This window comes from Mesorhizobium bavaricum (genome assembly GCF_056781655.1).
Genome location: NZ_CM165566.1, coordinates 5,146,149 through 5,261,491, shown reverse-complemented (window position 1 = coordinate 5,261,491; position 115,343 = coordinate 5,146,149). Strand labels below are relative to the sequence as shown.

At 63.6% G+C, this 115,343-nt stretch carries 95 protein-coding genes, 1 tRNA gene and 2 pseudogenes (1 of these 98 only partly in view); 57 read left to right on the top strand and 41 right to left on the bottom strand.

Going from position 1 to position 115,343, the window contains the following annotated elements; all coding sequences use genetic code 11:
- Positions 1–2,505: the 3' portion of an isoleucine--tRNA ligase gene (gene ileS, locus AC1RZR_RS25775; RefSeq protein ID WP_481826388.1), read on the top strand. 453 nt of this gene lie to the left of the window's left edge; the window shows 2,505 of its 2,958 coding nt (coding positions 454–2,958); its start codon lies beyond the left edge, outside the window; the stop codon is at positions 2,503–2,505.
- A gap of 209 nt (positions 2,506–2,714) precedes the next feature.
- Positions 2,715–3,395 carry a hypothetical protein gene (locus AC1RZR_RS25770; protein ID WP_477276559.1) on the top strand — a complete coding sequence of 227 codons (681 nt, stop codon included), beginning with the start codon at positions 2,715–2,717 and terminating at the stop codon, positions 3,393–3,395.
- Positions 3,396–3,434: 39 nt separating this feature from the next.
- Here the strand turns inward: AC1RZR_RS25770 and AC1RZR_RS25765 are convergent, their stop codons facing one another.
- Entirely contained in the window at positions 3,435–3,884 is a 450-nt protein-coding gene (locus AC1RZR_RS25765) for a nucleoside deaminase (protein WP_477276561.1), read from the bottom strand.
- A gap of 241 nt (positions 3,885–4,125) precedes the next feature.
- Here AC1RZR_RS25765 and AC1RZR_RS25760 point away from each other — a divergent pair, with 241 nt between their 5' ends.
- The 5 genes from AC1RZR_RS25760 (at position 4,126) to AC1RZR_RS25740 (ending at position 10,789) form a co-directional block, all read left to right on the top strand.
- Positions 4,126–6,309 (top strand): pseudouridine synthase, encoded by a 2,184-nt coding sequence (locus tag AC1RZR_RS25760; protein ID WP_481826387.1) that lies wholly within the window; start codon positions 4,126–4,128, stop codon positions 6,307–6,309.
- Between the two features lie 30 nt (positions 6,310–6,339).
- Complete coding sequence (gene rsmD / locus AC1RZR_RS25755; protein WP_027034651.1) at positions 6,340–6,894, top strand: 16S rRNA (guanine(966)-N(2))-methyltransferase RsmD; 555 nt, start codon at positions 6,340–6,342, stop codon at positions 6,892–6,894.
- Between the two features lie 120 nt (positions 6,895–7,014).
- Entirely contained in the window at positions 7,015–8,403 is a 1,389-nt protein-coding gene (locus AC1RZR_RS25750) for a M16 family metallopeptidase (protein WP_477276566.1), read from the top strand.
- 149 nt (positions 8,404–8,552) lie between these two features.
- On the top strand, positions 8,553–9,923 hold the full coding sequence (locus tag AC1RZR_RS25745) for a M16 family metallopeptidase (RefSeq protein WP_477276568.1): 1,371 nt from the start codon (positions 8,553–8,555) through the stop codon (positions 9,921–9,923).
- Positions 9,920–10,789 (top strand): patatin-like phospholipase family protein, encoded by an 870-nt coding sequence (locus tag AC1RZR_RS25740; protein ID WP_477276570.1) that lies wholly within the window; start codon positions 9,920–9,922, stop codon positions 10,787–10,789. Before AC1RZR_RS25745 ends, AC1RZR_RS25740 begins: the two co-directional genes overlap by 4 nt.
- Before the next feature lie 45 nt (positions 10,790–10,834).
- Here AC1RZR_RS25740 and AC1RZR_RS25735 read toward each other — a convergent pair whose 3' ends face one another.
- Positions 10,835–11,377, bottom strand: coding sequence for a dihydrofolate reductase family protein (locus tag AC1RZR_RS25735; RefSeq protein ID WP_481826386.1), 543 nt, complete (start codon positions 11,375–11,377; stop codon positions 10,835–10,837).
- A 220-nt stretch (positions 11,378–11,597) separates the two neighbouring features.
- Here AC1RZR_RS25735 and AC1RZR_RS25730 point away from each other — a divergent pair, with 220 nt between their 5' ends.
- Positions 11,598–12,500: an HNH endonuclease gene (locus tag AC1RZR_RS25730; RefSeq protein ID WP_481826385.1), complete on the top strand. Its 903-nt coding sequence runs from the start codon at positions 11,598–11,600 to the stop codon at positions 12,498–12,500.
- A 32-nt stretch (positions 12,501–12,532) separates the two neighbouring features.
- On the opposite strand, the gene efp is transcribed toward AC1RZR_RS25730, so the two are convergent.
- Complete coding sequence (efp, locus tag AC1RZR_RS25725; protein ID WP_027038615.1) at positions 12,533–13,102, bottom strand: elongation factor P; 570 nt, start codon at positions 13,100–13,102, stop codon at positions 12,533–12,535.
- Positions 13,103–13,215: 113 nt separating this feature from the next.
- Here efp and epmA point away from each other — a divergent pair, with 113 nt between their 5' ends.
- Positions 13,216–14,268 (top strand): EF-P lysine aminoacylase EpmA, encoded by a 1,053-nt coding sequence (gene epmA, locus AC1RZR_RS25720; protein WP_481826384.1) that lies wholly within the window; start codon positions 13,216–13,218, stop codon positions 14,266–14,268.
- Positions 14,269–14,432: 164 nt separating this feature from the next.
- Here epmA and AC1RZR_RS25715 read toward each other — a convergent pair whose 3' ends face one another.
- The 4 genes from AC1RZR_RS25715 to AC1RZR_RS25700 are packed head-to-tail and all read right to left on the bottom strand — an operon-like array spanning position 14,433 to position 18,767.
- A complete protein-coding gene (locus AC1RZR_RS25715; protein WP_481826383.1) occupies positions 14,433–15,260 on the bottom strand; it encodes an ABC transporter permease in 828 nt (275 codons plus the stop codon).
- Positions 15,261–15,262: 2 nt separating this feature from the next.
- Positions 15,263–16,540 (bottom strand): ABC transporter permease, encoded by a 1,278-nt coding sequence (locus tag AC1RZR_RS25710; RefSeq protein WP_481826382.1) that lies wholly within the window; start codon positions 16,538–16,540, stop codon positions 15,263–15,265.
- Positions 16,541–16,545: 5 nt separating this feature from the next.
- Positions 16,546–17,598: an ABC transporter substrate-binding protein gene (locus AC1RZR_RS25705; RefSeq protein WP_477276583.1), complete on the bottom strand. Its 1,053-nt coding sequence runs from the start codon at positions 17,596–17,598 to the stop codon at positions 16,546–16,548.
- Complete coding sequence (locus AC1RZR_RS25700) at positions 17,595–18,767, bottom strand: ABC transporter ATP-binding protein (RefSeq protein ID WP_481826381.1); 1,173 nt, start codon at positions 18,765–18,767, stop codon at positions 17,595–17,597. Before AC1RZR_RS25700 ends, AC1RZR_RS25705 begins: the two co-directional genes overlap by 4 nt.
- 307 nt (positions 18,768–19,074) lie before the next feature.
- Between AC1RZR_RS25700 and AC1RZR_RS25695 the strand changes: the two genes are divergently transcribed.
- Positions 19,075–20,463, top strand: a complete 1,389-nt coding sequence (locus tag AC1RZR_RS25695) for an aminotransferase-like domain-containing protein (RefSeq protein WP_477276587.1) — start codon at positions 19,075–19,077, stop codon at positions 20,461–20,463.
- Between the two features lie 10 nt (positions 20,464–20,473).
- A complete protein-coding gene (locus AC1RZR_RS25690; RefSeq protein WP_481826380.1) occupies positions 20,474–21,724 on the top strand; it encodes an NAD(P)/FAD-dependent oxidoreductase in 1,251 nt (416 codons plus the stop codon).
- 33 nt (positions 21,725–21,757) lie between these two features.
- Here AC1RZR_RS25690 and AC1RZR_RS25685 read toward each other — a convergent pair whose 3' ends face one another.
- Positions 21,758–22,174: a VOC family protein gene (locus AC1RZR_RS25685; protein WP_481826379.1), complete on the bottom strand. Its 417-nt coding sequence runs from the start codon at positions 22,172–22,174 to the stop codon at positions 21,758–21,760.
- Positions 22,175–22,339: 165 nt separating this feature from the next.
- On the opposite strand from AC1RZR_RS25685, the gene AC1RZR_RS25680 reads away from it, so the two are divergent.
- The 6 genes from AC1RZR_RS25680 (at position 22,340) to lpxK (ending at position 27,932) form a co-directional block, all read left to right on the top strand.
- Positions 22,340–23,683: a TldD/PmbA family protein gene (locus AC1RZR_RS25680; RefSeq protein WP_481826378.1), complete on the top strand. Its 1,344-nt coding sequence runs from the start codon at positions 22,340–22,342 to the stop codon at positions 23,681–23,683.
- Entirely contained in the window at positions 23,670–24,473 is an 804-nt protein-coding gene (locus AC1RZR_RS25675) for a 3'(2'),5'-bisphosphate nucleotidase CysQ (protein ID WP_481826377.1), read from the top strand. Before AC1RZR_RS25680 ends, AC1RZR_RS25675 begins: the two co-directional genes overlap by 14 nt.
- A 76-nt stretch (positions 24,474–24,549) precedes the next feature.
- The gene (locus tag AC1RZR_RS25670) at positions 24,550–24,795 is read left to right on the top strand and encodes a DUF4170 domain-containing protein (RefSeq protein ID WP_006204049.1); all 246 of its coding nucleotides are present in this window, start codon (positions 24,550–24,552) and stop codon (positions 24,793–24,795) included.
- A 5-nt stretch (positions 24,796–24,800) separates the two neighbouring features.
- Positions 24,801–25,592, top strand: a complete 792-nt coding sequence (locus AC1RZR_RS25665) for a lysophospholipid acyltransferase family protein (RefSeq protein ID WP_477276598.1) — start codon at positions 24,801–24,803, stop codon at positions 25,590–25,592.
- Entirely contained in the window at positions 25,589–26,905 is a 1,317-nt protein-coding gene (gene waaA, locus AC1RZR_RS25660) for a lipid IV(A) 3-deoxy-D-manno-octulosonic acid transferase (RefSeq protein WP_481826376.1), read from the top strand. Before AC1RZR_RS25665 ends, waaA begins: the two co-directional genes overlap by 4 nt.
- 1 nt (position 26,906) lies before the next feature.
- A complete protein-coding gene (gene lpxK, locus AC1RZR_RS25655; protein WP_481826375.1) occupies positions 26,907–27,932 on the top strand; it encodes a tetraacyldisaccharide 4'-kinase in 1,026 nt (341 codons plus the stop codon).
- Positions 27,933–27,988: 56 nt separating this feature from the next.
- Here the strand turns inward: lpxK and AC1RZR_RS25650 are convergent, their stop codons facing one another.
- Positions 27,989–28,222 carry a DUF2093 domain-containing protein gene (locus tag AC1RZR_RS25650; protein WP_379098863.1) on the bottom strand — a complete coding sequence of 78 codons (234 nt, stop codon included), beginning with the start codon at positions 28,220–28,222 and terminating at the stop codon, positions 27,989–27,991.
- Positions 28,223–28,347: 125 nt separating this feature from the next.
- On the opposite strand from AC1RZR_RS25650, the gene AC1RZR_RS25645 reads away from it, so the two are divergent.
- Positions 28,348–28,947 (top strand): hypothetical protein, encoded by a 600-nt coding sequence (locus AC1RZR_RS25645; RefSeq protein WP_477276604.1) that lies wholly within the window; start codon positions 28,348–28,350, stop codon positions 28,945–28,947.
- Here the strand turns inward: AC1RZR_RS25645 and AC1RZR_RS25640 are convergent.
- Positions 28,944–29,870: a LysR substrate-binding domain-containing protein gene (locus AC1RZR_RS25640; protein WP_481826374.1), complete on the bottom strand. Its 927-nt coding sequence runs from the start codon at positions 29,868–29,870 to the stop codon at positions 28,944–28,946. The genes AC1RZR_RS25645 and AC1RZR_RS25640 overlap by 4 nt on opposite strands.
- Before the next feature lie 91 nt (positions 29,871–29,961).
- Between AC1RZR_RS25640 and AC1RZR_RS25635 the strand changes: the two genes are divergently transcribed.
- Complete coding sequence (locus tag AC1RZR_RS25635) at positions 29,962–30,855, top strand: DMT family transporter (RefSeq protein WP_477276608.1); 894 nt, start codon at positions 29,962–29,964, stop codon at positions 30,853–30,855.
- Positions 30,856–30,954: 99 nt separating this feature from the next.
- Here AC1RZR_RS25635 and mutL read toward each other — a convergent pair whose 3' ends face one another.
- Together mutL and AC1RZR_RS25625 are read right to left on the bottom strand one after the other, a co-directional pair.
- The gene (gene mutL, locus AC1RZR_RS25630) at positions 30,955–32,829 is read right to left on the bottom strand and encodes a DNA mismatch repair endonuclease MutL (RefSeq protein WP_481829120.1); all 1,875 of its coding nucleotides are present in this window, start codon (positions 32,827–32,829) and stop codon (positions 30,955–30,957) included.
- 111 nt (positions 32,830–32,940) lie between these two features.
- Positions 32,941–33,843, bottom strand: a complete 903-nt coding sequence (locus AC1RZR_RS25625) for a LysR substrate-binding domain-containing protein (RefSeq protein ID WP_477276610.1) — start codon at positions 33,841–33,843, stop codon at positions 32,941–32,943.
- Between the two features lie 91 nt (positions 33,844–33,934).
- Between AC1RZR_RS25625 and AC1RZR_RS25620 the strand changes: the two genes are divergently transcribed.
- The 6 genes from AC1RZR_RS25620 to AC1RZR_RS25595 all read left to right on the top strand — a co-directional run bounded on the left by AC1RZR_RS25620 (position 33,935) and on the right by AC1RZR_RS25595 (position 40,469).
- Positions 33,935–35,485 (top strand): trimethylamine methyltransferase family protein, encoded by a 1,551-nt coding sequence (locus AC1RZR_RS25620; RefSeq protein ID WP_481826373.1) that lies wholly within the window; start codon positions 33,935–33,937, stop codon positions 35,483–35,485.
- Between the two features lie 43 nt (positions 35,486–35,528).
- Entirely contained in the window at positions 35,529–37,178 is a 1,650-nt protein-coding gene (locus AC1RZR_RS25615; RefSeq protein ID WP_481826372.1) for an ABC transporter substrate-binding protein, read from the top strand.
- A gap of 93 nt (positions 37,179–37,271) precedes the next feature.
- On the top strand, positions 37,272–37,964 hold the full coding sequence (locus tag AC1RZR_RS25610; RefSeq protein ID WP_481826371.1) for a corrinoid protein: 693 nt from the start codon (positions 37,272–37,274) through the stop codon (positions 37,962–37,964).
- A 99-nt stretch (positions 37,965–38,063) separates the two neighbouring features.
- Complete coding sequence (locus AC1RZR_RS25605) at positions 38,064–39,173, top strand: mandelate racemase/muconate lactonizing enzyme family protein (protein WP_477275818.1); 1,110 nt, start codon at positions 38,064–38,066, stop codon at positions 39,171–39,173.
- Positions 39,174–39,370: 197 nt separating this feature from the next.
- Positions 39,371–39,850 (top strand): DUF3828 domain-containing protein, encoded by a 480-nt coding sequence (locus AC1RZR_RS25600; protein ID WP_477275816.1) that lies wholly within the window; start codon positions 39,371–39,373, stop codon positions 39,848–39,850.
- Between the two features lie 4 nt (positions 39,851–39,854).
- Entirely contained in the window at positions 39,855–40,469 is a 615-nt protein-coding gene (locus tag AC1RZR_RS25595; RefSeq protein ID WP_477275814.1) for a hypothetical protein, read from the top strand.
- A gap of 8 nt (positions 40,470–40,477) precedes the next feature.
- Here the strand turns inward: AC1RZR_RS25595 and queF are convergent, their stop codons facing one another.
- Positions 40,478–40,939, bottom strand: coding sequence for a preQ(1) synthase (gene queF, locus AC1RZR_RS25590; protein WP_477275812.1), 462 nt, complete (start codon positions 40,937–40,939; stop codon positions 40,478–40,480).
- A gap of 143 nt (positions 40,940–41,082) precedes the next feature.
- Here queF and AC1RZR_RS25585 point away from each other — a divergent pair, with 143 nt between their 5' ends.
- The gene (locus AC1RZR_RS25585; protein WP_477275810.1) at positions 41,083–43,128 is read left to right on the top strand and encodes an oxidoreductase; all 2,046 of its coding nucleotides are present in this window, start codon (positions 41,083–41,085) and stop codon (positions 43,126–43,128) included.
- An 11-nt stretch (positions 43,129–43,139) separates the two neighbouring features.
- On the opposite strand, the gene AC1RZR_RS25580 is transcribed toward AC1RZR_RS25585, so the two are convergent.
- Positions 43,140–44,159: a LacI family DNA-binding transcriptional regulator gene (locus AC1RZR_RS25580; RefSeq protein ID WP_481826370.1), complete on the bottom strand. Its 1,020-nt coding sequence runs from the start codon at positions 44,157–44,159 to the stop codon at positions 43,140–43,142.
- A 113-nt stretch (positions 44,160–44,272) separates the two neighbouring features.
- Between AC1RZR_RS25580 and AC1RZR_RS25575 the strand changes: the two genes are divergently transcribed.
- On the top strand, positions 44,273–45,466 hold the full coding sequence (locus AC1RZR_RS25575; RefSeq protein ID WP_477275806.1) for a phytanoyl-CoA dioxygenase family protein: 1,194 nt from the start codon (positions 44,273–44,275) through the stop codon (positions 45,464–45,466).
- Positions 45,467–45,611: 145 nt separating this feature from the next.
- Here AC1RZR_RS25575 and AC1RZR_RS25570 read toward each other — a convergent pair whose 3' ends face one another.
- Positions 45,612–46,019, bottom strand: a complete 408-nt coding sequence (locus AC1RZR_RS25570; protein WP_477275804.1) for a hypothetical protein — start codon at positions 46,017–46,019, stop codon at positions 45,612–45,614.
- 116 nt (positions 46,020–46,135) lie between these two features.
- On the opposite strand from AC1RZR_RS25570, the gene AC1RZR_RS25565 reads away from it, so the two are divergent.
- Positions 46,136–46,564 carry a MarR family winged helix-turn-helix transcriptional regulator gene (locus AC1RZR_RS25565; RefSeq protein ID WP_379096057.1) on the top strand — a complete coding sequence of 143 codons (429 nt, stop codon included), beginning with the start codon at positions 46,136–46,138 and terminating at the stop codon, positions 46,562–46,564.
- A 12-nt stretch (positions 46,565–46,576) separates the two neighbouring features.
- Here the strand turns inward: AC1RZR_RS25565 and AC1RZR_RS25560 are convergent, their stop codons facing one another.
- The gene (locus tag AC1RZR_RS25560) at positions 46,577–47,296 is read right to left on the bottom strand and encodes a polysaccharide deacetylase family protein (RefSeq protein ID WP_481829119.1); all 720 of its coding nucleotides are present in this window, start codon (positions 47,294–47,296) and stop codon (positions 46,577–46,579) included.
- A 177-nt stretch (positions 47,297–47,473) separates the two neighbouring features.
- Complete coding sequence (locus AC1RZR_RS25555) at positions 47,474–49,543, bottom strand: putative bifunctional diguanylate cyclase/phosphodiesterase (protein ID WP_477275800.1); 2,070 nt, start codon at positions 49,541–49,543, stop codon at positions 47,474–47,476.
- A gap of 310 nt (positions 49,544–49,853) precedes the next feature.
- Between AC1RZR_RS25555 and AC1RZR_RS25550 the strand changes: the two genes are divergently transcribed.
- The gene (locus AC1RZR_RS25550) at positions 49,854–51,041 is read left to right on the top strand and encodes a glycine C-acetyltransferase (protein ID WP_477275798.1); all 1,188 of its coding nucleotides are present in this window, start codon (positions 49,854–49,856) and stop codon (positions 51,039–51,041) included.
- A 52-nt stretch (positions 51,042–51,093) separates the two neighbouring features.
- Positions 51,094–52,128 carry an L-threonine 3-dehydrogenase gene (tdh, locus tag AC1RZR_RS25545; RefSeq protein ID WP_192252963.1) on the top strand — a complete coding sequence of 345 codons (1,035 nt, stop codon included), beginning with the start codon at positions 51,094–51,096 and terminating at the stop codon, positions 52,126–52,128.
- 61 nt (positions 52,129–52,189) lie between these two features.
- On the opposite strand, the gene AC1RZR_RS25540 is transcribed toward tdh, so the two are convergent.
- On the bottom strand, positions 52,190–52,633 hold the full coding sequence (locus tag AC1RZR_RS25540) for a MarR family winged helix-turn-helix transcriptional regulator (protein WP_481826369.1): 444 nt from the start codon (positions 52,631–52,633) through the stop codon (positions 52,190–52,192).
- Between the two features lie 101 nt (positions 52,634–52,734).
- Here AC1RZR_RS25540 and hmgA point away from each other — a divergent pair, with 101 nt between their 5' ends.
- The 5 genes from hmgA to AC1RZR_RS25515 are packed head-to-tail and all read left to right on the top strand — an operon-like array spanning position 52,735 to position 56,802.
- Entirely contained in the window at positions 52,735–54,048 is a 1,314-nt protein-coding gene (hmgA, locus tag AC1RZR_RS25535; RefSeq protein ID WP_481826368.1) for a homogentisate 1,2-dioxygenase, read from the top strand.
- Positions 54,049–54,059: 11 nt separating this feature from the next.
- On the top strand, positions 54,060–54,947 hold the full coding sequence (locus AC1RZR_RS25530) for an MBL fold metallo-hydrolase (protein ID WP_481829118.1): 888 nt from the start codon (positions 54,060–54,062) through the stop codon (positions 54,945–54,947).
- Complete coding sequence (locus AC1RZR_RS25525) at positions 54,944–55,957, top strand: fumarylacetoacetate hydrolase family protein (RefSeq protein ID WP_481826367.1); 1,014 nt, start codon at positions 54,944–54,946, stop codon at positions 55,955–55,957. Before AC1RZR_RS25530 ends, AC1RZR_RS25525 begins: the two co-directional genes overlap by 4 nt.
- 4 nt (positions 55,958–55,961) lie before the next feature.
- Positions 55,962–56,255, top strand: a complete 294-nt coding sequence (locus tag AC1RZR_RS25520; protein ID WP_481826366.1) for a hypothetical protein — start codon at positions 55,962–55,964, stop codon at positions 56,253–56,255.
- A gap of 4 nt (positions 56,256–56,259) precedes the next feature.
- Entirely contained in the window at positions 56,260–56,802 is a 543-nt protein-coding gene (locus tag AC1RZR_RS25515; protein ID WP_477275787.1) for a DinB family protein, read from the top strand.
- A 52-nt stretch (positions 56,803–56,854) separates the two neighbouring features.
- On the opposite strand, the gene hppD is transcribed toward AC1RZR_RS25515, so the two are convergent.
- Positions 56,855–57,967: a 4-hydroxyphenylpyruvate dioxygenase gene (gene hppD, locus AC1RZR_RS25510; protein WP_477275785.1), complete on the bottom strand. Its 1,113-nt coding sequence runs from the start codon at positions 57,965–57,967 to the stop codon at positions 56,855–56,857.
- A 138-nt stretch (positions 57,968–58,105) separates the two neighbouring features.
- Between hppD and AC1RZR_RS25505 the strand changes: the two genes are divergently transcribed.
- Positions 58,106–58,573 (top strand): Lrp/AsnC family transcriptional regulator, encoded by a 468-nt coding sequence (locus AC1RZR_RS25505; protein ID WP_032933331.1) that lies wholly within the window; start codon positions 58,106–58,108, stop codon positions 58,571–58,573.
- 13 nt (positions 58,574–58,586) lie between these two features.
- Here the strand turns inward: AC1RZR_RS25505 and AC1RZR_RS25500 are convergent, their stop codons facing one another.
- The 4 genes from AC1RZR_RS25500 to aztA form a co-directional block, all read right to left on the bottom strand.
- Positions 58,587–58,925, bottom strand: a complete 339-nt coding sequence (locus AC1RZR_RS25500) for a protein tyrosine phosphatase family protein (RefSeq protein ID WP_477275782.1) — start codon at positions 58,923–58,925, stop codon at positions 58,587–58,589.
- A gap of 194 nt (positions 58,926–59,119) precedes the next feature.
- Positions 59,120–60,061 (bottom strand): zinc ABC transporter substrate-binding protein AztC, encoded by a 942-nt coding sequence (gene aztC / locus AC1RZR_RS25495; RefSeq protein WP_481826365.1) that lies wholly within the window; start codon positions 60,059–60,061, stop codon positions 59,120–59,122.
- A 30-nt stretch (positions 60,062–60,091) separates the two neighbouring features.
- Positions 60,092–60,967 (bottom strand): zinc ABC transporter permease AztB, encoded by an 876-nt coding sequence (aztB, locus tag AC1RZR_RS25490; protein ID WP_481826364.1) that lies wholly within the window; start codon positions 60,965–60,967, stop codon positions 60,092–60,094.
- Positions 60,967–61,785 carry a zinc ABC transporter ATP-binding protein AztA gene (aztA, locus tag AC1RZR_RS25485; RefSeq protein WP_481826363.1) on the bottom strand — a complete coding sequence of 273 codons (819 nt, stop codon included), beginning with the start codon at positions 61,783–61,785 and terminating at the stop codon, positions 60,967–60,969. The genes aztB and aztA overlap by 1 nt, the downstream gene beginning before the upstream one ends.
- A 227-nt stretch (positions 61,786–62,012) precedes the next feature.
- On the opposite strand from aztA, the gene AC1RZR_RS25480 reads away from it, so the two are divergent.
- The gene (locus tag AC1RZR_RS25480) at positions 62,013–62,357 is read left to right on the top strand and encodes a RidA family protein (protein WP_481826362.1); all 345 of its coding nucleotides are present in this window, start codon (positions 62,013–62,015) and stop codon (positions 62,355–62,357) included.
- A 139-nt stretch (positions 62,358–62,496) separates the two neighbouring features.
- Here the strand turns inward: AC1RZR_RS25480 and hutC are convergent, their stop codons facing one another.
- Both hutC and AC1RZR_RS25470 read right to left on the bottom strand, forming a co-directional pair.
- Positions 62,497–63,237, bottom strand: coding sequence for a histidine utilization transcriptional repressor HutC (hutC, locus tag AC1RZR_RS25475; protein ID WP_477275772.1), 741 nt, complete (start codon positions 63,235–63,237; stop codon positions 62,497–62,499).
- A complete protein-coding gene (locus tag AC1RZR_RS25470) occupies positions 63,234–64,586 on the bottom strand; it encodes a formimidoylglutamate deiminase (protein ID WP_481826361.1) in 1,353 nt (450 codons plus the stop codon). Before AC1RZR_RS25470 ends, hutC begins: the two co-directional genes overlap by 4 nt.
- Positions 64,587–64,684: 98 nt before the next feature.
- Between AC1RZR_RS25470 and hutI the strand changes: the two genes are divergently transcribed.
- Genes hutI through AC1RZR_RS25445 form a run of 5 tightly spaced genes read left to right on the top strand, consistent with a single transcriptional unit; the run spans position 64,685 to position 70,568 of the window.
- On the top strand, positions 64,685–65,920 hold the full coding sequence (gene hutI / locus AC1RZR_RS25465; protein WP_481826360.1) for an imidazolonepropionase: 1,236 nt from the start codon (positions 64,685–64,687) through the stop codon (positions 65,918–65,920).
- Complete coding sequence (hutH, locus tag AC1RZR_RS25460; protein ID WP_481826359.1) at positions 65,917–67,455, top strand: histidine ammonia-lyase; 1,539 nt, start codon at positions 65,917–65,919, stop codon at positions 67,453–67,455. Before hutI ends, hutH begins: the two co-directional genes overlap by 4 nt.
- Before the next feature lie 2 nt (positions 67,456–67,457).
- Complete coding sequence (gene hutG, locus AC1RZR_RS25455; RefSeq protein ID WP_481826358.1) at positions 67,458–68,270, top strand: N-formylglutamate deformylase; 813 nt, start codon at positions 67,458–67,460, stop codon at positions 68,268–68,270.
- Between the two features lie 27 nt (positions 68,271–68,297).
- Positions 68,298–69,968 carry a urocanate hydratase gene (hutU, locus tag AC1RZR_RS25450; RefSeq protein ID WP_481826357.1) on the top strand — a complete coding sequence of 557 codons (1,671 nt, stop codon included), beginning with the start codon at positions 68,298–68,300 and terminating at the stop codon, positions 69,966–69,968.
- Positions 69,969–69,980: 12 nt separating this feature from the next.
- Positions 69,981–70,568: a HutD/Ves family protein gene (locus AC1RZR_RS25445; protein ID WP_481826356.1), complete on the top strand. Its 588-nt coding sequence runs from the start codon at positions 69,981–69,983 to the stop codon at positions 70,566–70,568.
- Here AC1RZR_RS25445 and AC1RZR_RS25440 read toward each other — a convergent pair.
- A complete protein-coding gene (locus tag AC1RZR_RS25440; RefSeq protein WP_481826355.1) occupies positions 70,565–70,822 on the bottom strand; it encodes a hypothetical protein in 258 nt (85 codons plus the stop codon). The genes AC1RZR_RS25445 and AC1RZR_RS25440 overlap by 4 nt on opposite strands.
- A gap of 12 nt (positions 70,823–70,834) precedes the next feature.
- Between AC1RZR_RS25440 and AC1RZR_RS25435 the strand changes: the two genes are divergently transcribed.
- From AC1RZR_RS25435 to AC1RZR_RS25425, 3 genes are all read left to right on the top strand, one after another.
- Positions 70,835–79,417, top strand: a complete 8,583-nt coding sequence (locus tag AC1RZR_RS25435) for a glycoside hydrolase family 94 protein (protein WP_481826354.1) — start codon at positions 70,835–70,837, stop codon at positions 79,415–79,417.
- A 518-nt stretch (positions 79,418–79,935) separates the two neighbouring features.
- Positions 79,936–81,717, top strand: coding sequence for a glucan ABC transporter ATP-binding protein/ permease (locus AC1RZR_RS25430; RefSeq protein ID WP_481826353.1), 1,782 nt, complete (start codon positions 79,936–79,938; stop codon positions 81,715–81,717).
- Between the two features lie 172 nt (positions 81,718–81,889).
- Complete coding sequence (locus tag AC1RZR_RS25425) at positions 81,890–82,654, top strand: heme ABC transporter permease (protein ID WP_481826352.1); 765 nt, start codon at positions 81,890–81,892, stop codon at positions 82,652–82,654.
- A 21-nt stretch (positions 82,655–82,675) separates the two neighbouring features.
- On the opposite strand, the gene AC1RZR_RS25420 is transcribed toward AC1RZR_RS25425, so the two are convergent.
- A complete protein-coding gene (locus AC1RZR_RS25420) occupies positions 82,676–83,734 on the bottom strand; it encodes a D-TA family PLP-dependent enzyme (protein ID WP_481826351.1) in 1,059 nt (352 codons plus the stop codon).
- Positions 83,735–83,923: 189 nt separating this feature from the next.
- Between AC1RZR_RS25420 and AC1RZR_RS25415 the strand changes: the two genes are divergently transcribed.
- Complete coding sequence (locus AC1RZR_RS25415) at positions 83,924–84,610, top strand: D-lyxose/D-mannose family sugar isomerase (RefSeq protein WP_379095971.1); 687 nt, start codon at positions 83,924–83,926, stop codon at positions 84,608–84,610.
- A 4-nt stretch (positions 84,611–84,614) separates the two neighbouring features.
- On the opposite strand, the gene AC1RZR_RS25410 is transcribed toward AC1RZR_RS25415, so the two are convergent.
- A complete protein-coding gene (locus AC1RZR_RS25410) occupies positions 84,615–86,300 on the bottom strand; it encodes a hypothetical protein (protein ID WP_481826350.1) in 1,686 nt (561 codons plus the stop codon).
- A gap of 358 nt (positions 86,301–86,658) precedes the next feature.
- On the opposite strand from AC1RZR_RS25410, the gene AC1RZR_RS25405 reads away from it, so the two are divergent.
- On the top strand, positions 86,659–87,645 hold the full coding sequence (locus AC1RZR_RS25405) for a methyltransferase (RefSeq protein ID WP_481826349.1): 987 nt from the start codon (positions 86,659–86,661) through the stop codon (positions 87,643–87,645).
- Between the two features lie 196 nt (positions 87,646–87,841).
- On the opposite strand, the gene AC1RZR_RS25400 is transcribed toward AC1RZR_RS25405, so the two are convergent.
- The 4 genes from AC1RZR_RS25400 to AC1RZR_RS25385 form a co-directional block, all read right to left on the bottom strand.
- On the bottom strand, positions 87,842–88,030 hold the full coding sequence (locus tag AC1RZR_RS25400; RefSeq protein ID WP_481826348.1) for a hypothetical protein: 189 nt from the start codon (positions 88,028–88,030) through the stop codon (positions 87,842–87,844).
- Positions 88,031–88,750: 720 nt separating this feature from the next.
- On the bottom strand, positions 88,751–89,173 hold the full coding sequence (locus AC1RZR_RS25395) for a CBS domain-containing protein (protein ID WP_477275744.1): 423 nt from the start codon (positions 89,171–89,173) through the stop codon (positions 88,751–88,753).
- Positions 89,174–89,683: 510 nt separating this feature from the next.
- A tRNA-Gln gene (locus AC1RZR_RS25390) sits at positions 89,684–89,757 on the bottom strand.
- Between the two features lie 188 nt (positions 89,758–89,945).
- The gene (locus tag AC1RZR_RS25385) at positions 89,946–90,878 is read right to left on the bottom strand and encodes a lysylphosphatidylglycerol synthase domain-containing protein (protein ID WP_481826347.1); all 933 of its coding nucleotides are present in this window, start codon (positions 90,876–90,878) and stop codon (positions 89,946–89,948) included.
- A 378-nt stretch (positions 90,879–91,256) separates the two neighbouring features.
- On the opposite strand from AC1RZR_RS25385, the gene AC1RZR_RS25380 reads away from it, so the two are divergent.
- Both AC1RZR_RS25380 and AC1RZR_RS25375 read left to right on the top strand, forming a co-directional pair.
- On the top strand, positions 91,257–92,606 hold the full coding sequence (locus tag AC1RZR_RS25380; protein WP_477275679.1) for a Ppx/GppA phosphatase family protein: 1,350 nt from the start codon (positions 91,257–91,259) through the stop codon (positions 92,604–92,606).
- Between the two features lie 22 nt (positions 92,607–92,628).
- Entirely contained in the window at positions 92,629–93,420 is a 792-nt protein-coding gene (locus AC1RZR_RS25375; protein ID WP_477275677.1) for an RlmE family RNA methyltransferase, read from the top strand.
- Positions 93,421–93,436: 16 nt separating this feature from the next.
- Here AC1RZR_RS25375 and AC1RZR_RS25370 read toward each other — a convergent pair whose 3' ends face one another.
- Positions 93,437–94,858 carry an MFS transporter gene (locus AC1RZR_RS25370; protein WP_481826346.1) on the bottom strand — a complete coding sequence of 474 codons (1,422 nt, stop codon included), beginning with the start codon at positions 94,856–94,858 and terminating at the stop codon, positions 93,437–93,439.
- Positions 94,859–95,149: 291 nt separating this feature from the next.
- Here AC1RZR_RS25370 and guaB point away from each other — a divergent pair, with 291 nt between their 5' ends.
- From guaB to AC1RZR_RS25355, 3 genes are read left to right on the top strand one after another with little or no spacing between them, the layout of a single operon-like run.
- Entirely contained in the window at positions 95,150–96,652 is a 1,503-nt protein-coding gene (gene guaB, locus AC1RZR_RS25365; protein ID WP_477275674.1) for an IMP dehydrogenase, read from the top strand.
- Entirely contained in the window at positions 96,603–97,226 is a 624-nt protein-coding gene (locus tag AC1RZR_RS25360) for a hypothetical protein (RefSeq protein WP_477275673.1), read from the top strand. Before guaB ends, AC1RZR_RS25360 begins: the two co-directional genes overlap by 50 nt.
- A 24-nt stretch (positions 97,227–97,250) precedes the next feature.
- Entirely contained in the window at positions 97,251–97,670 is a 420-nt protein-coding gene (locus AC1RZR_RS25355) for an MAPEG family protein (RefSeq protein WP_481826345.1), read from the top strand.
- Between the two features lie 48 nt (positions 97,671–97,718).
- On the opposite strand, the gene rnd is transcribed toward AC1RZR_RS25355, so the two are convergent.
- From rnd to AC1RZR_RS25325, 6 genes and pseudogenes are all read right to left on the bottom strand, one after another.
- Entirely contained in the window at positions 97,719–98,870 is a 1,152-nt protein-coding gene (gene rnd, locus AC1RZR_RS25350; RefSeq protein WP_481826344.1) for a ribonuclease D, read from the bottom strand.
- A gap of 75 nt (positions 98,871–98,945) precedes the next feature.
- Entirely contained in the window at positions 98,946–100,190 is a 1,245-nt protein-coding gene (locus AC1RZR_RS25345; protein ID WP_477275667.1) for an MFS transporter, read from the bottom strand.
- 156 nt (positions 100,191–100,346) lie between these two features.
- Positions 100,347–101,354: a LacI family DNA-binding transcriptional regulator gene (locus AC1RZR_RS25340; RefSeq protein ID WP_481829117.1), complete on the bottom strand. Its 1,008-nt coding sequence runs from the start codon at positions 101,352–101,354 to the stop codon at positions 100,347–100,349.
- Between the two features lie 153 nt (positions 101,355–101,507).
- Positions 101,508–102,185 (bottom strand): annotated as a pseudogene (locus AC1RZR_RS25335) (zinc-binding dehydrogenase); the annotation flags it as partial.
- Positions 102,182–102,862 (bottom strand): annotated as a pseudogene (locus AC1RZR_RS25330) (L-iditol 2-dehydrogenase); the annotation flags it as partial. The pseudogenes AC1RZR_RS25335 and AC1RZR_RS25330, both read right to left, overlap by 4 nt.
- Positions 102,863–103,100: 238 nt before the next feature.
- Positions 103,101–104,420, bottom strand: a complete 1,320-nt coding sequence (locus tag AC1RZR_RS25325) for an ABC transporter substrate-binding protein (protein ID WP_477275661.1) — start codon at positions 104,418–104,420, stop codon at positions 103,101–103,103.
- A 298-nt stretch (positions 104,421–104,718) separates the two neighbouring features.
- Here AC1RZR_RS25325 and AC1RZR_RS25320 point away from each other — a divergent pair, with 298 nt between their 5' ends.
- From AC1RZR_RS25320 to aspS, 3 genes are all read left to right on the top strand, one after another.
- Positions 104,719–105,705 carry a tagatose kinase gene (locus AC1RZR_RS25320; protein ID WP_481826343.1) on the top strand — a complete coding sequence of 329 codons (987 nt, stop codon included), beginning with the start codon at positions 104,719–104,721 and terminating at the stop codon, positions 105,703–105,705.
- On the top strand, positions 105,705–106,985 hold the full coding sequence (locus tag AC1RZR_RS25315) for a D-tagatose-bisphosphate aldolase, class II, non-catalytic subunit (protein ID WP_481829116.1): 1,281 nt from the start codon (positions 105,705–105,707) through the stop codon (positions 106,983–106,985). The genes AC1RZR_RS25320 and AC1RZR_RS25315 overlap by 1 nt, the downstream gene beginning before the upstream one ends.
- Positions 106,986–107,151: 166 nt before the next feature.
- Positions 107,152–108,942, top strand: coding sequence for an aspartate--tRNA ligase (aspS, locus tag AC1RZR_RS25310; protein ID WP_481829115.1), 1,791 nt, complete (start codon positions 107,152–107,154; stop codon positions 108,940–108,942).
- Positions 108,943–109,054: 112 nt separating this feature from the next.
- Here aspS and AC1RZR_RS25305 read toward each other — a convergent pair whose 3' ends face one another.
- The gene (locus AC1RZR_RS25305) at positions 109,055–110,245 is read right to left on the bottom strand and encodes an aq_1923 C-terminal domain (protein ID WP_481826342.1); all 1,191 of its coding nucleotides are present in this window, start codon (positions 110,243–110,245) and stop codon (positions 109,055–109,057) included.
- 326 nt (positions 110,246–110,571) lie between these two features.
- On the opposite strand from AC1RZR_RS25305, the gene parC reads away from it, so the two are divergent.
- Together parC and AC1RZR_RS25295 are read left to right on the top strand one after the other, a co-directional pair.
- Positions 110,572–112,824, top strand: a complete 2,253-nt coding sequence (gene parC, locus AC1RZR_RS25300) for a DNA topoisomerase IV subunit A (protein WP_481826341.1) — start codon at positions 110,572–110,574, stop codon at positions 112,822–112,824.
- Between the two features lie 278 nt (positions 112,825–113,102).
- Positions 113,103–114,317: an AI-2E family transporter gene (locus AC1RZR_RS25295; RefSeq protein ID WP_481826340.1), complete on the top strand. Its 1,215-nt coding sequence runs from the start codon at positions 113,103–113,105 to the stop codon at positions 114,315–114,317.
- A gap of 18 nt (positions 114,318–114,335) precedes the next feature.
- On the opposite strand, the gene AC1RZR_RS25290 is transcribed toward AC1RZR_RS25295, so the two are convergent.
- Positions 114,336–115,232, bottom strand: coding sequence for a DMT family transporter (locus tag AC1RZR_RS25290; protein ID WP_481826339.1), 897 nt, complete (start codon positions 115,230–115,232; stop codon positions 114,336–114,338).
- Between the last annotated feature and the right edge of the window lie 111 nt (positions 115,233–115,343).

Here is a 115,343-nt window from a genome sequence, read left to right as displayed (position 1 = left end):
GGCGTCATCGGCGACTTCAAGAATCCCTACACGACGATGGCTTTCCATGCCGAGGCACGCATCGCCGGCGAACTGCTGAAGTTCGCCATGTCGGGCCAGCTCTATCGCGGCTCCAAGCCGGTGATGTGGAGCGTCGTCGAGCGCACGGCACTTGCCGAAGCCGAGGTCGAGTACCAGGACTATGAGTCCGACACGATCTGGGTGAAGTTTCCCATCGTCAGCCTGGTGCGGCCTGTCCATGATGGCGAGCCCAAACTGACAGAGGGGGCGCTGGACCTGTTGCAGGCCCACGTCGTCATCTGGACGACGACGCCGTGGACGATCCCGGGCAACCGCGCGGTCAACTACTCGCCACGCATCGGCTATGGCCTCTACGAGGTGACCGCGGCCGAGAATGCATTCGGCCCGCAGCCGGGCGAAAAGCTGATCTTCGCCGATGCGCTGGCCGACGAATCCTCTGCCAAGGCCAAGGTCACCTTGAATCGGATTCGCAGTGTTTCTGCGGAAGAGCTTGGAAGTCTTACGCTTTCGCACCCGTTCAAGGGCTTTGGCGGAGGCTATGAGTTCCCCGTGCCGATGCTCGCCGGTGACCATGTCACCGACGATGCCGGCACCGGCTTCGTCCACACTGCGCCCGGCCACGGCCGCGAGGACTTTGACGCCTGGATGGATGCGGCGGCGGACTTGCGCGCCCGCGGCATCGACAGCGCCATCCCGTTCACCGTCGACGATGGCGGCTTCTTCACCAAGGACGCGCCGGGTTTAGGTCCGGATCGCGAGGGCGGAGCCGCACGCGTCATCGACGACAACGGCAAAAAGGGCAACGCCAACCAGGCTGTGATCGACGAACTGATCAAGCGCAACGCGCTGTTCGCGCGAGGCCGTCTGAAGCACAGCTACCCGCATTCCTGGCGGTCCAAAAAACCGATCATCTTCCGCAATACGCCGCAGTGGTTTGTCTACATGGACAAGGACCTCGGCGACGGCTCGACGTTGCGCAGCCGCGCGCTGAAGGCGATCGACGACACCCGTTTCGTGCCCGCCGCCGGCCAGAACCGCATCCGCGCCATGATCGAGGAGCGCCCTGACTGGGTGCTGTCGCGCCAGCGCGCCTGGGGCGTACCGATCGCCGTCTTTGCCGATGCCGACGGCAATGTGCTCAAGGACGAGGCGGTCAACCAGCGCATCATGGACGCCTTCGAACAGGAGGGCGCCGATGCCTGGTTCGCCGCCGGCGCCAAGGAACGCTTCCTCGGCAATCACGATGCATCCAAGTGGAAGCAGGTGATGGACATCCTCGACGTATGGTTCGATTCGGGCTCGACGCACGCCTTCACGCTGGAGGATCGTCCGGATCTCAAATGGCCGGCCGATGTCTATCTCGAAGGCTCCGACCAGCATCGCGGCTGGTTCCACTCCTCGCTGCTCGAAAGCTGCGGCACCAGGGGCAGGGCGCCTTACGACACCGTCGTCACCCATGGCTTCACCATGGACGAAGACGGCCGCAAGATGTCGAAGTCGCTCGGCAACACCGTCGTGCCGCAGGACGTCATCAAGCAGTCAGGCGCCGACATCCTGCGTTTGTGGGTGGTGACGACGGACTATTGGGAAGACCAGCGGCTCGGCAAGAACGTGCTGCAGACCAATATCGACGCCTACCGCAAGCTGCGCAACACCATCCGCTGGATGCTGGGCACGCTTGCCCATGACGATGGCGAAGAGGTGCCTCTGGACAAGATGCCGGAGCTGGAGCGGCTGATGCTGCACCGGCTGGCCGAGCTGGATGACGTCGTGCGCTCGGGCTACGACGCCTTCGAGTTCAAGCGCATCACCCGCATGCTGCTCGACTTCATGGTGGTGGAACTGTCGGCCTTCTACTTCGACATCCGCAAGGATGCGCTCTACTGCGACGCGCCGTCGAGCGTGAAGCGCAAGGCCTCGGTGCAGGTGGTGCGGCATCTCTTCGACTGCCTGGTGAAATGGCTGGCGCCGATGCTGCCTTTCACCATGGAAGAAGCTTGGCTCGACCGTCATCCGGACGCCGTCTCGGTGCATCTCGAACAGTTTCCGCATATCCCGGCGGACTGGAAGAACGAGGCGCTGGCGGAAAAGTGGCGCAAGGTGCGCCAGGTGCGGCGCGTCGTCACCGGCGCGCTGGAGATCGCACGCGCCCAGAAGGTGATCGGTTCGTCGCTGGAAGCGGTGCCGGTCGTGACCATAAACGATGCAGCGCTCGAAGCGGCGATATCCGATGTCGACATGGCCGAGATGGCGATCACCAGCGATCTGGTCATCGCCCATGGCGACGCGCCGGCCGGCGCCTTCACGCTCGACGACGTCAGGGCTGTCGCCGTGGTGGTCGAGAAGGCGGAGGACCGCGGCCTGGTGAAATGCGCACGCTCCTGGCGTTACACCGCCGATGTCGGACAGGACGCTGCGTTTCCCGACGTTTCGGCGCGCGATGCGGCGGTGCTGCGCGAGTTGAAGGCGCTTGGCCGGCTTTGAGCCGGCCGGAAAGGCACTATCGGTGCACAAATGCCACGCCGGGCGGGCGAAAACCGCCCGCGCGTTGCCCTTAACGAGTGGTTGAGGTAAACACGCGAAACTCCGGAAGACAAATTGTCGCCGGATTTCCGTCGCAAGAGCTTGGACGATGGGGACCGGACATAAGGCCGGTGGCAATCGAGAGGCTGTCTACAGTGGGACTTTTTGGCATGACCGAGAGATATAACGCGCGCCTTGCGCTGCTGGCGCCGCTTGTCGCATCGGGTTTGGCCTTGTCCGGCTGCATGGGCTCACCGACCTATGGCACCGACAAGACCGCCGGCGAACAGCTGGCTGGCGATATTTCCGGCGCCTTTTCGTTCGCGCCCAAGCGCAAGGAACAGATCGACTACAAGCCGCGTCCGACGCTGGTGAAGCCGGCGCCAGGCCAGAAGGAAGCGCTGCCGGCGCCGCAGGACAGCATCGAGACGGCGAGCGCCGAATGGCCCGAATCGCCAGAGCAGCGCCGCGCCCGCCTGCGTGCCGACGCGACGGCCCACCAGAATGATCCGGGCTACCAGTCGGAGATCGTCGACGATGTGCAGACCGATCCGGCTTCGGTGAAGAAGGCGATGGAAGACTCCGCTTCGAGCCACCCGCCACGCTGGTCTCCGGCGGATTCGGACAAGGGCCGCGCCGCGGAGATCCAGCGCCGTCTTGCCGACAGCAAACAGGGCGACCCGAACACCCGCAAATATCTGAGCGAACCGCCGGTGCAGTATCGCGTCGCCGCCGACACCGCGCCGCAGAACGAGCTTGGCGAGGACGAGTACAAGAAGGAACGCCGCCTGAAGAAAGAGGCGGAAGGGAAGAAGGGCAGCGGCTGGTTCGACTGGCTGCCGTCCCTGTAAAGACGGGTTACGCTCGTTGCTCTTTGCGTTGCGGCTGGTTCAGTCGCGCCGCTCCCGGAAAAATCCTTTGAGCAGCAGGGCCGCTTCGGTCTCGCCGATGCCCGGATAGATGTCGGGCGCATGGTGGCAGGTTGGCGAGGCGAAGAAGCGCGCGCCGTTGACCACCGCGCCGCCCTTGTCGTCGGCAGCGCCGAAATAGAGCCGACGCAGCCTGGCGAAGGAAATGGCGCCGGCGCACATGGTGCACGGCTCCAGCGTCACATAGAGATCGTGGCCGGTAAGCCGTTCGATGGACAGCTTGCGGCAGGCTTCGCGGATGACCAGCATCTCGGCATGCGCCGTCGGGTCGGCAAGCTCGCGGGTGCGGTTGCCGGCGCTGGCAACGACCGTGCCGCCACTGGCGATCACCGCGCCGACCGGCACTTCGCCGCGCAAGGCGGCGGCTTCAGCCTCCTTCAGCGCCAGCGCCATGAAATCCGGTCGCTTCACGCGATCTCCATTCCGATTATCTCCTCGCCACTCCAGGCTTTTGGTTTTCGTTTGTCTTGCCGGAAAACCGGTGTCCACTTTTCCCTGACAAACTCCGGTGATCCTGTTATTGAGCGCATGACCCCGAAAATCGGACTCGGTTTTCGGAAATGATCATGCGCCAAATCAAAAGTGCTACAGCGTTCGTTGCGCGCCCAAAAGGATGCGCCACGCTGTAGCAGCGCAAACGGACAAAGGCCACATGGACGACAACGACAAGAAATTCCGACCCAAAAAGGGTCCGGTCAGGAGCGGCTCGAAAGCCGCGGGACCGCGCAGCCGCGACGCCGCCAGCAAAGGCGGCAAGCCGTCCTTTGGCGCCAAGAAGCCCTATGCGCCGCGCGGGGACCGGCCGATGGCCGCCGAAGGCGAGCGCCCGAAGCGCGACTTCAAGGGCGGCGACAAGCCATTCAGCAAGGGGCCGCGTCCCGAAGGCAAGCCTTTTGAGAAGCGCGAGGGCCCACGCAAGCCCTACGCACCGCGTGGCGACCGCCCGATAGCGGCCGAGGGTGAGCGCCAGCCGTATGAAAAGCGCGAAGGACCGCGCAAACCCTATGCGCCGCGTGGCGACCGCCCAATCGCGGCTGAAGGCGAGCGCAAGCCTTATGAAAAGCGCGAAGGCCCGCGCAAGCCTTATGCGCCGCGCGGCGACCGCCCAATCGCGGCCGAAGGCGAGCGCAAGCCTTATGAAAAGCGCGAGGGCCCGCGCAAGCCCTATGCACCGCGCGGCGACCGCCCGATGGCGGCCGAGGGTGAGCGCAAGCCCTATGAAAAGCGCGAGGGACCGCGCAAACCTTATGCGCCACGTGGCGATCGTCCGGCTGCCGCGGCAGCGGAGGGCGGCGAAAAGCGTTTCGACCGTCCCAAGCGAGATTTTAGCGACCGCACTCCGCGCGACGCCGGCGATCGTCCGAAGCGCGACTTCGCTGACCGCCCCAAGCGTGACTTCGGTGGCGACCGTCCCAAGCGCGACTTCAGTGATCGGCCGCAAGGGGCATCGGGTGCCGGCTTCAAGCCGCGTCCGCGTTCCGCGGAAGCGACGGAAGAGGCAGGCGAGCGCATCGCCAAGCGGCTGGCGCGTGCCGGCCTTGCTTCGCGCCGCGATGCGGAGGAGCTGATCGCCGCCGGCCGCGTCAAGGTCAATGGCCGCGCGCTGACCTCGCCGGCTTTCAACGTCATGCCCGACGACATCATCCATCTCGACGGCATGGAAATCCCGCCGATCGAACGCACACGCCTGTTCCTGTTCCACAAGCCGGCCGGCGTCGTCACCACCAACCGCGATCCCGAGGGCCGCAAGACCGTCTTCGACGTGCTGCCGGCTGAATTGCCGCGGCTGATGACCATCGGTCGCCTCGACATCAACACCGAAGGCCTGCTGCTGCTCACCAATGATGGCGGCCTGTCGCGCGTTCTCGAACTGCCGGCCACCGGCTGGCTGCGCCGCTACCGCGTGCGCGTCCACGGCAAGGTCGAGGAAAGCGCGCTTGCAGGCCTGCGTGAAGGCATTGCCGTCGACGGCGTTTTCTACGGCGCCATCGAAGCGACGCTCGACCGCGAGCAGGGCACCAATGCCTGGCTGACCATCGGCCTGCGCGAAGGCAAGAACCGCGAAGTCAGGAACATCCTCGGTTCGCTCGGTCTCGATGTGACGCGGCTGATCCGCATCTCCTACGGGCCGTTCCAGCTCGACGACCTCGCCGAGGGCCATGTGCTGGAGATCAAGGGCAGGGTGCTGCGCGACCAGCTTGGCGAGCGTCTGGTCGAGGAATCCGGCGCCAATTTCGATGCCGAGGTCACCAAGCCGTTTTCCAACAAGCCGGTGCGGCGCACCGAAGTCCGCGAACCGGAGCCGGAACGGCCGAAATTCACCCGGGACGGCGAGCGCCGGCCGATTGGCGAGGGCGGGCTGATCAAGAACCGCAAACGCCGCGAAGGCAGCCGCGACGAGGCACTGGGCAAATTGTCGACAAGTCCGGACAGGGGCGCCGGGCCGGAAAAGAGCTATGGCGAGCGTGGCCCGCGGCCCGAACGCAGCTTTGGCGATAAGCCCCGTGGCGGCTTTGGTGACAAGCCGCGCGGTGGTTTTGGCGGCAAGCCGGGCGGCGGCAAGAAATCCGAGCGCGAGCAGCGGCCGATCGAGCCGCCCGGCCAGCGCAAGGCCAATGTCTGGATGGCGCCGGGCGCACGGCCGATCGGCAAGGGCAGGGCAGAGGCCGACGCCGCCAAGGCGGCTGACGCGAAGGCGCGCAAGGCATCGTTCAAGCCGTCCTATGGCAAACCGGCCGGCGCAAAGCCGTTCGGCAAGCCGCGTGGCGAGCGTCCCGGCGGCGCCAGTGGCGGTGAGCGGCCGCGCAGCGGCCCCAAGGGCCCCAGGACGAGATGAGGCCCGGATTATTATGAGGCCCGCATCATAATGAGGATCGTCGGCGGTGAGTTTCGCGGGCGTCCCCTGGCGACGCCCCGCAGCAGCGCCATTCGTCCGACGACCGATCGCACCCGCGAGGCCGTCTTCAACGTGCTGGCGCATCGCTTCGCTGAGCAACTGGACGGCGCCCGCGTGCTCGACCTGTTCGCCGGCACCGGTGCGCTCGGCCTCGAAGCGCTGTCGCGCGGTGCCTCCTACGGTGTCTTCATCGAGGAATCGGCGGAAGGCCGTGGGCTGATCCGCGACAATGTCGAGGCGTTCGGCCTGACCGGCCGCACCAAGATCTTTCGCCGCGACGCCACCGGCCTTGGCGAGGCCGGCACGCTGGCGCCGTTCGGCCTCGTCTTCGCCGACCCGCCTTACGGCAAGGGCCTCGGCGAGCGCGCCCTGCAATCGGCCAGGGCCGGCGGCTGGCTTCGCCCCGGCGCGCTTTGCGTGGTCGAGGAGGCGGCAGTGGCGCCCTTCGAGCCGGGCCCCGGCTTTTCCGTGCTGGACGAGCGCAACTATGGCGAGACCGTCATCCGCTTCATCGAGGCCGCCTGATACGCCCTGCATCCATGGCCGGCCTCTTTGCCGCCGCCTTTGCCGGCAACATGACGAACAATTCACTTTGCTTGTCGCCAGCACCTTGCCTATCGTCCTGCCAGGAAATCGGAGCCATTGATGACATCCAGGGTTGAATGGCTGCGCGCAACGCTGCTGGCGACGTCGGTTACTTTCGTTATGACCGGCCCGGTGCTGGCCGACAGTGCCGTGTCGTCCAACACGATGCCGGACGCGTTCAAGGTGACGGATTTCCTGCTCGAGAACGGCATGGAGGTCGTCGTCATTCCCGACCACCGTGCACCGATCGTCACCCACATGGTCTGGTACAAGATCGGCAGCGCCGACGAGCCACCCGGAAAATCCGGCATCGCCCATTTCTTCGAGCATCTGATGTTCAAGGCGACGACCCACCATGCCGCCGGCGAGTTCGACCGCGCCATCTCCGACATCGGCGGCTCCAACAACGCCTTCACCTCCTACGACTACACTGCCTTCCACGAGACGGTGGCGCCGTCGGCGCTCGAGTTGATGATGAGCTTCGAGGCCGACCGCATGCGCAACCTCATCCTCACCGACGATGTCATCAAGACCGAGCGCGACGTCATCCTCGAGGAGCGTCGCTCGCGCATCGACAACAGTCCCGAGGCGGTGCTGGACGAGGAAGTCGATGCGACGCTATGGCAGAACCAGCCCTATCGCATTCCGGTCATCGGCTGGATGCAGGAGATGCAACAGCTGAACCGCACCGACGCCACGGCCTTCTATGACAAATACTACCGGCCCAACAACGCCGTGCTGATCGTGGCCGGCGATATCCAGCCGGATGCGGTGCGGGCGCTGGCCGAGAAGACCTTTGGCAAGGTGGCTCGTGGCCCCGATCTGCCGCCGCGCATCCGCCCGGTTGAACCGGAGCAGAACACCAAGCGCACGGTCACGCTCTCCGATGCCCGCGTCAGCGTGCCGAGCTTTTCCACGCAGTGGGTGGTGCCGTCCTATCATTCCGGCAAGCCGGGCGAGGCGGAGGCGCTCGACCTGCTGGCGGAGATCCTCGGCGGCGGCAACCGCAGCCGGCTTTACCAGGCACTCGTCGTCCAGCAAGGCATCGCGTCCAACGCCGGCGCCTATTTCCAGGGCACCATGCTCGACGACACCAATTTCACCGTCTACGGCGCGCCGCGCGGCGACGCCAAGCTCGCCGACGTCGAAGCGGCGGTCGATGCCGAGGTGGCGCGCATCGTCAGGGATGGCGTCACACCAGCGGAGCTGGAGAAGGCAAAGGACCGCTATGTGCGCTCAATGATCTTTGCCCGCGACAAGCAGGATTCCATGGCCAACATCTACGGCTCGACGCTGGCCACCGGCGGCAACGTCCAGGACGTCCAGCAATGGCCGGACCGCATCCGCAAGGTCACCGCCGACGAGGTCAAGGCCGTCGCCGCGCGCTATCTGGTACTCGATAGGTCGACGACCGGCTATCTGCTGCCGCAGCAACAGGCGGGGAATTGATGATGAAGTCGATCCCCATGCGCGAGACAGCCCCGTCATCCCGTCACTTCGCGGCCACCTTCTCCCCGCTGGGGCGAAGAGGCTGGCGCCACCGTTGGCAAACTCCTCTCCTCAACGGCGAGAGGTCCGCCGAGCGAAGCGGAGGCTGGGTGAGGGGGAGCGCCGACTTCCGCAATTGGTCGCTGCCGACAATTGCTGCATGGCGCGCCCTCGCAACGCTCTTTCTCTCCATTCTCTTCCTGATCCTGCCGGCACTGACGGCGCGCGCCATGGACATCCAGTCCGTCACCTCGCCAAAAGGCATCACCGCCTGGCTGGTCGAGGACTATTCCGTGCCGGTCGTCGCCATCCGTTTCGTCTTCCGCGGCGGCTCGACGCAGGATCCGGCCGGCAAGGAGGGCCTGGCCAATCTGATGACCGGCCTGTTCGACGAAGGTGCCGGCCCGCTCGACAGCGAGGCCTTCCAGATCAGGCTCGACGATGCCGGCGCCGAGATGAGCTTCGACGAGAGCCGTGACGGCATCTACGGTTCGATGCGCATGCTGGCCGAGCAGCGCGACGAGGCGTTCGACCTGTTGCGGCTGGCTGTCAACGAGCCGCGTTTCGACCAGCTGCCGATCGACCGCATCCGCGCCCAGATCCTGTCCGGCATCATCGCCGGTGAGAACGATCCCGATACGGTCGCGCAGAACAAATGGGCGCGCGCACTCTATGGAGATCATCCCTATTCACGCTCCGACCAGGGCACCAGGCAGAGCATCGCCACCATCACCCCGGATGATCTGAAAGCCTTGCACAAGGCGGTGTTCGCGCGTGGCGGCCTGCATGTCGCCGTGGTCGGCGCCATCGATCCCGAGACCCTGAAGAAGAAGCTCGACGAGGTGTTCGGCGACCTGCCGCAAAACCAGGCGCTGAAGCCGGTGGCCGATATCGACCCGAAGCTGGCGCAGCATGTCGAGGTCGATTACGATCTGCCGCAGACCTCGCTGCAGCTGGCCTATCCCGGCGTGAAGCGCAAGGCGCCGGATTTCTTTGCCGCCGTGCTGATGAACGAGATCCTTGGCGGCGGCACCTTCACCTCGCGCCTGTTCCAGGAGGTGCGCGAGAAGCGCGGGCTGGCCTACAGCGTCAACTCCTCGCTGGTCAACCAGGACCACTCCAATGCGCTGATCGTCAGCACTGGGACCCGCTCCGACCGCGCGGCCGAGACGCTGGGGATCGTTCGCGACGTGGTCAAGCAACTGGCCGAGGAGGGCCCGACCGAAGCGGAGCTGGCGGCGACCAAGAAATATCTGGTCGGTGCCTATGCCATCAACAATCTGGACTCTTCGAGTTCCATTGCCGCGACATTGGTCGAGCTGCAGCTCGACGATCTCGGCATCGACTACATGCAGCGCCGCGCCGCCTACATCAACGCGGTGACGCTCGATCAGGTCAAGGCGGCGGCGAAAAAGCTGCTGTCGACTGAGCCGACGATCATGGTCATCGGCCCGAAACTGGACGGGGCCGGCAAGGGATGAGCCCGACCTTCGGCATCGCCTTCGGCGGCGGCGGTGCGCGCGGGCTGGCGCATATCCATGTAATCGAGGCGCTGGACGAGCTGGGCATCAGGCCGGTGACTATTGCCGGTTCGTCGATCGGCGCCATCATGGGTGCCGGCATGGCCGCTGGCATGACCGGCAAGGACATCCACCACTACGCCCGCTCGATCCTCGGCCGCCGCGCCGAAGTGGCGAGCCGCATGTGGCGGGCGCGGCCGGGCACGATCGCCGAAGCCATGCAGGGCGGCATCCGCGTCAGCCAGTTCAATGTCGAGCGCATCCTGAAGGCTTTTCTACCCGAGGCCATTCCCGAAACCTTCGCCGAGCTCAAGATCCCGCTCAAGGTGACGGCGACGGACTATTTCGGTCACAAGCTGGCCGTCTTCGACGACGGCGACCTACACTCGGCGCTGGCCGCTTCAGCAGCCATTCCCGCCGTGTTCCGCCCGGTTACGCGCGACGGAAGGCTGCTGATCGACGGCGGCATCTACAACCCGGTGCCGTTCGACCTGATCGAAAACGATGCCGACATCATCATCGGCGTCGACGTGGTCGGCGCGCCGGAAGAGGCCGACCGCAAGCAGCCGACCTCCGTCGACCTGATGTTCGGCGCCACGCAGCTGATGATGCAGTCGATCATCGCCAACAAGCTGAGACAAAGCCGCCCCGACATCCTGGTCCGCCCGGCAGTCTCGAAATACCGCGTCCTCGATTTCCTGAAGATCGACGCCCTGATGAACGATACGGCCGACATCAAGGACGAGCTGAAGCGGCAGGTGGAGAGGGTGGTGGAGGCTAGAAATGGCGCTGCCGTCAAGGGGCGGCGAGGGAAGAAGGCCGGGTGACGGACGGGCGCGACGTTGCTGTTGTCATACAAGCATGGAAGCCGACTACGACTTCGCCGCCGCCGGCGCATACTCCAGCGACACAACGCCGTTGCTGAACGGCTTGGCCGAAATCAACTCGAGCGCCACTGGCTCGCCGACGGGGAATAGCGGCTTGCCCTGGCCGACGGCGCCGGGGTAGCTGAGCAGCCTAACGCGGTCGACCAGGCCGTGGCGCAGCAACTCCTGCGCGACGCTGAGGCTGCCATGCACATAGATGTTGCCGCCGCTGCCTTGCTTCAGCGTCCTCACCGCTTCCGGCAGGGGTCCCTTCAGCAATTCAGCCGGCTTCCAGTCGAGCGCCTTCAGGCTGTTCGAGGCGACATATTTTGGCAGTGCGTTGAACCGATCGGCAAAATCCCCGGTTTCCTTGGGCCATGAGCCAGCAAAGATCTCGTAGGTTGCGCGCCCCAAAAGCATGGCGCCGCTGTCGGCAAGCTCGTCCTCCTTGAACCTGTTCATCTCGTCGTTCCAGGTCACGCTGGGCAGCTTCTCGACCTCGGCAATGCCATCGACGCTGATGAATTCGGTGACGATAAGTTTTCGCATGGCGTTCTCCTTCTTCCGTCAAAGGACGAACCGCATGGGCCTTCTGCGACACGCTTCGTGAAAAATGTCGCGGCGCTTTGTCTGAGGGCAGCTTTCAGCGCGAGCTTACGAAAGACCGATTCCATGGGAAAAGTTCGATCGGCCTGGACTAAACCCCCAAGATCGGATTTTGGTGGTACATCGCAAGCAGTTATTCCCAAGAGCACATTGCAGGAAGATCATGGGGTTTGGGGTCTTCATCCACCGCTCGGATTCGATCTATGATGACAGCCCCGCTGAGCAATATCAGTTTCCGAGCCAATATCTGCGCCGTGTGGAAGCATGTGTTGGCGATTGGATCATCTACTACGAACCTAGCAAGGTAGATGACACCCGTGGCTATTTCGCCATAGCCAAAGTCCAGCAGGTTATTTCAGACCCTGTGGCGCCTGGCATGTACCTCGCATTGATCGAGCCAGGATCCTATCTCGATTTCGCCAATCATGTCCCGTTTAGCGGGATGGACGGTCTCGTTGAGCGCGGCCTACTCAACGACCAAGGGCGGATTTCCGGTCGCGCCCAATCGGCGGTCCGTCCACTCAGCCGAAGCGACTTCAACCGCATTGTCGATTTGGGTCTAGGCACGAGCGACTCGTTGCTTCCGCGCGTCGATAAGATTGGTACATCTGTCGGCGGCTTCCAGGATGAGCAGCCTCCATTTCAGTTCGAGCAGAACCGCGATCGTGTGAGTTACATCGGGTCGCGAATCGTGCGCGACCGCATTTTCCGTCGTATCGTCTTACGCGCCTATGATGAGCGCTGCGCGATCACGGGTCTCAAGCTGATAAATGGCGGTGGCCGGGCAGAGGTTTCTGCCGCGCACATTCGACCGGTCGAGGCGAACGGACCTGATGTCGTAAACAATGGGATCGCACTGTCCGGCACTGCGCATTGGATGTTCGATCGCGGATTAATCAGCTTGTCCGATGATCTGGAAATCCTGATCTCACGACAGGTCAACGACCCCGACAGCGTGCATGGGTTCATAAACAAGTCTCGCCGCGCGCTTCCGCCCCGTCGACAACTCGAACGCCCACACCCTCATTTCCTGCAATGGCACCGAGAGAACTGCTTTAAGCAGTAATATAGCCCAAAGGGCTAATGAGCGATGGCGTCTCAGTCCTTCGCCCGCTCCACATAAGCCCCATCGGCGGTCATCACCACCACGCGGGTGCCGGGGGCGATGTGCGGCGGCACCAGTGTGCGCACGCCGTTGGACAGAACGGCCGGCTTGTAGGACGACGAGGCCGTCTGTCCCTTGGTCGTCGGCTCGGTTTCGACCACTTCGAAGGTCGCGCGCTGCGGCAGCACCAGGGAAATGGCAATGCCATTGAACTGTGACACCTGCACGGCCATGCCTTCCAGGAGGTAAGGCGCCATGTCGCCGACCACGGCTTCCGACACCGCCACCTGGTCGTAGCTTTCCGGGTTCATGAAATGAAAACCTTCGCCGTCGCGATAGAGGAAGGTGTGCTCGCGCTCTTCCACATAGGCGCGCTCCACCTGCTCGGTGGTGCGGTAGCGCTCCGAAACCTTCACCCCGTCGCCGATGCGGCGCATGTCGAGCTGCGTCACCGGCGTGCCCTTGCCGGGGTGGATGTTTTCGGCAAAGAGGATCACATAAAGCTTGCCGTCCTTGTCGACGACATTGCCTTTGCGGAGCGAACTGGCGATGACTTTCACCACGGCTTACAATCCTGAAATGGTTGATTGGTACAAATCGGCTTCAGCAGCCGTCCGCTGCGAACTAGCGCATCTTGGCCGCAACCGCCAGCCCCATTCCATATGATCTGAGCCCCATGACCGATACGTCGCCCGATGCCTCGCCCTGGTGGACGCCGCATGTCCACGCCGACCGCCGCCCGCGGCTGATGCTGCGCAACGCCATCGCGGCCGGCCTGCGCGACTGGTTCGCCCAGCGCGATTTCGTCGAGGTGGAAACCGCGGCTCTGCAGGTCTCGCCCGGCAACGAGGCGCATCTGGCGGCTTTCGTCACGGAAGTGGTCGGGGCGGACGGCGAGCGCTCGACGCTCTATCTCCATACCTCGCCGGAGTTCGCCTGCAAGAAGCTGCTTGCCGCCGGCGAGCAGCGCATTTTCAGCCTCGGGCCGGTCTACCGCAACCGCGAGCGCGGCCCCTTGCACCATCCCGAATTCACCATGCTCGAATGGTACCGGGTGGGCGAGGCCTATGAGAGCCTGATGCAGGATTGCGCGGCGCTTCTGGAACTGGCCGCGACAAGGACAGGAACGAAGCGCTTTTCCTTCCGGGGGCGCGACTGCGATCCGTTCGCCGAGCCGGAACGGCTGACGGTGGCGGATGCCTTCACCCACTATTCCGGCATCGATCTGCTGGCCACGGTCGCCGCCGACGGCGCCACCGACCGCGACGCGCTCTACGCCGCCTTGACCCGGGCCGGCCTGCGCACCGCGCCCGATGACAGCTGGGCCGACCTGTTCAGCCGGGTGATGGTGGAGAAAATCGAGCCTTTCCTCGGGCAGGGGCAGGCGACCATCCTGTGCGAATATCCGGTCGCCGAGGCGGCATTGGCGCGGCCGAGCTCCAGGGATGCGCGTGTCGCCGAGCGCTTCGAGCTCTATTGCTGCGGCGTCGAACTCGCCAACGGCTTTGGCGAACTGACCGATGCCGATGAGCAACGCCGGCGCTTCGTCATCGAGATGGACGAGAAAGAGCGCATCTATGGCGAGCGCTATCCGCTGGACGAGGATTTTCTCGCCGCCCTTGCCATCATGCCACAAGCCAGCGGCATCGCGCTCGGCTTCGACCGCCTGGTGATGCTGGCGACCGGGGCCCAGAAGATCGAGGATGTCATCTGGACGCCTGTCGCCTGAGAGACTGTTTGGAAATTCTACTCTGGCGGCCATCTAGCGGTGTTTTCTGCGCTTCCGTTGCTCACGACCAAATGTCCGCTGCGCTACGGTTCTCGAAACCACCACCATATGACTCGCCAGAGCGAATTTCGAAACAGTCTCTGAGGAGTGGTCGCGGACTAGGCCTAAGCGCTTGCAACCGGTCGCCGCTGGCTGCGCCGCGACAGAAGGTTGGCGACGACCAGAAGCACGATGGAAAGCCCCATCATCAGCGTTGCCGCGGCGGTGATCGCCGGGGATAGTTTTTCGCGCAAGCCAATGAACATTTCGAGCGGCATGGTGCGCTGGTTGGCGCTGGCCAGGAACTGCACGACGACCACCTCGTCGAACGAGGTGACGAAGGCAAACGCGGCACCTGAAAGCACACCGGGCAGGATCAGCGGCAGCATCACCCTAAAGAACGAGGTCACCGGTTTCGCCCCGGAGATGGCGGCGGCGCGCATCAGATTGCGGTCGAAGCCGGTCAGGCTCGCGCCCACAGTGACGACCACGAAGGGGCTGGCAAGTGCGGTATGCGCCAGGATGATGCCGGCATAGGTGCTGGCAAGGCCGACGCGGGCGTAGAAAAGATACGAGCCGACGGCGGTGATCACCACCGGCACGATCAGCGGTGACAGCAGCAGCGGCATGACGATGCGGCGTCCGGGAAATTTTTCGTCGGACAGCGCGATTGCGGTGAGCGTGCCCAGTACGGTTGCGATCAGCGTCGTGCCGAAAGCCACGATCAGGCTGTTGCCGATTGCCGCCTGCCAGCGCTGGGTGCCGAGGACGACCTCGTACCAGCGCGTCGAAATCCCCTCCAGCGGAAAGATGAAGAAGGTGCCGCTGTTGAACGACAACGGTACAGGGATCAGGATCGGCACCACCAGGAACAGGATGACCAGCCCGCACCAGAACCACAGCAGCCCGATGCGGATGCGTTCTCCAAGCGTTGGGTAGGGAGACAGGAGCATGGCTACACCAGCTTGAGGCGGTCGAGGCCGAGGATGCGCGCGAAGATGCCGAACAGCGCCAGCGTGAAGACGAGCAGGATGAAGCTGAGCGCCGCCGCCATCTCCCAGTTCAGCTCGACATTGACGTAGTTGGCGATGAAATTGCTGATCAGCTGGTCGCTGGCGCCGCCGATCAGCGCCGGCGTTATGTAGTAGCCGAGGCACAGGATGAAGGTCAGCAGGCAGCCAGCCATGATGCCGGGAAAGACCTGAGGCAGGTAGACGCGCATGAAGGCGGTGAAAGGCTTTGCGCCGAGCGAATAGGCGGCCTTCATCTGCGAAGGCTGGATCGTGCGCATGACGCTGTAGATCGGCAGCAGCGTGAACGGCAGCTGGATGTGGGTCATGGCGATGATCAGGCCGATGCGGCTGTACATCAGGTCGAGCCGGGCGTCGGCGACGCCGAGCCACAACAGCAGGTCGTTGACCAGGCCGAATTTCTGCAAAAGCACCGTCCAGGCGGCGGTGCGCACCAGGATCGACGTCCAGAATGGCAGCAGCACCGCGACGATGAGGATGGCGGCAAGGCCTCTTGGCACGCTGGCGATGAGATAGGCCAGCGGAAAGCCCAGGATCAGCGTCGCCAGCGTCACCGCGGCGGCGACGAAGAACGTCCGCATGAACACCTGCAGGAAGATCGCCTGTTCGGGCGGTACGCGTTCGATGCCACCATCATTGTTCCAGCGCAGATCAAGCGCGCTCATGAGATAGAACGAGGTGACGCTGTGCGTGCCGTTGGCAATGGCTGGCCAGGTGCCGGGCTGCGACCAGAACGGCACGGATTTCACCACCTCGAGCGGCGGCTTGTCGCCTGCGCCTTCCAATTGGCGCACTGTCTTCAGCACCTGGCTGCGCGCGCCCGGCAAACGTGCGTTCAGGCTCTTGGCAAGTTCGTACGCAGTGCCCTTGGCCTGGCTGCTCCTGAGGTCCGCCGCGAGCGCCACGAAGGCGGCATCGTCAGGCAGGCCTTGGCCGTTCCAACCGCTGAGTGCCTGGGTGGTCTGCGGCAGGGCATTGGCAATCGTCGGGTCGTAGACGGCGCGCGACAGCAAAAGCACGATCGGGATGCCGAAGCTCAGCGCCAGCAGCACCAGCAGCGGTGCGGCCAGCGCCAGCGCGCGAAGCCGGTCGCCGAATTCGGCGCGCCGCAGTGCTGTCGCCACCGACTTGGCCGGACCGGTGGTTGACCGGTCGCGGATTGCCCGCGACTGGTCGAGATGCGTTGGCTCCAGAGCCGACATTTTGCTTACTGCGCCAGCCAGGCGTTGAAGCGCTTGACCAGATCCTCGCCATAGTCGCCCCAGAACTCGGTGTCGGCGACGAGGTAGGCGCCAGCCAGATGGTCAGGCGCGTTGGGCAATTTCGGCAACGCATCGGCCGCGACGAAGGACGCGGCATCGGTCCGCACCGGCCCATAGGTGATATAGCTGGCGAGCTTGGCATTGTTTTCAGGCTGGCTGATATAGGCCAGATATTTGTAGGCGAGGTCCGGGTTCTTGGCGCCCTTGGGAATGGCGATCATGTCGTATTCGAGGATCTGGTTGTTCCAGACGATCTTGAACGGCTTCTTGTCGGTGTCGATGGCGTTCTGGATGCGGCCGTTCCAGGCCGTCGTCATCACCACTTCCTGCGAGGCGAGAAGCTGTGCCGGCTGCGCGCCTGCATCCCACCAGACGATGTCCTTCTTGATCGTGTCGAGCTTCTTGAAGGCGCGGTCGACGCCTTCCGGCGTTCCCAGCACCTTGTAGACATCGGCCGGCGCGACGCCATCGGCCATCAGCGCCCATTCGAGATTCTGCGCCGGGAATTTGCGCATGGCGCGCTTGCCCGGAAACTTCTTCGTGTCGAACAGATCGAGCACCGAGGTCGGAGCTTCCTTCAGCACGGTCGGATCGTAAGCCAGGATATCGCCATAGGCGTCGAGGCCGACACCGCAGTCGAGTGCCGACCCTTCGATGAACTTTTCGCGCGGTGCAATCTTGGAATAGTCGAGACGCTCGAGAATGCCTGCGTCGCAGCCCTGCAGCACGGTCGCGGTCTCCACCGTCACCAGGTCGATCGGCACGTTGCCGGTGTCGACCATGGCTTTGACCTTGCCGAGATCGCCGAGATATTCCTGCTCGACGATCTTGGTTCCGGTTTCCTTGCTGAACGGCTCGAACCATGCCTTGCGTTGCGCGTCCTGCCAGGCGCCACCGCTGGCCATGATCGACAGTTCGTCGGCGACAGCGGCATGTCCTATCGCCATCCAGGCGGTGGCCGCAGCGAGCGCGAGCAGCCGGGTCTTTGTGATTTTCATCTGATCTTACTCCCCTGTTGTTTTTGACTTCGATCCGCCCGTTCCGGCATCGGCCGGAAGGCGCGGCAATCACCGAGCGCGCAGGAAACCATCACCGGCTCTCCATTTGCCATGGTCGTTTCCGGGCCGACCTTGACGGTCAGCACCTGTCCATTTTCGAGCCTGGCCAGCAGCCGTTGGTGGTCGCCGAGATAGATGCGGCCATCGACCGTCGCCGCCAGTCTGTTTTCTGCGTGTCCGCCGTCCGCGAGGCTGAGCCGCTCGGGGCGGATGGCAACATGGCAGTCAGCACCGTCCGCGACGCCGATGGCTTGCGCGGTGATCGCGCCGCCGCCATCCAGCGCGATGCGGCATTCCTTGCCGATCACCCGCTCGACCTTGCCCGCCAGCGTGTTGTTCTCGCCGATGAAACTCGCAACGAACGAGCTCTGCGGTGTGTTGTAGAGATCGCCGGGTGAGCCGAGCTGGGCGATGCCGCCATTGTTGAACACGGCGACACGGTCCGACATCGTCAGCGCCTCGCTCTGGTCGTGCGTGACATAGACGATGGTGACGCCGAGCATCGTGTGCAGCTGCTTGATCTCGAGCTGCATGTGCTCGCGCAGCTTCTTGTCGAGCGCGCCGAGCGGCTCGTCCATCAGCACCAGGCTGGGCTCGAACACCAGCGCACGGGCCAGCGCCACGCGCTGCTGCTGGCCGCCGGAAAGCTGTGCCGGCCGCCGGTCGCCGAACGGCCTGAGCCGCACCATGTCCAGCGCGCGGCTGACGCGGGCGGCGATGTCGGCCTTGCCGATCTTGCGCACGGAGAGTGGGAAGGCGACGTTGTCTTCCACGCTCATGTGCGGAAACAGCGCGTAGTTCTGGAACACCATGCCGATGTTGCGCTCATAGGGCGGCAGCCGGTCGACCGAGCGGCCTTCGAGCATGATGACGCCGTTGGTCGGCCGCTCGAAACCGGCAAGCATGTTGAGCGTCGTCGTCTTGCCTGAGCCGGAGGGACCGAGAAGGGTGAGGAACTCACCGCGTGCGACACTGAGGTTCAGCCGCGTCACCGCGAAGGCACGACCGTCATAGGATTTCTCGACATCGACGAACTCGACGAATCCCTGGCGGCCGGCATCCGCGCCAGGCCCCGCGCTTTCGATCGACAAGGCTGCCGCTTTGGCCATCACCGGCCGGCTTCTCTTGTGCGGCTACAGGGGCCACGAGTTGAAACGCGCTGTTGTTTGCGGTGCATGTCTGGGTCTCGCATAACGCTGGCCGCTCAAGGGGCTATCCAAACTTGTATGCTCATACAATCTATGTCTAACAGACCATAGATGCAGACAAGTTTGCCCGTCAAGCGTCTTTTTGTGCGATTGTGTGAGTTTTAAGCAGCCATACTTCGAATTAAGGGCCAGACAAGTGCTATTGTCCGGAGCGTTGTCTTATGCTAGATGCGCCGTAGCCAGATCGTATCAACCTACCGAAAGCCGCATGCTTCAAGACCTCAAGCTCGCCTCGGATGAAGGTCCGGTCTATCGCCGCCTTGCCGACGCGATTGCCGAACGCATCGCTGCTGGCACGCTCGCCGTCGGCGACCGGCTGCCCCCGCAGCGCGAGATCGCGCGCGCTCTCGGCATCAACGTCACCACGGTGACGCGCGCCCTGTCGACGCTGCAGCAGCGCGGTCTGCTCGAAGCGCGTCCCGGACGCGGCACCACGGTTGCTGCCCGCGACACCGGCGAGAGGCCGGGCTTCGTCTCGGCGCCGAGCGATGACACCGGTGTCATAGACCTTTCCGTCAACCGGCCGGCAACCTCCGCCTATCTCGACGCGCTGGCGCTGCTTCTGCCGCGCCTGTCCAAGGACCGCTGTTACCCGACGCTGCAGGATTATCATCCGGCCGAGGGGCCGCTATGGGCGAGGGCGGCGATTGCCGAATGGATGCGGCCGGTGGCCGGCGACGGCGATCCCGGCCGGGTGGTGCTGGCCGCCGGCGCCCAGCACGGGCTCGACTGCGTGCTCGGCGCGGTGACCAGGCAGGGCGAGGTCGTGCTCGCCGACGAGGTGACCTATCAGGGCATCAACGCGCTGTGCCGCGTGCATGGGCTGGATCTCAGGGGTGTCAGCATGGACCGCGGCGGCATGCGGCCCGACGCATTCGAAGCCGCCTGCGCTCAGCTTCGTCCCCGCGCGGTGTTCCTGGTGCCGACATTGCACAATCCGACGACCATCACGCTGAGCGAACAGCGCCGGCACGAACTGGTCGCCGTCGCCCGGCGCCACAACGTCCTGATCATCGAGGATGACGTCTATCGCCCGCTGGCCGACAATTCGCCACCATCGCTGGCCAGCATCGAGCCCGAACTGACCGTCCATATCGGCGCCTTGTCGAAATGCCTGGCGCCGGGTCTGCGGCTCGGCTTCGTCATCGCGCCACGCACCATAGCCGGCCAGGTCGCGGCGGCCCTGCGCATCAATTGCTGGAGCATCAGTCCGTTGACGGCGCTCATTGGCACGCGGCTGATCGAAGAAGGCACGGCCGCCCGCATCATCGAGGCCCAGAAACAGGAACTGCGCCAGCGCCAGGCGGTGCTGAGCGAAATCCTCGGCCGCTACGATGTCCAGAGCCACGCCACTTCGACCCACGCCTGGCTACGACTTCCAGAGCCCTGGCGGGGCGCCGGTTTCGCCCGCACTTGCCTGGAGCGCGGCGTAGCCGTGCTTCCCGGCGATGCCTTCGCTGTCGGCCGCGAACCGGTGCAGCATGGGGTGCGGATCAACGTCGGTGCCGCCCGCTCGCTGGACGATCTCCGCACCGCGCTGACCATGATGGCCGAACTGCTTGCAGCCGGCCATTTGCAATTGCCTGGCTTCGTTTAGGAACCCAACGGTGGCAGCAGAAGAAACGGTCGAAATCGCCGTGGTCGGCGCAGGCGTTGTCGGGCTGGCGACGGCGCTCCGCCTTGCTGCTGAGGGGCGCGAAGTCCTGCTCATCGATCCCAATGAGCCGGGCTCCGGCGCCTCGTTCGGCAATGCGGGCACGATCGCCGAATACGCCTGCATGCCGGTCGGCAATCCGGCCGTGCTGCGCGCGCTGCCGAAGCTGCTGCTCGATCCTGACAGTCCGTTTTCGCTGCGTTGGCCGGCCCTGTTCCAACTGGCGCCGTGGCTGGTCAGCTTTGTCAGACAATCGCTGCCGGCTGCCACCCGCGCCAATGCGCTGGCGCTCGCTGGACTGCTGGCTGACGCCTTGCCGGCCTGGGAGGAGATGGAAGCGGAGGCCGGCCTGGAGGATCTTTTGCGCCGCAATGGCTGCCTCTATCTCTATCGCCGCGAAAGCGATTTTGCCGCCGGGGCCGGTGGCCGGGCAATGCGTGCCGGGTTCGGTGTTCACCAGGAGATTCTGACGCCTGATGAGGTGGCAACACTTGAACCCGGCCTGCCGACCAGCGGGACGCGTGGCTTGTTCTTCCCGGATTCGACGAACGTCACCGATCCGAAGACGGTGATGCTGCGGCTGCTCGGCGCAGCGATCGCCCGCGGTGCGACGGTGAAGCAAACGACAATTACCGGACTGCAAGTCGAAACCGGCGCTGTCCGGCTCAGCGGTCCCGGCTTTGGCATCAAGGCGGGTACGGTGGTGATCGCCGCCGGTTCATGGTCGCGCGCACTGGCCGCGCAGGCCGGTGACAGCGTCCCGCTTGAGACGGAGCGTGGCTATCACTTGGAATTCCGGACCGACGCTCCGTTGCTGACCCGGCCTGTCTGTCCCGTCGATCTCGGTTTCTACATGACCCCGATGGCTGGTCGGCTGCGCGTCGCCGGCACGGTCGAACTCGGTGGGCTTGCCGCGCCGCCAAATCCACGCCGACTCGCGCTGCTCGATCGCGGCGTCAGGCAATTCTTTCCCAAGCTGGGCTCACCTTCATCGGAATGGCTCGGCTTCCGCCCGTCTCTGCCGGATTCCCGGCCGGTCATCGGTTCGTCGCGCGGCAGCCCAAGCGTGATCCATGCTTTCGGTCATGGCCATCTCGGACTGACACTCGCGCCGATCACGGCGCGTCTGGTCGCCGAGTTGGTCGGCGGGCGCGGCGACCCGGCGCGCCTCGCACCCTTTGCGGCGGATCGCTTCGTAAGCTGATCAATCGGATCAGAATCCGATCGCTGGTCCCCGTTAGTGCGCGAATACCTGCTCCAGCGAGCGAAAGCCCTTGAATTCCAGCGCATTGCCCGAGGGGTCGCGGATGAACAGCGTCGCCTGTTCGCCAGGCTCGCCCTTGAAGCGGACCATGGGCCGTTCCAGCCAGTCGATGTCGTCGCGCGTCTCCAGCCGCGTGGCCAGTCGCTGCCAGTCGTCCATCAAGAGCACGGCGCCGAAATGCGGAATCGGCACGGTGATGCCGTCGACCTTGCCGTCGCTGGCCGCCGGCGCGGCCTGTGGCCGCAGATGCGCCGACATCTGGTGGCCGAACAGGTCGAAATCGACCCAGGTGGTTGACGATCGGCCGATCGCGCAGCCCAGCACTTCGCCATAGAAAGTTCGGGTTTCATCGAGATCACGGACCGGGAAGGCGAGATGGAAAGGCGTCATCGAAAATGCTCCGAGCGGGCGGCGGGCCGGGTTGCGTTGCCTTGGTTCGCGATGCGAACCGAGAACCGTGGCATTTTGATTGAAGCTTATGCCATTGCACAAGCCGGACCGGAACAATAGATGGGTGGCAGCGGCCAAAGCTCGCCGTACCAGCAGGATCACGCCATGACCGACATATCAGATGCAGCAAAATTGACCGACCGCGTCGCGGCTTTGGTCGAGGCTGCCAAAAAGGCTGGCGCCGATGCCGCCGACGCGGTGGCCGTGCGCAGCCGCTCGACCGGTGTGTCGGTGCGGCTCGGCAAGGTCGAGGGCACCGAATCCTCCGAGAACGAGGATGTCGCGCTGCGCGTCTTCGTCGATGGGCGGGTGGCGAGCGTCTCGGCAACCGCCGCGTCCGATCCGAAAACCTTGGCCGAGCGTGCCGTGGCGATGGCGAAAGTGTCGCCGCAGGATCCCTATCAGGGGCTGGCCGACCCGGCATTGCTCGCCAGACAGACGCGCGATCTCGACCTGTTCGACGCCACCGAAGTGTCGGCCGACCAGTTGAAGGAAGCAGCACTGGCGGCGGAAGCGGCGGCGCTTGCAGTCAAGGGCGTGACCAATTCGGCCGGTGCCAGCGCCGGTGCCGGCCTGGGCGGTTTGGTGCTGGCCACCTCGCACGGCTTCCTCGGCCACTATGTCGCCTCGCGTTTCTCGCGCTCGGCCAGCGTCATTGCCGGCGAGGGCACCGGCATGGAGCGCGACTATGAATTCTCCTCGCGTCAGCATTTTTCCGATCTCGATGCGCCCGAAGACATCGGCCGCAAAGCCGGCGAACGCACAGTGCGCCGCCTCGGCGCGCGCAAGGCGGCGACCGGGCCGATCGACGTTGTATTGGACCCACGCGTCGCGCGCGGCATCGCCGGCCATCTTGCTGGCGCCATCAACGGTGCCTCGGTCGCGCGCAAGACCTCGTTCCTGCGCGACATGATGGGCAAGCAGGTGGCCGCGTCCGCGATCACCGTCACCGACGAGCCGCTCAGGCAACGCGGCCAGGCCTCGCGCCCGTTCGACGGCGAAGGCATCGAGGGCGAGAGGCTGTTGATGGTCGAAAAAGGCGTGCTCAACCACTGGTTCCTGTCGACATCGGCCGCGCGCGAACTTGGTCTCGTCACCAATGGGCGCGGCGCGCGCAGCGGCTCCTCCGTCTCGCCGTCCTCGACCAATCTCGCCATCGAGCCGGGCGAACGGTCGCCGGAAGAGCTGATCAAATCGCTCAAGACCGGCTTCTACGTCACCGAGGTGTTCGGCCAGGGTGTCGACATGGTCACCGGCGAATACAGCCGTGGCGCCTCCGGCTTCTGGATCGAGAATGGGGCGCTAGCCTATCCCGTCGCGGAGGTCACCATCGCCTCGAACCTGAAGACCATGTTCCTCAACATGGTGCCGGCTGATGACCTCGACCGCAATTTCGGCACCGCCGCCCCCACGCTCCTGATCGAAGGCATGACCCTTGCTGGAGCATGAGCTGATCTCTGCCGGAGCGACCGAGGATTTGGTGCTGCTGCGCGATGCTGCCCACGAGGCGGGGGTCATCGCCATGCGCTATTTCGGCAACAACCCGCAAGTCTGGATGAAGGGTGGCACATCGCCGGTCAGCGAAGCCGACCATGCCGCCGACGCCTATCTGCGCCAGACGTTGCTTGCGGCGCGGCCGGACTATGGCTGGCTGTCGGAAGAAACCGCAGACGATCCGGTTCGGCTTTCTGCACGCCGCACCTTCGTCGTCGACCCGATCGACGGCACGCGCGGCTTCCTGGAAGGCCAGCGCACCTGGTGCGTCAGCGTTGCCGTCGTCGAGCATGGCCGCACGCTTGCCGGGGTGCTGGAATGCCCGGCGATGGACGAGACCTACTGGGCGCTGCCCGGACAGGGCGCCTTCCGCAACGGCACGCGCATTGCGGTGCGCAAGCTGGCGGATACGGCCGAAATTTCGGGGCTGAAGCAGTTGACCGACCTGATGCCGGCCGAATGGCAGGCGCGGCTGAAGCGGGCGCCCTACAGCCCTTCGCTGGCCTATCGGCTGGCCATGATCGCCAATGGCGCGCTGGATGCTACGTTCGTCAAGCCGAACGCACATGACTGGGACATCGCCGCTGCCGATCTCATCCTGCGCGAGGCCGGCGGCCAGTTGCTCGACCAGCATGGCCGCGCCCCGCTCTATGCCGGCGAGGTCACCCGCCATGGCGCGCTCGCCGCCGGCAGCGGTGAACTGCTGGCCGTGCTCGCCGGCGTCATCGCCGGGCTGGACGCGTGAAAGCGTTTTCGAAGGTTCCAAAGTCGGCGGCTTTGGTCTAGACCTGTCACAAACTCACGATATGTGAAGGACCGACATGGCCGCGGAAGACGGAAAAAAACAGCTTTTGCACCTGGTGTTCGGCGGCGAATTGAAGAAACTTGGCGGCACCGAGTTCCGCGATCTCGACGGGCTCGACATCGTCGGCATCTATCCGGACTATCAATCTGCGCACACGGCGTGGAAAGCCAAGGCCCAAGCCAGCGTGGACAATGCCCATATGCGTTATTTCGTCGTTCATCTGCACCGGCTGCTGGACCCCGACAGCAAGGCCGTCGGTTGATTTCGATGGAGCATGATCTGGCGAAAAGGCCAGCGAATGAGGCCGCGCCCAAGGCCAGGGGGCGCAGCCGCACGACCAAGGCCTTCTGGCGCAAGATTCGCGAACCGCTGGCGCAGTCGCGATTCGTCAAGAACGCCATAGCCAGCCTTTTCGCCCAGTTCGTGCGGCTCGTGCGCCTGACCAATCGCGTCGTCGAGGGATCGGCGCGGTTTTCGGGCGGGACCTATACCGAATTCGAGCCCGGCATCATCGCCCTGTGGCACGGCCAGCACCTGCTGACGCCAGCCTACTACCCCAAGCGCAAGCCGCTGGTCGCCATGGTCTCGCGCAGCGCCGATGCCGAGCTCAACGCGTTGATGCTGCAGAAATTCGGTATCGAGGCGGTGCGCGGTTCGGGCGGGCGTGAAAATGCCAGGCATATCGACAAGGGCGGGGCAAAAGCGCTTATCGCCCTCAAAAAGTCGCTCGCCGCCGGCAAGAACGTTGCCATGATCGCAGACATTCCGCACGGTACGCCTCGAGACGCAGGGCTTGGTATCGTTCTCCTGGCGCGCCTCTCGGGCCGGCCGCTGCTGCCTGTCGCCATCACCACCAGCCGCCGCAAGGTGCTGGAGAAGAGCTGGGACAAGACCACCATCAACCTGCCGTTCGGTCGCTCGTCGATCGTCATCGGCACGCCGATCTTCGTGTCGGCCGGCGCCGATGACGCCGAAATGGAGCGCAAGCGCCAGGAAGTCACGGCCGCGCTCAACGCCGCGACCGCCGAGGCCTACCGTCTCGTGGATGGCCCACGATGAGCGGTCGCTGGGCGCGAGCCATGTTGTCGGCATACCGTTTCGCTGGTGCCGCCGCCTATCCGCTGGTCGGGCCCTATGTCGCCTGGCGCACCTCGCGCGGCAAGGAAGACCGCAGCCGCCGCCGCGAGCGCTACGGCGTCGCCGGCCGCCCGCGTCCCGATGGGCCGATGATCTGGATTCACGCGGCAAGCGTCGGTGAGACCATAGCCGTCGTGCCGCTGGTCGAAAGCATTCTCGACTACGGGGTCAACATCGTGCTGACGACCGGCACGGTCACCTCGGCGCAGGTCGCCGACGAGCGTCTCGGTGACCGGATCATCCACCAGTATGTGCCGCTCGACCTCAAGCCGGCGGTCAGCCGGTTCCTCGATCACTGGCAGCCGGATCTGGCGATCATCGCCGAATCGGAGATCTGGCCGATGACCATCCTCGAGCTTGGCGCGCGCCGCGTGCCGCAGGTGCTGGTCAATGGCAGGCTGTCCGACCGATCGTTCACGTCGTGGAAGAAGCGGGCCAACATCGCCGAGGCGCTGTTCGAGAACCTGGCCCATGTCGTTGCCCAGTCGGATGTCGATGGCGAGCGCTTCCGTTCGCTCGGCGCCCGCCCGGTAACCGTGTCTGGCAACCTCAAGTCCGATACCTCGCCGCCGCCTGTCGACGAGCGGGTGCTGGCGACGCTGCGGCGGCAGATCGGCGCCCGCCCGACCTGGGCGGCCATCTCGACCCATGACGGCGAAGAGGTGGTCGCCGCCGAAGTCCATGCAACACTGCACAAACGCCACCATGGTCTTCTGACCATCGTCGTTCCGCGCCATCCCGATCGCGCCGAGGCGCTGGCAGCGCAGATTTCCGGCATGGGCTTGAATGTGGCGCGGCGCAGCAAGGGCGACAGGATCGCCGCCGACACCGACATCTTGCTTGGCGACACGATCGGCGAGATGGGGCTCTATCTCCGTTTGACCGAAATCGCCTTTGTCGGCCGCTCGCTGACCTCGGAGGGCGGCCAGAACCCGCTGGAGCCGGCGATGCTCGACACTGCGGTTCTGGCCGGGCGCAACGTGCAGAATTTTCGCGACGCCTATCAGCGCCTGCTCGACAGCGGCGGTGCCAAGCTGGTGCGTGACCGCGACATGCTGGCCGGGGCCGTCAATTTCCTTTTGACCAACGAAGTGGCGCGTCACGAGATGATGGCGGCGGGAGTAGCGACCGTCGACGAGATGCGCGGCGCGCTGGCGCGAACATTGAAATCGCTCGAGCCCTACATCCAGCCGCTGGTCGTCAAGTCGCGCCTGAAGGGCGCGAACGGGCGCTAAAGTGGCTTCCGAATCACCACCATTCTGGTGGGAAGAGCCGGACTGGCGGGTCCTGGCGCTGTCGCCGCTTTCGGCCATCTATGCGCTCGTCGCCGGCCGCGGCATGCGGCGGGCCCGGCGCGAGAAGATCGAGGCGCCGGTTTTGTGTATCGGCAATTTCACGGTCGGCGGCACCGGCAAGACGCCGGTGGCCATCGCCTTGGCCGAACAGGCCAGGCGCATGCAGCTCAAACCCGGTTTTCTGTCGCGCGGCCATGGCGGTTCGTTCGCCGAGCCGCATGTCGTCGATGCGCATCACGACAGCGCCAGGCATGTCGGTGACGAGCCGCTGCTCCTGGCCGAACACGCGCCGGTGGCGGTGACACCGAACCGCGCTGCCGGCGCCCGGCTGCTGCTGGAAAAACACGGTTGCGATTTCCTGATCATGGACGACGGGTTCCAGAGCGCGCGCATTCACATCGACTATGCGCTGGTGGTTGTCGATGCGCGCTACGGAATCGGCAATGGCCGCGTCATTCCGGGTGGCCCGCTCCGGGCCAAGATCGTCGACCAGCTGGTCTTCACCAACGGGCTGTTGAAGATGGGTGAGGGTACCGCAGCCGACGCAGTGGTCCGCCAGGCAGCGCGCGCCGCCCGGCCGATCTTCGAGGCCCATACCGAACCGAGCAACACGCAGGGGTTTGCCGGCAGGCGGTTCCTCGCCTTCGCCGGCATCGGCCATCCCGAGAAATTTTTCGATACGCTACGGGAAGCCGGTGGCGAGCTGGTGTTGACGCGGCCGTTTCCGGACCATCATTTCTATGGCGAGGACGAGCTTGCCGAACTGGCGGCGACGGCTCGCGCCGAAGGGCTCGGCCTCATCACCACCGCCAAGGATGCCGCCCGGCTGCGCCACGGCGCCTCACAGGACTTTCTCGCCCGGCTCGAGGTGCTGGAGATCGACACCGTGTTCGAACTCGACAATGTGCCGGAACGCATCATTCACGAGACGCTTGATGCCTGGCGCCAACGCAAGCTGAAGGGCTGACCTGCGGCCGGTCGTCTTGTCGTGGTTGCCGTTTTGCGACAACGACTTGCGCAAGGTCAACGCCGGCTGCGCAACTCCGGATGCGCCTCGATCTCGCGGCGCAGCGAGGCGGTGGCGTTGATGTAGGGCTCTTGCCTGGCGACGCTCCAGTATTTCAGCTCGTCGAGCGGGATGCTTTCGCCGGTCACCGCGCAGCGCACGAAAGCGCCCGGGCTGGTAACCTGGAAGTCGCCATCGAGATAGCGGATACGGGCTTCCTTGCCGCCAGGGCCTTCGAAACGGTTCATCATGCAGTGGCGCCAAGGTTCATGGGGATTTCATCGCCATAAATTGGCGGCGAGGTCAAGCATGTGACAAGCCTGAGACAATGCTGATCCCCTATTGTCGACCGGAAAAGCGCTGTTGGTAGGGCACAATGGACATTTCTTCGGCCCGTCTTGCTGACTTGCTCAAGGAGGTGGTGACGCCGCAGGCCGTGCCGTTGGCCAAGGCCGATCCGGTCAAAACGGCGCTGGTGAAGGCTATTCTGGCGCCGCCGGCGCCGTCCGGTTCGCTTGCGCGACCCGTGGCGACACCGACTTTGCCGATGCTGTTGCCGGCAACGGCCGGAAGAGCGCAGCAGACGGCCTCGGCCCAAATGATACAGGCCTATCTGGCGCTCACGGAAACGGACAGCGAAACAGCCGGCGATGCCGCATCGGTGGCCACTGGAGCCGGGAGGCGAGAGGTCGGCGACACCGCGCAACGTGGCTTGGCGCTGCCTCTGGCAAGGGTCGATGAGAGGGCGGCCGCAAGGCCGGCAAGCTTGCCGTGGCTGCCGCTTCTCTCAGTCGTGGTTTCACCGCCGCGCCGCGCTTCCATCGCCAGTGCGGCTACTGTGCCAAGGCCGGCCGGCTCGCGGCAGGGCGATTCGGCGCGGCTCGAACACAGGCAGGTGAGCGTCGGTCTGATGTCACTGGCGGCTGGGCTGTTGGCCGCGGCGGTGGTCGGGTTCGCTCTGTTGGTGCTGCGCTAGCCGTCAGCCTCGATGAAGGCTTCCATCTTTTCCATGCAGAGTCCTGCCTGCACCGCGATCCGGCGCGCCAGTTCTGCCGCGGCGGTACGCGGCCGCCCTATCGGCCGGTCGAGCCAGTAGGACACCGGGTTGAGCGCGGTGCGCTCGTCGACGGCGGTGATGCGGCCCGACTTCAATTGATGCCCGGTCAGCGGTGGGCGCGCCAGCGCGATGCCGAGCCCATAGGCGGCGGCGTCGAGCACCAGATTGTAGTCCTCGAAGCGGCGGTCCTGCGGGCGCGGGCGGTAATCCATGCCTTGCGCGGCAAACCAGGCGCGCCAGGCCGAAGCGTCGGAATCGTTGATCAGTGGAAATTTGAGCAGCCGTGCAGGGTCGCCGCGGCCAATCTCCCGGGCAAGCTCGGGCGATGCGACGGGGAAGACATGTTCTTCGAAAAGCTGCACCGAGACGCGGCCCGGAATGCCGCCGCGGCCGCAGCGGATCGACAGGTCGATGCCTTCATCGGCAAGATCGGCCTGGCGGATATCGACGTCGAGCACGATGCGCAGCTTGGAGGGATTGTTCTCCAGCGCCGCCATACGCGGCATCAGCCACAGCCCGCTGACCGACGGGATCGATGTCAGCCGGACCACGGCGGTGCCGCGCGGCTCGACCCAGCGGTCGGAATGGGTTGAAATCAGCGCGAAAGCTTCCGCCGTGCGCAGGTGTAGGCGGTTGCCTTCGATCGTCAGCGAGACACCGCGCGCGCCGCGATCGAAAACCTTCAAGCCCAGCCAGTCTTCGAGCTTGGCGATCTGCCGGCTGACGGCGCCGTGGGTGATGTTGAGCTTTTCGGCCGCGGCCGAAAAGCTTCCCGTCCGCGCCGCGGCGTCGAAGGCGCGCAGCGTTTCGAGCGGCACCATTGTGTCTGAGCTGTGATCCATAGTCACAGCTGATCCTCGATTTGGTCGTTTGTCAACTGGCCAGAAAAGGCGTTTTTTGCATTTCAGGGCACGAGAACACGAGGACAGTGAGATGAGCGCAATGACCAGCACGTTGAATCCGACACAACGGATGGACACCACGGCAGCCGTCGCGGTGGCGCTGACGGTGGTTGGCTGGGCCTCTGCCTTTCCGGCGATCCGCGCCGGCCTTGCGGCCTTCGGGCCGCTGGAACTCGGTGCGTTGCGCTTTGCCATCGCCGCGGTGCCGGCGGCGATCTTCCTCGCCGTCCAGCGCCCCGCGCTGCCCAGGCTCGACGAATTGTGGCGCCTGGTCTTTGGCGGCGCCATTTTCGTGGCGCTGTACACGGCAATGCTCAATTTCGGCGAACTGACCGTCTCGGCCGGCGCTGCCGGCTTCATCATCAACGTCAGCCCGATCTTCACCGCCATCATGGCGATGGCGCTGCTCGGCGAACGCTTCTCGAAGTGGGCCTGGGCTGGCACCGCCATTTCCTTCGCCGGTATCGGCATCATCGCCGTCGGCGATGGGAATGGCCTGCATTTTAACGCAGGCGCGCTGCTGGTCCTCGGTTCGGCGCTCTGTTCGGCCGTCAACACCATCGTCCAGAAGCCGCTCTTCGCCCGTCACCACCCGCTGACCATTTCGGCTTCGAATATGATACTTGGCGCGCTCTGCCTGTCGCCGTTCCTGCCGAGCGGCTTTGCGCAGGCAGCGGTCGCCAACACCGCCGGCCTTGGCGCCGTGATCTTTCTCGGCATCGTGCCCAGCCTGATCGCCTATGCAGCCTGGGCAACCGCGCTGTCGCGCCTGCCGGCCGCACGCGCCTCGAACTTCCTCTATCTGGTTTCGCCCATGTCCGCGCTGATCGGCTTCTTCTGGCTGGGCGAAGTGCCGACACTGCTCGGCGTGCTGGGCGGCGCACTGGCGCTGGGCGGTGTGATAGTGGTGAATTTGAAGAGGTAATTCAAAGGAATCCAGGACTTAGTTGAATCAAAAGAGCCGCCGAAAAGCGGCTCTTTTCTTGCCGCGAAGCAGCGGGGCGGGGTCTGCGCGCTGCGCCCTTCACCGCCGCCCGAACAGCCTCTCGATGTCGGCGAGCTTCAGCTCGATGTAAGTCGGCCGCCCATGGTTGCAGGTGCCGGAGCCCGGCGTCGCCTCCATCTGCCGCAGCAGCGCGTTCATCTCCTCGGCCTTGAGCAGCCGGCCGGAGCGTACCGAGCCGTGGCAGGCCATTGTCGCCGCGATTTTGTCCAGCCGTCCTTTGAGCGTCTCGACCGTGTCATTGTCGGCGATCTCGTCGGCGAGGTCGCGCACCAATTGCCCGACATTGGTCTCGCCAAGCATCGACGGCGTTTCGCGCACCGCGACAGCCCCTGGGCCGAAACGCTCGATGCCGAGTCCGAAGCGGGCCAGCGTCTCGGAATGCATCGCCAGCCGTTCGGCATCTTCTTCCGGCAGGTCGACGATTTCCGGCAGCAACAGCATCTGTGACGGCACGGCGCGCGAATGCAGCGCATTCTTCAGCGCCTCATAGACCAGCCGCTCATGCGCCGCATGCTGGTCGACGATGATGAGCGAATCCCTGGTCTGTGCCACGATGTAGTTCTCGTGCACCTGCGCGCGCGCTGCTCCCAGCACCGCACCAAGCAGCGTCTCTGCCGCTTCGCTCTGCCCGGCACGAGCATCGGCGCTGGCAAGTGGGTCGGCATCGAACGTCGCCTGCTCGTTTTCACGCAAGCCGCGCCGATCAAAGCCGCCGCCCTCGAAACCCATGTCGAGCGGCCGCTGCGGCGAGCGCGCCGGGTCGAAGCCGGTTGAGCCGGAGGCATGGTATGACGCCTCATAGCTTCGGTGGCCATTGGCTGGACCGCCGTGACCGTAGGATGCGGCGCCCGGCCGGAACGCTGCCATCATGCCGGCTGCCCCCGTGGTGGCGGCGCGGATACCGGAATCGGCCAGTGCTTGCCGGACAGCGCCGACGATCAGCCCGCGCACCAGTCCTGGATCGCGAAAGCGGACATCGGCCTTGGCAGGATGAACGTTGACGTCGACGATCGCCGGATCGAGCGTCAGGAACAGCACAGTCACCGCATGGCGGTCGCGCGGCAAGACGTCGGCGAAGGCGCCGCGAATGGCGCCGGCGATCAGCTTGTCGCGCACCGGGCGGCCATTGACATAGGCATATTGCTGCAGCGCGTTGGCGCGGGTGAAGGACGGGATCGACACATGACCGGTAAGGCGGACACCCTCGCGCTCGGCGTCGATGGCAATGGAATTGTCCGGAAAGTCGGCGCCCATCACCTGGGCGACGCGGCGCAGGCTGCCTTCCGGACTGTCGTCCGTCGCCGGAAGTTCCATCGTCGAGCGGTCGGAGCCCGCCAGCGTGAAGCGCACGGCGGGGAAGGCGATGGCGATGCGCTTGACCACGTCGCTGGTGGCGGAGCTTTCGGCGCGCTCGCCTTTCATGAATTTCAGCCTTGCCGGCGTGGCGAAGAACAGGTCGCGGACCTCCACTGTGGTGCCGCGATTGGCTGCCGCTGGCTTGATTGCCGAAACGCGGCCGCCCTCGATGCCGATTTCGGCGGCGCTGTCACTCGTTACCGTGCGCGAGCGGATAGAAAGCCGCGACACCGAGCCGATCGACGGCAGCGCCTCGCCGCGGAAACCGAGCGAGCGGATATCGTGTATGTCCTCGGTGAGCTTGGAGGTGCAGTGACGCGCGATGGCCAGTGCCAGCTCCGGTTCGGGGATGCCGGACCCGTCGTCGGTGACGCGGATCAGATTCAGCCCACCGCCGGCGGTGACGATCTCTACCCTGCCAGCACCGGCGTCGAGCGCATTCTCGACCAGTTCCTTGACCACGCTGGCCGGACGCTCGATGACTTCGCCGGCGGCGATCTGGTTGATCATCGTTTCGGAAAGCTGGCGAATGGGCATGGAGACATTATAGGCGGATTCGGATCCGATGCGGAAGCTTTCGATGCCGGCAGGACAGAGAGGGGGAAGGATCGCGGCGGTCTTCATTGGCCTTGCAAGAGTCAGCCCCCCTCACGCCTGCGCCACCAGCCAATCCCTTACCTTGCGCGCATTGTCGCTGAGCTCGCGGTTCCTTGGCCAGATGACGTAGAATCCGATGCCGGTCCTCAGCACATGATCCGTCACCGGCACCACCAGGCCTGATGCCACGAGGCGCTCGACGAGATGCCGCCAGCCGAGCGAGATGCCTTGTCCCTCCATGACCGCCTGAATCACCAAAGCGTAATCATTGATGCGCAACCCGCGCTCGGCATTACGGAGGCTGGTTCCGGCTGCCGCGAACCATTCGTCCCAGTTCGGGGCCTCGCGGTAGGGCTCCTCGAGATGGATGAGCCGATGCATAGCAAGTTCGGCGACAGTCTCTGGCAGCCCAAACTTCGCCAGATAGCTGGGGCCCGCGACCGGGAAGATCTCCTCGTCTGCAAGCGACAGCGAATGATAGTCCGGCCAGTCGCGCGGCACGCCGCCGCGCACGCCGAGCGGGATGCCCTCGGCGATGATGTCGAGGTCGCGGTCGGCGGTCTGGATGCGCAGATCAACGCCCGGCAGTTCGTCGCGGAATTGCTGTAGGCGCGGCATCATCCAGAACGAGCCAAAGGCGGTCGAGGCGGCCAGCGTCACATGGCCTCCGGTCGCCTGCAGGCGCAGATCCTCCGCCGACTTGCGGATATGCGACAGGCCGAGCGAAACGTCGGCGTGGAATCGCTCGCCGGCCTCCGTCAGCAGAACCTGGCGGTGGCGGCGCTGGAAGAGCTTGGCGCCGAGCTGTTCCTCCAGCCCGCGCACGGCGTAGGATACGGCCGCCTGCGTCATGCCGAGCTCGCGCCCGGCGGCGGTGAAGCTAGACAGCCGGCCGGCCGCCTCGAAGACGATCAGGCTGCCGGCGGAGGGCAAGAGGTGGCGGAGGCTTCGCATAAGGAGAGTTTATACAAGAGATCAGGATTTTCCAGCGTCACAGCTATATTCCGTCTCGCTAAGTTGACGGCTGTTGGAGGAATGAGTTGCCATGAATGAACCGGCCGTTGCAGTGACCGAACACGCCAACCGCAGAAGCGGCGGTCGCCTTGGGCGCAAGGCGATACGTGGCGCCCCCATAGCCTCGTTTCCTACGCTGGTGCGCCAGATCCCCGCCTATCAGATGGTGCCTGACGAGGCGGTCGAGTTGATCCACCAGGAATCGCTCTTGATCCTCGAAGAGGTCGGCTGCGAATTCCGCGACGATGAGGCGGTCGCCCTGTGGAAGGCCGCCGGAGCCGATGTATCCGAGACGCGCGTCCGCATCGACCGTGCGCTCTTGATGGAGTTGGTCTCGAAGGTCCCGCCGGAATTCACCCTCAATGCCCGCAACCCCGAGCGTACTGTCCGCGTCGGCGGCAAGAATTCCATCTTCGTGCCGATGTATGGCGCGCCCTATGTGCGCGACCTCGACAACAACAGGCGCTACGGCTCGCTCGCCGACCTCAACAATTTCCACAAGCTCGCCTACATGGCGCCGGCGCTGCACTCGTCGAGCTCGGTCATCTGCGAGCCGATGGAAATTGCCGTGCCCAAGCGTCACCTCCACATCATCCATTCGGCGCTGAAGCACTCCGACAAGCCGTTCATGGGCATCGTCACCTCGAAGGAACGCGCCGAAGACACGATGGCGATGGCCGGCATCGTGTTCGGCGAAGAGTTCGTCCGCGACAACCCGGTGCTGGTGTCGATCACCAATTGCAACTCGCCGCTGGTGTGGGACGCCACCATGCTGGACGCCATGAAGGTCTATGCGCGCAACAACCAGCCGTTGATCCTGGCGCCCTTCGCGCTGTGCGGCGCCTCGACCTCGGCTTCCGCCGTCGGCGCGGTGGCGCAGGTCAATGCAGAAGCACTCGCTGGCGTCGCCTTCACGCAGCTTCTGCGTCCGGGGTCGCCGCAGATCTACGGCCAGTTCATGGTGACGGTCGACATGAAGACCGGGGCGCCGATGGGCGGCACGCCGGAGGCCGCCCAGATGATGTACCTGATGGGCGCGCTGGCACGGAAATACCGGCTGCCTTGGCGCACGTCCGGCTTCCATGTAGGCTCGAAGCTCAATGACGCCCAGGCCGGCTACGAGGCGAACATGCTGATGCACGCCGCCATCCTCGCCGGCGCCAACTACATCTGGCACTCGGCCGGATGGCTGGAGGCGGGTCTCACCTGCGGCTATTCGAAATTCGCCACCGACTGCGAGCAGCTCATCGGCTGGTACAAATATGCAGGCGGCCTTCCGTTCGACGATTTCAAGGAAGCGATGGCGGCGATCCGCGAGGTGGGGCCGCAGGGCCATTTTCTCGGTACCCAGCACACGCTCGAACATTTCGAGTCCGCTTTCTTCATGCCCACCATCATGGACTTCAATTCGTACGAACAGTGGAAGGCCGAAGGCGCGAAGGACCACGACACGCGCGGCCGCGAGAAGGCGCGCAACATGCTGGCCGACTATGAGGAGCCGAAGCTCGACGAGGGCATCGCCGAGGGTCTCAAGGATTTTATCGCGCGGCGTGAGGAAAAACTGCCGGACAGCGTTAGTTGATGTGACAGGCGAAGACCTGACGGAACAACCAAGGGAGGAAAACATGACGCTCTTCAGAAGCAATGGCGACCGCGTGCCGGGCGCTGTCGAGACAATGGCAAAAGAGACGCGTGCAGGCCGCATGGACCGGCGCGAATTCCTGGCCCTGGCCAGCGCCTTCGGCGCATCGACGGGTTTCGCCTACAGCATGATCGGCCTTGCCGCGCCGACAAAGGCCTTGGCCGACGAACCGAAAAAGGGCGGAACGCTGCGTGTCGCGATGTCGGTTAAGGCACAGAAGGATCCGCGCACCTATGACTGGACCGAGATGGCAAACGTCACCCGTTGCTGGCTGGAGCCGCTCGTCCGCTATACGCACCAGTTCACTTTCGAGCCGGTCCTGCTCGAAAGCTGGGACGTCAATGACGACGCCACCGAATACACACTGCATCTGCGCAAAGGCGTCACCTGGAACAATGGCGATGCCTTCAACGCCGATGACGTGGTCTCCAATCTGAACCGCTGGTGCGAGAAGGGTGCATCCGGCAATTCCATGGCGGCACGTGTTGGCGCGCTGATCGACACAAAGACCGGCAAGGCCAAGGATGGCGCTATCACCAAGGTCGATGACCTCACGGTCAAGCTGAAGCTGTCCGAACCCGACATCGCGATCATACCGGGCTTCACCGACTATCCGGCGCTGGTTGTGCATCGCGACTTCGACAAGGATGGTGCCGACCCGATCAAGAAGCCAGTCGGTACCGGACCTTTCGAACTGGTGTCCTATGCGGTGGGTACGAAGGCGGTCGTCAAGCGTCGCGAGAACGGCAAGTGGTGGGGTGGCGAAACGCCGCTCGACGGTGTCGAGTTCATCGACTACGGCACCGACTTCAACGCCACGCTGAATGCCTTCGAGTCCGGTGAGATCGACCTCGATTTCGAGACGCCGGCCGATTTCATCGACGCCCTCGACAAGATGGATCTGGCGAAATCGGAGGTGGCAACGGCGACCACGCTCGTTGCCCGCACCAACATCACCCACAAGCCCTATGACGACCAGCGGGTGCGCAATGCGCTGCAGATGGCCGTCGACAACAATGCCGTCATGCAGCTCGGCTACGCCGGGCTCGGCACGGTCGGCGAGAACCACCACGTCGCCCCGATCCATCCCGAATACTATCCGCTGCCCAAGAAGACGCGCGATGCCGCCGCCGCCAAGAAGCTGATGGCGGATGCCGGGCAGGCCGACTTCGAGCATGAGCTGATCACCGTCGAGGACGAATGGCAGAAGAACACCGGCGATGCGATCGCCGGCCAGTTGCGCGATGCCGGCATCAAGGTCAAGCGTACCGTGCTGCCGGGCTCGACCTTCTGGAACGACTGGACGAAGTATCCGTACTCGATGACCATCTGGTACATGCGGCCGCTGGGCGTCCAGGTGCTGGCGCTCGGCTATCGCTCGGGCGAGGCCTGGAACGAAACGGCCTATGCCAACCCGGATTTCGACGCCAAGCTGAAGCAGGCGCTTTCGCTGGCCGATCCCGCCAAGCGCAAGGAGGTGATGAAGGACGTCGAGCAGATCCTGCAGGATTCCGGCGTCATCATCCAGCCGTTCTGGCAGAAGCTCTACTGCCACATGAGCAAGAAGGTGAAGAACTACGGAATGCACCAGACCTACGAAATGGATTTCCAGAACGTTTGGCTGGACGCCTGATTTAACTCCCGAGACTTCAAGCAAATGCCGCCGGCACCCTCTGACAAAAGGCGCCGGCGGCCCCGTAAATGACAGGCAATTGGCGCAGGCAAAATGTCCGACGACGAGATCATCCTATCCGAACTTTCCGACGACGAGTTGGTGCAGCAGATGCACGACGACCTCTATGACGGGCTGAAGGAAGAGATCGAGGAAGGCACCAACATCCTGCTCGAGCGTGGCTGGGTGCCCTACAAGGTGCTGACGGAAGCGCTGGTCGAAGGCATGCGCATCGTCGGCGAGGATTTTCGTGACGGCATCCTGTTCGTGCCGGAAGTGCTGTTGTCGGCCAATGCGATGAAGGCCGGGATGTTCATCCTGCGCCCGTTGCTTGCCGCCACCGGCGCGCCGAAGCAGGGCAAGATGGTCATCGGCACCGTCAAGGGCGACATCCACGACATCGGCAAGAACCTCGTCGGCATGATGATGGAGGGGGCCGGCTTCGACGTCATCGACCTCGGCATCAACAATGCGGTCGAGAAGTATCTCGATGCGATCGAGCAGCATCAGCCCGACATCATCGGCATGTCGGCGCTGCTGACCACGACCATGCCCTATATGAAGGTCGTCATCGACACGATGAAGGAAAAGGGCATCCGCGACGACTATGTCGTGCTGGTCGGCGGTGCGCCGCTGAACGAGGAATTCGGCAAGGCCGTCGGCGCCGATGCCTACTGCCGCGACGCGGCGGTGGCGGTCGAGACCGCCAAGGACTTCATGAAGCGCAAGCACAATTTGCGGACTTGAGCACAGCAGTTCGATCCATGTTTGTGACCGAGAGCGCCGTCATGCACCCGGATGGCAAGATGGCCAGAATCGCTTGGCTGGAAGGAGGCTGAGGTCCGTATGCGCATCGAATCGATCAAAGTCTATCAGGTCCTTCTGCCCGTCAAAGGCGGCGCCTACCGGATGGCTAGCGATACCGTGCAGAATCTGGATAGCACACTCGTTGAAGTGACCACCGAGGACGGACTGTCAGGCTGGGGTGAGACGTGCCCGGTCGGTCCTGTCTATCAGCCCCAACATGCTCTGGGTGCGAGAGCAGCAATTGCCGAAATGGCGCCGGGACTCATTGGTGAGGACACTGCGTCCATGCGCCGCCTCGCGAAAAGAATGGACGAGCGGTTGAATGGTCACAACTATGCCAAGGCGGCCTTGGACATAGCTCTCCTCGACCTCGCCGGCCTGCGGCTGGGCGTTCCGGTTTCAACACTTCTGGGCGGGGCGCTCACCGATCGTGTGCCGTCGTACTACTCGACTATTGTCGGTGCACCGGACGAGACGGCGCGTATTGCCGTCGACAAGGTCAAGGCCGGATACCCACGACTTCAGATCAAGATAGGCGGACGGGATCTCGAGCAAGACGTCGCCACCGTGCACAAGGTATGGGAAGCGGTTGGCTTCAAGGCCCGCATAGCCGTCGACGCCAATCGTGGCCTCACCGCCGCGGCGGCGCTGCACATCGATCGGCTTTGCCAGGCAATCCCGTTCGTGTTCGAACAGCCTTGCAACACCATGGAGGAAGTCGCGAGTCTCAAGGGACGCGTAACCCATCCGGTCTACCTCGATGAGAATACCGAGGATTTGAATGCCGTCCTGCGGGCAGTTTCTTCAGGTATCGCGGACGGATTCGGATTGAAGGTCACCCGCCTTGGCGGCCTCACCAAGATGGTCACGGTCCGCGACCTGTGTGCGATACGATCGCTTCCGCACAGCTGCGACGACGCCTGGGGTGGGGACGTCATCGCCGCGGCATGTGTGCACCTCGCCGCTACCGTCGAGCCGAGCCGTTTTGAGGGCGCCTGGATCGCGCAGGAATATATCGAAGGGCATACCGATCCGGTAAACCCCGTCGTCATCGAAAACGGGCATATACGCGTCCCGCAGATGCCAGGGCTCGGTGTCAAGCCTGAGCGCTCCCGTCTCAAGGCGCCTGTCGCGACTTTCGGAGGCTGAGAATCCTGTGATGGTCGCGGCGATTATATCTGGCCAGTATCGTCGGCAGCTAGCCGCGGAAGTGCTTTTGCGAACCTCCAGAAAGTCTGGCGGGGCGCCTGGGGCCGGCGCCGCAGGACTTCATGAGCCGCAAAAAAGCCGATATGCAGGATGCGTGGTATTGATAGCCTCAAGCCATCAAAAGCCGGAGATTCTGCATGCGACTGACAGTGCTCGTTGCCGCCCTTTCGATAGCCTTGCCTGCGGGCGCCTTCGCCGGACCGGCGTCCGACGCGGTGAAATTCTTCTATGTTCCGGCGGTCAAGTTCGAGGCCGACGAGCGATACCGGGATCGGTTCACCGAACCGGTGACGAACCTATTCGACCTGAACGACCAGGCAAAGAAAAAGAACCCGGACGAGGTCGCCTGCATCGATTTCGATCCTGGCCTGGACGCACAGGACTTCGATCAGAAGACTGTCTCGAAAACGCTGAAACTGGCTGAGAAGGTGGATGCCGACAATGCCGAGGTTACCGCGTCCTTCAGCCTTTTTTCGGAAGGCGATGATTCCAAACGTGAAATGGTCTGGTCGCTCAAGAAGGTCGACGGCAAATGGAAGATATCGGACATCGCCTCCAAGACCAGCGACTGGAAGCTCAGTGCGCTGGAATGTATGGGCGGCCAGACGCCGGAGTGAAGCGATGGCCCGTCGCCCGTTCCTGGCACTGTCGACTGTATGCCTGCTGGCGGCGGGTTTGAACGCCGCTGCCGCGCAAGGACTGTTCGGTGCGCCGCCGGCGAATACCCCGGCCGACACCGCCCCGGCTGACAGCGGGGCGCCGCCGGCAACTGCGCCCGGCGGTGCCGTGGAACCGGCAACGCCGCCAGTCGGATGGTCGCCATCCGATGCCGCGCCCGCCGCGCCGATCCAGCCGGGGTCACCGACGGCGGTTGTCAGGCCGTTTTACGATCAGGTCGGGCTGGAGATCGATCCTGCGCAGCGCAGCCATTTCATCGATCCTGCGAAAACCGTGCTCGACAAGAGCGATGCCCTGCGCAAATCGGGGCAGGGCGAATGTCTCGACCCCAACATGGCGCTCGACAATGCGGACTATGACAAGGCCGAGATCGACAAGAGCCTGAAGACGCTTGAAGCGATCAATGGCGACCAGGCCAAGGTCATTGTCGCCTTCGTCGTCGCCGGCAATCCGCACCGGCTGGAATGGAAGTTCAAGAAGGTCGACGGCGACTGGAAGATATCGGACCTGCTGTCGGTGACGGGCGAATGGGCGCTGAGCCAGTACCAGTGCGAATGAGCGGGAGACTAACCGCGCCCGCGATAGGGCGCGACCCCTGTGTCGGGCAACCAGGCGCCTTCCGGCGGCGCACCGGTCTGCCAGAAAACGTCGATCGGAATGCCACCGCGCGGAAACCAGTAGCCGCCGATGCGCAACCACAGCGGTTTGGTTGCCGCCACGATGCGGCGGCCGATCATGACTGTGCATTCTTCATGGAACGCGCCGTGGTTGCGAAACGAGGTCATGAACAGTTTCAGCGACTTCGATTCCACCAGCAGCCCGTCAGGGGCGTAGTCGATGACGATATGGGCGAAATCCGGTTGGCCGGTGACCGGGCAGAGCGAGGTGAATTCCGGGCAGACGAAGCGCACGATCGCCGGCGGGCCGTCGCCGCGCGCGAACGGCACGGTCTCCAGGATCGCCTGATCGGGGCTCTGTGGCGTCTCGACGTGCGCGCCGAGCTGAGTGAGGTTCTTGGTTACGGTCATGGGCAGTATTTCCTTCGAATTTGCCGCTCCTTAGCATCGGACCGAAAAGTGCGCAGCGGTTTTCGGATGAATCCGATGATTAAAAATAGGATCAGAAGCAGCGCGCACGCTGCTTCTGCACAATTTGAAACAGCAGGAAGACGATGACCAGCAACGATCCGCTTCTCCAGCCCTATCAGCTCAAGCATCTGACGCTGAAGAACCGGGTCATGTCGACCAGCCATGAGCCGGCCTATTCCGAGGACGGCATGCCGAAAGAACGCTACCGGCTCTACCACGCCGAGAAGGCCAAGGGCGGCATGGCGCTGACCATGACCGCCGGCTCGGCCATCGTCTCCCGCGACAGTCCGGCCGCCTTCGGCAATCTGCATGTCTATGACGACCGGATCGTGCCGTGGCTTGCTGAGCTCGCCGATGCCTGTCACGAGCACGACTGCAAGGTGATGATCCAGATCACCCATCTCGGCCGCCGCACCGGCTGGAACAAGGCCGACTGGCTGCCGGTGCTCTCGGCCTCGCCGGTCCGCGAGCCGGCGCATCGCGCTTTTCCCAAGACCATCGAGGACTGGGACATGGAGCGCATCGTCGCCGACTATGCCTCGGCCGCGCAGCGGTGCAAGGCCGCGGGCCTCGACGGCATCGAATTCGAAGCCTACGGCCATCTGCTCGACGGCTTCTGGTCGCCGGCCACCAATCAGCGCGACGACGAGTTCGGCGGCTCGCTCGACAACCGCCTGCGCTTCACCAACATTGTGCTCGATGCCGTGCGCGCGGCGGTCGGCGAAAAGTTCGTGGTCGGCATCCGCATGGTCGCCGACGAGGATTTCGAGAAAGGCCTGTCGAAACAGGAGGGCGTCGAGATCGCCAGGCGGCTAGCCAACTCCGGCAAGGTCGATTTCCTCAACATCATCCGCGGCTCGATCGAGAGTGACGCAGCATTGACCAAGGTCATCCCGGTGGCCGGCATGCGCTCTTCGCCGCATCTCGATTTCGCCGGCGAGGTGAGGGCGGCGACAAAATTCCCGACCTTCCATGCAGCGCGGATTTCCGATGTCGCCACCGCGCGCCACGCCATCGCCACCGGCAAGCTCGACATGGTCGGCATGACCCGCGCCCACATCGCCGATCCGCACATCATCCGCAAGGTGATGGAAGGCCGCGAGCACGAGATCCGTCCTTGCGTGGGCGCCACATATTGCCTCGACCGCATCTACGAAGGCGGCGAGGCGCTGTGCATCCACAATGCGGCGACCGGCCGCGAGGCCGATATTCCGCACATCATCGCTAGGGCCGAAGGACCGCAGCAGAACGTCGTCGTCGTCGGCGCCGGCGCCGGCGGGCTGGAGGTTGCGCGGGTCGCCGCCGAGAGGGGCCACAAGGTGACGGTGCTCGAAGCCTCGAGCCAGGCCGGTGGTCAAATTCGGCTGGCGACGCAGAATCCGCGCCGCAAGGAATTGATCGGCATCATCGACTGGCGGCTGGCCGAACTCGACCGGCTCGGCGTCGAGATCCGCTATGACACCTGGGCGGAGCAGGACGACGTTCTGGCGCTGTCGCCAGACGTGGTGGTGGTCGCCACTGGCGGCCTGCCGCAGAACCCGCCGCTGACGGCCGGCGACAACCTCGTCACCTCGAGCTGGGACATCATGGCGGGCAGCGTCAAGCCGGCCGAAAATGTGCTGCTTTTTGACGACAATGGCGGCCATCAGGGCATGGGCGCGGCCGAACTGATCGCCAATGCCGGCTCGAAACTCGAACTCGTCTCGCCCGAGCGCTTCTTCGCGCCGGAAATGGGCGGCATGAACCACGTGCCCTATATGCGCGCTTTCCAGGAAAAGGGCGTCACCATCACCATCAACACGCGGCTGCGGTCGGTGCGGCGCGAGGGCAATCAGCTGGTCGCGGAACTGGCTTCGGATTTCACCAACGGCTGGCGCGGCGAGCGGCGGGTCGACCAGGTGGTGGTCGAGCACGGCACGTTGCCGCTCGACGATCTCTATTTGTCCCTGAAGCCGCTGTCGAAGAATGGCGGCGCAGTGGATTACGAGCGGCTGGTGAGCGGTGGCGACATCTTTCCGGCACGCAATCCAGAAGCGCGCTTCGTGCTGTTCCGCATCGGCGACGCCGTCGCCTCGCGCAACATCCATGCCGCCATCTATGACGGCATCAGGTTCGGTCTGCGGATCTGATGCCCGGGTCGTTAGGTTGGCATGTTGAACGGCGTGATGATCTGGATGTTGGACGCGACTGGCGCGACCGACTTCGGCAATGCGCCCTGTGCCCGCATGATGTGAACGCATGCCGTGCGCATGTCCTGCCTGAGATCGTGATGCAGGACGGCTGAGATCCGCCGGCTTCGCAACAATTCGAAATTGTCGACGTCGAGATCGTGGCCAATGAACACCCCGCAGGGCCGTTTCAGTTCGGCGAATGCCTGCACGATGGACGCGTTTCCACCCCCGATGGAATACACGGCCGCAATGTCGGGATGATGTGTCAGTGCGGTGCGGACCAAATCGCCCGTCGGGCGATCGATGCCGTGCCCTTCGCTGACGTCGACGACCCCAAGGTCGGCAAAGTGCTCGCGCAGGGCCCGGCGGAAGCCCATTTCGCGCTCTTCCTCGCCCCGGAACCGGCTGCTGCTGAGGGTGACAAGGACATCGGCGCGCCTTTTACCAAGCCATGCGCCGATCAGGTAGGCAGCCGTTTCGCCGGCGGCGCGGTTGTCGACGCCGACATAGGCCAGCCGGCGGCTGTTCGGCAGATCGGTGACAAGTGTGACGACAGGTATCCCCGACTGGACAACCCGATCCACAGCGGCCGCTATCTCGGGTACGTCAGGCGCCTTGAGAAAAATGCCGTTGCTGCCGCGGCGGGCAATCGCGTCAAGCAGCGAGACGGTGTTTGCCGCCGCCCGTAGTTCTGCGAGATGATAGCGCGCCCGAAACACGGCCGGGTGCAGGCCAGGCATCTCGGCTTCCAGCGCCGCTCGCACCGCTTCGGTAAAGCGCACCGGAGCCTCCATGACCAGATCGAGAATGAACTTGCGCCCGGACAAGCCGACCTGGGAGCGTTGTGTCTCCAGTTCGCGGATCGCCTGCTCGATCCTGCGAATGGTGTGCTGACGCACGCCGCTGCGTCCATGCAGAACACGGTCGACAGTGGCGATGCTGACGCCGGCCTGCAGTGCAATGTCTTTTACCAGAAATGGATGCGACATCAGTGGACCTGATCAACTGTGAGGTGTTTTTGAGGTGTTCCAGCTGTGTGCCTCATGTCAGCTAAAGCTATACTTCCACCATCCAGTCGAGACAAGACCAGAGGGAGGATGCCATGAAAACCGACAATTCCGCCAAGCTCAGATCCGATCGCGTTTGGCTCACCGCCGACATGTGCAGCATCGACGACTTCGCCGCGTTGACGCAGCGGGCGACAAACCTGGCTGACTATCCGTTCGCGACCGAGGTCCAGAAAAATGTGCTGATCTACGACGGAGCCTCGGTACGGGCCGCTGCTGCCGATCCGCACAGGCGCAAGGTTCTTCTCGCCGAGTGGGTCGAGGCGATGACCGATGGCCCGGGTGTCGTCGTCTTCCGTGGCGCGTTCGACGACGTGGCGCCCATCGATGCGGCGACGGCAGCGTTCAACGCCATTATCGCTGAAGAGCGTGCGGCCGGGGCAGGTGGTGGCGACCATTTTGCCAAACCCGGCGCCAACGACCGGATATGGAATGCGCTGGAGAAGCTTTGCCTGCGCGACCCGGCAACCTTTGCCGCCTACTACGGCAACGACATTGTCGCGTTGATATCGGAAGCATGGCTAGGACCGGCATACCAGCTGACGTCTCAGGTGAACAATGTCAGGCCGGGCGGCGCGTCGCAGTCGGCGCACCGGGATTATCATCTTGGCTTCCAGACCGCGTCGGTCATCGAACGCTATCCGGTGCATGTCCATCGGATTTCGCCCGTGTTGACGCTGCAGGGTGCCGTCGCCCATTGCGACATGCCGGTGGAAAGCGGGCCCACGCTCTACCTGCCTTACTCGCAGACCTATCTTCCCGGATACCTTGCGATGAACCGCCCCGAATTCCAGGCCTATTTCGCCGAGCACCACGTTCAACTGCCCCTGCAGAAGGGTGATGCGGCGTTCTTCAATCCGGCCCTGTTCCACGCCGCCGGCACCAACCGGTCCGCGATTATCCAGCGCATGGCGAACCTGCTGCAGGTGTCATCAGCCTATGGCCGCGCCATGGAGAGCGTGGATCGCACGCGGATGAGCGCGGTTCTCTATCCCGCGCTGAAACGCATGCTGGAAGAGGGCAGTCTGACCAGGGGGGCGGCGGACAATGCCATAGCGAGTTCGGCGGAGGGGTATTCCTTCCCGACCAATCTGGATCGTGACCCGCCGCTCGGCGGCCTTGCACCGGAAACCCAACAGGCACTTTTCCGCCGCGCGCTCGATGCGAAATGGGAGCCTGCCGCCTTCTTGGAGGCACTCGAAAACCAGGCCTGTAAGAAGCTGACCTGAGAAGGCCTGCTACTGCAATTGGCAGCTATGGTGGCGCGCGGCCGGACCTGCGTACGAGAGCCCGTGTACGCCGGCCTGACCGCGCGCCCGCACGTCACTGGCTCGGCGCCAGACAACGTACGATTCTGTGAGGTTGTGCTGCGTCTCAAACCATCCTGGCGACGGCCATGCAGAGCACGGTGACGACCAGCAGCCACGCGGCAATGCGCTCACCCGTTGCCATTTTGGCGCGCAGTTGCGTTTCGGTTTCCGCATTCGCACCGGCAAGCCGTCTGCTGGGCGCCCTGACCATGCCGCCGAGTACGCCGGCGGCGGCGAAAGCGGTCAGGATGCCAAGCGCCAGCACCATTTCCATCGAGCCGAAATAGGCGCCATGGAAGAAATACCAGAGCAGCGCTCCGGTCAGGAAAACCATGCCGGCCGCGCCCATCTGCGGCTGGATGAAGCGCTCGGCTCGGATATCGGGATCGCGTGCCAGCGTGATCGTGGTGCCGGCCCAGAAAACACCGGCCATGACGTGAAGGCCGATAACGACGATATAGACATACTGCATGACAGGATCTCCTCTTTCGTCCGCCATTGCCATACAGTTAGATATCTAACGGTTAGGTGTCAATGTATAAACCGGTGCCAGTTCCATCGGCCGTTCCCTTGTTCTAGTGTCTGACGATGACGCCTTTCGACCGCCCGCCAGTCGGCATGAATCTCGGCCGCACCGCCAAGCTTGTCGCCCAGGCTTTTGACGCTGCCTTGGTCGAAGCCGGCGGTACGCTGCCCGTCTGGCTCACTCTGTTGTCGGTCAAGTCGAGCAAGCTTGCCAATCAGCGCGAGCTCGCCGGCATGATCGGCATCCAGGGCGCGACGTTGACCCATCATCTCAACGCGATGGAGACACAGGGCCTGCTGACGCGCCGCCGCGATCCCGTCAACCGCCGGGTTCATCTCGTCGAACTGACCGAGGCGGGAGAAGCGATGTTCGAGACACTGCGCAAGGCAGCACTTGTCTTCGACAAGCGGCTGCGGGTGGGATTGCCCGACGAGCGGCTGGCGGAGTTCGCACAGGTGCTGGCGGTGTTGCGGGCCAATGTGGAAAGCTAAAGTCGGACTGGCTCAGTCGTCGTAGCCCTTGATGGCCCCGAAGGTGTAGTGGCGCAGCTTCAGCGCGGCGATCAGATTGGTCAGCTTCGTCTTGCCATCAAAACCGTCCTGGAACATCTCGTCATGCATCAACAGGATCAGCTTGCCGGGTTTGACGAAGCGGCCGTAGCCGAACAGATGATCGATCTCACTGACGGGCTCGCCGCTGTCCTTGTGCACCCATTCGTGATCCCAGCCGTAGAGATAGAAGCCTGAGGCGGCGACAAACTCGTAGTCGGGCTCCTCGCGGCCTTCCTGGGCAAGGCCAAGCGAGGTGTCGTTCTTCGACATCGAGGGCAGCCTGAACACGTCGCGCCCCGGCAGCCGTGCATGCACCACGGGCTTGAGGCCGAGCACCGCGTTTGCCCGCACCATGTCGGCGACGACGCCTTCGATGTCGGCATAATAATGCTGGTAGCGGTTGTTGGCGTGGCTGTAGCTGTGGTTGCCGAGCGTCACCAGCGGAAGCTGTCTGGCGCGTTGGACGAGCGCCCTGTTTGCGGCACTCGCCTGCGCGTGCATGCCGACCGTGAACATGGTCGCTGGAACCTGCTCGGCTTCCAGCACGTCGAGGATATTGCTGGTGCCGTTCAGCGGTCCATCGTCGAAGGTGAGATAGATGGTGCGATCCGCCCCATGGGCGGGGAACGCAAGGATCGACAGTGCCGCCACGACAAACCGAAACGGTGTCATCACCCGCAATATCCGGTTGCGATCACGACAGGCCGTCATGTCGATGGCTGCTTGTCGAGGCGGCCGGTGTATGTCGCCCAAAAGTGCGCAGCGGTTTTGGGACAACGACATCAACAGAACAAGGACACAAAGCGCGCCGCATGACTCCGCTCAAGCGCGACGCGCTTTGGGCAGGACCTAGGCCAGGCTTCCTTGCAGCACCGTCAGCTTGGCCTTCTTCGGCATGCGGGCAGTCAGCCATTCCAGCGCCTTGTCCTGCGGCATCGGGAAGGCGATCGAATAGCCCTGGACCTGGTCGCAGCCGATAGCCATCAGCGAATCGAGTTCGGCCTCGGTTTCAGCACCTTCGGCAACGATCGAGATGCCGAGGCCACGCGCCAGCTCGGTGATGGCGCGCACGATCTTCGAGTTGTCGCCATTCTCATGGATGTTCTGGACGAAGCGGCGGTCGATCTTCAGCCGGTCGATCTCGTTCGGGTTGACATGGCTGAGCGAGGCATAGCCGGTGCCGAAATCATCGAGTTCAAGATGGACGCCGGCTGCCCTGATGTGGCGCAGCTTGGCGGCGATGCCGGTCTTCTCGTCGTCGAGAATGACGGATTCGACGATTTCCAGCGACAGTTTCTGTGGCGGCAATCCGGCCTTTTCCAACGTCGAGAACAGGAACGCGTCGAAATCATGCTCGCGCAGTTCGGTGCCGGAGACATTGACGGCAAGCCGCCCGAAGGCAATGCCGGCGCGGTTCCATTCGGCGGCTTCGTTGATCGCCTTGGTGATGACGATGCGGCCGATCTCGGGCATGAAGCCGCATTTCTCGGCGACCGGAATGAATTCGCCAGGCGGGATCATGCCGCGCTCGGCATGGTTCCAGCGCACCAGCGCCTCGATGCCGCTGATCGTGCCGTTGGTCAGCGAAACCTGCGGCTGGAAATAGACCTGGAACGCCCGGTCCGCGATGGCGACCTTGATGTCGTGCTCGAGCTGCTTGCGATAGTCGAGTTCGCGGCGCAATTCCTCGGAGAAGAAGGAGAAGTTGCCGCCTCCCAGCTTCTTGGCGGAGTAGAGCGCCAGATCGGCGTGGACCAGAAGATCCTGCGCATTGTCGGCGTCGATCGGGTAAACGGCGATGCCGGCGCTGGCGCCCGGAAGGATGGTCGTGCCCTGAAAGATGATGGGCTCGTTGATGTGGGCCAGGATGCGCCGCGCCAGCATGTTGATGTCTTCGGTGCCGCCCGCACCGCCCAGGATCATGACGAACTCATCGCCGCCCAGGCGCACGCACAGGTCCGATGCCCGGCAGGAATCGCGCATGCGCTGCGCGGTGACGACCAGCACATAGTCGCCGGCGGCGTGGCCGAGCGTATCGTTGATCTGCTTGAACCGGTCGAGGTCGAGCTGGACGACGGCAAGGCGCTCGCGACGGCGTTGCGTGCCCTTGATCAGCGTATCGAAATGATCAGTGAGGAACGTGCGGTTGTGCAGGCCGGTGAGGCCGTCATGCACCGCGATGAAGGCCATCGAATTGCGCGCGTCGATCAGCTCATGCGTCTTGCGCAGGATGGCGTTCGACATCGGCCTGAAGATGAAGAGCGCCACCAGCACGATGACGCCGAGGGTGGCGTAGAACAGCGTGCGGTGAAGCGCGAGCAGCTTCTCGGAGCGCTCGTCGGCATCGGCGCTGATACGCTGACCAAGGGCTGCGTAGCCCGACAAGGTCGCGTTGGCGACAGAGGCATCGAGATTGACGCGCTCGCCGCTGCCCTTGTAGCCGTCACTGGCGCCCGTCAGCTGGGATTCAAAGGATGAAATCAGCCGCTTGCCATTGGCGACAAGGCCTACCGAGAAATAATCAAGATGGAACGGCTTGGCGAACAGCACGCTCTCGGTCGATTTCGGGTCCAAACGGGCCGGCGACATCGGGTCGGCGTTGGTCTGCTCGAGCAGCAGATCGTAGTTCGTTTCGAACTCCGCCGTCGCCTGCTTGAGCGCGCTGACGAGCGCCGGCTGCTTGTCGCGCGTACCAGAACTCGTTGCACCGGCAAGGAAGACGATGCGCTGCGACAGCGTCTTTTGCGTGCTGACGATGTCGAGCAAGGTGTTGTTGTGCTGTTGTGTGGCCATCATCTGCTGCAGCAGGATGAAGGAGGCTATCACCATGGCGGCAATGATCAGCAGGGCCAGCCAGTAGCCAGCCTTGATCAGCAATGTGAGCTTGCCTGAAATGGTTTGCACCGGCTGCTGCGACATGTTGGGGGGCGGCCCTCTCGCCAACGGATTCTTGTTGCGAGGACCATTGGCTTGCAAACGTTAACAGGTGTGGAAATCGACAGCCGGACGGCGATGGGGAAACGCTTAAAGATCGCGAAATGGTTATCGGCTGGTTTAGCGCTGTGTCGGCATTTGAGCGGTCGTCGGTCAGCCTTGTTGACGTGACGTCGCTTCCGCGGCCGCATGACGATGTATATCGGGACCGGCTGCCCACCGATCCGGTCGTTTTTGCGATGGATTTTTCGCTCGGGCCGGACGACAGTCGGCCCACATCAAACGAGGCCCGATCATGACCGCAGCATTTCTCTCTCACATCGACAGCGAACTCGCGGGGCTTAAATCGGCCGGCCTCTACAAATCCGAGCGGGTGATCACTTCGACGCAGTCTGCCGAGATCGAGGTCGGCGGGCAGAAGGTGCTTAATTTCTGCGCCAACAACTATCTCGGCCTCGCCGACAGCGCCGACCTGCGCGCGGCGGCCAGCCAGGCGCTCGACCGCTATGGCTATGGCATGGCCTCGGTGCGCTTCATCTGCGGCACGCAGGAGGAGCACAAGCAACTCGAGGCGACGATTTCATCCTTCCTCGGCCTGGAGGACACCATCCTCTACGGCTCCTGCTTCGACGCCAATGGCGGCCTGTTCGAGACGCTGCTCGGCGAGGATGATGCGATCATTTCCGATGCGCTCAACCACGCCTCGATCATCGACGGCGTGCGGCTGTCGAAGGCAAAACGCTTCCGCTACGCCAACAACGACATGACCGACCTCGAGGCGCGGTTGAAGGAGGCGAAGGACTGCCGCTTCCGGCTGATCGCCACCGACGGCGTGTTTTCCATGGATGGCATCATCGCCAATCTCAGGGGTGTCTGCGACCTCGCCGACAAGTACGATGCCATGGTGATGGTCGACGACAGCCATGCGGTAGGCTTCGTCGGCCAGAACGGCCGTGGTTCGGCCGAGCATTGCGGCGTCGAAGGCAGGGTCGACATCATCACCGGCACGCTCGGCAAGGCGCTCGGCGGCGCATCCGGCGGCTACACATCGGGCAAAAAGCAGGTGGTCGACTGGCTGCGCCAGCGCTCGCGGCCCTATCTCTTTTCCAACACGCTGATGCCGGCGATCGCCGGCGCCTCGATCAAGGTCTTCGACCTGGTTCGCAATGGCGACGCCTTGCGCGAGGGCCTATATGCCAACGCGGCGCGGTTCAGGTCACAAATGGGCAAGCTCGGCTTCACGCTGGCCGGGGCCGATCATCCGATCATTCCGGTGATGCTGGGCGACGCGACGCTGGCGCAGGAGATGGCGGCACGCATGCTGAAGCGCGGCATCTATGTCATCGGTTTTTCCTTCCCGGTGGTGCCGAAGGGCCAGGCGCGCATCCGCACGCAGATGTCTGCGGCGCATTCCAGTGCCGACATCGATCGGGCGGTGGAGGCGTTTGCCGCTGTTGGGCGCGAACTCGGGGTGATTTCCTGAAAGGCCGAAATCGCAAAGCGATTCCGGAACAAGAGATTCAAGGGACAAAAGCATGTCGAACATGATGAAGGCGCTGGTGAAAGCCAAGGCCGAGCCGGGCATCTGGATGGAAGAGGTGCCGGTGCCGGAGATCGGCCCCAACGATGTGCTGATCAAGGTGAAGAAGACCGCGATCTGCGGCACCGACGTCCACATCTACAATTGGGATCAGTGGGCGCAGAAGACGGTGCCGGTGCCGATGGTGACTGGCCATGAATTCGTCGGCACGGTTGCCGATTTCGGCGCCGCGGTCACCGAATACAAGGTCGGCCAGCGCGTGTCGGGCGAAGGCCACATTGTCTGCGGCCATTGCCGCAACTGCCGCGCGGGCAGGGGGCATCTGTGCCGCAATACGCTCGGTGTCGGCGTCAACCGCCCCGGCGCCTTCGGCGAGTATCTGGCGATCCCGCAGCACAATGTCGTGCCGATCCCCGACGACGTGCCGGACGAGATCGCCGCGATCTTCGATCCCCTCGGCAATGCGGTCCACACCGCTCTGTCCTTCGACCTGGTCGGCGAGGACGTGCTGGTCACCGGCGCCGGGCCGATCGGCATCATGGGTGCGCTGGTGGCGCAATGCGTCGGCGCGCGAAAGGTGGTCATCACCGACATCAATCCGGTACGGCTGGCGCTGGCGAAAAAGCTCGGCGTGCAGCATGTCGTCGACGCCTCGAAGGAAAAGCTCCGTGACGTCATGCCGGCGCTCGGCATGACAGAAGGCTTCGACGTAGGCCTCGAAATGTCGGGGGCGGCCCCCGCCTTCCGCGACATGATCGACACCATGAACAATGGCGGCAAGATCGCCATTTTGGGCATCGCTTCGACCGGCTTCGAGATCGACTGGAACAAGGTGATCTTCAAGATGCTGCATCTCAAGGGCATCTACGGCCGCGAGATGTTCGAGACCTGGTACAAGATGATCGCACTGGTGCAGGGGCCCCTGGATGTTTCGGGCCTGATCACGCACCGCATCGGCATCGACGACTTTCAGACCGGCTTCGATGCGATGCGCAGCGGCAGCTCTGGCAAGGTGGTGATGGACTGGTAGCGCCGAATAAGAGGCGTCGCGATCGTTCGCGCCTCCGTTTGTCCTGCCAGCCGCTGGCGATCTAATTCCTGTCCAGCGCTCCCTCCAGCGCGGTCACTCCACTGACGACGGCCACCCGCTCGGCGGGGTTCAGTCTTGCCAGCAAGTCCCGCTCGAACGCTTTCGCCAACGGGACCATTTCGTGATAGGCGGCAAGGCCGGCTTTGGTCAGTGTCAGATGTTCGATGCGGCGGTCGTTTTCATCGGGAGTTCGGATCAGCCAGCGCCGTCGCTCAAGCTCGGCAACGGCGCGCGAAACCTTGGTCTTGTGCATGGCCGATTGTTCGCCGAGGGCTGTCGCCGTCATTGTCCCATGCTGACCCAGCCCCGAAAGGGTACGCCATTCCGGCCGAGTCAGGCCATGGCTGTCCTTGTAAATCCCCGCAAATTCCCGGCTGACGGCGTCGGCCAGGCGGTAGAGCCGGTAGGGCAGGAAGTCTTCCAGGTCGAGGATTTCCGGTTCCATGGTTGCGTATCCCGGTGGAAGCATTGGCATTGATAGTTACATTTTCGATGGTTACAAATGAAACCAGTTTGGTCAATTGAGATCAATTCCGGGAGGAAGCGATGGCCTTTTCCTACATGCCGGGTTTCGGCAACGACTTCGAAACCGAAACCTTGCCCGGCTCGCTGCCGCAGGGGCGGAACTCGCCGCAGCGGCCGGCCTATGGCCTCTATGCCGAGCAGCTTTCGGGCTCGCCCTTCACCGCGCCGCGCGGCACCAATGAGCGCTCCTGGCTCTATCGGATCCGGCCAAGCGTGAAGCACACCGGCCGCTTCAAGCCGGCGAGCTATCCATTGTGGAAGAGCGCGCCCAATGTCGGCGACCACGAGTTGGCGCTTGGCCAGTACCGATGGAACCCGGTGCCGATGCCGAAAGAGCCGACCGACTTCATCGCCGGCATGCGCAGCATCACCACTGCCGGCGACGTGCTCGGACAGACCGGCATGGCGGCACACGTCTATGTCGCCAACCGCTCGATGGCCGACGATCATTTCTTCAATGCCGACGGCGAGCTGCTCATCGTGCCGCAGGTCGGCGCCCTGCGCTTCGTCACGGAAATGGGCGTCATCGAGCTTCGGCCCGGCGAGATCGCTGTGCTGCCGCGCGGTCTTGTCTTCAAGGTCGAACTGGTCGATGCCCAAGTGCGCGGCTATGTCTGCGAAAACTATGGTGCCAAGCTGACGCTGCCGGACCGTGGCCCCATCGGCGCCAATTGCCTGGCCAACCCGCGCGATTTCAAGACGCCTTGCGCCTGGTTCGAGGAGAAGGAAACGCCGTGCCGGCTGACGGTGAAATGGTGCGGCAACTTCCATGTCACCGAGATCGGCCATTCGCCGCTCGACGTCGTTGCCTGGCACGGCAACTACGCGCCCTACAAATATGATCTGGCAACGTTTTCGCCGGTCGGCGCGCTTCTGTTCGACCATCCCGACCCGTCGATCTTCACCGTACTGACCGCGCCGAGCGGCGAGGAAGGCACCGCCAACATCGACTTCGTCATCTTCCCGCCGCGCTGGCTGGTGGCCGAAGATACGTTCCGGCCGCCCTGGTACCACCGCAACATCATGAGCGAGTTCATGGGCCTGATCCATGGCCAGTACGACGCCAAGGAGGAAGGGTTCGTGCCCGGCGGTATCAGCCTGCACAATCTGATGCTGGCGCATGGGCCGGATGCCTCAGGCTTCGAAAAGGCCTCGCGCGCGGACTTGAAACCGGTCAAGCTCGACAACACCATGGCCTTCATGTTCGAGACCCGATTCCCGCAGATGCTGACCCGCTACGGTGCCGAACTCGAAACCCGACAGGACAATTACATCGACTGCTGGGCCGATCTGAAGAAGCGCTTCAACGGCACGCCCGAGGGCGACTGGTCTTGAGCTACGAGTCCATGCCGGATCGGCTGGTGCTTTTGGGCTCGAAGGGCGGTCCGGCACTTCGACCGGGTGGACCGTGGCCGAGCTCGTCACTGCTGCAGATCGGCGGCCGCAGCATTGTCGTAGACTGCGGACTTGGCGTGACGCGCGGTCTGGTCGATGCCGGCATCAGCCTGAAGGCACTCGACCTGATCTTCATCACCCATCTGCATTCCGACCATGTGCTGGAGCTCGGGCCGCTGATCCACACCGCCTGGACGGCCGGTCTGGCCACGCCCGTCAGCGTGTTCGGCCCGCCCGGCACCGGCCATTACTGGCGGCGCTTTTGTCAGGCGATGGAATTCGACATCGAGATCCGCGTCGTAGACGAGGGCCGGCCAGATATTCGCGAGCTGGTTTCGATCAGCGAATTCGCCGAAGGCTTGATTGTCGAGCAATACGGCCCCAAGGTTTCGGCCCTGCGCGTCGACCACCCGCCGGTGACCGATTGCTTTGCCCTGCGCTTCGAGCATGGCGTGAAAAGCGTGGTGTTTTCCGCCGATACGGCCTTCTTTCCACCACTCGCCGATTTCGCCCAGGGCGCCGACATCCTCGTCCACGAAGCTATGCTGGAGGAAGGCATCGAGCGGCTGGTGGCAAAGACCGGCAACGGTGCGCGGCTGCGAGACCATCTGCTTGCCAGCCACAGTTTTGCCGAGGAGGCCGGGCGCATCGCCAGCGATGCCGGCGTGAAGCGGCTGGTGCTCAACCACCTCATTCCGGCCGACGATTCCGGGATCGTCGAGGCCAACTGGATCACCGCTGTCAGGAAAACTTGGGCCGGCGACTTGACGATCGCCCGCGACGGCCTTGTTGTGGAGTTAAGCAGCAAGAAAGCTGCACAAGGAGAGGAAACCGCATGAAGCTTGCCACACTGAAGGATGGGACGCGCGACGGAAAACTCGTCGTCGTGTCGCGCGACCTGACACGCTTCACCGACGCCTCGTTCCTGGTGCGCACGCTGCAGGCAGCGCTCGACGACTGGCGGCGCATCGCCCCGCACCTCGCGACAATAGCGGAATCGCTGGAGAACAATGCGGTGCCGTCGGAACGCTTCCACGAGCATAATGCCCATTCGCCGCTGCCGCGTGCCTATCAATGGGCGGATGGCTCGGCCTATGTGAATCATGTCGAACTGGTGCGGAAAGCGCGCGGCGTCGAGATGCCGGCGAGCTTCTGGACCGACCCGCTGATCTACCAGGGCGGCTCGGATTCCTTCATCGCACCACGCGATCCGATCCGCATGGCTGACGAAGCCTTCGGTATCGACATGGAGGCGGAAGTCGCCGTTGTCGTCGACGATGTGCCGATGGGTGTCGGCCTCGGTGAGGCGCGCGCCGCGATCCGGCTGGTGATGCTGGTCAATGACGTGACGCTGCGTGCGCTGACCGGACCGGAACTGGCCAAGGGTTTTGGCTTCTTCCAATCGAAGCCGTCCTCGGCGTTTTCGCCTGTGGCGGTGACGCCGGACGAACTGGGCGACGCCTGGGATGGCGGCAAGGTGAACCTGCCGCTGCTCGCCGATCTCAACGGCAAGCCGTTCGGGCGGGCCAATGCGGGCGTCGACATGACTTTCGATTTTCCGGCGCTGATCGTCCATGCCGCCAGGACAAGGCCGCTGGCTGCCGGCACGATTATCGGCTCCGGCACCGTGTCCAACAAGCTCGACGGCGGGCCGGGCAAGCCGGTGTCGGCGGGCGGCGCCGGCTACTCCTGTATCGCCGAACTGCGCATGATCGAGACCATTGTATCAGGCGCACCCAAAACGCCTTTCCTGCGCTTCGGCGACACGGTACGCATCGAGATGAAGCACAGGACGGGTCATTCGATCTTCGGCGCCATCGAGCAGAAGGTCGAGAAATACGAGAGGTGAGGGAATGACGGGGGAGGCATTCTATCTGCTGGCGGGTGTCTGGGCGCTTGCCATACTGGCGGTCTTCTTCGTGGCGATCCGGCTGAGCTACCGCATCGAGGCGCGCTCGCCCGACCTGACCAACCGCAGCGGCCTTCCGCGCAATACGATGATGTTCCACACCATCACCAACATGAGAGTCGCTCGGGACGAGGAAACGCAGGCTATGCGGCGGCGCATGAACCGGCTGCTGCTGGTCGTTCTCGCCGGCTTTGCGGTTATGTGGGCGGGTCTGTATCTGGTTCGATCCGCAGGATGAGGTGATGACCCTGCTTGACCATCTGCGCCGCATGGCCGGTAACAATCTCTGGTCGAATGATCGGCTGTACCGTGCTGTTCTGCAGCTCAAGCCCGGCGAATTCGCGGCCGAACGCACCAGTTTCTTCCCGTCGATCGAGGCGACACTCAACCACATCCTTGCGGTCGATCTTCTCTATCTCGATTTTCTCGAAGAGGGCGGCGTCGGTGCTGCCGCCCATGACGATTTCGTGCCGATCGACCAGCCGCAGGCGTTGTTTGCCGCCCAGGTCGCCGCGGACCGTCGCCTGATCGCTTTTTGCGACCGGCTCTCGGCAGCCGATCTCGATCGTCAGGTCATCACTGACCGGCGCAAGGACGGAATGATCCCTGAGCGCATCGGCGACATCCTCGCGCATGTCTTCCTGCACGACATCCACCATCGCGGTCAGGTGCACGCGATGCTCTCCGGCACGTCGGTCGCGCCGCCGCAACTCGATGAATTCCTGCTCGACTACGATGTGAAGCTGAGGAAAGAAGAGGTCGAGCGGCTGGGCCTCAAGATCTGATTTGGTGCATGACCCGAAACCAGGGTCATGCACAGTCCGCTCGACCTGAAGCCTACTCCGCCGCCTGCACCTTGATCACGCCACGCTTGATCTGGTCCTGCTCGATCGATTCGAACAGGGCGCGGAAATTGCCCTCGCCAAAGCCTTCGTCGCCCTTGCGCTGGATGAACTCGAAGAAGATCGGCCCGATCACGGTTTTCGAAAAGATCTGCAGCAGGATCTTGGTCATGCCGCCATCGACCACGCCTTCGCCGTCGATCAGGATGCCGTGCTTCTTCATCCGTTCAATCGGCTCGTCATGGCCATTCACGCGGTCATAGGACATGTCGTAATAGGTTTCCGGCGGGCCGGGCATGAACTTCAGGCCGTTTTCGGCCAGCCTGTCGGTGGCGGCGTAGATCTCGTCGGTGCCGACCGCGATGTGCTGAATGCCTTCGCCATTGTACTTCTTCAGATACTCGGCGATCTGGCTGGTGTCGTCCTTGGACTCGTTCAGCGGAATGCGGATCTTGCCGCAGGGCGAGGTGATGGCGCGGCTGACCAGCCCGGTGATCTTGCCGTCAATGTCGAAGAAATGGATCTGCTTGAAGCCGAACAGATTGCGGTAGAAATCCCACCATTTGTCCATCTGGCCGCGATAGACATTGTGGGTGAGGTGGTCGAGGAAATAGAAGCCGACGCCTTGCGGCCGCGGGTCGCGCGCACCGAGCCACTCGAACTCGGCATCATAGGCCGAGCCCTCCTTGCCATAGGTGTCGATGAAATAGAGCAGCGAGCCGCCGATGCCGAGGATAGCCGGCACGTCGAGCGCCTTGTCGGTGCCTTCGTAAGGGGTGGCGCCCTTGGCAACGGCGTGGTCGAAGGCATGCTTGGCATCGACCACCCGCCAGGCCATCGAGGCAGCACAAGGCCCGTGCTTGTCCGCGAATTTCATCGCATGCGAGCCGGGCTCGGCATTGACGACATAGTTGATGTCGCCCTGGCGCCAGACAGTGATGTTCTTGGTGCGGTGCCTGGCCACCGCCACATAGCCCATGCGGGTGAACAGTTCGGCGAGCTTTTCCGGCTCCGGATGCGCGAACTCGACGAATTCGAAACCGTCGGTGCCGGCGGGGTTGTGCTTGCTGATCTTGGCGGGCGGGGCGTCGTGCGGGAAGGGACCCATGATATTCCTCCGGATCTGGCTCGGCCTGAAAGGGCTCGTCAGTCGCCATCATAGCGCGGAGCCGGCGCATGGTGCTTGCATTCAAACGCTTGAAATGATCATTTCATGCGTAAAGCGTGCACTATAAGGGGTAAATCCATGGATGAGACGCGTATTGACCAGTTTGACCGCAAGATAATGGCGCTGTTGCAGGGCGATGCGCGGCTCACCAACAACGATTTGTCGGAGCGGGTGAACCTGTCGGCGTCACAGTGCTCGCGCCGCCGCCAGCGGCTTGAGGAGGATGGCTATATCAAGGGCTACCGCGCTGTGCTCGACCGCGACAAACTCGGCTTCTCGCTGGTCAACGTCATCTCGGTGACACTTGCCACCCACAACCGTGACAATGCTAGGCGCTTCGGCGAACTGGTTGCGCGGCTGCCGGAAGTGCAGGAAGCGCACGCGCTGACGGGCGAGATGGATTACATCTTGAAGGTGGTGACGCCCGATTTGAAATCGCTGTCGGAATTCGTCAACGGCGTGCTCCTGCCGCACGAATCCGTTCAGCACGTGAAGACGGCGATCGTGCTTGAGACGCTGAAGGAAACCGGCGCCCTGCCGATTTGAACTTGGGGCCGATTTAACCCTTCGACTGCTGGATCAGCCCGTAGAGGTTGGTGCAGCGCGCGCCGGAACGGCAATAGGCGAAGACCGGGCCGTCGAGTTCGTCGAGCGCCTCGGCCTGATCCGCGACATTCTCGGCCGTGATCTGGCCGCTGATGACGGGGATGTAGCGGAAGGCGAGGCCCGCGGCTTCAACCGCCGCCTTGACGGTATCGGCAGAAGGCTGGCCGGGCTGCTCATCATCCGGCCGGTTGCAGATGATACTCTTGAAGCCGGCCTCCTTGATGGCGGTGACGTCTTCGGGCTGGATCTGGCCCGAGACCGAATAGTCCTCACTGATCTCGCGGTATTCCATGGCAGCATCCTCGCAATCTGGTCTGTCGCAGAGTCTTGCCACTCCCTGACGGAGCCGGCAATCCGCCAAACAGAATTCGTTTTGCGCAGATAGCGATTTCTGGCGAAGAATCCAACTCAAGCCCAAGACCTGGAGCGGATCGGTGCGAACTGAAAAAGGCGGAGACAGTCTCCGCCTTTCCGAGGAGGCTTTGGTCAGCTGCCGAGGATGGCGCCTTTGATCTGGCTGATGTTGTTGTGCATCATGTCGATATAGGTCGAGGCTGGGCCATCGGGTTGCGACAGCGCGTCCGAATAGAGCGTGCCGCCCACCTTGATACCGGTCTCGCTGGCGATCTGCTCGATCAGGCGCGGGTTCGTGATGTTCTCGACGAAGATCGCCGCCGCCTTGTCCTGTTTCACCTGGGTGACCAGCTTGGCGACATCGGCGGCGGACGGCTCGGAGTCCGTCGAAATGCCTTGCGGGGCGAGGAAGGTCAGGCCGTATGCGTGTTCGAAATAGCCGAAGGCGTCATGCGAAGTGATGACGACGCGCTTCGCTTCAGGGATCGAGGCGATCGCCGCTTTCACTTCGCCTTCGACCGCATCAAGCTTCTTGGTGTAGGCGGCGGCATTGGTCTGGTAGCTGACGCAGCCGTCGGCATCGGCCGTGCAGAATGCATCCGCGATGTTCTTCACGTAGATCTTGGCATTGGTGATCGACTGGAAGGCGTGCGGATCGGTGACCGTCTTGCCGCCGCCGGTGCCGGCACCCTCAGCTGCGTCTGCGTCGGCGAATTCAGGTTTGAAGTCGATCGGCGTCACGCCTTTGGTCAAGGTGACGATCGAGGCCTTGGTGGCGCTGGCATCGACCAGCCGCTGCAGAAAGCCTTCGAAATGCAGGCCGTTGACCAGCACGATGTCGGCCTTGGCCATTGCCACCGCATCGGCCGGGCTCGGCTCGTAGACATGGGCGTCTCCGTCCGGTCCGACAATGGTGGTTACATCGATGCGGTCGCCGCCGACATTTTTTGCAAAATCGGCAATGACGGTGAAGCTGGCGACCACTTTCAGCGGCGCCGCGAAGGCCGACGATGCGCCAAAGGTAGTTAATGTTATAACGCTCATCGCCAGGGTGGCGCGGATCGTTTTCAGCATGGACGGGTCTCCTTTAGGGCGGGTTGGGGATCAGGCCGTTCTGTGACGGTGATGGACGATGCGGGCGCGCAGAATGCCGCGCGTGCCGAACAGGATCGAGGCGAAATAGACGACGCCGGCGGACAGGATGATGGCCGGGCCGGACGGCAACGATGCGTGATAGGACAGAAGAAGCCCGGCGATGCAGGAAGCAAAGCCGATCAGCACCGCCAGCACGCACATGGGCTCGACGCGCACGGTCCAGAAACGAGCGGCTGCGGCGGGCAGCATCATCAGGCCGACCGATAGAAGCGTGCCGAGCGCCTGGAAACCGCCGACGAGGTTGAGCACGACGAGGCCGAGAAAGATGAAATGCACCGGACTGCCGAGCCGGCTGACCGAGCGCAGGAACAGCGGATCGAGGCATTCGGCGACCAGTGCCCGCCAGAAGATGGCGAGGCTGACCAAGGTCACCGCGACAATGCCGCCGATCAGCGTCAGCGCTTCGTTGTTGAGCGCCAGCACCGTGCCGAACAGCACATGCATGAGATCGACGCTGGAGCCTCGGATCGACACCATCAAGACGCCGATGGCGAGCGAAATCAGATAGAAGGCCGCCATCGAGGCGTCTTCGCGCTGGATGGTGAAGCGTGAGACGGCGCCGGCGCCGAGTGCCACGATGACGCCGGCGATCAGGCCGCCGATGGTCATCGGCAGAATCTCCAGCCCATAGAACAGGAAACCGGCGGCGGCACCCGGCAGGATGGCATGCGCCATGGCGTCGCCGGACAGGCTCATGCGCCGCAGCATCAGGAAGACGCCAACCGGGCAGGCGCCGAGCGACAGCATCAGCGAACCGATCAGCGCCCGCTGCATGAAGCCGAAATCGGTGAAGGGCGCGATGAAAAGACCGTAAAGCGTGTCCATCAGGCAGCCCTCGGTCCGACGCCATGGTCATGATCATGCCCGTGAGCATGGCCACGATGGTCGTGATCGTGGTCATGAGCATGCCCGTCTGGCTCGCACCAGGGCGCATTCTCTTCCCAGGCTTCGTGGAAGCGGCGGGCGCGCAGCAGGTTCTCCGGCTTCAGCGTTTCCCTGGTTTCACCCCAGGCAATCGGCTGGCGGGCAAGCAGCAGCGTTTCGGGGAAATTCTGGCGCACCAGATCCAGATCGTGGACGACCACCAAGATGGTGCGCTCCTCGCCATGCCAGCGCTTGATCAATGCGATCAGATCGCCGACCGTCTTGGCGTCGACGGCGTTGAAGGGCTCGTCGAGCAGGATGAGGTCGGCGTCCTGCAGCAAGACACGCGCAAACAGCGTGCGCTGCAACTGGCCACCTGACAGCGTGTCGATCGGGCGCTTCTCGAAGCCGCCGAGACCAACGGCCATCAGCGCCTGGCTGACGGAATCGCGATCTTCCCTGGTATGGCGGCCGAGCAGGCCGCGTCGTGGCCACAGGCCAAGCGAGACCAGGTCAACCACCCGCGCCGGAAAGGAGCGATCAAGCTCCGATTGTTGCGGCAGATAGGCGGCACGCACGCCGGGCGCGCGGATGACCTCGCCGGCCATCGGCTTCAGGACGCCGACAATGCCTTTCATCAGCGTCGATTTGCCAGAGCCGTTGGCGCCGACCACGGCGGTCAGCGAGCCTGTCCGTATCGTGCCGTCAAGATGATGGATCGCCGGGTGGCTGCCGTAGCCAAGCGTCAGGTCGCGGAAGGTCAGGCAGGTATTTGTCATTCTGCGATCCGTGGGGCAGCGAAATCCGGCTGCTGGCAGCGGCCGATTGGATATGTGATGTTATTACATTAGTCAACAAGCCAATCGGGCGGAATTGCGGCTGCCGGGTCAACTTGCCGTGTGTGGATATCACACATGGTTGGCCCAAGGGGATTCGACCGAGCGACCTTGCCCGAAGCCGGCGGCAACTCTAAAGAGGCGCAACCGACACAGGAAGGAACCATCCAATGAGCATTCGTCGCATCGATGTTGGCCCGCGCATGAGCCAGATCGTCATTCACGGAAATACCGTCTATCTGGCCGGTCAGGTCGGCGAGCCCGGCGGGAATGTCGCTGCGCAGACCAGGGACATCCTGGCGGCTATCGACGAACTGCTGGCCAAGGCCGGTTCGGACAAGACCAAGATCCTGCAGGCGATCATCTGGCTGGCCGACATGAGCACCTTTGCCGAGATGAACGCGGAATGGGACAAGTGGGTGCCGCAAGGCAACACGCCCGCCCGCGCCACCGGCGAAGCAAAACTCGCCGGACCGGAATATCTGGTCGAGATTATTATTACGGCGGCGGTTTAGCTGCGGCCTTCAACCTCCCCCTTGTGGGAAGGTTGGACCGCAGGTCCGGGTGGGGGCAGCGCCGTCCCTCACCCCGTCAAGCCAGCCTTGCTTCGCAATGCCGGCACGCCGGTCCTCCCCACAAGGGGAGGGTAAAAAGCTACCCCTGCGACGGCCTGAATCGCGCTACCAGCGTATGGCTCTCCGCCGCGTAGGTGAAGCGGACGTGGGTGACCGGATGTTCCGCACTCCATGTCCGTCGCTCGACCACCAGACAAGGCGCGCCGGCCGCAATGTCGAGTGCCGCGGCGATGTGCCTGTCGGCGGCGACCGCGCGAATACGGTGTTCGGCTTCGCTCCACGGCACGCGGCCGATCAGCCACGGGCTGGGCGCGATGGCCAGGAATTCCTCGTCGGCGGCTTCAGGTACGGCGGTCAGGTTGATCAGCCGCTGCTCATGCGCGAACGGCCGCTGGCCGGCGAAATGCCGGCATTCCAGCGCCAGCACCGGCCCGGCGGTACCGAGTTCCAGCAAAGCCCGGTCCTCGGCGTCGCTGCGTCTTTTGTGCCGCTCCACGCGCTCGTAGCGATAAAGCAGGCCGAGTGCTTCGACCTCGACCCTTATATCGTGGATCTCCAGCACCGCCGCTTGTGACTGCGGCCGGCGGACAAAGCTGCCTGAGCGTCGGCGGCGCTCGATCAGCCCCGCCTTGGCCAACTGCGACAGCGCCTTGTTCACCGTCATGCGCGAACAATTATATTGCGCGCTCAACTCGTGCTCGAACGGGATGCGATGGCCGGGCGCCCAAGCGCCGGACAGGATCTTTTCGCTGATGTCGGACAGGATGCGCTGATGCAGCGAGACGCCGCCTTCCACATCCGCTGTCTCGATCATGCTCATGCCGAAAGCGCCGTCATCACGCTACGAAACCGCTCGGCGATGGCCTCGCGCCTTGCATGCCGGCCGCCGCTGACCTGTTTGTTGCCATGCACCCAGACGCAGTCGACCTTGCTGCCATTGGCGAAGATCCAGGCGTCGAGGATGGCGTCGCCGGTCTTGCCGGCCAGCGAGGGATTGCTGGCGTCGAGCGAGACGAGATCTGCCGATGCGCCGGCGGCAATCGTGGAGGCGCCTGCACCAAGGGCGACGCTGCCGCCGTCGAGCGCGGCATCGAACAGCGCGCGCCCGGTCGAGCCGCCGGCCACCGCCAGCACATTGCGGGCGCGGTGGGCGAGGCGCTGCGAATATTCGAGCTGGCGCAACTCGTCGGGCAGGCCGATCAGCACGTTGGAATCGGAGCCGACCCCGAAGCGGCCGCCATGTTCCCTGAACATCGGCGCCGCAAAAGTGCCGTCACCGAGATTGGCCTCGGTGATCGGACAAAGGCCGGCGATCGCCCCACTCTTCGCCATCCCGACCGTTTCCGCATCGGTCATGTGCGTGGCGTGGATCAGACACCAGCGTTGGTCTACTTTCGCGTTGGCCAACAGGAATTCGACCGGCCGCGCGCCCGACCAGGCAACGCAGTCATCGACTTCCTTCACCTGCTCGGCGACGTGGATATGGATTGGCCCATCCGGCGCCATGGCGGCCACCTCGGTCAATTCCTCAGGTGTCGCAGCGCGCAAACTGTGCGGAGCAACGCCGACGACAGCCTGATTCAACGCACGAACCGATGCGCGGCATTTCTCAACAAGCCTGGAGAACCGGTTCACATCGTTGATGAAACGCCGTTGGCCTTCGTTTGGCGCAGCGCCTCCGAAAGAGGAGTGCGCATAAAACACCGGCAGCAGCGTCAGGCCGATACCGGTTTCGCCGGCCGCGGCCGCGATGCGCTCGGCCATCTCGGCAAGGTTGGCATAGGGTTTTCCGTCGCGGTCATGATGCAGATAATGAAATTCGCCGGCGCGTGAAAAACCGGCCTCCAGCATTTCGACATAGAGCTGCGCGGCAACCGCCTCGACCTGGTCGGGCGTCATCGACAGGGCGAAGCGGTACATCACCTCGCGCCAGCTCCAGAAACTGTCGGCGGAAGGGCCGCGAAGCTCGGCCAATCCGGCCATGCCGCGCTGGAAGGCATGGCTGTGCAGATTGGGCATGCCGGGCAGCAGGATCGCGTGGCGTTCGTCGCCGGCCACGGCGGTGGCTCCCGGCTCGACAGTTGTTATGCGTCCGTTGGCCAAGGTGATCCGCACATTGCTGTGCCAGCCATTGGGAAGGAGCGCCTGTTCCGCGAAGATATCAGTCACTTTTCTCTCCGGTTCCCTGTCCCATATGCGATGATGGCACTTGCAGTGCGTTTCAATATGTATATACATAATCGTCACCGATTGAAACGGAAAAGATGATGGCTGCAGAGAGCAAAAGCCGGTCAGGGGGTCTTCGTCTGTGGCGCAATGCGCGCCTGGCGACCATGGCCGAGGGTGCCGCCGGACTTGGTGTCGTCGAACACGGCGCGGTCGCCGCGCGTGACGGCCGCATTGTCTATGCCGGCCCTGAATCGGGAATGCCCGCAGCGCTTGCCCAAGGCGCCGATACGATCGACTGCGAGGGCCGCTGGATCACGCCGGGCCTGATCGACTGCCACACCCATCTGGTCCATGCCGGCAACCGCGCCAACGAATTCGAGATGCGATTGGCCGGCGCCACCTACGAAGAGGTCGCCAGGGCCGGCGGCGGCATTGTCTCCTCGGTCAAATCCTTGCGCGCCGCCAGCGAAGACGAACTGATCGCGCAATCGCTGCCGCGCCTCGATGCGCTGATCGCCGAGGGCGCCACCACCGTAGAAGTAAAGTCGGGCTATGGGCTCGATCTCGAAAACGAAAAGAAGTCGCTGCGTGCTGCCCGCCAACTGGGTGAACAGCGGCCAGTGACGATCCGCACGACCTTCCTCGGCGCCCATGCGTTGCCGCCGGAAGCCAACGGCGACAAGGACGCCTTCATCGATCTGGTCGCAAAGGAAATTCTTCCGGCGGTTGCCGCCGAGAAGCTGGCCGATGCCGTCGACGGGTTTTGCGAGGGCATCGCCTTTTCGCCGGAGCAGATGGCGCGCGTCTTCGACGCTGCCAAGGCAGCAGGCTTGCCGGTCAAGCTTCATGCCGACCAGTTGTCCAATTTGCATGGCGCCGAACTTGCCGCGCGCTATGGTGCGCTGTCGGCGGATCATCTCGAATACGCCGATGAGGCGGGCGCCGTGGCGATGGCGAAGGCCGGAACCGTGGCGACAATCCTGCCCGGCGCCTACTATTTTATTCGCGAAACGAAGAAGCCACCGATTGGCCTGTTCCGCCAGCACGGCGTCAGGATGGCCGTCGCTACCGACAACAATCCCGGCACCTCGCCGCTGACCTCGCTGCTTCTGACCATGAACATGGCGGCGACCTTGTTCGGCCTGACCGTCGACGAATGCCTTGCCGGCGTTACCCGCGAGGCCGCCCGTGCGCTCGGCCTGTTGGCAGAAACCGGCACGCTCGAAGCCGGCAAATCCGCCGATCTGGCGATCTGGAACATCGAACGCCCCGCCGAACTCGTCTACCGCATGGGGTTCAACCCGCTGCATGCCCGCATCTGGAGAGGACAATGACCGAACTGACCCTGAAGCCCGGCAATGCGACGCTGGCAGACTGGCGCGCCATCTACCGTGGCGCCGTGCCGAAGCTTGACGATGCCTGCCGGCCAAAGATCAAGGCGAGCGCCGAGGCCGTTGCAAGGATCGTCGCCAAGGGCGAGCCGGTCTATGGCATCAACACCGGCTTCGGCAAACTGGCCAGCGTCCGCATCCCCGCCGGCGACCTCGAGACCTTGCAGCGCAACATCGTGCTGTCGCATGCCGCCGGCGTCGGCGAGCCGATGCCGGTCGCTGTTTGCAGGCTGATGATGGCGCTGAAGCTGGCCAGCCTGGCGCAGGGCGCATCCGGCGTGCGTCCTCAGACCATCGAGTTGCTGGAGGCAATGCTCGCCAACGACGTCATCCCGGTGGTTCCCGCGCAAGGCTCCGTCGGCGCCTCCGGCGACCTTGCGCCGCTGTCGCACATGACGGCGGTGATGATCGGCGTCGGCGAATGCTTCACCCCGCATGGCCGCTTCCCGGCCAAGGTCGCCTTCGTTTCTCACGGGCTGGAGCCGGTGACATTGGGCGCCAAGGAAGGCCTGGCGTTGCTCAACGGCACGCAGTTTTCCACCGCCTATGCGCTGGCTGCCTTGTTCGAGGCCGAAGTCCTCTACCAGTCGGCGCTGGTCGCCGGCGCCTTGTCGACCGACGCTGCAAAAGGCTCCGACGCCCCCTTCGATCCGCGCATCCATGCGCTGAGAAAGCATCGCGGCCAGATCGAGACGGCGGACGCGCTGCGCAGCCTCATGGCAGGCAGCGCCATCCGTGAATCGCATCGTGTCGGCGACGAACGCGTTCAGGATCCTTATTGCTTGCGCTGCCAGCCGCAGGTCATGGGCGCAGCACTCACCGTTCTGCGTCAGGCAGCGGACACGCTTGGCACCGAGGCCAATGGCGTCACCGACAATCCGCTGATCTTCGCCGAGGATGATACCGCACTTTCCGGCGGCAATTTCCACGCCGAGCCGGTGGCCTTCGCCGCCGACATGATCGCGCTCGCTGTCTGCGAGATCGGCTCGCTGTCGGAGCGCCGTATCGCCATGCTGGTCGATCCCGCGCTGTCGGGGATGCCGGCCTTCCTGACGCCGAAGCCCGGCCTGAACTCCGGTTTCATGATCCCGCAGGTGACGGCGGCGGCCCTCGTTTCCGAGAACAAGCAGAAAGCCTATCCGGCCAGCGTCGATTCCATACCGACCTCGGCCAACCAGGAAGACCATGTTTCGATGGCAGCGCATGGCGCGCGCCGGCTGATCGGCATGGTCGAGAACGCAACCGCGGTCATCGGCATCGAATTGCTGGCCGCCACCCAGGGCTGCGATTTCCATACACCGCTGGCTTCGAGCGCGGCACTTGAAGCCGTGCGCAAATTGGTCAGAGCGGAAGTGCCGCATCTCGACAATGACCGGCATTTCCATCCTGACATGGAAAAAGCCATCGCCATGGTGCGCAGTGGTGCGACCATCAAGGCAGCCGGTGCGGTAACATTGCCGTCGATCTCGGGAGCCTGAACATGACCGACTGGCTTACAGTGACGGAAGGCACGGCACCTCTTGTGGTGTCGATCCCGCATACCGGTACCGATCTCGCCGGCATCGCCAACCGGCTGGTCTCGCCCTGGCTTGGCCGTCGCGACTGCGACTGGTGGATCGACCAGCTCTACGATTTCGCCGCCGGCCTTGGCGCGACTGTTGTGCATACGTCGATCTCGCGCACGGTCATCGATGTCAACCGCGATCCCTCCGGCGCCTCGCTCTATCCGGGGCAGACGACGACGACGCTTTGCCCGACCGAGACTTTCGACGGTGATCCGCTTTACCTGCTCGGCGAGGAACCGACGCCGGCGGAAATCAGCCAGCGCTATCAGTCATATTTCCTACCCTACCATGAAATGTTGGGGTTTCAGGCCACCAGGCTGCGCGGCCTGCATCAGAAGGTCGTCATCTATGACTGCCACTCGATCCGTTCGGTTCTGCCGCGCCTGTTCGAGGGCAAGCTGCCTGTGTTCAATCTCGGCACCAATGACGGCCGGACAGCCGATCCGGAGCTGCAGAGCCTGGTCGGCCAGATCATGGCTGAAACCGGCGACAGCTACGTTATCAACGGCCGTTTCAAGGGTGGCTGGATCACGCGCTACTTCGGCAACCCGCAAGGCGGCTTCCATGCGCTCCAGATGGAACTTGCCGATCGCGGCTACATGCATGAGCCCGAGGGCAAGGGGGAGCCGGACAATTGGCCGGTGCCGTATGATGCTGCGTTCGCGGCACCCATGGCCGCGAAGCTGAAGAAGATTCTCGAGGCCGCGATCACCTGGGCGCAGAGCTGACATTCGATCCTTTTCTGGAGTGACCACATGAACAATCCTCGCCACAACATCCGCGAAGTCCGTAGCCCACGCGGCACGGAAATCAGCGCCCGCTCCTGGCTGACGGAAGCGCCGCTGCGCATGCTGATGAACAATCTCGATCCGGACGTCGCCGAAAACCCCAACGAACTGGTCGTCTATGGCGGCATCGGCCGGGCGGCGCGAACCTGGAACGACTTTGACCGCATCGTCGCCTCGTTGAGGACGCTGGCCGATGACGAGACCTTGCTGGTTCAGTCGGGCAAGCCGGTTGGCGTGTTCCGCACCCATCCGGACGCGCCGCGCGTGCTGATCGCCAACTCCAACCTGGTGCCGCACTGGGCGACATGGGAAAAGTTCAACGAGCTCGATAAGAAGGGCCTGATGATGTACGGCCAGATGACGGCCGGTTCGTGGATCTACATCGGCACGCAAGGCATCGTGCAGGGCACCTACGAGACCTTCGTCGAGGCCGGGCGCCAGCACTATGGCGGCAATCTCAGGGGTAAATGGATCCTGACCGGCGGTCTCGGCGGAATGGGCGGTGCCCAGCCGCTGGCCGCTGTCATGGCCGGCGCCTGCTGCCTGGCGATCGAATGCAACCCGGATTCGATCGATTTCCGCCTGCGCACCCGCTATGTCGACGAGAAGGCCGAGACACTCGACGAGGCGATGGCGATGATAGAGCGCTGGACCAAGGCAGGCGAGGCGAAGTCGGTAGGCCTACTCGGCAACACGGCCGAGATCGTTCCGGAAATGTTCAGGCGCGGCATTCGCCCCGATATGGTCACCGACCAGACCTCGGCCCACGACCCCATCAACGGCTATCTGCCCAAGGGCTGGACGATGGCTGAGTGGCGTGAGAAGCGCGTCAGCGACCCGAAGGCAGTTGAAAAAGCCGCCCGTGCTTCGATGCGCGAACATGTCGAGGCAATGGTGGCGTTCTGGAACGCCGGCGTGCCGACGCTCGACTATGGCAACAACATCCGCCAGGTGGCCAAGGAGGAGGGGTTCGAGAACGCTTTTGCCTTCCCCGGCTTCGTGCCGGCCTATATCCGACCGCTGTTTTGCCGCGGCATCGGCCCGTTCCGCTGGGCAGCCCTGTCGGGCGATCCCGAGGACATCTACAAGACCGACGCCAAGGTGCGTGAACTGACGCCCGGCAACACCCATCTGCACAACTGGCTCGACATGGCGCGCGAGCGTATCGCCTTCCAGGGCCTGCCGGCGCGTATCTGCTGGGTTGGCCTCGGCGATCGGCACAGGCTCGGCCTCGCCTTCAACGAGATGGTGGCCAAGGGCGAACTCAAGGCGCCCGTCGTGATCGGCCGCGATCACCTCGATTCCGGCTCGGTCGCCTCGCCGAACCGCGAGACGGAATCCATGAAAGACGGCTCTGACGCGGTGTCCGACTGGCCGCTGCTCAACGCGCTGCTCAACACCGCATCGGGCGCCACCTGGGTGTCGCTGCACCATGGCGGCGGTGTCGGCATGGGCTTCTCGCAGCACGCCGGCATGGTCATCGTCGCCGACGGCACGGGCGAAGCGGCCAGGCGCCTGGAACGGGTGTTGTGGAACGATCCGGCGACCGGTGTCATGCGCCACGCCGATGCCGGCTACGACATCGCCATCGAGTGCGCCAAGGAGCACCAGCTCAACCTGCCCGGCATTCTCGGCTGATTGGCTGAACCGATGCGCATCCTGCGGGCAGCCGAATACCGGTCGATGCCGTGGAAGAATGGTGGCGGGGTGACGACGGAAATCGTCGTCTCGCCTGCCGGAGCCGGGCTCGACGAGTTCGACTGGCGCGTCTCGATGGCGCGCGTCGAAGGCAGCGGTCCGTTCTCGCAATTTGCCGGGATTGATCGCACGCTTGCCGTGCTCGAAGGCGAGGGCATTGTGCTCGATATTGCCGGCCGCCCGCCGATATCGGTCACCAGGGCGACGGATCCGCTTTCCTTTCCTGCTGACGTATCGACTGCCGCCGCGCTGATTGGCGGGCCGATCACCGATCTCAATGTCATGACCCGCCGCGGCCGGATGACGCATTCGGTCGAGCGCCTGGTGGCCTCGACCTCCGTGGAAATCAGGACGGAGACCAGGACGACCCTCGTCCTGTGCTTGAACGGCGAAGTCATCGTGCCCGGCACCGATCCGATCCGCCTCGGGCCACTCGACATGCTGCTGCCCGGCCCGGACATCGCCAGCCTGCTTGTCCAGCCCGTCCATGACACGACGCTGTTCGTCATCCGGATCGAAGGCATCTCCGGCAACGATTAACGCTTGTTTCCAAACATGATCGCGATGCCGGCGAAATATAGCGTAAGCTGCTGGCGGCACCACGAAAAAGCCTGAATCCTCTCCGTCGATCGGACCTGACGGGAAGAGGGGCGCTCGTCTTTGAATTTTGCTGAGAGATGACGCCCTGTCGTGGTGCGGAAACAAACTTTCGGCAAGTGGGATAATGCAACCAATTGCATTTGAATCGGTTTTAGGGCCATTGCCGTGGCGGTGACGCCGCTCAGTGTCCGCATACGGAATTTTCAATGAATATTCAGACGACCCCTGCACAAATCGAGAAGACAAGCGCGAGCTTCCCGGCCATCACGGAAGAGCCGATTCGATCCAATTTCCTGCCCGAAGAGCGTCTTCGCCTGCTTGGCGAAAGCCTGGCAAACGGCGATCTCACCGATTTGTTCGGCCTCACGCCGTTCGACTTTCAGGCCCGCATCCGCGACAGCGCCAAGAAGATTTTGGAAGTCTACCGCTCGACCAATGCCGCGCAGGCGAGGGGTGAGACGATCACGCCGGCGGCGCAGTGGCTGCTCGACAACAATTATCTGGTCGAAGAAACCATTTTCCAGGTCAAGCGCGATCTGCCGCGGCGCTTCTACCGCCAGTTGCCCGTTCTGAAACTGCCCGATGGCGGCACCGTGCCACGCGCGCTGGCACTGGCCTGGACCTATGTGGCGCATTCGGACAGTTCCGTCTCGGCGACGATGTTCAAGTCCATCGTCCAGGGCTTTCAGTCGCTCGAGCCGCTGAAGATCGGCGAACTCTGGGCGCTGCCGTCACTTCTGCGCTTCGTGCTGATCGAAAATCTCCGCCGGCTGGCGGTCAGGGTCAACCGCACCCGCCAGATGCGCCAGATCGCCAACGATGTCGCCGACAAGGTTCTGGCGACCGACGACAGCCCGGACCGGCAGGCGATCCTGTCCAACTTCAGCGCTCACGCGCAGGACACCACCTTTGCCACCCAGTTGCTCTACCGCTTGCGCGATGGGTCGCAGAATGCCGGCAAGGCATTGGAATGGCTCGAAGGCGAGCTCGAAAAGACCGGCTCCGACGCCGAGGAAATCATCATTTCCGAACATCACACGCTGTCGAGCGGCAATGTGACGACCGGAAACATCATCCGCGGCCTGCGCCTCATCAACGACGTCGACTGGACGGTTTGGTTCGAAGGCGTCAGCCGCATCGACACCGTGCTGCGCGAACGCACCGATTTCGCCGCGCTCGACTTCTTCTCGCGTGACCAGTACCGGACCGCGATCGAGGAACTGGCGCGCCGCTCCGACCTTTCGGAGTATCGCGTCGCCGAGAGGGCCATCGAACTGGCTGGTCCCGCCGCCAGCGAGACCACGTCCGGCGACAATCAAAGCGATGCCGCTCCGGCTGCATCCGCTCACACCGATGTCGGTTTCTTTCTCGTCGGCCCACGCCGGCTGGAACTGGAGAAATCGATCGGCTATCGGCCAACCATCAGCCAGACGGTCAAGCGTGCCTTCCGCAAGACCGGATGGCTTGGCATCGTCGTACCGGTGTTTGCGCTGACGGCCCTGCTTCTCGTCCTCTCCGGCAATGCGCTGGCCAATCTCGGCCTGTCGGTGCCGTCGATCGTCTTGATGCTGGCGCTGTTTGCCGTGCCAGCCAGCGAGGGCGCGCTGGCCTTCTTCAACACCGTCGTATCGCTGTTCCTGAAACCGACGCGCCTCGTTGGCTATGATTACAGGCACGGCGTGCCGCCGGAGGCGCGCACGCTGGTGGTGGTGCCGTCGCTGATCGGCTCACGCGACGACGTCGAGGAAAACATCCGCAATATCGAGGTGCATCATCTCGCCAACACGGCGGATGAAATCCATTTTGCGCTGCTGTCGGACTGGCCCGACAGCAAGACCGAGATCGATGCTGCGGATACCGAAATCCTCGAATTCGCCCGCGCCGAGATCGCTCGCCTCAACGCCCGCTATCCCTCCGAAGGTGCGCCGCGTTTCTACATCCTGCACCGGCGGCGACTGTTCAATGCGGCGCAAGGGTCCTGGATGGGCTGGGAGCGCAAGCGCGGCAAGCTGCACGAGCTCGACCTCCTGCTGCGCGGCGACAGCGATACCACGTTCCTGCCGCTCGACGTGCCGCTGCCGGAAAACGTCGTCCATGTGATGACGCTCGACGCCGACACGCGCACCACCCGCGACGCTGTCGCGACCCTGGTCGGCAAGCTATGCCATCCGCTCAACCGGCCGCATTTCGATGCCACCAGGCGTGTCGTCACGGCCGGCTACGCGATCCTGCAGCCGCGCATCACCGCGTCGCTGACCAGCGGCGACGATGCGTCGTTCTTCCAGCGGGTCTTCTCGGCCAATCGCGGCCTCGACCCGTACGTCTTTGCCGTGTCCGATCTTTATCAGGACGTCTTCGGCGACGGGTCCTTCACCGGCAAGGGCCTCTATCATGTCGACGCTTTCGAGGCCGCGCTGCAGGGCCGCATCGAGGAAAACACCATCCTCAGCCACGATCTGCTCGAAGGCGCGCTGGCGCGCTCGGCCCTGGTCACCGACGTCGAACTGGTCGAGGACTATCCGACGCGCTACTCGGTCGATGCCTCGCGCCACCATCGCTGGGCACGTGGCGACTGGCAGCTTCTCGGCTTCATGCTCGATCCGCGCTCCGGCGTGCCGGCTCTGTCGCGCTGGAAGATGATCGACAATCTGCGCCGCTCGCTGACGCCGATCTTCTGGGTCATGGCGGCGATCGCCGGCTGGACGCTGCTGCCCTTCACCCAGGCCGCGCAGTGGCAGGCCCTGTTGATCCTCAGCCTGTTCATGGCGCCGACATTCGACATCGTCAACGCCATCCTGCCCAAGAGCGGCGACCAGACGCCGCGCGGCCATTTCTCGGCCCTGGCGCGCGACGCCGCCTTCGGCACCGCCATGGTGGCGCTCAAGATCGTGCTGATGGCGCATAACGCCTGGATGATGGGCGATGCCATCATCCGCACGCTCTACCGGCTGTTCGTCAGCCGCCAGAACCTGCTGGAATGGCGTACCGCCTCGCAGGCGCACAAGAGCGGCGACAACGATCTCGGTTCCTATTACGGCATGATGTATGGCGCCGTGATCATCGGCTTCGTTGGCCTCGCCATACCGGTGCTCGCCGATTCCACCGGTGCCTTCGTCGCCTTCTTCTTCGCCCTGTTCTGGATCGCTTCTCCAGCCATCGCCGCCTGGATCAGCCGTTCCGCTGAAACCGAGGATCGGCTGCACATCTCGGCAGCCGACATCCATGCGCTTCGCACGGTGGCGCGGCGCACATGGCATTACTTCGAAAGCTTCGTGACGGCCGAGCACCACAATCTGCCGCCGGACAATTTCCAGGAAAGCCCGGCGCCCGTCGTGGCACCGCGCACCTCGCCGACCAACATCGGCGTCTACCTGCTGTCCGTCGTGTCGGCGCGCGACTTCGGCTGGATCAGCCTGTCCGACGCCATCACCCGCATCGACGCCACCATGACGACCATCGAGGGCATGCCGCGTGATCGCGGCCACCTCTTCAACTGGTATGACACGACGACGCTGAAGCCGCTCTATCCGCTCTACATCTCGGCTGTCGACAGCGGCAATCTCGCCGGCCATCTGGTGGCGGTGGCGGCAGCTTGCGCCGAATGGGCGGAAGCGCCCTCCGTCCATCTCCAGGGCGATTTCGAGGGCATTCTCGACACGGTGACCATCCTTAGCGAGAGCCTTGACGAGTTGCCCGACGACCGCCGCCAGCTGCGGCCCTTGCGCCAGCGCCTCGTCGACCGTCTCGACGGCATGCGGCGCGCGGTCGACACCATCAAGGCGCAGCCGGAAATGGCGTCGATCCGCACCATCAATCTGGCCGTTCTGGCCGGCGAGATCCGCAAGCTCGCCACCGCCATCCACACCGAGGCGGCGTCGCCACAGAGCGACGTCATCGTCGACTGGGCAGCCAGGCTCGAGGCCACTTGCGAGGCACATGTCCATGACGCGCACAGCGACGACAATGCCGTCGAGGCGCTGCGCGCCAAGCTGCTGACCTTGCGCGAGCGCACGCGCCGCTTCGCCTTCGAGATGGATTTCTCCTTCCTGATGCGGCCCGAACGCAAGCTGCTGTCGATCGGTTACCGGGTCGAGGAGCACCAGCTCGATGAAAGCTGCTACGACCTGCTGGCGTCCGAGGCGCGGCTGACCAGCCTGTTCGCCATTGCCAAGGGGGACCTGCCGACCGAGCACTGGTTCCGGCTTGGCCGGCCGATCGTCGAGATCGGTTTCCAGGGCGCGCTGATGTCCTGGTCCGGCTCGATGTTCGAATATCTGATGCCGCCGCTGGTGATGAAGGAGGCGCAAGGCAGCATTCTCAACCAGACCAGCAAGCTGATCATCAAGCGCCAGATCCAGTACGGCCGACAGAAGAACGTTCCGTGGGGCATTTCGGAAGCGGCCTACAACGCCCGCGACCGTGAACTGACCTACCAGTACACCAATTTCGGCGTGCCCGGGCTTGGCCTGAAGCGCGGCCTTGGCCAGAACACGGTGATCGCGCCCTACGCCACTGTGCTCGCGGCACAGTTCAACCCGCGCGAAGCCGTGCGGAATCTCTCCCGGCTGCGGGAGATCGGCGCGCTTGGCCGCCACGGTTACTACGACGCCGTCGACTTCACGCCGCAGCGCGTGCCGGAAGGCACCGATCATGTGGTCGTGCAGAACTACATGGCCCACCATTCAGGCATGTCGATTGTCGCGGTCGCCGACGCCATCTTCGAAGGCCGCATGCGTGATCGCTTCCACAGTGATCCGGTCATCGAATCGGCCGAACTGCTGCTGCAGGAGAGGGCGCCGCGCGACATTCCGACCGCGACCGTGAGGACCGAGGCCGACGAACGCTCCAAGGACGAGACCGAAGTCGAGAGCCCTGACTCCCGCATCGTGCTCGATCCGTTGCGGGCGCTGCGTTCGACCAGTGTGATGTCGAACGGCCGCTATTCGGTGATGGTTACCGCGACCGGTTCGGGCTACAGCCGCTGGGGCGATCTCTCCGTCACACGCTGGCAGCCGGATCCGACCGAGGACCGGCTCGGCTCCTACATCTTCCTGCGTGATGCGGGTACCGGCGACTGGTGGTCGGCAACCGCAGAGCCGAAGCATGCGGCCGAGGAAAAGGCGCAGACCTTGTTCTCCGACGACAAGGCGAGCTTCGTTAAATCGGTGGGCACGCTGCGCTCCGAGGTCGAATGTATCGTCATCTCGGAAGGCAACGGCGAGGGTCGCCGGGTCACGCTCTACAATGACGGGCCGTCCGACCGTCACATCGAAGTGACTTCCTTCGCCGAACTTGTGCTCGGCCTGGAGGCATCCGACAACGCGCATCCGGCTTTCTCGAAGATGTTCGTGGAAACCGAAATCGCGTCCAACAACGCGCAGATCTTCGCCACGCGGCGCAAGCGGGAGACCAGCGAGCCCGATATCGCCATGGTGCATTTCGTCACCGACCCGTCCGGATCGGCGCGCGATGCCGAAGCCGAGACCGATCGGCGCGCCTTCATCGGCCGTGGTCGCACCATCGTCGACGCTGCCGCTTTCGATCCTGGCGCCAGGCTAGGCGGCCATTCGGGCTTCACGCTCGATCCCGTAGCCGCGCTGCGCCGCCAGGTGCGCGTGCCCGCCAACAAGAAGATATCGCTGACCTTCTGGACCGTCGTCGGAGCCAGCCGCACGGAACTGGACGAAGCCGTTGCCCGGCTCGACCATCCAGAGAGTTTTGCCCGCCAGGCCATGCTCGCCTGGACCCGCAGCCAGGTGCAGACCCGCCATATGGGCCTCAGCCTGACCGATGCCGCCAATGTGCAGAAACTGGCCCGCTACCTGATCTATCCCGATCCGTTCCTGCGTCTTCCCGCCGAATCCATCGCCTCGGGGCTGGGCAAGCAGTCGAGCCTGTGGCCGACCAGCATTTCGGGCGATTTCCCGATCTTCCTGGTCAGGATCGGCGACGTTGCCGATCTCGAAATCGTCGCCCAGGCGCTGCGCTTCCAGGAGTACATGCGCACCCGCGGCATGATGATCGACTTCGTCGTCGTCAACGAGCAGGCGTCCTCCTATGTCCAGGACCTGCAGCGGGCGGTCGAGACGCTGTGCGAAAACAGCCGCTTGCGCGGCAAGGAACTCGGACCTCGCCAGCACATTTTCGCGGTGCGCCGCGACCTGATGGACGAGACCACCTACAAGACGCTGCTCGCTGTCGCCAGGGTGGTCCTGCACACGCGCAACGGCACCATCTTCGACCAGATCGAACGAGCCGAGGCGGCGGCGCTGCAGGCGCGCGACGCGCTGCAGCCGGCAGCCTTGGTGGTTCCGCGCGAATTGCCCTCGCTGGCGCCCATGGCGCATGCCTCGCAAGCGGTGGCGAATGTCAGCGCCGATGGCGCCGGGCTTAGCCAGTGGAACGGTTTTGGCGGTTTCGACGGCGACGGGCGGCACTATGTCGTGCGCCTGGCTGGCCGGCGCACCACGCCACAGCCGTGGATCAACGTCGTCTCCAATGCTTCGTTCGGCTTCCACACCTCTGCCGAGGGTGCTGCCTTCACCTGGAGCCGCAACAGCCGCGACTACCAACTGACGCCATGGTCGAACGACCCGGTCTCGAACCGGCCGGGCGAGGGCCTCTACATCTACGATCAGGCCAGCGGCAAAGCGTTCTCGCCGCTCGCCGCCGTGGTACGCGATCCTTCGATGACCTACGAGGCCTGGCACGGCCAGGGCTTCTCGACATTCCGCTCGAAGCGCGGGCCGTTGTCGATGGACCTCACCCATGTCGTCGACCCGGTCGACCCAGTGAAGATCTCGCGGCTGCGCATCCAGAATTCCGGCGCGGTGCCGGCGCGGCTGCGGGTTTATGCCTATGCCGAATGGGTGCTCGGCGGGCATCGGTCGCGCACGGCGGCAACCATCGTCCCGTCGCGGGACGCCGCCACCGGTGCGTTGCTGGCGCAAAACCCCTACGGGCTCGATTTCAGCGAGCGGGTGGCCTTCCTAGCAACCGATGGCGGCGTCCAGTCGGTGACGACCGACCGCTCGGAGTTCCTCGGCCGGCATGGCTCCAGCGAGCTTCCACAGGCGGTGCTGAGCGGCGCGGCGTTGTCGGGCCGTGTCGAGGCCGGCGACGATCCTTGCGCGGCGCTCGCCCGCGACATCGAGATCCAGGCCGGTGGCGACGTGACGCTGCTCTGGCTGCTTGGTGATGCCGAGTCCGTCGAGGAGGCCAGCGCCCTGGTGCAGGAACACCGGGCTAGGGATTTCGACCAGCGGCTGGCCGACAACGAGCGCGAATGGCGTGGTTTCCTCGACACCATCCAGGTCGAGACACCGGACAAGGCGCTCGACGCCATGGTCAATCACTGGCTGCCCTATCAGAGCCTGGCCTGCCGTATCCGCGCCCGCTCCGCCTTCTACCAGGCAAGCGGTGCGTTCGGCTTCCGCGACCAGTTGCAGGACACGCTGGCATTGCTGGCGCATGACCCGCTACTGGCACGCGACCAGATCCTCAACGCGGCGCGGCGGCAGTTCCCCGAAGGCGACGTGCAGCATTGGTGGCTGCCGCGCACCGGGGCCGGCGTGCGCACCATGATCTCCGACGACGTGGTCTGGCTGGCCCATGCCACGGCGCGCTACCTGCTGGTCACCGGCGATGCCACCATCCTGAAGGAGCACCTGCCCTTCATCGATGGACAGGCGCTGGGCGAGGGGGAGCACGATGCGTTCTTCACTCCGGAAATTTCGAAGAAGACGGCGTCGCTCTACGACCATTGCGCGCGGGCGCTCGACCTTGCCATCAAGCGCAGCAGTCCCGCCGGGCTGCCGCTGATCCTCGGCGGCGACTGGAACGACGGCATGAACCGCGTCGGCGAGCACGGCAAGGGCGAGAGCGTCTGGCTCGGCTGGTTCCTGCTGAAGACGCTGGGCGACTTTGGCGCCGTTGCCAAGACCGAAGGCGATGCCAAGCGCGCGCAAGCCTGGGCAAAGCATGCCGATGCGCTGAAGCGGGCGCTTGAAAGCACGGCATGGGACGGCGAGTGGTACCGGCGCGGCAGCTTCGACGACGGCACGCCACTGGGGTCGCACAACTCGGAAGAGTGCAAGATCGACTCGATCGCCCAGTCATGGAGCGTGCTTTCGGGCGAGGGCGATCCGGCACGATCGACGACGGCGATGGAGCAGGCGACCAAACTGCTGGTCGACGACAAGCTTAAGATCGTCAAGCTGTTTACGCCGCCTTTCTCGAAGACGGACAAGGACCCCGGCTATATCAAGAGCTATCCGCCCGGTGTTCGCGAAAATGGCGGCCAGTACACCCATGCCGCCACATGGTTCGTCATCGCGCTTGCCGAGATGGGGCGGACCGACGAGGCCTATCGCTGTTTCTCGATGCTGAACCCGTTCAACCACGCGACCGACGAGGCCTCGGCCGAGCACTATCGCGTCGAGCCCTATGTGGTGGCGGCCGATATCTATGCCGGGGACGACAAGGGCGGCCGTGGCGGCTGGACCTGGTACACCGGCTCGGCCGGCTGGCTCTACAGGGCGGCGGTCGAAGGCATCCTGGGTATCGAGCGGCGCGGCAAGCGCGTTCAGTTCAATCCGAGGCTCCCCAGCCATTGGGACGGGTACTCGGCAACCCTCAAGATGCTGGGGGCGGAACTCAGGGTTCGTGTCACCCGCGACAATAAGGCCAAGGCGGTTTCGCTGGAACTGAATGGGGCAAAGACCAAGGGCTCGACTGTCGAACTGAAGAGCGGCGAGGTTGCCGAAATCGTCATCAGGATCCCTGCCTGAGGCAAGTCGCCCGGCAGCATTCCCTCGGGCTCGAGCCCGGGGGAGGGCGCGGTTTTCGGGACCACGGTTGGATGAAAGGCGCCATGCCGCCCAGCGTTTCCATCGGCCTGGGCCGAAGGGCCTGTCGCTGAGATGCCCATAAAATCAAAGGCTTGATCCGTACCGTATGAGCCGCCCCAAGCGGCGAGGCTTGGCATCGCGTTGCCTTGGCGCGCGCCCAAGGCCGCTTAGTTTCGCTCTATACTGTGCAGAAGGCGATTTGAGCCTTGGTCATCCGCCCGACATTGTTGCTGATTAAAATTGTGGCAGCGCGTTCCAGCTGCCATGATTTCGCCGCATGCCTGACATTTTACCTGTCTTCTCAAACCGTTAGATGATCACGGCAGATTTCGGAACGTCGCCATCTTTTGTTCGCTCTGAGGGAACTGAAGAGGTACACGGCCATTGTTTTGCGACGTATCAACCGGTACGAGTCAAATGATGCAGTGCACAATAAACAGCTTGGCGGAGTAACTGGGGTGACCCTTCTGCAAATCTACTGGCGAGCGCTCGGTTATCTGGCCGCGGACAGGAAACGCGTCGCGTTGATCTGTTCGGCCAACGTAGCCCTTGCCATCGTGGCGCTTCTCGAGCCGATTATGTTCGGTCGCGTCATCGGCGCCATCTCCGATCGCGGCTCTGTCTTCACCACGCTGGTCATGTGGGCGGGTCTCGGAGCCTTCAACATCGTTGCTTTCGTCATGGTGGCGCGCGGCGCTGACCGCTTTGCCCACGCGCGGCGCAGCGAAGTCCTGTGCCAGTCCTTCGAGCGCGTCATCACCATGCCGCTCGCCTGGCACCATCAGCACGGCACCTCCAATGCGTTGCACACGATGCTGCGCGCGGTCGAAACCCTGTTCAGCCTTTGGCTTGAATTCATGCGTCAGCATCTGTCCACGGCTGTCGCTCTCGTACTGCTGGTCCCAACCGCGATCAGCATGGACCTGCGCATGTCGCTGGTGCTGCTTGGCCTCGGGCTGCTCTATGTCGGCATCGGCCGGATGGTAATGCGCCGCACCAAGGCGGGCCAGGCTGCTGTCGAGCGCCACTACCACAAGGTGTTCGCGCATGTGACCAACTCGGTCTCCAACGTTGCCGTGCTGCAGAGCTACAATCGCCTCGGTCACGAGGCTGATACTCTGCGCCGCTATGTCAAGAACCTGCTCGACGCGCAGAACCCCGTGCTCGACTGGTGGGCGCTGGCCAATGCCTTGCACCGTCTGTCATCGGCAATCTCGATGCTGGTCGTGTTGTCGATCGGCGCCTATCTCGTGACTCATGGTCAGTTGGGCATCGGCGATGTCATTGCATTCACCGGTTTTGCCACGATGCTGATTGCTCGCCTCGACCAGATGTCGGCTTTCGCCAACCAGATTTCCGAGGCGCGCGCCAAGCTTGAAGATTTCTACCAGCTCGAGGACTCCGCGGCCGATGCCGCTGAGCCGGATGGACTGCGCGATCTCGCCAACATCACCGGCCATGTCCGCTTCGAGAATGTCGGCTTCGAATTCGCCAATTCGGGCCAGGGCATCGACGACGTGTCGTTCGAAGTCCAGGCCGGTCAGACCGTTGCCATCGTCGGACCGACCGGCGCCGGCAAGACCACGCTCATCAATCTGCTGCAGCGCGTCTTCTCGCCGTCCCATGGCCGTATCCTGATCGACGGCGTCGACACCCGCAGCGTGACCCGCAAGTCGCTGCGCCATTCGATCGCCACCGTGTTCCAGGATGCCGGCCTGCTCAACCGCTCGATCGAGGACAACATCCGTGTCGGCCGCGCCGAGGCGACCAATGATGAGATCCATGCCGCCGCCAACGCGGCTGCGGCGCAGGACTTCATCCTGGCCAAGAGCAATGGCTATGACACGGTTGTCGGCGAACGTGGCGGCCAGCTGTCGGGTGGCGAGCGTCAGCGCATCGCTATTGCCCGCGCCGTGCTGAAGGATGCTCCGATCCTCGTGCTCGACGAGGCGACCAGCGCGCTCGACGTCGAGACCGAAGACCGCGTCAAGGACGCGATCGACGAATTGCGGCGCGACCGTACCACCTTCATAATCGCCCACCGCTTGACCACCGTTCGCGACGCCGATCTGGTCGTGTTCATGGACAAGGGCAGGGTGGTCGAAATGGGTGGCTTCGCCGAACTGTCGCTGCGCAACGGCCGCTTCGCCAGCCTGCTGCGCGCGGGCGGCCTGCTCAACGACGAGGAGGTTCGCCGCCTCAGCCGCACCGTGCAGCAACAGCAGGAAGCAGCCGCCTGAGCTTCGTTCTTCTACCTCCCCCTTGTGGGGAGGTCGGACCGAAGGTCCTGGTGTGGGGGCAGGTGCCGCCACCCCCCATCCCGCATCGACCTCCCCATAAGGGGAGGGTGGACCAGCCTGCGACACCACCGCTCGATTGCCCCAAACGCGCCGGCGGTCTATGTAGAGCCGCATGAGCGACACGACTTCACGCCTGACCGGCTGGCTGGATCTTGCCAACCCGACGCGCTTCGTCTGGCTGGCGGACAGGGTCGTGCCATGGTTGGCGTCCATGGCCGCACTTATCCTTGCTGTCGGGCTCTATATGGGCTTCGCCGCGCCTGAGGATTTCCAGCAAGGCATTACCGTTCGCATCATGTACATCCACGTGCCTTTCGCCTGGCTCGCCATGATGTGCTACACGCTGATGGCGATCTCGGCGCTCGGCACGCTGGTCTGGCGTCACCCGCTGGCCGATGTCGCGCTCAAATCCGCCGCCCCCATTGGTGCCGTATTTACGGCACTGGCGCTGATCACCGGCTCGATCTGGGGCAAGCCGATGTGGGGCACGTGGTGGGTCTGGGATGCGCGGCTGACCTCGGTTTTCGTGCTGTTCCTGATGTATCTCGGCATCATCGCGCTGACCCGCGCACTCGACGATGCCAGCCGCGCCGCCTGGGCCGCCGCCATCATCACGCTGGTCGGCTTCATCAACATCCCGATCATCAAATTCTCGGTCGACTGGTGGAACACGCTGCACCAGCCGGCCTCGGTGTTCAGGCTCGGCGGGCCGACCATCGATCCCAGCCTGCTGTGGCCGCTGCTGGTGATGGCTGTCGGCTTCACGGTGCTGTTCTTCGCCCTGCACCTGATGGCGATGCGCACCGAAATCCGCCGCCGCCGCGTCATCGCAATGCGCCGCGTCGCGGCGCGGCAGGCCGAGCGGCAGCCAGTTTAATTCAGTATCTGACGAATCCGGTCACCCCATCCGTCCGCGCGCTGCCACCGGCAATGTTTCCAGCACCTTGTCGCCGTCGATCAGATTGATCTCGTTGAACAGGTTGGTAACGACGCAGCAATGATCGGGCACGACGCGGACGCGTTCGCCGATCCGCAGCTTGCCATCGCCCGATAGCGTGACGTTGCCGTGCTCCTCGCTCAGGCCCGTCACCCGCGCTCCCGAAACGCCGAGCAACTCGCCGAAATCGGCGAGCCCCAGCGTGTCGCTGGACAGCGCCTTGCTGCCGGCGTCGAGGATGGCGCGCGTCGGCGTCGGATGGCTGACCACCGTCGACAGCACCGTCAGCGCGCAATCGTCGAGACTGCCGACGCCTTTGGCGACCTGGTAGCGGTCGAGATAGATGTAGGTGCCCGGGCGATATTCGGTGACCACCGATGCTTCACTGGAGCGCCAAATGTCCGGCGTGCCGCCGCTTGAGATGCGCTCGCAGGCGAGGCCAGCGGCGGCCAACACCTGCCTGCCGTCGGCAAGCCAGGCCTCGGCCTCCGCCGCGCGGCCGGCGGCCGGGTAGGTCATCAGCCCGCCGAAGGCGAGGCCGCCGGCCTTGTCGATCTGTCTTGCCAGCGCAACCGCTTCACCAGCCGTCTGCACCCCGCAGCGGCCCATGCCGGTGTCGCATTCGACCAGCACCGACAGAGGATGGCTGGCATCGGTGAAGGTGGCGGCCAGCCCTTCAATGGTCTCCATGCTGTCAGCCGTCACCGACAGGGTGACACGGCGATGCAGCGCCAGAAGCCGCGCCAGCTTGGCCCGCCCGAGGATGTTGTAGGGAAGAAAAATATCGGCAAGCCCGGCGTCCGCCATCACCTCGGCCTCGCCGATCTTCTGGCAGGTGATGCCGACGGCGCCGGCCGCCACCTGCTTCTTGGCCCAATAGGGCAATTTGTGGGTCTTGATGTGAGGCCGCAGCTTCAGACCGTTCCTGTCTGCATGGGCCTGGGCGCGGGCAATGTTGGCTTCGGCTCGCGCGGCGTCGATCAGGATCGACGGCGTATCGAGGTCGTGGATGGTCGGCATCGTCTGTCACCCCATGGAAATCCGCAGGGTTTATGACCCTGAAAACACGCGATGTCACGCGGCCAGCAAACCCGATCTGTGGTCCATGCACGCAAAGCCCGGCAGGGCCAGGCGGCAAGGATGGATCGACACCGCATCGACGTTCGGCTATGCGATTTGTCGGAAAAATCGACACGAAGGACCATGATCATGAAACGCTCCGCCATCAACGACATCATCCGCGAAGCCGACGCTTTCATCCGCTCGTTCGGCTATATCATGCCGCCCTTCGCCTATTGGTCGCCGCAGGAGGCGAAGGCGCGCCAGGTCGACTCCTCGGCCGTGTTCACCTCGCGGCTCGGCTGGGACATCACCGATTACGGCCAGGAGAAATTCGACGAACTCGGCCTGTTCCTGTTCACCGTTCGCAACGGCCGCTACGAAGACATGAAGAAGGGCATGGGCATGCTCTATGCCGAGAAGATCATGATCTCTCGCAAGGACCAGCTGTCGCCGATGCACCGCCACAACATCAAGGCCGAGGACATCATCAATCGCGGTGGCGGCAAGCTGGTGCTGGAGCTGTTCATGCACGATCGCGACGGTGGCATTGATCCCAAGGCTGAGGTATCGGTGCCTGTCGACGGAACCATTCACAGGCTGCCGGCGGGCGGGCTCCTGAAGCTCGATCCCGGCCAGAGCGTCACCCTGCTGCCCGGCGTCTGGCACGCCTTCTGGGCCGAGGGCAAGGATGTGCTGATCGGCGAGGTGTCGACCGTCAACGACGATCTTACCGACAACGTGTTTCGCGAACAGATCGGCCGTTTTTCCAACATAGACGAGGACGTCGCCCCGGTGCATCTGCTGGTGTCCGACTATGAGAAGTGGCTGGGCTAGGCACTCAATGACAGCAGTCTGGCGCTGACTGCACGCTCGTCCTGCACAGGCAGGACGAGGTGATCGGCACATCTGCCTTGGCCAGCGCAGTGGCGAGGCTTGCCTGCAGCGCCGGCAGTTCTTCGGTCTCGCCGCGCCGCTTCAGGCACTCCACCAGCCCGTGCAGCGCCCAGACATTGTTCGGGTGCTGGGCGCAGCGCTGCACCTTGCCGCTTAGGCCCAGATCGTCGCGATAGACCTGTTCGGCCTCATGCGCGTGGCCCTGGTCAAGAAGCAGCGCCGCCAGCGCATGGCGCGGCGGGTGCATCCACGCCCACGGCTCGGTGTAGGACAGATTGTCGTCAAGCTCGACCGCTTGCCGCAGATGGCCGTACGCCTCCTCATGCCGGCCATGGTGATAGGCAAGCTCGCCATCGAGGAGAGCCGCGCCGACTGCCAGTGACGCCCGCGTCGGGTTGCTGAGGAAGCGCCGTTCGGCTGGAATGCCGGCCAGATGCAGGTGGAACCGCTCGCGCTCGCGCTCCGCCTCGACAAAATTCATCAGCGTCGCATGGGCCACACCCTTGGCGTAGTGCTGCATGGCCGCCGTCAGCACGTAGAGGCCGGGCTCTTCGGTCACCGGCTCGTCGATGATCTCCTGCCAGCGGCCGAAACGCACCTCAACATGCGATTTCATGGCGTGGTAGCCCTCCACCGTCTGGGTGAGCTTGGGCCGCTCGGAAAGGCTGATCAGATCGCGCGTCACCAGGCTGCGCACCTTGTCGGCGGCCCACAGGGCCGGCCTGGACTGGCCTGACAACATGCAGGTGAACATCATCAGATGCAGGTCGTGGCAGCAGCCGAGCAAATAGTAGGTCGGCTCGTCCGCATAGGCGAGATAGAGGTCGTTGGCACGGACCGCCTTCTCGCTGGCAAGCTTTGCTTTCTCGTACTCGCCGCACAGCACGTAGATATGCCCCGGCATGTGGTTCATGTGCCCGGCATCGGGACACATTTCGCCGAGCAGATCCGCCGAGCGTGTGCCGCGTTCCGGCATGGTGGACATTTCCAGCAGATGGATGTGCAGGTGAACGATTGCTGGATGTTGGGTGGCACCAGCCTGGTCGGCAAGCCGGATCGACCGCTCGCAAACCGCCAGCGCTTCGATCACGTCAGAGTTTGGCGCCGGCGCACCGGTCTTGAGATTCCACAGACGCCGCACGGTGCGCATCATCAGCGCCTCGACCAGCAGCGCCATCACATCATGGTCGTTTGGAAAGTCCTGGTAGACCAGCCGCATCGCGGCGGCGTAGGCGTCATCCCACTGCTCGAATTCCTGAGGCGTCACCCGGTGCGGCTTCTGGAAGCGGCTGGCGAGTGCCTCGATCAATCGCCTCTCAATATGGCTGGCGGCGGCCGCATTGGCGCTAGCCAACTGGACATGCTCGAAACAACGCTTCGTCGCGCTATCGGCCTCGGTCTCGCCATGCTCCTTCCAGGTCAGATTGTAGAAAGGCCCGGCGGCATAGGCGATGCCCCAATGCACCATCGGGCAGTCAGGATCCGTTTCGAGTGCCTTCTCGAAACACCTGATGCCTTCCTCGTGATTGAAGCCGTAGCACCATTTCAGGCCGATATCGAACCAGCGTTGGGTTTCTGCAGAGCGGGTTGAGATAGGGCGGCGATAGGTGCCGAGGTTGAAGCGGTCCATGTAATCTCATTCAACTTGCCGTCGGCTGTGAGCCAGGGCTCTGGCCAGATTCCTTCAGCATCAATGTGTGCCGGAATCTGTAGGAATCAAACACCACGACTGCGATTGCTGAAGTTTGAGAGGATGAGGCGATGCACAGCAGCACAACATTAGACGTGATCGTAAGGCCGTTTTCGCTGGCGTTGACGTCCTGTCTAGAGAGCATGTTGCATAAGACTTCGCTGGCATGCAGCGACCTCGTCAACGTCAGCCAGCCGTGATAGACGAGCCGCTATGCCTCAGAAGTGAGGAAGCGCCACCCCGGTCGAATCCGATCTTCCGAGCTGCTTCAAAATCGGTCCTGCGGAAGGGGATGTGCATGGTGGATTCTGATCGGATCGACAAGCTGATCGCAGCGGTGCCCCCTGCCTTGGCGCTGCGCGCCGGGCTGGACCTTGGCATCTTCACCCGGCTCGGTGACAGCGCGGTGACCGCTGACGGCCTGGGGGCCGCGCTCAAAGTCGAGCCCGATCGTCTGTCGCGGCTCCTCTACGCGCTCGCCAGCATCGGTCTCCTCGAAGTCAAGGATGGTCAATTTCGTAACGGAGCTGAAGCGTCGGCCTTCCTCGACGCGTCCAAGCCGACCTATCGCGGCGGCGATCATGCGCTCCTGCGTGAGCTCTGGGGAGCCGACCTGCTGACCGCAGAGTCGCTGCGACAGAACCGGCCGGCGGCGCTGCACGATTTTTCCGAAGCCGGGCTCGAGGCCGCGGCGGCCTTCAGCCGCATGCTCGCGCCGGGCGGGGTGATTTTCGGCCGACATCTGGCCCAGGAGATGGACCTCTCGACGATCGGTTCGGTGATCGACATCGGTGGGGGCCCCGGGACCATTCTCGTCGGACTTCGCGAGCGGCGGCCGCAGATTGCGGCGACGCTGATGGAACTCCCAACGGTCGCAGCGGTCGCGTCAGATATCCTGTCAGAATACGGTGCCGACGACGTGGTTGTCGAAGAGGGGGACATAACTGTCGCGCCATCGATCGGTCGGCACGATCTGGCGATCCTGAAGGCCGTCGTCCAGGTCCTTCCGCCGGACCAGGCGCGCAGTTCGATCCTGAACGCGGCGCGTTGCCTCACACCCGGAGGCGAGATCGCAATCGCGGGGTGGGGTGTGGTCGATGACGACCGCCTCGGCCCGTCTGAGGGTGTCTTTCTGAATCTCACCTTCTTGAACCTCTATCGCCACGGCGAATCGTACACCGAAGGTCAGTATCGCGCGTGGATGACCGAGGCTGGATTCCGGGATATCTCCAGGTCGCGCCTGACGGACGGCTGCACTTTGTTTCGTGCGCGCCTCACGGGCTGATCGTGGCTGAATGGTTGGTTTCGGACGCAAGGCCTGCAGGAGATTAGTCTGGTCTTGCGGGGGCCTATGGCAATACAATTTCGGCCAGCGCGCTGCACACAACGCCACTGCCGCCACAGAGCGCATAGGCGCAGGACTGAGGTGGTGCGCCTAGCAGAGGCCGCACACAAGCTGCGTGGGATCCGGTAGCGTGCCGCTATTCGGTCTTTGCCGGCACTTCTTTCTTTATTTGAGTGTCCGCAGCCTTCGACATATCGGCCTTCTCGACGCTCGCTGTTTTCTGCGAGTCGACCGCTGCCTGTACCTTCGAATGCGCCGGGCAATCCGCAGAGGCGGCGGATACCGACAGGGTCAGCGCGGCGGCTGTTGCGAGGAATGTTTTCATTGTCTCCTCCTCGTTCGTTGAAGACGCAGCGTAACCTGTCTGTTGCCGACCACAAAATCACATTTGCCCCCCACCGGGCGAAGGAGATCGGCGACAAAGTGCGGATCGAGGAGATCACGCCGAAGGTGAAGCGCTGGTGTTGCCCTCGACGCTCACGGGATGATTAACGTTCAGCTGAGATACCCCGCGGGGTTGCAACCCGCCAGGAGCATCCCAACATTATGCGGCGGACCTACTGTCCGAGAGATTTTGCCGGGAATATCGCGCTGCCTTGTTGAGTGAAGATAGTGAGAAGTCTAGCCCGCACCACCACCGTGATTGCATCGATAGCCGTGGCTATCGTGCTGACCTTTATGGCAGCTAAAGGATTTGAGCTATCGGCGCCAGATCCGATCGTGGCTCATACCTTCGAGAGGAACATTTGAGGAGCACGAGGCGCTACGCCAGGGGCGCTGACGTCCTCAGCCTCAGCCCGGCGCAGCCGTCATTCTCAGCGATGGACTCGACGCGGCGGGCATGATGCCGGCCACAGAGGCAGACACCAGGACGCGCGACGCGCGCCTTTGCAGAGGATTTCTGACGCGCCCCCGTGTCCCGCCAGCGCGCGTGTGAGTGAAGCGATGGCGGGACCGCGTAGCATGAAGTGTCGGCGTCGGCCTGGTTGACCGGACATCTCTGCCGCCGCTCTGGCCGCAGCACGCCGGCAAGGGCGAGCGCCCTTCAGTGGTGATGGGCGGAAACGCTCTTGACGTATTCAGACACCATTTCCCTCGGTGCCGACTGACTGATGTCGCCGACGCTCAGGATGCCGACCATTCGCATATTCTTGTTGATCACCGGCAACCTGCGAATTTTCAGTTCTTCCATGTGCTGTACGGCCTTAGCCAGATCGTCGTCTTCGCGGCAGCAGTGAATGCCGGTCGTCATGACATCGCGCGCTGTTGCCGTGCGGCCGTCGAAACCATCGTCCGCCAGTCCTTTGCAGACAATATCGCGGTCGGTCACCATTCCGATCAGTCGGTCGTTCTCTCCAATGGGAATCGACCCGATATCCTGGGCTCGCATCATTTTCGCCAGTTCGGTGACATCGGTTTCGGGGCTGACCCAGTCGACACCCTTATGCATTGCGTCTTTCACTTTCATGGCGGACCTCCCTTGCTGGGTTGGTGAATGTCCCCCTGTCCCATTTTAACGCGGGCGGGGTTTGACTGCCAGAGGCCATCATCCAGACCCGCGTTTTAAGATGGTCATCGGTGTCGCCGATGACCATTTTCGCGGTTTGGTTGTCATGCGTCCATTTCCAGCCAACAGAGCCGCTTGGTGAGACCATGGCGTGGCGAAAGAAGACCTCCGCCATGGCGCGGCGGCGGTTGTTCCGGAATTCCCAACACCGATGACTGAAGCGGCGAAGGTTCTGCTGAGAGCAAGGAACTAAGACGATGGAATACCGAATAGAGCCAGCCGGGTTTGCCGACCGCTGGTGCGTTACCCAACAAGGCCCGCTTCGGCGGGTTTTCATGTCGCTATCAATGCCGCTATTCGCAGCCTCCGCTCATTACCACGCCTGACAAATCAAGGGCTTATGTTGCTGCGCATTTCGAGGCTAGCAACATGGTTTGTGGCGGTTTTGGTAGCTAAGTGTTTGAAACTGTTTGGCTGGGGAACCTGGATTCGAACCAGGACTAACGGAGTCAGAGTCCGTGGGTCTACCGTTAACCTATTCCCCAGCAGGCGCGGTCATGAACCGTGCGGGCCGAGCGGCTGAGCCGCTTGAGCGCTGCCTTGTAGCCGCCACCGGAAAATAGTCAAGCCTGCTCGGCAGTTCAATTGGGGCAATCGCAGAAGTTTGTGCTGCCCCTCATGCGCCTGCCGGCACCTTCTCCCCGCGAACGGGAAGAAGCCCGGTGGCGACGCCTCAGCTCTCGGTCCGGCTGAACTGCGAGCGTTCGAAGAACAGCACGATACCCAGGCCGAGGAACAGAGGGATGATCAAATAGAACAGCCGGAACACCAGCAGCGCCGCCAGAACGCCGACCGGATCCATGTCGGATAGCCCGGCCAGGAACACGACTTCGAACACGCCGAGGCCGCCTGGCGCGTGCGATATCTGCGCGATCGAGAACGAGACGAGGAAGATGCCCAGCACGACGAAATAGCCGGGATTGTGGGCCACGGGCAGGGCGAAGAAGATAATCGCGGTAGCGGCCAGCAGCTCGATCGGGCCGATCAGCAATTGCCGCGCGACGATCGGCAGCGCCGGATAGTGCAACTGGAAGCTGGCGATCTTCAGCGGGCGCAGATGCAGCCAGCTGCCGAAGATGTAGGCGGCGACGAGCAGCAGCATCACGATCCCCGCGGCCTCCGACAGGCCATGATGGGCAATGCCGGAAAACCGGTCGAGAATCTCAGGCTCGAACACCAGCACAAGGCCGGAGGCGAGGATCGTCGACAGCACGAAGGTGATCCAGCAGATCGCCACCAGGATGCCGACATCCTGGCCGGTCAGGCCCCTGGTGCCGTAGGCGCGGTAGCGGATGACGGCGCCCGAGAACACCGAGCCGCCAATGTTGTGCGACAGCGCATAGGTGGTGAAGGAGCACAAAGTGACGAACAGCCACGACACCTTCTTGCCGATATGCAAGAGCGCGATGTGGTCGTAGCCGGCGAGCGAGGCATAGGCGATGACCGAACTCAGCGCGGCAAGGATCCAGCCGCGGGCTGGAATCGCGGTAATGCCGTCCCAGACATCGTCGAGCGAGATGCCGCGCAGTTCGTACCAGAGCAGCAGCAGCGAGAAAATCACCGCCGAGATGCCGACGACCGGCCAGAAATAGCGTCTCCAGTTCATTGCCTGACTGCCATGCGTTGCGGATCCGCTTCCTTTTCTGTCGAGAGGCCGGTTGCGCCGGATTCTTCCGCTCATTTCAGAAATGCCTCATTGAAGCCGGCTATTCAACCGCGAACGCTTTACGTGGCGGCAGCCGGTAGATTTGTCTGCGTCGAGGGCGGCTGGAGGGGGCGCCAGTCGGCGTTGCGCCTACCAATCCAGGCTTACGGGTACACTGCGTCGCGCGGCCGCAACGACGGTTCGCACGCCCAGGCGGCAAAATTCGACCGGCGGCTCTTGGTGATCGGGCGCGGCACTGTTAGTCTGGCGGCAACTTAAAACACGCCAAAGCGCCTGCTGCGTCCGTCATCGGTTCGCGCGGCGCCGGAAGGAACGACAGTGGAAGACCGCGACACCGGCGCCGGGGCGCCGGAGGTAGGTGCGTCCAACGCTTCCCCAGGGCCAGCTGGCTCGTGGCGGCAACGCCGCCCGACGGAGTCCCGCTCCGCCGACGGGCAGGCGGGCGACGCAACCCATCCCCAGAAGGGCAAGCCGAAGAAGCGGCGCAAGCGAAGGCGCGGGCGCAAGGTCTTTGCGCGCGATGAAGCGCATCGCACAGAGAATCGATCGCCTGTGCCCGGCAACGCCCCTGCGGCGGCGGAAGCGACCAAACTGCCCGATTTGGTGGTCCTGCCCGCCGCTGCGCCGGCACGGCACGAACAGGGGACCCGTCGGCCGCCGCTGCAGGAGCTTCCCGTATTTGCGGCACTCGACCTCGGCACCAACAATTGCCGGTTGCTGGTTGCCGTGCCGACGCGGCATGGCCAGTTCCGCGTCATCGATGCCTTTTCGCGCATCGTCAGGCTGGGCGAGGGGCTGACCGCCAATGGCCGGCTTGGCCAGCCGGCGATGGACCGCGCGGTCGAGGCGCTGAAGATCTGCGGCGACAAATTGCGCAACCGCAAGATTCGGAAGGCCCGGTTGATCGCCACCGAAGCCTGCCGTTCGGCCGAAAACGGCGTCGAATTCCTCGATCGGGTCGAGCGCGAGGCCGGCCTGAAGCTCGAGATCATCGACCGCCAGACCGAGGCACGACTGGCGGTTTCCGGCTGCGGCTCGCTGGTCGAGCGCGACACGCAGGGCGTCGTGCTGTTCGATATCGGCGGCGGCTCGTCCGAAATCGCGCTGATCGACCTCGCCGGCCGCCGTTCGCCGCGTCTCGCCAACCATATCGTCTCGTGGACATCGCTGCCGGTCGGCGTCGTCTCGCTGGCTGAGCGTTTCGGCGGCCGTACGGTGACACGCGAAATCTTTGCCGCCATGGTCGACGACGTCGCCGGCCGTTTGGCCAGCTTTGATGGCCGTGATCGGCTGAGCCATCTCAAGGCCAGCCCGAATTTCCATCTGCTCGGCACGTCGGGCACGGTGACGACGCTGGCCGGCGTCCACCTCGACCTCGAACGCTATGATCGCCGGCGTGTCGACGGGCTGTGGATGGACCGCCACAGCGTCGACCGCATGGTCGAAAAACTGGTCGGCTGGGATTTCCAGCAGCGCTGCGCCAATCCTTGCATCGGTGCCGATCGCGCCGACCTGGTGCTGGCGGGTTGCGCCATACTGGAAGCGATCCGTGCGGTGTGGCCGTCGGAGCGACTGCGCGTCGCCGACCGTGGCCTGCGCGAGGGCATATTGAGCGAGCTGATGGCCGATGACGGCGTCTGGCGCAACGATGGGCGCAGCAGGGCATGAGCCCGAACCGAAGAAATAAGCAATGACCAAGAAACCGGAAAAACCAGGTTCTGCCAGCATTCGCGTGCTGAAGACGCGGATCAAGAAGAAGAGCGGCCTGAAGGAATCGTCGCGCCGCTGGCTGCAGCGCCACATCAACGATCCCTATGTCCAGCGCTCCAAGGCGGATGGCTATCGCTCGCGCGCGGCCTACAAGCTGATCGAGATCGATGACAAGCACCATCTCCTGAAACCCGGTATGAAGGTGATCGACCTCGGCGCTGCCCCCGGCGGCTGGTGCCAGGTCGCGGCCGCGCGCACGAAATCGACGGCCGACAAGCCGCATGTCGTCGGCATCGATTATCTGGAAATGGATGCGGTGCCCGGCGCGCCGGTGCTGTTGATGGATTTCCTCGATCCGCTGGCGCCGCAAAAGCTGGCCGAGGCGCTGGGTGGCGATCCGGATGTGGTGCTGTCCGACATGGCGGCACCCACCACCGGCCACAAGCGAACCGACCATATCCGCACCATGCATCTGTGCGAGGTGGCGGCCGATTTCGCGCTGTCGGTCCTGAAGCCGGGGGGGCATTTCCTCGCCAAGACCTTCCAGGGCGGCGCCGAAAACGAACTGCTCTCCATGCTCAAGCGCAACTTCCGCTCGGTCCATCACGTCAAGCCGCCGGCGTCGCGTGATGAATCGGTCGAGCTTTATCTGCTGGCGAAGGACTTCAAAGGACGAGAGGCCGGTCCACCGTCAGGCGGATCGGAACGCCCAGTGGACGTTCCTAAGGCCTCGAGCGCTGGTAGAGATAGCGAAGGGCAAGGCGAGCCCTAAGCCTAGGCCAGCCGGTTCAATTGCCAGGCGGGCTGGCCGTTTCCAGCGTCTTGGGTGTGGTCAGCCGGCCATGGCCTGAGACGGCGTTGCCGGCATCGGGCGCCAGCCGTATGAACGATAGCGACGCGGCGGCGGAAATCGCGGCCACGACGAAAAACGCGGTGTGAAAATCCGCCAGCGTCAGCGACCTGTCATTGAGGGTCGTCGACACTTCCAGGATACCGCCTGCCACCGCCACGCCAAGCGCGATCGAAAGCTGCTGGGAGACAGCGGCAATCGGCGTCGCCTTGCTGGTGTCCTCAGCCGAAACCTCCGCGTAGGCAAGTGCATTGACGCCGGTGAAGAACATCGAACGGATGAAGCCGCCGACGAGCAGCATGGCCAGCATCAGCAGATAGGGTGTCTCGGGTGTGAACAGGCCATTGATGGCGATCGAAGCCGCAGCGACCAGCGAGCCGACGACCAGCACGCGGCGGAAGCCGGCGACGCGGAAGATCAGCGCGGTGACGAATTTCATGCCGATGGCACCGATCGCCGAGACGAAGGTGATCATGCCGGACTGAAAGGGCGTCAGTCCGAAGCCGATCTGGAACATCAACGGCAACAGGAACGGTACGGCGCCGATGCCGATGCGGAACAGCGAACCGCCGAGAACCGAAGAGCGGAACACCTGGTTGCGGAACAATTCGAGCGCGAGCAGCGGATTTCTGGCGCGGCGCGCATGCAGCAGATAGAGCGCGCCAGAAAGCAGACCGACCGTCACGGTGATGATGCCGACGAGCGGCGGCAGATAGGGCAGGCTGACCACCGACAGGCCGAACACCACGCCGGATGCCGCCAGCCCGCTCAGCACGAAACCGATGAAATCAAGTGGCGGGTTCGCCGTCGGTTCGGTCTCCGGCAGGAAACGCGTCGCCAGCCAGATGCCGATCAGGCCGATCGGCACATTGATCAGGAAGATCCAGTGCCAGGTGAAATAGGTGGTGATGAAGCCGCCGACGGGCGGCCCGACCAGGGGTCCGACCAGCGCCGGAACGGTCAGCCAGGACATCGCCGCGACGAGTTCGCTTTTCGGCGTCGCGCGCACCAGCACCAGTCGTCCGACCGGCGTCATCATGGCGCCGCCAATGCCCTGCAGGAAGCGCGACACCACGAAGGCCGGCAGCGAACCGGAAAGCGCACAGGCGATCGAGCCGACGATGAAGACCGCGATAGCGGCGCGAAAGACATTCTTGGCGCCGAAGCGGTCGGCCATCCAGCCACTGATCGGAATGAAGATCGCCAGCGACACCAGATAGGCCGTCAGCGCCAGCTTGAGCGCGATCGGGCTGGTGTGGATGTCGACGGCAATCGCCGGCAGCGACGTGGCGATAACGGTCGAATCCATGTTTTCCATGAAAAGGGCGACCGCCAGGATGAGCGGGATGGTGCGATTCAAGGAACGCGTCCAGACTTGAATGTTGCGTCGCCGAGTGCATGTCGGCCTTGAGGCGGGCGGTTACCATGCCTTCGCTGGGATGTCGCATTAATTTGCTGTCACATTTGTGCGACCGGCAACCGTAGGTGGCGTTCTTTCGGCGAAGACGTCACCTTTCCGGGAGCGTGAAATCATCGGCTTTTCATCGGCCGCGGGACGTGTTACGAGCCAGCGCCAATCCTGAAAGGGAAGAAGACGAGTCGGCGCTGTCCATTCTGGTCAAGCGCTTTTTCTGTATTCCGAGGACTGGCCATGGCAAAAATCATCGAAACGTCCACCGGCGCGCTGGCGCTCACCTTTGACGACGTGCTGCTGCAGCCCGGTCATTCCGAGGTCATGCCTGGCGAGACCGATGTCCGCACCCGCATCGCCGGCGACATCGACCTCAATGTGCCGATCCTGTCGGCGGCGATGGACACCGTCACCGAAGCGCGGCTTGCGATCGCCATGGCCCAGGCCGGCGGCATTGGCGTCATCCACCGCAATTTCTCGCCGGCCGAGCAGGCCGAGCAGGTGCGGCAGGTCAAGAAGTTCGAATCCGGCATGGTGATCAATCCCGTCACCATCGGCCCCGACGCCACCCTTGCCGACGCGCTTTCGCTGATGCGCACCTATTCGATTTCGGGCATTCCGGTGGTCGAGAATGGCGGCACCGGCGGCCAGAAGATCGGTCGGCTGGTCGGCATCCTGACCAACCGCGACGTGCGCTTTGCGTCCGATCCGGCGCAGAAAGTCTATGAACTGATGACCCGTGAGAACCTGATCACGGTCAAGGAGAATGTCGACCAGGACGAGGCCAAGCGCCTCCTGCATCAGCACCGTATCGAAAAACTGGTCGTCGTCGACAAGCAGGGTAATTGCGTCGGGCTGATCACCGTCAAGGACATCGAGAAGTCGCAGCTCAACCCGCACGCCACCAAGGACGCGCAGGGCCGCTTGCGCGCCGCCGCCGCCACCAGCGTCGGCGATGACGGTTTCGAGCGTGCAGAACGCCTCATCGATGCCGGCGTCGACCTTCTGGTGATCGACACCGCGCATGGCCACTCGCAGCGCGTGCTGGACGCGGTGACGCGCGCCAAGAAGCTTTCCAACTCGGTTCGCATCCTGGCCGGGAACGTCGCTACCGCCGAAGGCACGCAGGCGTTGATCGATGCCGGGGCGGACGCCGTCAAGGTCGGCATCGGCCCGGGCTCCATCTGCACCACCCGCATCGTTGCCGGCGTCGGTGTGCCGCAGCTTTCGGCCATCATGTCGGCGGTCGAGACGGCGAGCAAATCAGGCGTCTCGGTGATCGCCGATGGCGGCATCAAATATTCCGGCGATCTTGCCAAGGCGCTCGCCGCTGGCGCCAGTGCAGCCATGATCGGCTCGCTGCTGGCCGGCACCGATGAAAGCCCCGGCGAGGTCTATCTGCACCAGGGCCGCTCCTTCAAGGCCTATCGCGGCATGGGTTCGGTCGGCGCCATGGCGCGTGGCTCCGCCGATCGCTACTTCCAGGCCGAGGTGCGCGACACGCTGAAACTGGTCCCGGAAGGCATCGAGGGGCAGGTTCCCTACAAAGGACCTGTGTCTGGTGTGCTGCACCAGCTTGCAGGCGGGCTGAAAGCCGCTATGGGTTATGTGGGCGGTCGCGATCTTGCCGATTTCCGCGAACGCGCCACTTTTGTACGCATATCCAACGCCGGACTTCGTGAAAGCCACGCCCATGACGTCACGATTACCCGCGAAAGCCCGAACTATCCCGGCGGAGCCTGATCCGTACGGGCTCGGGCGGAGCCTGACCGCAACGATCCTGCGGCTGTCACGCCACGCGGGCGCGCTTTGTTTCCTGTCGGCGGCGGTTTTCATCGCCATGACGGTGCTGGAGTTCTTCTATTTCCGCCAGTTGAGCGGCGGCCTGGCGTCACTCGACATGCGCTTTCTCGGATTCACGCCGGACGAAGGCATGGCCTGGCTGACGGCGCTCGGCCGGCGCGGTGGCGAGATCATTCTCGTCTGGCACTATCTGACCTTCGATTTGTTGTTCCCGGCGCTGTTGTCGGTGACGCTGGTCAGCCTGATTCTGTCCACCGGCCGGCGATTGAAGAACTTCCGCGTGCTGCCGGGGCAGTTGCAGTCGATCTTCGCGCTGATTCTGGTGCTGCCCTACACGCTGGCCGACTATGCCCAGAACATTGCGGTGGCGCGCCTGCTGTCCGATTTCCTGTCGGCCAATCCGGATTCGCTGTCTCTCGCTTCGGCGCTGATCGTCACCAAATTCGCACTTCTCGCGCTCCCGCTGATCGTCATTGCCGCTTTCTGGCTGGCGGGCCAGAGGCGCCAGGCTTGACGCCAAACAGGGCAGGGGCACTTCATGAATCAGACCACGATCTTCTGGCCGATGCTGGCGCATGTGCTGCTGATCTATATTGTTTACGTCGTGCTGGGTCGTCGCAGATACGGCGCGGTCAGGTCAGGTGAAGCCAAGGCCGGTCAGTACAAGGTGCGCTCGACCGAACCGGCCTCCAGCATCACCGTCGCCAGCAATCTCATCAACCAGTTCGAATTGCCGGTGTTGTTCTACGTGCTGTGCCTGACGCTGCACGTGACCAACGGCGTCAACTATCTGACCCTGGCGCTGATGTGGATTTTTGTCGCGTCGCGCTATTTCCACGCCTGGGTTCATCTCACCAGCAACAATCTGCGGCTGCGCAGCCGCTCGTTCTTCCTCGGTGCGCTTGTGCTGGCGCTGGCCTGGATCTGGTTCGCGCTGCATCTGCTGGGAGTGGTTTGAGCTGCGCCAACTCCCCTTCTCCCACAGGGGGAGAAGGGGAGGCCGACGCTAAAGGTCAAAGACCGCAATCTTGCGCTTGTCGAACTTGATGCCGATCTCGCCGCGCACCAGCTTCAGCGCTGCCTCACCGAACACGGCGCGGCGCCAGCCCTGCAGGGCGGGGACGTCGGCCTCCTCGCCCTCGGCCGCGATGCGGTCGATATCGTCGCTGGAGGCCAGCACTTTCGAGGCGACGCCTTCCTTTTCGGCGACGATCCTGAGCAGCACTTTCAACAGTTCCGCCGCCGCGCTCGAGCCCTCGGGCGGCTGGAAATTCTTCGGCAGCTTCGGCATCTGTTCCTTCGGCAAGGCCAGCGCGGCGTTGACCGCGCCAAGCAGGGCCGTCGCCGTCGAGGAGCGCTCCCAGCCTTTCGGCGTCGTCCGCAGCTTGCCAAGGGCTGCCACGTCGCGCGGCGCCTGCTGCGCCACCTCGTAGATCGCGTCGTCCTTGAGCACGCGGCCGCGCGGTACGTCGCGCTCGCGCGCCTCGCGCTCGCGCCAAGCCGCCACGGCCTGCACGATCGCCAGTTCCTGCGGCTTGCGGAGCCGCATCTTCAGCCGCTTCCAGGCGTCCTCGGGATGCGGATCATAGGTCTCGCGCGAGGTCAGGACCTCCATTTCCTCGTTCAGCCAGTGAGCGCGGTTTTCCCGCTCCAGCTCGGCGCTGAGGTGCTGATAAACCTCGATCAAATGGGTGACATCGGCCAGCGCATAGTCGAGCTGCTTGTCGGAAAGCGGCCGGTGGCGCCAGTCGGTGAAGCGCGATGACTTGTCGAGCCGCGCGCCGGTGATCCGCTGCACGAGCTGATCGTAGGAAACACTGTCGCCGAAGCCGCAGACCATCGCCGCCACTTGCGTGTCGAACACTGGATGCGGAACGAGATCGCCGAGATGGACGATGATTTCGATGTCCTGCCTCGCTGCGTGGAAGACTTTGACGACGGCTTCATTGGCCATCAGCTTGAAGAACGGCTTCAGGTCGATGTCGGGCGACAGCGGATCGATCAGCGCCGTCACGCCGGGTGCGGCCATCTGGATCAGGCACAGGATCGGCCAAAAGGTCGTTTCTCGAATGAATTCGGTGTCGACGGTGACGAAATCCGACTTTTCGAAAGCGGCGAGAATGGTCTCGAGTTCTTTCTGGGTGGTGATGACGTGCATCAAATCGCTTTTGGCAGGAGTAAGGTCTTCCTAGATTTCAGCCGGAAGCGCGTTCGTCAAGCTTTGGCGCCATCGTCATGAGGATCCCGGCTCGTCGGGATCATTGTTTCTTCTTGCCAGCCGCGCGAAAACCGTCGAGGTGCGCAACAGGGCGGTGAAGCGGCTGCGCTTGCCTGCCGGGACGCTGGAGCGGGCCTGCATCCGGTAGAGAATGACGGCGATGAAGATCGCGTAGACGACGGCGCTGAACACGAACAGCGCGCTCGGCCCGAAATACTGCATCGCGGTGGAGGCGGCGAACGGCCCGCCGATGGCGCCGAAGGAATAGAACAGCATCAAAGCCGCGTTGATCAGCACGAACTCGCCGGCGTCGGCGCGGTCGTTGGAATGCGCCGCCGACAGCGAATAGAGCGGCATGGCGAAACAGCCGAAGATGAAGATGATGACGAAGTTGAGCAGCGGATTGCTGCCGGCGATGAACACCAGCGCCAGTGCTGAAAACATCGCGCAGCAGGTGGTGATCAACAGCACCCGGCGCCGGTCCCAGCGGTCGGAGAGGTAACCGAGCGGATACTGGATGATGGCGCCGCCGAAGATGCCGACGCTGACGAAGGTGACGACATCGGCGACCGACATGCCGATCTGCTCGGCATAGACCGGCGACAATGTGCGAAAGGCGCTGTTGGTGACACCGACGGCCATGCAGCCGAAGCAGCCCAGCGGCGAAATCCGCCAGACGCGTGCCAGGTCGAGCTTGACGTCCTCGGGCGGCGTCGGGTTGGAGCGGTCGCCGAGCGAGACCGGCACCAGCGAGAGCGTGATCATGATCGACATGATGGCGAAGATGGTGAAGCCACCGGCGCCGAAGATCGGGATCAGGAACTGGGCGCCGGTCACGGAACCGGTGTCGACCATCCGGTAGATCGCCAGCACGCGCGCCCGGTCGTGGTTGCTGACGCCGGAATTCAGCCAGCTTTCGACGATCGTGAACAGCCCGGCAAAGCAGAAGCCGCCGGCAAAGCGCACCGCGCACCACATCACCGGATCGAGAACCAGCACCAGCAAAAGCGTTCCGACCGAGGCGATTGCCGCCAGCGCCGAAAATGCCCGGATATGACCGACCGCCTTCATGATGCGGGTGATGGCCAGGCAGCCGAGCAGGAAGCCGGCGAAGTAGAAGGTGCCCATCAGGCCGATGTCGGAGGCGGAAAACCCTTCCTGCGCGCCGCGCAGCGCGATCAGCGTGCTCTGCAGCCCATTGCCGCCGAGCAGGATGCCAGCGGCGAGCAGGAGCGGGATCAGCGGGCGGATGGAGGACATGAAGGAAAACAACCGCTTGTCGTTGATCCTTCTTGAACCATCGTCTCCCCCAACGCCAGCGGCAATTCCAACGGAGCTCGGCCACGCTGACAACCACGCTGCCAAATAAGGGAGATCGTCTGCCCTTTGCTGTGGCGTTCGGCCCGCCTGCGCCTGCTAGGCCGAGCTTCGCAGCATTAGTTCGGCGTTGAGCAGGATGCGTCCACTGTCTGGTTTGGCCGGGGATTTTTCATCCAGCCGCTCCAGCAGAAGTTCGATGGCCAGGCGGCCGATCTCATTGTAGTTCTGCGCAACGGTCGTGATCGGCGGGCAGGCGTAGCGCGACAAGGGATGGTCGTCGTGTCCCGCGACCCGCATGTCGCAGTCCGCCCCATGGCCCACCTTCAGGCCCAGCTGATAGGCGGCCGCGATCACGCCGAAGGCAACGCGATCGTTAGCGCAAAGCACGGTCCTGGTCGGAAACCCCTGCCCCTTCAGGATACGAAGCGCTTCGTCAAAGCCGAATTTCTCGAAATCCCACGAGCGCACGTCGACGACGGCGACGATGCTCGGCGTCATCTTGAACTGCTGCATGGCCTCGACATAGGCGTCCTGCCTGGCCGAGGCATTGTTGTTGACCAGCGGCATGGCAAAATAGCATGGCGGCTCGCCGGACCGGCAGAGATAATCGACGATCAGCCTGAAACTCTGCCTGTTGTCCGTGCCGACGAACGACGACGTCTCGTCAAGCGGCGAGTCGACATAGATCAGCGGGATGCTCGATCCGAGTTCGGCCAGGATCCGGTGATGGGACTGCACGCCGAGCGGCGCGATGATGGCACCGGCAATGTTCATCGACTTGAATGTCTGGATCGCCTGGTCTTCCATTTCGGCACGTCCGTCGGAAGACAGCACAAACGCCAGGAAGCCGGCTTCGTTGGCGATCGTTTCGATGCGACGCGTCAGCGCCATGTAAAACGGATCCGTCGAGTTCGGAATGATGACGCCGAGAATGTTGCTGCGGCGGCGATTGAGATTGACGGCGAACATGCTCGGCCGGAAGCCGGACTTCCTTTGCGCGGCCTCGATCACGTTTCGAGTGTTTTTCCTGACCGAGCTGGGATCGTTGAAATATTTGGAAACCGTCGTGCGAGACAAGCCGACAAAGGCCGAGAAGTCCTCCATCGTCCTGATCGTCTTTGCCATTCACAGGCTCCCTGCTCGTATTGCCGTCGCCACTGTCTACTTGAGTCACCTTTTCGCGGAAAGGAGGTGGGATGTTCTTTCCGAGCGCAGGAGACCGTCTGTGGCCCATGGGCGCGGCTGTACTGTTTGAAGTTACGTGTCCGAGGAAAACTGTACTTTCATGGTCGTTGGGTCGCCGCTGCCTTTGGCGAAGAACGGCAACAGTTCGGAGAGCGGCAGCTGGTGGCTGACAAGCCGCGCCATCGTGCCGTCGTCCTGGCTGAGAATGTCGAGCGCCTGCGGGATGTTGCGGTTCAATGAGTGCGATCCCGCCAATCTGATCTGCCGGCGGAAAATCTCGAACGGGGCGACAGAGATCCTGGCATCGGGCGCGCAGACCCCGAAAACCAGCGCTGTGCCGCCATCGGCGGTGAACCCGATCATGCCTTCGACCACCTTGGCGACACCGGTGGCGTCGGCGACGAAATCGAAACCCCGCGCCATGGCCGACAGCGCCTGCGATCCGGACACCAACGGCTCCAGCCCGAGCGCTTCGGCGAAGGCGAGGCGCTGTTCGCTGATGTCGGCGACCGCCACGCTCTTGACCCCCTTGGCCCTGAGCGAAAGGGCAAGCAGCAGGCCGATCGGTCCGGCGCCGAAGACCAGCGCGGTGCCGGGCGTGCTGTTGCCGGCTTCGATCCCGGCGGCACCGAGACCATTGAGGACACAGGCGAGCGGCTCGGCGAGTGCCGCCGTGGCGAAGCCGAGATCGCCGATCCCATGCAGATGGTCGACGGCAACCACGCTGAACTCGGCGAAGCCGCCATAATGTCCTCGGGCTGCGCGAAGCGGCCGATCGGCACCGACCTGGCCACGGCAGCCTTCTTCTCGCCTGGGTTCAGACCTTCCCAACGGGCGAAGTGCGCGTCGACAACATCCCAGTGCTCGCCGTCGACGACGCCGGGTGCGATCGCGTTGACATTGATGCCGTGTTTGACCAGCGCAAGGGCGGCAGAATGCGTGGCCGAAATGATCGCTGCCTTGGAGGCGCAGTAAAGCGTCACCAGCGCCTCGCCGCGGCGCCCGGCCTGGCTCGCCATGTTGATGATCTTGCCGCCGCGGCCGCGCGCGATCATCACATTGGCCACCGCCTTCATCATGAACAGTGGCGCCTTGAGATTGATGGCGAACACCCGGTCATAACTCGCTTCGGTGATGTCGGTTATCGGCGCCATGTCGAAGATGGCTGCATTGTTGACCAGGATATCGATGCCGCCAAAATCGCGGTCAACCTCCGCCACGACCCTGTCGATCGCATCGAGGTCGGTGACGTCGAGCTGGATGGCGCTGGCCGCCGGACCGATTGCGGCTGCGGCCCGCGTGGCGCGCTCGATGTCGATATCGGCAATCACCACCTTGGCGCCTTCGCGCGCATAGGCTTGCGCGAAACCCAGGCCAATGCCGCGCGCCCCGCCTGTTATCAGGGCAATCTTGTTGTTCAGTTTCATTTCCAATTCCAATTCCGTGAGTTTTTGAAAGCGCTATCAGAGGGCCAGATGGCGACCGGTGCAACGTTGTGGGAGATGGTCCATCGAATCCTTGACGCTGCCTGAGAAACGCACGGACCCGCTGTGGCGGATCCGTGCATCCTCCAGGCCTGCTGCAATGGGAGGCTTTTCAGGCCCGGATCGCCAGGAGGCTGTGCTCATTCCGCCTCCTGGCTCACCTGTCTGGGCTTGAGCCCGCCTATTTGATGTAGCCTGCCTCCGTCATCGTCTTCTCCACGGCGGTCTGGGCGCCGTTGAGCACATCGTCAACCGACTGCTGACCGGTGACAGCGGCGGCTATCGCCTGGCCGACCTCGGTGCCGATGCCCTGGAATTCGGGGATGGCGACGAACTGGATGCCGGTATAGGGAACCGGGTCCTTGGTCTGCTTGGTCGGATCGGCGGATTCGATCGCCGAAAGCACCGTTGCGGCGAAGGGGGCTGCTTTCTGGTAGTCCGGGCTGGCATAGGTGGACTTGCGTGTTCCCGGAGGTGCGGCGACCCAGCCCTCGGTCTCACCGACGCGCTGGACATAGGCTTTTGAGGTCGCCCATTTCACGAACGACTTGGCGGCATCCGCCTTGGTGGAGCTCGCCGGGATGGCCAGGCTCCATGCCCAGCCCCAGGCCGAGCCGTTGGGTGTGACCGCCACCGGTGCCTTGGCGAAGGCGACCTTGTCGGCAACCTTGCTCTGCTTGGGATCATAGACGCGGCCCGCCGCCGACGTGGCGTCGATCCACATGGCGCAATGGCCCGAGGCGAACAGCGTCTGGTTTTCATTGAAGCCGTTGGAGCTGATGCCAGGAGGTCCATCCTTTTTCATCGTATCGACGTACCAGCCGATCGCCTTCTTCCACTCCGGCGAATTGAGCTGCGGCTTCCAGTCCATGTCGAACCAGCGGCCGCCGAACGTGTTCACTAGCGTGCCAAGGAAGGCCATGTTCTCGCCCCAGCCCGGCTTGCCGCGCAGGCATAGGCCATACTGTTCCTTCGACTTGTCGGTGAGCTTGTCGGCGAATTCGGTGATCTGGTCATAGGTCGGCTGCTCCGGCATCTTCAGGCCGGCGGCGTCGAACAGATCCTTGCGGTAGAGTGTGAACGAGCTCTCGGCGTAGAACGGCACGGCGTAGAGCTTGCCGTCGACGGTCAGGCCGCTGCGCACCGGCGCGATGAGATCGTCATAGTCATAGTCGTCGCCGAGATCGTCGAGCGACGTGAGCCAGCCGCTCTTACCCCAGATCGGCGTTTCATAGCCGCCGATCGTCAACACGTCGAACTGGCCGCCCTTGGTGGCGATGTCGGTGGTGACCCGCTCGCGCAGCACGTTCTCCTCCAGCACCACCCAGTTGACCTTGTTTCCCGTCGCCTTCTCCCATTCCGGCGACAGCTTCTGCATGATGATCATGTCGCCATTGTTGACCGTCGCAACTGTGATTTCCGCGGAAAGGGCGGCACTTGCCGTCAGTGCCGAAGCGGTGACCGACGCGGCGAGAATTCCAATACGCTTACCAATTGGCATTTCGTCTCCTCCTTTACGAATGCGCATGTGTAAGTGAACATGCGTATATATTTTATTGCGCTTGAAAACATCCAAGTCAAGCAGCATAGGGCTTGATATTTGGCCCTCGGCCCAGGCTCGACGGATGGCGGCTCGCATTTTCTGCATCATAAAAGCGGCGTGCGTAGCAAATAAAGTGAACATATGTGCAGTTTGTATTGACTTCGCTCTCGACGCGAATTACCTCGGCTACGGTCAGGAGCTATCGTACAACCACGATCCGCGTTCGCTCCGGCTGGGGAGAGAAGGAATTGCAGGAATGAGCCTTTCCCGCCGCAGGGAGATCGCATCCGAATCCGTGGGTCCGACCATTGCCGCCGGCGAAATCCTGGTTGAGATCATGGCGACGGACCGGGGTGCCGGTTTCCTCGAACCGCTGGCGCTGGTCGGCCCTTACCCGAGCGGAGCTCCTGCCATCTTCATCGACCAGGTCGCAAGGCTGGGCGGAGGTGCCGGGCTCATCGGCTGCGTTGGCCGCGACGATTTTGGAACGATCAATCTGGAAAGGCTCAGGCGCGACGGCGTCGACGTGTCGGCCGTGGCGGTCAGCGACCGCTACCCGACGGGAAGCGCCTTCGTTCGCTACAGGCCCGATGGCGGCCGGGACTTCGTCTACAACATCGCTGAATCCGCCGCCGGGCAAATCCGCCTGACCGCGCAAGCGCGCCAACTGGCGGACAGGGCAGGCCACCTGCATATCATGGGATCCACTCTGTCCGTAGCCGGGCTGAGGGAGATCGTCGCCTATGCCACGAAGGCGGTACGCGCTCGCGGCGGCTCGACTTCCTTCGATCCGAATGTGCGCAAGGAACTGATCGACGGTGCCGACGGCGCGCAATTTTCGGCACTGGTCGACAATGCGGATCTGCTGCTTCCCTCCGGCGAAGAGTTGCTTACGGCGGCAGGGGTTGACGACGAATGCCAGGCGGTGAAGGCGCTGATCGCCAGGGGCGTCGGCGAGATCGTGTTGAAGCGAGGGGCCGCCGGCTCGTCCCGGTTCGCCGCCGATGGCAGCAGGATCGACTGCGCCGGCTTCCTGGTGGAAGAAGTGGACCCGACCGGAGCCGGCGACTGTTTCGGCGCGACCTATCTGACCTGCCGGCGCAAGGGGATGGAGCCCGGCAAGGCGCTGTTCTACGCCAATGCCGCCGGCGCCCGCAACGTCACGCGGCGCGGACCCATGGAAGGCATCGCTGGCTTCGATGTGCTTGACGGCTTCATTGCCGGGACCGCGAGGGCGACATGATGGCCAACCCCCTTGCAGGCCTCGCCACGGCGCGCAGAAACGGATCGCCTTACGGCATCATCTCGATCTGCTCAGCCCATCCTCTGGTGATCCAGACGGCCGTAAGGCGCGCCGTCAGGGACAAGGAAGCCACGCTGCTGATCGAGGCAACCTGCAACCAGGTCAACCAGTTCGGCGGCTACACCGGGATGACCCCGGACCTGTTCATAGCCTTCGTGCTGGAGATCGCCAGCAGGGAAGGGCTCGAGGCCTCACGTATCATCTTCGGTGGCGACCATCTTGGACCGAACCCGTGGCGCTCGGAGCCGGCGGCGCAGGCGATGAGCAAGGCCGAAGCCATGGTCACCGCCTATGTCTGGGCCGGCTTCAGCAAGATCCATCTCGACGCGTCGATGGGATGCGCCGGCGAGCCGGCTGCCCTGGACGACGAGACGATCGCCATGCGGGCCGTGCGGCTGGCCAAGGCGGCTGAAAAGGCGGCGCGCACGAGCGGTAGTGCGCTGCCTGTTTACATCATTGGCACCGAGGTTCCCGCCCCGGGCGGCGTCGATCACACGATCAGCGACCTGAAGCCCACCGAAGCGGCGGCGGCGCGCCGCACGATCGACGTGCATCGCGAAATCTTTGCCCGGGAAGGCCTGACCGAAGCGTTCGGCCGCGTCATCGCCGTCGTCGTGCAGCCCGGCGTCGAATTCGGCAGCCAGAACGTCGTCGCCTACAGGCCGCAGGCGTCGAAGGCGCTGACCGGGCTCCTCGATGAAGAACCGTCGCTCGTCTACGAAGCGCATTCCACCGACTATCAGAGCCGCGCAGCGCTGACTGCACTTGTCGGCAACGGCTTTCCCATCCTCAAGGTCGGCCCGGGACTGACATTCGCCTTGCGCGAGGCGCTTTACGGGCTCGACCTGATCGCGTCCGACATGGTCGCGGACTATGGCGACAGGTCGCTTGCCCGCACGATGGAGCGCGTGATGCTGGCAGCACCCGGCCATTGGCACAGTCACTATCACGGCAGTGAAGCGAGTCTCTATCTGCAGCGGCATTACAGCTACAGCGACCGGATCCGCTACTACTGGAGCAACCCCACTGCCGGCGTTGCTGTTGGACGTTTGCGCGAGGTGCTCAACGGCGTCGGCATTCCCGAAACGCTGATGCGACAGTTCCTGCCGATGGTGCCGGCCGAGCTTGGGCCTGCCGGGAAGCCCGAGGCTATTCTTCATGCCGCGATCGGTCAGGTGCTGGCCGACTACGAAGCGGCTTGCCGCGGGGATACCGCCTGAAGCCCTTGCGCCGTCGCTAGCCAAAGGGGTTGCTGCGCCTGTCGGTCGGCGCCCGGCGCCACTTGCCTTGACAAATCCGGCCTCCCATGCGCTTTTCGCGCAAATTTTCAGGCCGGGCTGTGATGCTTCGGCCCGCAACCCAGCACCCCGGACCTTACCAATGACAATGCACCGTTACCGCAGCCATACCTGTGCCCAGTTGAGGAAGAGCGACGTCGGCTCGACCGTTCGGCTGTCTGGCTGGGTGCATCGCGTGCGGGACCATGGCGGCCTGCTCTTCATCGACCTGCGCGACAATTATGGCCTGACCCAGATCGTCGCCGATCCCGATTCGCCTGCCTTCAAGGTTGCCGAGACCGTGCGGGGCGAGTGGGTCATCCGTGTTGACGGCGAGGTCAAGGCGCGCTTGCCCGAGACCACGAACGCCAACCTGCCGACCGGTGAGATCGAGATTTTCGCCCGCGAGATCGAGGTGCTGTCGGCGGCCAAGGAATTGCCGCTGCCGGTGTTCGGCGAGCCTGACTATCCCGAGGATATAAGGCTGAAATACCGCTTCCTCGACCTGCGCCGTGAGACGCTGCACAGGAACATCATCGCGCGGACGAAAATCATCGCCGAAATGCGCAGGCGTATGGGCGAGGTCGGCTTCACCGAATTCTCGACACCGATCCTGACCGCCTCGTCGCCGGAAGGCGCGCGCGACTTTCTGGTGCCGTCGCGCATCCATCCCGGCACCTTCTACGCGCTGCCGCAGGCGCCGCAGCAGTACAAGCAGCTGATCATGGTGTCGGGCTTCGACCGCTATTTCCAGATCGCGCCCTGCTTCCGCGACGAGGATCCGCGCGCCGACCGGCTGCCGGGCGAATTCTACCAGCTCGACCTCGAGATGAGCTTCGTCGAGCAGGACGACGTGCTGTCGACCATGGAACCGGTCATGCGCGGGGTCTTCGAGGCCTTCGCCAACGGCAAGCCGGTGACACAGAATTTCCAGCGCATTCCCTATGACGTCGCCATGCGCAAATACGGTTCCGACAAGCCGGACCTGCGCAACCCGATCGAGATGCAGGCCGTCTCCGCTCACTTCCGCGATTCCGGCTTCAAGGTGTTCGCCAACATCCTGGCCAACGATCCGAAGGCCGAGGTGTGGGGCATTCCGGCCAAGACCGGCGGCAGCCGTGCCTTCTGCGACCGCATGAATTCCTGGGCGCAAGGCGAGGGCCAGCCCGGGCTGGGCTACATCTTCTGGCGCAAGGAAGGCGACAAGATCGAGGGCGCTGGCCCGCTGGCCAAGAACATCGGCGAAGAGCGCACCGAGGCGATCCGCCAACAGCTCGGCCTTGCCGATGGCGATGCTGCGTTCTTCGTTGCCGGCGATCCGAAGAAGTTTGTCTCGTTTGCAGGTGCTGCGCGCACCCGCGCCGGCGAGGAACTGAACCTTGTCGACCGCGAGCGTTTCGAACTGTGCTGGATCGTCGACTTCCCGTTCTTCGAATGGAACGAGGAGGAGAAGAAGATCGACTTCGCCCACAACCCGTTCTCGATGCCGCAGGGCGGCATCGATGCGCTGAATGGCGAGGATCTGCTCGGCATCAAGGCGTTCCAGTACGACATGGTCTGCAACGGTTTCGAGATCGCCTCGGGCGGTATCCGCAACCATCTGCCCGAAACCATGGTCAAGGCGTTCGAGACGGTCGGCCTGGATCGCGCCACGGTCGAGGAGCGCTTTGGCGGCCTCTACCGCGCATTCCAGTATGGCGCACCGCCACATGGCGGCATGGCCGCCGGCGTCGATCGTGTCGTCATGCTGTTGGTCGGGGCGAAGAACCTGCGTGAAATCACCATGTTCCCGATGAACCAGCAGGCCTACGACCTGTTGATGAACGCGCCTTCGGAAGCAAGCCCGCAGCAGCTTCGCGAACTGGCACTGCGCGTCGCGGTACCCAAGAAGGACGCCTGATCTCGCTTCGGGCGATGCATTAGAGAAGCGCCCGAACCAATTCTTTAAATTTGCTAATCCCGCAAAAAAGCCCGGCATCGCTGCCGGGCTTTTTGCGTTGAGGTCGCTTCGATCAGTCTTCGTTCGCCTTGACCGCGACGCCGAGCGTCTTCGGCAGGTCGAGCGGGTTGGACATGGCGCCTGCCATGATCAGCGCGAACGGCACCGATGCCGGCGGCTCGGCCGAGATTTCGATGCTTTTCGGATCGTCGAGATACTTGCTGACCGCGGCCGTGACTTGCGCCGTCAGTTCCGGATTGTTGAGCTGCGCCATGCCGAACGGCACGATCGCCTTGGCCTGGTTGGCGATGTCCTTGCCCGACATGCCTTGCTGCTTGCCGACATAATCCAGCACCTTGTTGGTCAGCGAATCGTCGTCGAAACGGATCGAGGCGCTGTTGAACGACAGCTGCTGCAACAGGCCGAGCATGGCCATGCCTTGCGCCGAATTGTCGGCGCCTTGGGGCTGTGCCGCCATCTTCTTCTGCATGTCCTGCAGCGACTTGATGAAGTCCATCGTGTAGCCGCCAAGATCGAAGGTCATGCCGAGCGTGCCGGCATTCTCGACGGAAATGTCGTATTTCGACAGTTCCATCTTGCCGTCCGCGGGCTGCCAGGTGCCGGCCATCTCGAGATTGCCGGAGATGTTCTGGTAGCCGAGCGCGTTGATGACTTCCTTGGACTTGGGGTCGTCGACCAGCGTCAGGTCGGCGTTGAACTTTTCCGTGTTGGCGGTAAATTCCATCGCCTTGCCGTCCGCTGGCGGCGTGATCTCGACGGCAAGCCCGTCCATGGAGAAGGCGGTCTTGTCGGCAACCTTGACCGTCATGTTCGAGAGTTCGGCCGACTTGTACATCATCAGCGAGCCCAGCGGACCGGTGGAACCGTCAGCCGGGACCGTCATGTCATGGATGACGAAAGGGCTGAGATTGAGGGTGACGCCATCCTTTGAGTGCTCGAATGCCGACGTCGACACGGTGGCGATATCATAGCCGCCGTTGGCCTCGGTGACGCCTTCGAGTTTGACGTCGCCGATGGCGAGCGCTTCCTTTTCCGCCGCCGGCTTGATGGCAACGCCCTGCAGCACCATGCTGGTGTTGTCGCCGGTCACGCCGGTCCAGGAGATGTCGACGCCCTGGGCGGTAAGGGCCGCCTTCAGCCGGTCGGCGACCGCTGTGTCTTGTGCGAGAGCCGCGTTCAGCGGCAGCGTGAGCAAGTAGGTCGAAAAAGCCAGTTTCTGGAGAGTTGAGCGTTTGATTGTCATCGCAAGGTCCCTGAGAGTGTCCTGAAATTGTTTTTCAATTCTTTGCGCCATCACCATTCCGTGACGAACTGGACGGGAAAAAGGCGTATCCCGGCACAATGGTCGAAAATCGCAGTGAAAGGCAAACTCGATCCAACCGTCTTTGCGCAAACCGGTGAATTTGTCATGAAGAGCAGGTTGCTTGATATCATCGAACTTGGCCTAGAGGCCGCGTGTAACAGGCTGATGTTGGTCGACATCCGTCGGCCTGCCGTTTCATGTTGCAGAAGGGCCGGTATATCTGTCGGCCTCTTGCCGCGAATCACCCGCTCGGTTAGTCCCAGCCCATGGGAAAAAGGCTTTTGCCGCCTGAAAATGGCGGTGGCGATCATATCGAGCCGGTCGATCTGAAGAAGGCGCTGGAAGAGCGCTATCTGGCCTATGCGCTGTCGACCATCATGCACCGGGCGCTGCCCGACGTGCGCGACGGACTGAAGCCGGTCCATCGCCGCATCATGCACGCCATGCGCCTGCTGCGGCTCAACCCCGACCAGGGTTTTGCCAAATGCGCCCGCATCGTCGGCGAGGTGATGGGCAAGTTCCACCCGCATGGCGACCAGTCGATCTATGACGCGCTGGTGCGGCTGGCGCAGGATTTTTCGATGCGCTACCCCTTGGTCGACGGGCAAGGCAATTTCGGCAACATCGACGGCGATAACGCCGCTGCCATGCGCTACACCGAAGCGCGCATGACCGATGTGGCGACCGAGCTGTTGTCCGGCATCACCGAGGATGCTGTCGACTACCGGCCGACCTACAATGAAGAGGACGAGGAGCCGGTGGTCTTGCCCGGCGCCTTTCCGAACCTGCTGGCCAACGGCTCGTCCGGTATCGCGGTGGGAATGGCGACCTCGATCCCGCCCCACAACGCGGCCGAGCTTTGCGACGCGGCGCTTCACCTGATCGAGCATCGGGATGCGCCGGTGGCGAAGCTGATGGACTTTGTCCAGGGCCCGGATTTCCCGACCGGCGGCATCATCGTCGACAGCCGCGCCTCGATCCTCGAAGCCTATGAAACCGGGCGTGGCGGCTTCCGCGTCCGGTCGAAGTGGATCCAGGAGGATCAGGGCAGGGGCACCTGGAGCATCGTTGTCACGGAAATCCCTTACGGCGTGCAGAAGGCGCGGCTGATCGAGAAGATCGCCGAGCTGCTGATGGCGCGCAAGCTGCCGCTGCTCGAAGATATCCGGGACGAAAGTGCGGAAGACATCCGTGTCGTGCTGGTGCCGAAGAGCCGCTCGGTCGACCCGGGCATCTTGATGGAATCGCTGTTCAAGCTCACCGAGCTCGAAAGCCGCTTCCCGCTCAACATGAACGTTCTGTCGCGGGGCAAGGTACCGAACGTGCTGTCGCTGAAGGGCGTGCTGCAGGAATGGCTCGAGCATCGCCGCGACGTGCTTGTCCGCCGCTCGAAATATCGCCTCGGCGAGATAGAAAGACGGCTGGAGATCCTCGCAGGCTACCTGATCGCCTATCTCAACATCGACGAGGTGATCAGGATCATCCGCGAGGAGGATGAGCCGAAGCAGGTGATGATGGCCCGCTGGTCGCTCACCGACACCCAGGCCGAAGCTATCCTCAACATGCGGCTGCGCGCTTTGCGCAAGCTGGAAGAATTCGAAATCCGCAAGGAATTCGACGGCCTGAGCGCCGAGAAAAAGCAGATCGAGGCGCTGCTTGCTTCAAACGAGAAGCAATGGGCGACGATCAAGTGGGAAGTCACCAACATCCGCGACAAGTTCGGCCCGGAGACCGAGCTCGGCAAGCGCCGCACGCAGTTCGCCGATGCGCCCGAGCATGACCTGACCGACATCGCCCATGCCATGATCGAGCGCGAGCCGGTCACCGTGGTCGTCTCGGAAAAGGGCTGGCTGCGGGCGATGAAGGGGCATCTGGCCGATCTTTCGACGCTGACCTTCAAGGAGGGCGACAGCCTCAAGCTCGCCTTCCATGCCCAGACCACCGACAAGGTGCTGGTCTTCACCACCGGCGGCAAGTTCTACACCATCGGCGCCGACCGGCTGCCCGGTGGGCGCGGCCATGGCGAACCGATCCGCATCATCGTCGACATGGACAATGATCAGGACATCGTTACCGCCTTCGTTCACGATCCGAAGCGCAGGCTTTTGCTGGCCTCGCATGACGCCAATGGCTTCATCGTGCCGGAGGAGGAAGTCGTCGCCAACACCCGAAAGGGCAAGCAGGTGATGAACGTCAAGGCGCCGGACGAAGCCAAGCGTTGCATTCCCGTCACCGGCGACCATCTCGCCATCGTTGGCGAGAACCGCAAGATGCTGGTGTTCGCGCTCTCCGAGATTCCGGAAATGGGCCGCGGCAAGGGCGTACGGCTGCAGAAATACAAGGACGGCGGCCTTCTCGATCTCAGGCCGTTCACGCTGCAGAGCGGCCTCTCCTGGCAGGATTCAGCCGACCGCACCTTCACCCGGTCGCGCGAGGAACTGGCCGAATGGATCGGCGCCCGTGCCTCGGCCGGACGAATGGTGCCGAAGGGATTTCCGAGGACGGGGAAGTTCGGGTAGTTGAGCGTCTCTCCCTTCTCCCCCCCCTGGGAGAAGGTGGCCGAGCGCAAGCTCGGTCGGATTTGGGGGTGTTCCAGTTGGCGCATCGTTATCCGGACCGGGCGACATGACAGCCGACGCTTCGTTTCTTCCAGCACCCTCATCCGTCCCGGCGTTTGCGCCGATCCATCTTCTCCCACTGGGAGAAGGGAGGAACTTCATCACGATTTGGAATGTCGTCACGATTGCTGCACTATATCAGTGCATAAGCCGGCAGGGTGTTTGGGAGAGGCAGGCGTTTGAAGGAAGCAAAAATCCAGGAACCGGAACGCCATCAGCGCCTGTTCGGCCTGTCGACGCCGTTGCGGTCCGCTGTCATTCCGCCACTGTCGGCGGCGCGCTGGCTGCTGGTGCTGATCGTCGCCGCCGGCGTCTATTTCTTCCATGGCTTCCTGTTTCCGGTGCTGGCGGCGCTTGTCATCGCTTTCGCCAGCTGGCCGCTCTACCGGCGCCTGCTTGTTTCCGTTGGCGGCAACCGCACCATCGCCGCGACCTTTGCTATCCTGTTCATCCTCGCCTTCCTGGTGGTGCCGATCGCGCTCGCCGGCACCTACGCCATCAATGAGGTGCGCGAGTGGGTCGGCTGGGCGATAGACACCAACCGGCACGGTGCCGTCACGCCGCAATGGATCGCCACGATGCCTATCGTGGGCGAGTGGCTGAACGAGCAATGGACGACCAATTTTGGCCATCCAGGCGGCATTGGCGAACTGATCCAGCTCGTCAGCGGCGCCAACATCGGCAGCATCTATCGCGGCGTCCTTGCCGCCGGCGGCAGCGCTTTCGGCCTGCTCCTGACGCTGCTGTTCATGATGATCGCGCTATTCTTCGCCTATCGTGACGGCGAGCATTTTGCAGGCCAGGTCGACCGCCTCGGCGAACGCATCCTGCCGACCAGATGGGAGCGGATTTCGCGCGTCGTGCCGGCGACGATCTCTTCGACTGTGACCGGCATGACCGTCATCGCGATCGGCGAAGGCCTGGTGCTCGGCATTGCCTACTGGCTCGCCGGCGTGCCGTCGCCGGTGACACTCGGCGCCCTGACCGGTGTGATGGCGCTGATCCCCGGCGGCGCACCATTGTCCTTCACCCTGGTCTCGATCTACCTCGCTGCCAGCGGTTCGCCGATGGCCGGGCTGGCGCTGTTCCTCTGGGGTGCGGTAGAGCTGTTCATCGTCGACAAGACATTGCGCCCGAAGCTCGTCGGTGGACCGATAAAACTGCCCTTCCTGCCGACTTTTTTCGGCCTGATCGGCGGCGTCAAGACCATGGGTTTCCTCGGCCTGTTCATCGGCCCGGTGCTGATGGCCCTGCTGGTTGCGATCTGGCGCGAGTGGCTGCGCGAGGTGGAACTGATGGACGAAATCGTCCCTGCTTCTGCGGCCGAAATCGAAGCCGGCCCGCAGATCGAGGTTCTGCCGGAACCCGGTATGGCGAAGAAAGCCAGCGCCTGATTCTGCAATCCAGCCCGGTTAGGTCGGATGATGCACCGCAAGGTCGGGCCGGCGCTTGCGGCCGTCCTGCAACTGCCAGAGCGAATGGGCGATCAGCGTGACGATGAGGATCGCGCCGCCGATCAGGCTGTTGCGGGTCGGTGTTTCGGCAAAGATCATCCACACCCAGACCGGCGCCAGCACGGTTTCGAGCAGGTAGAACATCGCCACTTCGGGCCCTGAAATGTATTTCGGCCCGTTGGCGAGGCAGAAGAACGAGATCGGCATGATCACCGCGCCGTTGAAGATGATCCACCACGGCGCGTTGACGTGAAAACCTTCGCCGGTGACCATGAACGCCGCCAGCGCGAGCGGCAGAAGGACGCCGACCAGGGCCGTGAAGCCCATGTCCTTGCCGCTGGCGCGCGAGATGGTGATGGCCACGGCGACGAAGAAGGCCGAGCACAGCGCCATGAAGTCGCCAAACAGATGCCCGGTGCCGACAGATCCTCCAACGATGACCAGCACGCCGAAAATCATGGTCAGCATCGCGGCGATCGTCACCAGCCGCGGTCTTTCCCCAAGGAATATCCAGGACAGCGACGCCGCAAACACGGTGTTGAAGGCCAGGATGAACACCAGGTTCGCGGTTGACGTGTGGTAGACGGCGGTGACGAAGGTCACTCCCGTCAGTCCGTAGCATATCGCCACGACAAGGCCTGGCCAGCCGGGGATGAGCTGTGGGGCATTCCGGCTCAGCGCGCGCCATATCGACCAGACGATCATGGCCGAGGCGAAGGTGGTGCCGGTGCGCAGCAACATGATGGTCCATGCGCCACCGTCGGCGAGCCGGATCAGCGGAATGTCGACTGTCAGGAGCAGCCCGCCGATGGCGGTTATCAGAAGGCCCTTCTGGTGGTCGTGGTGGGAGGACATGCGGTAACTTTCGAAATGAAGTGCAGACGGCACCGGCGCAATGACGCACTCTCCAGCCAAGCGGCTGAAAGAACAGCACCCCCTGCCTTGAAACAGTTTAAGTGTGGAACG

Coding starts and splice junctions, on each gene's coding strand:
- AC1RZR_RS25290 (WP_481826339.1), bottom strand. CDS start 115,232: ATGTCCTCCCACCACGACCACCAGAAGGGCCTTCTGATAACCGCCATC.
- aztB (WP_481826364.1), bottom strand. CDS start 60,967: ATGGACACGCTTTACGGTCTTTTCATCGCGCCCTTCACCGATTTCGGC.
- AC1RZR_RS25665 (WP_477276598.1), top strand. CDS start 24,801: ATGGAGCATGATCTGGCGAAAAGGCCAGCGAATGAGGCCGCGCCCAAG.
- AC1RZR_RS25550 (WP_477275798.1), top strand. CDS start 49,854: ATGACCGCAGCATTTCTCTCTCACATCGACAGCGAACTCGCGGGGCTT.
- AC1RZR_RS25425 (WP_481826352.1), top strand. CDS start 81,890: ATGAGCGACACGACTTCACGCCTGACCGGCTGGCTGGATCTTGCCAAC.
- AC1RZR_RS25640 (WP_481826374.1), bottom strand. CDS start 29,870: ATGGATCACAGCTCAGACACAATGGTGCCGCTCGAAACGCTGCGCGCC.
- AC1RZR_RS25315 (WP_481829116.1), top strand. CDS start 105,705: ATGGCCAACCCCCTTGCAGGCCTCGCCACGGCGCGCAGAAACGGATCG.
- hmgA (WP_481826368.1), top strand. CDS start 52,735: ATGGCCTTTTCCTACATGCCGGGTTTCGGCAACGACTTCGAAACCGAA.
- AC1RZR_RS25575 (WP_477275806.1), top strand. CDS start 44,273: ATGAAAACCGACAATTCCGCCAAGCTCAGATCCGATCGCGTTTGGCTC.
- AC1RZR_RS25730 (WP_481826385.1), top strand. CDS start 11,598: ATGGGGTTTGGGGTCTTCATCCACCGCTCGGATTCGATCTATGATGAC.
- epmA (WP_481826384.1), top strand. CDS start 13,216: ATGACCGATACGTCGCCCGATGCCTCGCCCTGGTGGACGCCGCATGTC.
- rsmD (WP_027034651.1), top strand. CDS start 6,340: ATGAGGATCGTCGGCGGTGAGTTTCGCGGGCGTCCCCTGGCGACGCCC.
- AC1RZR_RS25500 (WP_477275782.1), bottom strand. CDS start 58,925: ATGGAATACCGCGAGATCAGTGAGGACTATTCGGTCTCGGGCCAGATC.
- AC1RZR_RS25505 (WP_032933331.1), top strand. CDS start 58,106: ATGGATGAGACGCGTATTGACCAGTTTGACCGCAAGATAATGGCGCTG.
- hutU (WP_481826357.1), top strand. CDS start 68,298: ATGAACAATCCTCGCCACAACATCCGCGAAGTCCGTAGCCCACGCGGC.
- AC1RZR_RS25595 (WP_477275814.1), top strand. CDS start 39,855: ATGGCCCGTCGCCCGTTCCTGGCACTGTCGACTGTATGCCTGCTGGCG.
- AC1RZR_RS25635 (WP_477276608.1), top strand. CDS start 29,962: ATGAGCGCAATGACCAGCACGTTGAATCCGACACAACGGATGGACACC.
- AC1RZR_RS25560 (WP_481829119.1), bottom strand. CDS start 47,296: ATGACACCGTTTCGGTTTGTCGTGGCGGCACTGTCGATCCTTGCGTTC.
- hppD (WP_477275785.1), bottom strand. CDS start 57,967: ATGGGTCCCTTCCCGCACGACGCCCCGCCCGCCAAGATCAGCAAGCAC.
- hutI (WP_481826360.1), top strand. CDS start 64,685: ATGGCTGCAGAGAGCAAAAGCCGGTCAGGGGGTCTTCGTCTGTGGCGC.
- AC1RZR_RS25360 (WP_477275673.1), top strand. CDS start 96,603: ATGACGTCACGATTACCCGCGAAAGCCCGAACTATCCCGGCGGAGCCT.
- parC (WP_481826341.1), top strand. CDS start 110,572: ATGGGAAAAAGGCTTTTGCCGCCTGAAAATGGCGGTGGCGATCATATC.
- AC1RZR_RS25680 (WP_481826378.1), top strand. CDS start 22,340: ATGACCGACATATCAGATGCAGCAAAATTGACCGACCGCGTCGCGGCT.
- AC1RZR_RS25320 (WP_481826343.1), top strand. CDS start 104,719: ATGAGCCTTTCCCGCCGCAGGGAGATCGCATCCGAATCCGTGGGTCCG.
- AC1RZR_RS25615 (WP_481826372.1), top strand. CDS start 35,529: ATGACGCTCTTCAGAAGCAATGGCGACCGCGTGCCGGGCGCTGTCGAG.
- AC1RZR_RS25695 (WP_477276587.1), top strand. CDS start 19,075: ATGCTTCAAGACCTCAAGCTCGCCTCGGATGAAGGTCCGGTCTATCGC.
- AC1RZR_RS25395 (WP_477275744.1), bottom strand. CDS start 89,173: ATGAAAGTGAAAGACGCAATGCATAAGGGTGTCGACTGGGTCAGCCCC.
- AC1RZR_RS25530 (WP_481829118.1), top strand. CDS start 54,060: ATGCCGGATCGGCTGGTGCTTTTGGGCTCGAAGGGCGGTCCGGCACTT.
- AC1RZR_RS25750 (WP_477276566.1), top strand. CDS start 7,015: ATGACATCCAGGGTTGAATGGCTGCGCGCAACGCTGCTGGCGACGTCG.
- AC1RZR_RS25325 (WP_477275661.1), bottom strand. CDS start 104,420: ATGCCAATTGGTAAGCGTATTGGAATTCTCGCCGCGTCGGTCACCGCT.
- AC1RZR_RS25555 (WP_477275800.1), bottom strand. CDS start 49,543: ATGTCGCAGCAGCCGGTGCAAACCATTTCAGGCAAGCTCACATTGCTG.
- AC1RZR_RS25715 (WP_481826383.1), bottom strand. CDS start 15,260: ATGCTCCTGTCTCCCTACCCAACGCTTGGAGAACGCATCCGCATCGGG.
- hutG (WP_481826358.1), top strand. CDS start 67,458: ATGACCGACTGGCTTACAGTGACGGAAGGCACGGCACCTCTTGTGGTG.
- tdh (WP_192252963.1), top strand. CDS start 51,094: ATGTCGAACATGATGAAGGCGCTGGTGAAAGCCAAGGCCGAGCCGGGC.
- AC1RZR_RS25340 (WP_481829117.1), bottom strand. CDS start 101,354: ATGGAGGACTTCTCGGCCTTTGTCGGCTTGTCTCGCACGACGGTTTCC.
- AC1RZR_RS25515 (WP_477275787.1), top strand. CDS start 56,260: ATGACCCTGCTTGACCATCTGCGCCGCATGGCCGGTAACAATCTCTGG.
- AC1RZR_RS25735 (WP_481826386.1), bottom strand. CDS start 11,377: ATGCGAAAACTTATCGTCACCGAATTCATCAGCGTCGATGGCATTGCC.
- hutH (WP_481826359.1), top strand. CDS start 65,917: ATGACCGAACTGACCCTGAAGCCCGGCAATGCGACGCTGGCAGACTGG.
- AC1RZR_RS25410 (WP_481826350.1), bottom strand. CDS start 86,300: ATGGACCGCTTCAACCTCGGCACCTATCGCCGCCCTATCTCAACCCGC.
- aztA (WP_481826363.1), bottom strand. CDS start 61,785: ATGACAAATACCTGCCTGACCTTCCGCGACCTGACGCTTGGCTACGGC.
- AC1RZR_RS25670 (WP_006204049.1), top strand. CDS start 24,550: ATGGCCGCGGAAGACGGAAAAAAACAGCTTTTGCACCTGGTGTTCGGC.
- AC1RZR_RS25645 (WP_477276604.1), top strand. CDS start 28,348: ATGGACATTTCTTCGGCCCGTCTTGCTGACTTGCTCAAGGAGGTGGTG.
- AC1RZR_RS25540 (WP_481826369.1), bottom strand. CDS start 52,633: ATGGAACCGGAAATCCTCGACCTGGAAGACTTCCTGCCCTACCGGCTC.
- AC1RZR_RS25585 (WP_477275810.1), top strand. CDS start 41,083: ATGACCAGCAACGATCCGCTTCTCCAGCCCTATCAGCTCAAGCATCTG.
- AC1RZR_RS25570 (WP_477275804.1), bottom strand. CDS start 46,019: ATGCAGTATGTCTATATCGTCGTTATCGGCCTTCACGTCATGGCCGGT.
- waaA (WP_481826376.1), top strand. CDS start 25,589: ATGAGCGGTCGCTGGGCGCGAGCCATGTTGTCGGCATACCGTTTCGCT.
- AC1RZR_RS25625 (WP_477276610.1), bottom strand. CDS start 33,843: ATGCGAAGCCTCCGCCACCTCTTGCCCTCCGCCGGCAGCCTGATCGTC.
- AC1RZR_RS25520 (WP_481826366.1), top strand. CDS start 55,962: ATGACGGGGGAGGCATTCTATCTGCTGGCGGGTGTCTGGGCGCTTGCC.
- AC1RZR_RS25400 (WP_481826348.1), bottom strand. CDS start 88,030: ATGAAAACATTCCTCGCAACAGCCGCCGCGCTGACCCTGTCGGTATCC.
- queF (WP_477275812.1), bottom strand. CDS start 40,939: ATGACCGTAACCAAGAACCTCACTCAGCTCGGCGCGCACGTCGAGACG.
- AC1RZR_RS25565 (WP_379096057.1), top strand. CDS start 46,136: ATGACGCCTTTCGACCGCCCGCCAGTCGGCATGAATCTCGGCCGCACC.
- AC1RZR_RS25525 (WP_481826367.1), top strand. CDS start 54,944: ATGAAGCTTGCCACACTGAAGGATGGGACGCGCGACGGAAAACTCGTC.
- AC1RZR_RS25610 (WP_481826371.1), top strand. CDS start 37,272: ATGTCCGACGACGAGATCATCCTATCCGAACTTTCCGACGACGAGTTG.
- AC1RZR_RS25345 (WP_477275667.1), bottom strand. CDS start 100,190: ATGTCCTCCATCCGCCCGCTGATCCCGCTCCTGCTCGCCGCTGGCATC.
- AC1RZR_RS25375 (WP_477275677.1), top strand. CDS start 92,629: ATGACCAAGAAACCGGAAAAACCAGGTTCTGCCAGCATTCGCGTGCTG.
- AC1RZR_RS25580 (WP_481826370.1), bottom strand. CDS start 44,159: ATGTCGCATCCATTTCTGGTAAAAGACATTGCACTGCAGGCCGGCGTC.
- AC1RZR_RS25650 (WP_379098863.1), bottom strand. CDS start 28,222: ATGATGAACCGTTTCGAAGGCCCTGGCGGCAAGGAAGCCCGTATCCGC.
- AC1RZR_RS25385 (WP_481826347.1), bottom strand. CDS start 90,878: ATGAACTGGAGACGCTATTTCTGGCCGGTCGTCGGCATCTCGGCGGTG.
- AC1RZR_RS25605 (WP_477275818.1), top strand. CDS start 38,064: ATGCGCATCGAATCGATCAAAGTCTATCAGGTCCTTCTGCCCGTCAAA.
- AC1RZR_RS25740 (WP_477276570.1), top strand. CDS start 9,920: ATGAGCCCGACCTTCGGCATCGCCTTCGGCGGCGGCGGTGCGCGCGGG.
- AC1RZR_RS25445 (WP_481826356.1), top strand. CDS start 69,981: ATGCGCATCCTGCGGGCAGCCGAATACCGGTCGATGCCGTGGAAGAAT.
- AC1RZR_RS25710 (WP_481826382.1), bottom strand. CDS start 16,540: ATGTCGGCTCTGGAGCCAACGCATCTCGACCAGTCGCGGGCAATCCGC.
- AC1RZR_RS25480 (WP_481826362.1), top strand. CDS start 62,013: ATGAGCATTCGTCGCATCGATGTTGGCCCGCGCATGAGCCAGATCGTC.
- mutL (WP_481829120.1), bottom strand. CDS start 32,829: ATGCCCATTCGCCAGCTTTCCGAAACGATGATCAACCAGATCGCCGCC.
- rnd (WP_481826344.1), bottom strand. CDS start 98,870: ATGCACGTCATCACCACCCAGAAAGAACTCGAGACCATTCTCGCCGCT.
- AC1RZR_RS25705 (WP_477276583.1), bottom strand. CDS start 17,598: ATGAAAATCACAAAGACCCGGCTGCTCGCGCTCGCTGCGGCCACCGCC.
- AC1RZR_RS25415 (WP_379095971.1), top strand. CDS start 83,924: ATGAAACGCTCCGCCATCAACGACATCATCCGCGAAGCCGACGCTTTC.
- aspS (WP_481829115.1), top strand. CDS start 107,152: ATGCACCGTTACCGCAGCCATACCTGTGCCCAGTTGAGGAAGAGCGAC.
- AC1RZR_RS25600 (WP_477275816.1), top strand. CDS start 39,371: ATGCGACTGACAGTGCTCGTTGCCGCCCTTTCGATAGCCTTGCCTGCG.
- hutC (WP_477275772.1), bottom strand. CDS start 63,237: ATGAGCATGATCGAGACAGCGGATGTGGAAGGCGGCGTCTCGCTGCAT.
- AC1RZR_RS25685 (WP_481826379.1), bottom strand. CDS start 22,174: ATGACGCCTTTCCATCTCGCCTTCCCGGTCCGTGATCTCGATGAAACC.
- AC1RZR_RS25405 (WP_481826349.1), top strand. CDS start 86,659: ATGGTGGATTCTGATCGGATCGACAAGCTGATCGCAGCGGTGCCCCCT.
- AC1RZR_RS25770 (WP_477276559.1), top strand. CDS start 2,715: ATGACCGAGAGATATAACGCGCGCCTTGCGCTGCTGGCGCCGCTTGTC.
- AC1RZR_RS25700 (WP_481826381.1), bottom strand. CDS start 18,767: ATGGCCAAAGCGGCAGCCTTGTCGATCGAAAGCGCGGGGCCTGGCGCG.
- AC1RZR_RS25620 (WP_481826373.1), top strand. CDS start 33,935: ATGAATGAACCGGCCGTTGCAGTGACCGAACACGCCAACCGCAGAAGC.
- aztC (WP_481826365.1), bottom strand. CDS start 60,061: ATGCTGAAAACGATCCGCGCCACCCTGGCGATGAGCGTTATAACATTA.
- guaB (WP_477275674.1), top strand. CDS start 95,150: ATGGCAAAAATCATCGAAACGTCCACCGGCGCGCTGGCGCTCACCTTT.
- AC1RZR_RS25305 (WP_481826342.1), bottom strand. CDS start 110,245: ATGACAATCAAACGCTCAACTCTCCAGAAACTGGCTTTTTCGACCTAC.
- AC1RZR_RS25355 (WP_481826345.1), top strand. CDS start 97,251: ATGAATCAGACCACGATCTTCTGGCCGATGCTGGCGCATGTGCTGCTG.
- AC1RZR_RS25440 (WP_481826355.1), bottom strand. CDS start 70,822: ATGCGGACACTGAGCGGCGTCACCGCCACGGCAATGGCCCTAAAACCG.
- AC1RZR_RS25420 (WP_481826351.1), bottom strand. CDS start 83,734: ATGCCGACCATCCACGACCTCGATACGCCGTCGATCCTGATCGACGCC.
- AC1RZR_RS25435 (WP_481826354.1), top strand. CDS start 70,835: ATGAATATTCAGACGACCCCTGCACAAATCGAGAAGACAAGCGCGAGC.
- AC1RZR_RS25760 (WP_481826387.1), top strand. CDS start 4,126: ATGGACGACAACGACAAGAAATTCCGACCCAAAAAGGGTCCGGTCAGG.